Source organism: Mesorhizobium sp. M1A.T.Ca.IN.004.03.1.1 (assembly GCF_003997555.1).
GTDB lineage: Bacteria > Pseudomonadota > Alphaproteobacteria > Rhizobiales > Rhizobiaceae > Mesorhizobium.
Genome location: NZ_RZTV01000001.1, coordinates 1 through 114640 on the forward strand (window position 1 = coordinate 1; position 114640 = coordinate 114640).

Below are 114640 nucleotides of genomic sequence, written 5' to 3' on the forward strand. Positions count from 1 at the left end.
CGGATCACCCGCCTTACCCGGCAACAGCGCAGCGATGCGCGCCCACTGGACGTTCGTCAGTTCGTACCGTTTGGCCATCCGTCGCGCTCCGAATCAGAACCCTCGGAACGCAATGAATCAACGCCAAACCGCGTTGAGAATCCTGAATGTAGATTGGACCTAGTTGATCTACCCGCCAGCGGCATCAAGCCGGCCATTCAGCCCTCTGCACATCGTCCGTAAGGGCAATGCTTCGACGAAGGGCCCGCTGCGCCAAGGCCCGCCGCCCCAAAAGGTCCGGGCGCGCAGCAACGTTTTGCACATCAGCTAGTCGGCTCTGGAATTTCAACCGGAAATCGAGCATGATGCGGCTTGGTATTGGCGTTGGATGCTTCGCGCTCCCATGAAATACCGGAGGACGGGACATGGCCATCGCGCTTGTACTCGTTTTGATCGTCGTGGGCTCGGTGTTGTTCCACTTCCTGAGCCCATGGTGGTGGACGCCGATTGCCTCGAACTGGGACTATATCGACCACACCATCATCATCAGCTTCTGGATCACCGGCGTCGTTTTTGCCGCCGTTGTTCTCTTCATGGCGTATTGCGTGTTCCGCTTTCGCCATCGCGAAGGCAATCGCGCGGTATACGAACCGGAGAACAAGCGTCTCGAATGGTGGTTGACGATCGTCACTGCGATCGGCGTCACCGCCTTGCTCGTTCCCGGCCTGTTCGTCTGGAGCCGCTTCGTCAACGTGCCGAGCGATGCGACCGAAATCGAGGTCGTTGCTCAGCAATGGCAGTGGAGCTATCGCCTGCCAGGCAAGGACGGCAAGCTCGGCACTTCGGACACCCGTGAAGTAGCCGCTGAGAACCCGCTAGGCATCGCCCCAAAGGATCCCAACGGCCAGGACGACGTCGTGGTCGAGGCGGCGGACCTGCACTTGCCGGTCGGCAAACCGGTCAAGATGCTGCTGCGTTCGATCGACGTGCTGCATGATTTCTACATCCCGGAATTCCGCGCCAAGATGGACATGATCCCGGGATCGGTCACCTATTTCTGGTTCACTCCAACAAGGACCGGAACCTTCCAGGTCCTGTGCGCCGAGCTCTGCGGCCAGGGACATCCGCTGATGCATGGCATGGTGATGGTCGACACCGAGCAGGATTACCTGACCTGGCTCGGGCAGCAGCAGACTTTTGCGCAACTGTCGGCGCCTCAGCAAACGGGCTCGGCGAACCCGCTGCCAGGAAAGACAATGGCGTCCGCTTTGGACGTCGGGACAAAAGTCGAAACTGTCGAGGCCCGCTGAACAGGGAGGTGCTCCCATGGTCGACGTCACACCCGCAGATGCCGTTCCCCCCGCCGAAGTCGGGGAAATGGAACTGTACCATCCGCACAGTTGGTGGACGAAATACGTCTTCTCGCAGGACGCCAAGGTCATAGCGATCCAGTATTCGGCAACGGCAACGGCGATCGGCTTTGTAGCGCTGTTCCTGTCCTGGCTGATGCGCCTGCAGCTCGGCTTCCCCGGCACGTTCGATTTCATTACTCCGGAGGCCTACTACCAGTTCATCACCATGCACGGCATGATCATGGTGATCTACCTGCTCACCGCACTCTTCCTCGGCGGCTTCGGCAACTATCTCATCCCGCTGATGGTCGGCGCCCGCGACATGGTCTTCCCCTATGTCAACATGCTGAGCTACTGGGTCTACCTGTTGGCGGTGCTCGTTCTCGTCGCAAGCTTCTTTGCGCCCGGCGGACCGACCGGCGCCGGCTGGACGCTCTACCCGCCGCAGGCGATCATGACCGGCACGCCGGGTGGCCAGGACTGGGGCATCATCCTGATGCTCTCTTCGCTCATCCTGTTCATCATCGGCTTCACCATGGGTGGCTTGAACTATGTTGTGACGGTGCTGCAGGGCCGCACGCGGGGTATGACCTTGATGCGCCTGCCGCTCACCGTATGGGGCATCTTCACCGCCACCGTCATGGCTCTGCTCGCCTTCCCGGCGCTGTTCGTTGCTTGTGTGATGATGCTGCTCGACCGCGCGCTCGGCACCTCCTTCTTCATGCCGGCGATCGTCGAGATGGGCCAACAGTTGCAGCACAGTGGCGGCAGCCCGATCCTGTTTCAGCATCTGTTCTGGTTCTTCGGCCATCCGGAAGTCTACATCGTGGCCCTGCCGGCCTTCGGCATCGTGTCCGACCTCATCAGCACGCACGCGCGCAAGAACATCTTCGGCTACCGAATGATGGTCTGGGCGATCATCGCCATCGGCGCGCTGAGCTTCGTGGTCTGGGCGCACCACATGTATGTCAGCGGCATGCACCCCTATTTCGGCTTCTTCTTCGCCACGACGACGTTGATCATAGCCGTTCCGACCGCCATCAAGGTCTATAACTGGGTGCTGACCCTGTGGCGCGGCGACATCCATCTCTCGATACCAATGCTTTTCGCGCTCGCCTTCATCGTCACCTTCGTCAATGGCGGTTTGACGGGGCTGTTCCTCGGCAATGTCGTCGTCGACGTTCCCCTGTCGGACACGATGTTCGTCGTTGCCCATTTCCACATGGTGATGGGTGTCGCCCCGATCCTGGTGATCTTCGGCGCGATCTATCACTGGTATCCGAAGGTCACCGGACGGATGCTGGACGAGGCGCTCGGCCAGTTTCACTTCTGGGTCACCTTCCTCGGCGCCTACCTGATCTTCTTCCCCATGCACTATATCGGCCTGATTGGTGTACCGCGCCGCTACGCCGAACTGACCGACATGACGATCATGACGGAGTCGGCCCATCATCTGAATTCGTTCATCAGCATCATGGCCTTCTTGGTCGGCTTCGCCCAGATGGTGTTCCTGTTCAACCTGATCTGGAGCATCCGTCACGGCCGTGAGGCCGGCGGCAATCCGTGGCGGGCAACGACGCTCGAGTGGCAGACGCCGCAGACGCCGCCGGCGCACGGCAATTTCGGCAAGGAACTGCCGATCGTCTATCGTTGGGCCTATGACTACAGCGTGCCGGGCGCGAAGGAGGATTTCATTCCGCAGAACGTGCCGGGCTCCTTCATCCCATCGAGGGAGCCGGCATGAGCGTCATCCTGGTCTTCCTGCTGGTGATCGCCGGCTTTGCCGGATGGTGGCTTTCGCACCAGCGGCTGACCGCGAAGCCGTGGCTCGAGCAAGGCTTGGCCGGGGATTTCGTCGGCCTCGAGCGATCGCCCCTGCCCACCGCCAAGATCGGCCTCGGTGTCTTCCTCGCGGTTGTCGGCTGTCTGTTTTCGCTGTTCACCAGCGCCTATTTCATGCGCATGGGTCTGCCGGACTGGCGGCCTCTGCCGCTGCCGCGCCTGCTCTGGCTGAACACCGGCGTGCTGGTGCTGAGCAGCGTCGCGCTGCAATGCGCCGTGATCGCGGCGCGCAGAGGCCAGACGGACATGGTCAGGCTCGGTCTTGCGACGGCCGGGCTGACCGCCCTCGCCTTCCTCATCGGCCAACTGATCGCGTGGCGGCAGCTGACCGATGGCGGCTACCTGCTGGACTCCAACCCGGCCAACAGCTTCTTCTATCTGATCACCGCCATGCACGGCCTGCACATACTGGGCGGGCTGGTCGGCCTTGGCAGGACGAGCATCGGCGCCTGGACGGGCGCCCGGCCGCAGCGGCTTCGCCTCGGGATCGAGCTCTGCGCGATGTACTGGCATTTCCTGCTTTTCGTCTGGCTCGGCATCTTCGCCGTCCTGGCCGGCTGGGCGGCGACATTCGTGAGCATTTGCCAACGGCTGCTGACCTAGGAGGCTGGCGATGGCCGAGACGACACTGACGGATAGCAGCCAGTTGGATCGCCCCCAGGGCTGGCGCGGGATTGCCGCCGACTGGGCCTCGGATCAGCGCGCGTTCAAGAACGTGTCCTGGGGCAAGGCCATGATGTGGATCTTCCTGCTCAGCGACACCTTCATCTTCGGCTGTTTCCTGCTCTCCTACATGACCGCCCGCATGTCGACGCGCGTGCCGTGGCCCAACCCAAGCAAGGTCTTCGCGCTGCACATCGGCGGGTCGGAGGTCCCGCTGATCCTGATCGCCATCATGACCTTCGTGCTGATCTCCAGCAGCGGCACCATGGCCATGGCGGTCAATTTCGGCTACCGCCGCGATCGCCGCAAAACCGCGATCCTGATGCTTTTGACCGCCGCGCTCGGCGCAACCTTCGTCGGCATGCAAGCCTTCGAATGGACCAAGCTCATCACCGAAGGAGTGCGGCCCTGGGGCAATCCCTGGGGAGCCGCGCAATTCGGCTCATGCTTTTTCATGATCACCGGCTTCCACGGCACGCACGTCACCATCGGCGTCATCTTCCTGATCATCGTGGCGCGAAAAGTCTGGCGCGGCGATTACGACATCGGGCGTCCAGGGTTTTTCACCAGTCGCCGGGGCCACTACGAGAATGTCGAGATCATGGGACTCTACTGGCACTTCGTCGACCTGGTCTGGGTGTTCATCTTCGCCTTCTTCTATCTTTGGTGAGAGGCAGGCTTTGCTGAGAGGACGAAATGGCTGAAGCAACCGCAAACGGTCTCGGACAACAGGCGCTGCACTCCACCAACGATGCAGCGACCGCCGGCAAATCGGACACGCACCAGGAACACCCGATCAAGCTCTATCTGGTGGTCTGGGTGTGGCTGTTCATACTCAGCGCCTGTTCCTATATGGTCGACTATTTCGGCCTGCACGGCTATCTCAGATGGTCGCTGATCCTGATCTTCATGATGCTCAAGGCAGGACTGATCGTGGCCGTCTTCATGCACATGGCCTGGGAACGGTTGGCGATGATGTATGCGATCATCCTGCCGCCGATATTGGTGCTGGTCTTCGTGGCGATGATGGTCTTCGAGGCCGACTATACGCTGCTGACCCGCATCGCGTTTTTCGGGCCCGGCCCCTGACGCGCGGTTCGGATAAACCGCAGCCTAATCAGCCCGAAATGGCCGGTGCCTCGAAACAACCGGCGGTTTGGTTTTGATATGCGTCGTGAACTCAAGCAAAGGACGCGGAAAATGACGATAGCGAACAGACTGAGGAATTTCATAGACGGCAAGGGAATCCCGTACGACACCGTCGCGCATCATCGGACTGCAACCAGCAGGCAGGCCGCCATTGCCGCCCACGTGCCCGGCAGCATGATGGCCAAGTCCGTGGTCGTTCACCACGAGCTCGGCTATGCGCTGGCCGTGGTCCCAAGCACCCACAGGATCGAACTCGCCAAGCTCCAGGACGTCATGGACAAGCGCCTCGGGCTCGCTTCCGAGGACGAGGTGGTCTCGCTCTTCGACGATTGCGATATCGGCGCCGTACCGCCGATCGGCGCGGCCTATGACGTGCCGGTCATTTTGGACGAAAGCCTCGGCGACGCCGCCGATATCTACTTCGAGGGCGGCGACCACAAGACCCTTGTGCATGTCAGCGGCAAGGATTTCCGCGACCTGACCACAGGCGCGCGTCGGGCACGCTTCAGCCACCCGGCCCTGTGAGAGCACCGGCACTCCAGCCCGTGCTCGACAGGGTTTGCTAGTTCGCCGGTCTTGGGGCGGCGGCCGGCGCTTCCACGACCTTACGATACACGTGCCAGGTGGCATGGCCGAGGACTGGCAGCACAACCGCCAGCCCCGCGAACACCGGCAGCGAACCGACGATCAGCCCAACGGCGACGATCAGTCCCCAGACGGCCATTACGATGGGGTTCGCCAGCACTACGCGTACCGAAGTGTGAATGGCTTCGTAGGCGCCGACATCGCGATCAAGCAGCAGCGGAAAAGCCACCACGGTGGTGCACAACACGACCACGGCGAAGACGAATCCGATGGCGTGACCCAGCACGATCAGGGTCCAACCGCGCCCGGTGGCGAATATCTCAGCGATGAAACTGGACAGCGATGCCGGGGGCGCGGGACCGAACAGCTGCTCGTAGAAGATTTTGGCGGTCAAAAGCCACGCGATGAAGATCGCGAACAGCATGATCCCGACCGCGGCGATGGCCGGCAGCGCCGGGGAGTTCCTGACCTCGAAGGCATGGCGCCAGGATGCATCGAGCCCGGCTTCCCGTCTGCGGCTGATCTCGTAAAGACCGATCGCCGCGAATGGGCCGATCAGCGCAAAACCGGACACCAGCGGAAACAGCAGTGGCAGCGCGTTCGCTCCCGATGTCCAGGTAGCAAGCACCACGCCGACGAGCGGATAGATCATGCACAGAAACACGATATGCGAGGGTTTCACCATGAAATCGTCGACACCGCGCCTGAGCGCGTCGAAAAGATCGGAAAGGCCGATCTTTCTCACTCTGGTATGCTCGAGCGTTTCGCTAGCGCCTGCAATGACGTGAAAGCTTGCCATGACCATTCCTCCAGACCAGGGTCCGGCAAGGTCGCGGATTCGCGGTGCTACCGCTCTGCATGGTTGGCCACGCAAAACCGCGACCTGCACCGGCAGCCAACATACTCCATTGCGCCTGATTTGTCTCTTTTCATTGAAACGAGGGTGCGGTGGCCGGCCAGAGCTCCACGCTGGTTCGAGAGGTTTTTTTGCGGTATTCTTATACAGCTACAACGCAGCGCCTCCGGTACGCGCAAAGGAGGCTGGATCACTTTGATTGGCCCGTGATCCTTTCCCGATTTCCGGGTCATGCGCCTGGTCGAAGGCGAACGTCATGGACACGCGAACGCTTCTCATACTCGGCCTTGGCATAGCCATTCTGTTGGTGCTGGGATTTTTTGCGCTGCCTGCATGACGGCGCCGGCGGCCACACTTCAGCAGCGTCATGCCGGCCGCCTTCGGTCGGGGCGAGCCGGCGCCACCGAAAGGGGCCTGGAAGGGCCCGCTTACTTCGAAAACTGTTTCAGGTAAGCGATGACGTTGGCTACGTCCTGATCGTTCTTGAGGCCGGGAAACACCATCTTCGTCCCTTTGATCATGCCCCTGGGGTCTTGAAGATACTTCGTCAGCGTGGGCTCATCCCATTTGATGCCGGATTTTCCGGCCTCGATCATAGCAGGAGAAAAAGTGAAACCGGGATGCGTGCCCGCCGTGCGCCCGATGACGCCGTGCAGAGACGGGCCGACCTTGTTCTGGTCCTGGTCTGCAATGTGGCAGACCTTGCACTTGGTGAAGACCTTCTCGCCTGCGGCTGCATCCTGCGCCCGCGAAGGGCTTGCAATGAAGATCGTGGCCGCCGAGGCGATGAAAAGTGCGATTGCGCGCATGGCATTCCTCCCTGATCGATCGTCATCTGCGCCGGACGATGCGCACCACGCCAGCTGCGCTGGGGCGGCCTGCACGGTACAGCGGAATATCCGTGGTCCCACCAATGGAATTGCGGCATCTACATACCACAGTATCAAGCCAATGGGTAGAAACGGCAATTTGTGCGAAGGTGCACGTCGCCCAAGCTGCGCAGCGGTTCTGGCAGAACGACATGCATCAAAACAAGGACCTAAAGCGCGTCGCCTGAGTCCGGCTCCTCGCGACGCCCTTTAGGCCGTGTACTGAGACTCACGGCGGATCGGTATTGCAGCTTGCAGCCATCTGTCCGATCGCCTCGGACAGTCCGGCGAGTTCGAAATCGGCCTCGCCGCGTCCCGACAGCAGGCCGAAGCGCCATGACAGCAACAGCCGGCTCGCCGAAACCAGCCGCTTGATGCCATCGGCTCCGTCCCTGACCAGCATTTTACCGCGTGGGCCGACAGACCAGCTTTCATCGAACTTGCCGCCGCCATCGACCATGACCGACATGGTGATCTTGCGGCTGGCGGAGACTGAATCGTTGAGTTGCAGCCATTCGCTCCAACGCGGTTCGCCGCCCGGTCGACAAGCCAGCGTCAGCACCGGACTGTAGCCCAGCGCGCCGCCGCCGGTGATCAGCTTGTTGGTGGCGTATAGCGACGCAGTGACCTGGCCGTCGTTGCCGGCGTCGACGCGCCAGTTGCCGAGATCGGGTCCGGCCTCTGCCACACCGGCCGCGGCAAGCAAGAGCGCCGCGGTAACGACCACGCCCCTCATCGTGAATGCCACACCCACCGACGCCTCCAAACGACCCTGCGCAATGTGATATCGAGCAGATAATCATCAATGTTCGGTATCGCCAGCAGCGTGCATTCATCTGAAGCGGGTGGTGTTGCCCCGCAGCAACAACAGAGAACATGAACGAAAAAGGCCGCCTCGTGGGCGGCCTTTCGAAATCAGCTTATCGCCGGGTTTACTCGGCGTCCTTGGCGGCCTTCTTCTTCGGCGCGGCCTTCTTCTTGGGCTCTTCCGCCTCACCGGCTGCTTTGCCGGCCTTGGCCTCGGCTTTCTTGGAGGAAGCCTTCTTCGCCGGCTTCGCCTTGCTGGCGCTCTCGGCCTCCTCGTCGTCCGCCATCAGCTCTTCCTTGCTGACCTTCACGTCCTCGACCGAAATCTGGCCCAGCAAATAGTCGACGACCTTTTCCTCGAACATCGGCGCGCGGAGCGAATTGATCGCCTCGGGGTTGCTGCGGTAGAACTCGAAAGCTTCCTGCTGCTGGTTGGCCGGGAAGCGGCGAACCTGCTCGAACAGGCCGCGCTGCAGTTCATCGTCCGACACGGTGACCCCGGCCTTCTCGCCGATCTCGGCAAGAACCAAGCCGAGACGCACGCGACGTTCGGCCAGGCGCATATATTCGGCGCGCGCCTCTTCCTCCGTCGTTTCTTCGTCGGCAAAGGTACGGCCGGCGGCTTCGAGGTCGCGGTTGACCTGCGCCCAGATGTTGTTGAACTCGGCCTCGACGAGCTTCGACGGCGCCTCGAAGGAATAGGCGGCATCGAGCTGGTCGAGGAGCTGGCGCTTCACCTTCTGGCGGGTCATGGAACCGAACTGGTTCTCGATCTGGCCGCGCACGATCTCGCGCAGGCGCTCCAGCGATTCCAGGCCAAGGTTCTTGGCCGTCTCGTCATTGATCTCGAGCGCGCCCGGCTTGGCCACTTCCTTGACTGTGACGTCGAAGGTGGCTTCCTTGCCGGCCAGATGCGCTGCCTGGTAGTTCTCCGGGAAGGTCACCGTGACCTGCTTCTCATCGCCCGCCTTGGTGCCGACCAGTTGGTCCTCGAAGCCCGGGATGAACTCTTTCGAGCCCAGGACCAGCGGCTGGTCGGTGCCGGCGCCGCCGGCGAACGCCTCGCCGCCGATCTTGCCGACATAATCGATGCTCACGCGATCGCCTTCGGCGGCCTTGCCCTCCTTGGGCTCGTAGCTGCGAGCCGATTCAGCGACCCGCTTCACCTGGTCGTCGACCTCCGATTCCGGCACGTCGTAAACCTGACGCGTCACCTTGATGTCGGAGAAATCCTTGACCTCGATGGCCGGGATGACCTCGTAATTGAGGCGGAACTCGAAGTCGGCGCCGCCGGCCAGGATCTTCTCCGCCTCCTTCTCGTCCTCGGTCATGATGACTTCAGGCTGCATGGCGGCCTTTTCGCCGCGGCCCGAGATGATCGAGCGGGTCGAGTCGTTGAGGATCTCGTTGACCACCTCGGCCATGAACGACTTGCCGTACATCTTGCGCAGGTGCTGCACCGGCACCTTGCCCGGGCGGAAACCGTTGATCCGCACCTTGCCGCGGGCGTCGTTCAGCCGCGCCATCAGCTTGGCTTCCATGTCACCGGCCGGCACGGTGATCTTGATCTCGCGCTTGAGACCGGAGTTGAGCGTTTCGGTGACCTGCATCCTAAAACCTTTGTTTTCACCAACGAGGCTGCCAAACGGTCCTTAGCCGTTTACAGCCTGCCGGTATATTCTTGCCGGAAATGGCTTTGGTACGGAACCTGGTGATTTGACCGCCAATGCGGCTCAAACTCTCCTGAACTGCGCTTCCAAAATGTGAAGAAGTCTTTGTTTTTCCTACTTCTTCTTACATTCGGCAGAAGCGGATAGTCGCGTCCCGTCACATTCGACACGCCTTTTGTCACAGGCTAGGCTAATTTTCAACCATCTTCGCGATTACGAGAATGACGGTGACTTGGACCCCGACATTGACAGAATGATGGCTACATGGGATTGCCGGGGAACGCGGATGTGGCGGAATTGGTAGACGCCCTGGATTTAGGTTCCAGTGCCGAAAGGCGTGGGGGTTCGAGTCCCTTCATCCGCACCACCCTTCGCCTTGGCGAGCTTCTGGTGTAGGTCACCCTATGGTCGTCAGAGCGAAGCGTGTCCCCGAACCTTTGCAAGGAAGGACCGGAGCCATCAACTTCTGGCGGCGCACGCAAGGCTCGAGCAGACAATCCGCTTTTTCGTGTGCAATTCCCTTGAAATAGCGCGTCAACAGGTTCTTAGTCGCAGCAACAGGCAGGTTGGGGCTCTGTCAGGTTGTGCGCGTAGTTTCTCTGGTCCTGGCGGTTGGGTCGGCTGTCGCGGCAGCGACGTGTCACGTTGAGGCCTTAGAGTACACTTCGGTTTCCTCTCCGAGCCAGCAGCCAATGCTTCTTGTATCCGGTGAGTTTGGCGCAAATGAACCCCTGAACGCCTTCAGCAACGCGGTCGCGAGCAGCAGGGCCAGGATGATCGTCTTCAACTCCCCCGGCGGCAACGTCGGCAGTGCGATTCGCTTGGGGAGAATGATCCGCGCGGCGGGGTTGGATACTTTTCAGCTTCGCCAATTGCAGTGCGCTTCAGCCTGCTCACTGGCCTTCCTGGGCGGCGTCCACCGCGTTGCCGAACCAGGTTCCATCGGCGTTCATCGGCCGTCCCTCAAACCGGCCGACGGGATGTCAAATGAAGACGCGGAGGCCCGTTTCCAGTTCGGCACGGCCGCAATCATATCCTATGTGGTCGAGATGGGAGCGGATCCCAAGCTGATGGAATTGCTTCGAGCTATGACAAGCATGAAAACGGTACCTGTCGGCCAGCGAAATGGCAGAGTTGCGTGTGACCAATGCCGCAGCGAACCAGCCGCAAGCAGATGCATTGCATGTATCAACGACGCCGGATCCTGCGTCCGTGTCCGCTCCTGCGCCCGACGCCAGGCAACAGCCGGAAAGCGTTGCGGTCACCTTCGTCAGGGACCTCATCGAGCATCATGGCGATAACAACGATTTCGCTCTTGCTCAGGCTCAGGCGTCCTACGCTCCCACGGTCGACTATCATGGCAAGTTGACGAACCTAAGTTCGATCATTGAGGACAAGAGGAGCTATTACCAGCGATGGCCTGAACGCGGATACAACGTCCGCAATGACAGCATTGCGGTCAGCTGCGCCAACGATCGCTGCAAGGTCTCAGGCATCTACGACTGGATTGTGCGCAGCCCCTCGACACACAAGCAGGAGAAAGGCGTAGCGGACTTCAGCTATACGATATCGATCGGTCCCTATCCCAAAATCATCGCCGAGACGGGCGATGTCCGGCCATAACCAGGACCGTCGTTAACGCGGACCGTCGCGCTGACGCCCAGGCCCGAACACACTAATAAAGCGGCTCCTCGAACAGCGTCTTGTCGCCGTCCATGAGCGCCTTGATCTGCGCCTTGCCATTGGCGGAGAGCGCCAGCTTGACGCCGAACGGCCGCACGCGCATGTCGTTCTGGATCGCCATCCCCTTGCCCTCCGGCAGGTAGAAACGCTCGATCCCGTATTCCGGCGTGATCGTCATCTCGGGTGAGCGCAGATCCCAGCCATCCGCTACATGCCCGACAATATCGGCCTCATCGGAAGCGGCAGGCGCCGGCGCCTGATCGAACCATGCCGCGCTCGGCTGCCAGTAGCCGTCCACAGCCTTCTTCAACCTGACGACGATCTCGGAGTCATTGCTGGTGAACTTGCCCGGCGGAATGTTGGCGATAAGCTTCACCGGGATGCGCGAGATGTCATAACCAAGCGAAATATAATCGCCGCGCAGAAGATCGCGCGGGTCAACGGGCTCAACCTTGAGCAGGACCTCCTTGCCGTTGCGCAGGATCGCCGCGCGTCCGGCGATGATCCAGCCCAGCAAGCCGATTTGGACAAGCGCCGTCACCAGCGCCGCGATGATCAATCTTTTGCCGCTCATGCCGCTGCTCCTCCGGCGGGCGTCTTCATTCGTTTTTCAACGCGGATGATGACCAGCGCCAGTATTCCCAGCAGCACGGCCGCGGACAGGAAGAAGCCCGCCGTGTCGAGCATCGACTGCAACATCATCACATAGATAATGGCGAGCTCGAAGGCAAAGCCGGCATACGCCACCCAGCGCAAGCCTCTGCTTTCACGGCCGCCGAGCATGATCGCCGCGACGATGCCGGCAAGCGCGGCTGCCGAGGCAATGGCAAAGCCGCTGTTGTAGCTCGCCTCATCGGCCAGTTCGAACTGGACCGTTGCGAGGCCGGCAAGAAAGCCGATGAGCGCATGCAATGGCAGCCTGCCGCCGAGTTGCACGACGCTGTCGACGGGTTCGGCGACAAAGATCGCTGCCGCGAACAGCAGCATCGAGACGAGCACGAGCGGAATCGCGACCTGGAGCGTGTTGTGGTCGATCGCCAGCAGCAGGAGATAGAATACGATCGAAAGGATGATGACGTGCCGCGCCGCCTGGCTGCGTGTCCAGAATGAAATGGCGAACAGCACCAGCACGATAGCGGCGAAGAGATGCGGGAACTCGGCCCGGCGGAAAAATCCTCCCCATTTAAGGAACAGCCAGGCATCGGCGATGCCGACGGAGGCGACGGTGAGCGGGTTCGAGCGCAATGCGACCGCCGCCAGCGCCGTGCCGGCGCACCACGTCAGCAATGCCGAAGCCTCGTCGCCCGACAGATGATACATCTGACCGATCAGCGCGATTGACCCGCCAAAGGCCGCGGCGGCGATGATCCATAGCGCCTCACCGATCGCCGCATGGTCGCGTGTCTTCAGAACGGCGCCAGCGACATAACCGCCGAGGATGACAGCAAACAGCGCCGTCACACGCGCCAGGCGCGGAATGGCTTCCCAGTTGGCGGCGACGAAGATCAGGATCGCGGCACCGAACAGTAACGCCGCCATCATGGCCAGGATAGAGCCGAAGCTCAGCGAGGCGCGATCGTTGGCGGCAACGTCACGCGTCAATGCGTCCGCCGTCGGCGCGTCGATCAGGCCCGCCGCCCGCCAGCGGGCGATATCGGCCCTCACCTTCGTCGCATAGCCTGCCATCCGTTCCCCCGAGCTTGGCCATTTTTACTACCTCGCGCCGCAAATCGTTGACGCAACGGCATTTTCCGATTCGGTCTTCCTTATGGCGCAAGCGTGAATCGCCGTTAATGTTGCATTGCACAATTTGCATTGCTGCCATGCACCAATGGCACTTTTAAACCGATATGACCCTGCCTATTTTCCGTTCGTACACAAACGGAATGATCCGAACCAAAGACGAAACGAGCACTACCATGAACCTGATCCGCAACTACCGCAACTGGCGCCGCTACCGGGACACCGTTTCCGAGCTGAGCCGCCTGTCGAACCGTGAACTGACCGACCTCGGCATCAGCCGCAGCGACATCCACTACGTCGCTCGCAAGGCGGTCTAATCCGCTTCGGACCGCGAATGGTCCGAACCAGTTTTTGAGAAGAGCAAGACAATGGACCTGATCCGCAGCTACCGTAACTGGCGCGTTTATCGCGAGACGGTTTCTGAGCTGGGTCGGCTTTCGAACCGCCAGCTCAATGATCTCGGCATCGTTCGCGACGAGATCAAGATGATCGCCCGCAAGGCGGTTTGACAAGGAATCTCGCCAGGGTCGACCTCTTCCCCGACCCTGACGGATACGGTCAGCCTTTACCTCCTCCCGAAGGTTGACCACCGAAACGGCGCCCGCCGGACCTCCTCCCCCGGCGGGCGTTGTTCTCCGAAAGGATCCGCCCCTTCAATTGGCGGAAGGAATTTCGTCAAAGCCGACCTCCTCCCCGGCAATGACGAATATGGTCGATCTTCACCTCCTCCCGAGGATCGACCCCCAAAACGACACCCGCCGGACCTCCTCCCCCGGCGGGTGTTGTTGTTTTGGAGGTAGTCGGCCCGTCGAGGCCGGCAATTGCATTCGCCGCGCCAAGCGACTATCTCGGCGCTCATGAGCAAAGATCCCGTTCACGTCATCGGCGGCGGCCTCGCCGGCTCCGAAGCCGCATGGCAGATCGCAGAAGCCGGCGTGCCGGTCGTGCTGCACGAGATGCGCCCGGTGCGCGGCACCGACGCGCACAAGACCGACGGGCTCGCCGAGCTCGTCTGCTCCAACTCGTTCCGCTCGGACGACGCCGAGACCAATGCGGTTGGATTGCTCCATGCCGAAATGCGGCTCGCCGGCTCGCTGATCATGAGCGCCGGCGACGCCCACCAGGTCCCGGCCGGCGGCGCTTTAGCCGTCGACCGCGACGGTTTTTCCGAGGCAGTAACCGCAAAAATCGAAGCGCATCCGCTGATTGCCATCCAGCGCGAGGAAGTGCCTGGACTTCCGCCGGCGGATTGGGACCAGGCGATCATCGCCACCGGTCCGCTGACCGCACCTTCGCTTGCGCAGTCGATTGCCGAAGCAACCGGCGCCGATGCGCTCGCCTTTTTCGACGCCATCGCGCCGATCGTGCATTTCGACACCATCGACATGAACACCTGCTGGTACCAGTCGCGCTACGACAAAGTTGGCCCCGGCGGCACCGGCAAGGACTACATCAACTGCCCGATGGACAAGGAGCAATATCTCGCCTTCGTGGCGGCGTTGCTGGAGGGCCAAAAGACCGAGTTCAAGCAGTGGGAAGGCACGCCCTATTTCGACGGCTGCCTTCCGATCGAGGTGATGGCCGAGCGCGGCGTCGAGACGCTGCGCTACGGGCCGATGAAGCCGATGGGGCTGACCAACGTCCACAATCCGTCGGTCAAAGCCTATGCAGTGGTGCAGCTTCGCCAGGACAATGCGCTGGGCACGCTCTACAACATGGTCGGTTTCCAGACCAAGCTGAAGCATGCCGAGCAGGTCCGCATCTTCCGCACCATTCCCGGACTGGAGAATGCCGAATTCGCCCGCCTCGGCGGCCTGCACCGCAACACTTATATCAACTCGCCGACGCTGCTCGATCCGTCGCTGCAGCTGAAGTCGCGCCCCGGCCTGCGTTTTGCCGGCCAGATCACCGGTTGCGAAGGCTATGTCGAAAGCGCCGCGATCGGCCTGCTCGCCGGCCGCTTCGCCGCGGCCGAACGGCTCGGCCGGGCGGCCTCACTGCCGCCGTCGACCACGGCCTTCGGCGCGCTGCTCAACCATATTACCGGCGGCCACATCGTCTCCGACGACGAGCCGGGCAAGCGCTCCTTCCAGCCGATGAACGTCAATTTCGGCCTGTTCCCGCCGGTCGAGGCTCCAAAGTCCGAAGGCAAGCGCCTGCGCGGCAAGGACAAGACCGTTGCCAAGCGCCGCGCGATCACGGCGCGCGCATTGGCCGATTGTCGCGTGTGGCTGGGCCTGCCTTCGCAGGCGCAGGCAGCGGAATAGCTACTCCGCCGGCTCGGCACTCGCCGCCGGCAATCCCGGCTTTCCTGCTTCGGACGGATTCCTCCGCACATAGGCCGCCTTCAACGTCTCCGACGTATCGCGCGAGCCGTCATGGCTCCAGCCTGGCGGCCGGATCAGATAGCTGAGACGCTGGCCGAGCGTCAGTCCCGGCATCATCGCATCCTTGAACATGCCGATCCATTCATGGAAGGCGACCTTCAGCGGGTTGAAGGTGCCGATGTTCTTGACAATGCCGTAGCGCGGCCGGTCCTCGTCCAGTTCCGCAACGAAAGTGCCGAACATGCGGTCCCAGATGATCAGCGTGCCGGCATAGTTGGCGTCCAGATAGCGCGGATTGGTGGCGTGGTGGACGCGGTGGTGCGAGGGCGTGTTGAAGACGAATTCGAACCAGCCCCACATCTTGCCGATCGTTTCGGTGTGGATCCAGAACTGCCAGACGAGGTTGAAGCCGAAGACGAACGCAATGACGGCCGGATGGAAGCCGAGCAGCACCAGCGGCGCCTGCAGCACGAACATGAAGGTGAAGAGACCGGTCCAGCTTTGCCGGAGCGCCGTCGAGAGATTGTAATGCTGGCTGGAATGATGGTTGACGTGCTCGGCCCAAACCCAGCGCACCCGATGCGCGATGCGGTGGTAGACATAGTAACGCACATCATCGAGCAGGAAGGCGGCGACAAACACCCAGATCGACAGGCCGAGATTGAAGAAACGGAACTGCCAGAGCCACAGCAGCGCCCAGTAGGATACGACACCGAGCAGCAGGCCGGCGACGACATTGCCCGTCCCCATCATCAGGCTGGCCAGCGTGTCGCGCGTCTCGAACGATCCCTTGGCGCGGCCGGTGCGTACCAGCCAGAGCTCGATCAGGATCGCCGTGACGAAGAACGGGATGGCAAGCTGGGTGACCTGCGGGAAATTGTAATCGTCCATCACGCCGCCTCTCGGATCTGATCGTGCCTCAGCAGCACCGCCGCCACGGTCAGCGCGTCTGCCTCGTCGGCGAGGGCAAACCGCCCGCCTTTCCAGGTGAAATCATCCATTTTCAGCGACAAGACATTACCTTCCCGCACCAGGGCGAGCACATCCCGCGGCGTGACGATGCGGGTTAGGAAACAGTCGCCGATGCTCTGGACGATGCCGCAGCGCTGCGGGTCGAGTTCCAGGATGGCGGCTTGCCTGTCCGATGTCAGCCTGACCGCCCCAGGCTTTTCGTCTGGAAAGTCTTCGGCAAAACGTGCGAGCGCGTGTTCAGCCCCGGCAAGCGTCGCGGTCGCCGTACCGCCGGTGAAATGCACGGCCGCCACCGACAGCGCGATGCCGAACACGACAAGGACGACCAAAACTGGCAGGCTCATGGAAAGGCGGTCCTCCGGTGGCTCGCATTTCTCTGATGCGAGTCCACGCGCAGAACCCCTAGCATGGTTAACGTTTACGTCAAAGGGGCGTCCAGCCATGCATGGCATGACGCAAGAGCAGCCAGTGCCGGCGCAAGGTTGAGAGGGTCGAAGTGCCCCCGAGTGGAGACCGACCCGGCTTTTCCATCCTGTCGAGATAGGCATGTGTGAGCGCCAGCGGCAGGAAGGCGGGGCGCAGCGACGCGGGGAGAGCCGACGCGCCCTTCTCGAAAGCGCCGAGATGCTCTCGCGCCAGCGCGATCATCGCCCCGACCGCGCGCTCCGCGGCAGCATCGCCGTCGCCCTTGACGAACTCTTCCGGCGAGGTGCCGGCGGCTGCCAGGATATCGGAGGGGATAAAGCACTGTCCACGGCGACGGTGCAGCGGCAACAAAAGCAGCAAGCCGGTGATGGCCTGCGCGCAGCCCGCCCTGCCCGCCAGTTCGGCAAAGCGTGGCGCGGCATTCGGATCGAGCACCATGGCCGCAAGCTGGATGATCGCCGCGGCCGTCTCGCCGCAATAACCCTCAAGGTCGGTCCGCGACGGCATCGGATCGTTGTAGAGATCGAAGATACGCGCTTCGAGCATGTTCTCGAAAGCGGCCTTCGGCAGATGGTTGGCGGCGATCGCCGCCCTCAGCGCGTCGGCGGTCGGATGACCTGTCTCCGCCTCGCCCTCGGCCAAGAGGACATCGCGCCACCATTGCAGCCGGACCTCGCCCGGCAGCGGCTCGTGGATGCGGTCGCGAACGCCGGCGACCTCGGCATTGAAGGCATAGAGCGCAAGCAACGCGTCACGCCTGTCGGCGGGCGCGTAGAGCGCGGACAGATAGCGATCATGGTCTGCGGCACGCACCGCATCCATGACCATGTTGGGCATGCCGGCCATCAATCGACGGCGATCAGCGCTGCGGCCACGGCACGGTCCTCGGCCAGCAGCACGTTGTAGGTGCGCACGGCCGCGCCCGTCGACATCGGGTCGGCCGAAATGCCGGCCTCTTTCAGCGCGGAGCGGAGTGCAGCCGGCAGCGGCCGCAGATCCTTGCCGGTGCCGACCAGCAGGATTTCTACCTTGTCGGCCTGGGCGAACAGCTTGTCGAAGTCCGAAGCTTTTAGCGCCAGCGGATCGGCCGGCTCCCAGCCATGGATACCGGACGGCAGGCACAGCAGCGAGCCTCGATGCGACATGTCGGCAAAGCGGAACCCGCCATTGCCATAGGCCTCGACCGGCGCCCTGCCCGGGAAATGCGCCTCTCGGATGACGATGCCTTTGGCCATGGGGCTAGAGCATGATGCCGAAAAGGGTGGAGCGGTTTTCGGACGACATTATGCTCTATCTCTTTGATTTAGAGCGGATTCAGATCTCAGTTCGACTCGACCTGAGATCATCCGGCTCTGACGGCTTCAGGTCGCCACGGCCTTGCCGTTCGCCGGCTTGGTCTCTTCGGCGGCTGCGGCCTGCGGCCTGAGCTTGAAGAGGATCAGCAGCGGCGCGGCGATGAAGATCGACGAATAGGTGCCGAACACCACGCCGAACAGCATCGCCAGCGTGAAGGAGCGGATCACCTCGCCGCCGAACAGCACCAGTGCCAAAAGCGCAAGGATGGTGGTCACCGAGGTCAGCGTGGTTCTGGACAGCGTCTCGTTGATGGCGTTGTTCAACAGTTGCGGCAACGGCATCTTCTTGTATTTTCTTAAGTCTTCGCGGACGCGGTCATAGACGACGATGGTGTCGTTGAGTGAGTAGCCGATGATGGTCAGGATCGCCGCGAGCGACGACTGGTTGAATTCCAGTCCGGTTATGACGAAGAAGCCGATGGTCATCACCACATCGTGCACCGTGGCGATGATGGCGCCGACGGCGAACTGCCACTCGAAGCGGAACCACACATAGAGCAGGATGCCGACCAGCGCGATGAGCATGGCGATCGTGCCTTGCTTGGCGAGCTCGCCGGAGACCGTCGGTCCGACCACCTCCACGCGGCGGAAGTCATACTGGTCCTGCAGTTCGCCGCGCACCTTGTCGATGACGGTCTGCTCGGCATTCTCGCCGGCGTCCTGCGTGCCGACGCGGATCAGAACGTCGTTCGGCGCGCCGAACTGCTGTACCTGGATCTCGCCGATGTTGAGCTCGGAGAGCCTGTTGCGGATGTCACCGAGATCGGCGTCGCCCTGCTTGGACTGCACCTCGATCATCGAGCCGCCCTTGAAGTCGATGCCGTAATTGATGTCGATGGTGAGGAACCCGACAACTGACAGGATCGACAAGATGCTGGACAAAGCGAACGTCCAGCGGCGGATACCCATGAACGGGATCCTGGTGCCGGGCGGAATGAAGGTGACCGGCGCGCGCGGCAATTCCTTCGGACGGGCGCGGCGCAGCCAGATCGACACCAGCATGCGGGTGAAGGTGAAGGCGGTGAAAACGGTGGTCAGAATGCCGATCGCATAGGTGATGGCGAAACCCTTGACCGGTCCTGTGCCCAGCCAGAACAGCACCACGGTGGCAATCAGCGACGTGACATTGGAGTCGACGATCGTTGCCAGCGCCTTGGCGAAGCCGGTGTCGATCGACTGGATCACCGAGCGGCCAAGTCGCCGCTCCTCTCGAATGCGTTCATAGATCAGAACGTTGGAGTCCACCGCCATGCCGATGGTGAGCACGATGCCGGCGATGCCGGGCAAAGTGAGCGTGGCGCCCAGCAGCGACAGCAGCGCAACGATCATCGCCACGTGGACGGCCAGCGCGATGTTGGCGAGGAAGCCGAGGAAGCCGTATGCGACGAACATGAAGGCGACGACGAGGATCGAACCGATCACGCCCGCCACCTTGCCGGCATGGATGGAATCCTGGCCGAGGCCTGGACCGACCGTTCGCTCTTCGATGACCGTCAGCGTTGCCGGCAGCGCGCCGGCGCGCAGCAGCACGGCAAGGTCATTGGCGCTCTGCGGGGTGAAATTGCCGGAAATCTGCCCGGTACCGCCCAGGATCGGCTCACGGATCTGCGGCGCCGAAATCACCTGGTTGTCGAGGACGATGGCGAACAGCTTGCCGACATTCTGCGCCGTCGCCTGGCCGAACCGTGTCGCTCCCTTGGAATCGAAACGGAACGAAACCACCGGCTCGTTGGTCTGCGAATTGTAGGTCGCCTGCGCGTCGACCAGATTTTCGCCGGAAACGATGACGCGGTTTTCGATGAGATACGGGACCGGCGGATCGTCTTGCGAGTAGAGGACGGAAGAGCCTGCGGGCGGACGGCCCTTCAGCGCATCCTGCACAGGCATCGACTGGTCGACCATCTGGAAGGTCAGCTTGGCGGTCTGCCCGAGGATCTCCTTCAGCCGCTGCGGATCCTGCAGGCCCGGCACCTGGACAAGGATGCGGTCGTCGCCCTGCCGCTGCACGATCGGCTCGGTCGTGCCGAGCTCGTTGACGCGCCGCTCGACCACTTCGATCGACTGCGACAGAGCCGTCGACGTGCGGTATTTCAGGCCGGCGTCGGTGACCGTGAATTTGAGCAGGCCGGGCTCGGAGTCATCCAGCGACATTTCCTGGATGGAGCCGCCGCTGAACAGTCCCGCCGCCACCGGATCGGTCAGCGGTTTCAGGACCTTCTTGGCCTGGTCGAGTTGAGCCTGGTCCGTGATGCGAACCTGCACGGTGCGGCCGGAACCGGAAAGGCCGGTGTAGTTGATCTTGGGATTGGCCTCGCGCAGCAGCGTCCTGATCTCGTCGCGCGTCGTCTCCATCCTATCCTTGATCAGATCGTTCTGATTCATTTCAAGCAGGATGTGCGAGCCGCCCTGAAGGTCGAGGCCGAGCGTCATCTGCCGCTTCGGCACCCAGCTCGGCAGTTGCGCCAGCATGCTTGCCGGAAACAGGTTGGGCGCGGCGAGGACCACTGTCACGGCCACGGCCAGCCAGATCAGGATCATCTTCAGGCGCGAGAAATAAAGCATTAGTTCTTATCCGTTCAGGCGTACAAGCGGCAGCGTTCCGCCATCGAGGTGGTGATTACTTCTTGGCGTTCTGGTTCGCCACCGGCTCGCCCTTGACGCGCACGTCGGAGATCGTCGAGCGCAGCGCCGTCACCTTGGTCCCGCCGCCAAGGTCGATCTCCAGTTCATTGTCGTCGATCACCTTGGTCACCTTGCCGACGAAACCGCCGCCGGTCACCACCGTATCGCCGCGGCGCACTGCGGCCAGCATTTCCTGGCGCTTCTTCAACTGCGTGCGCTGCGGCCTGATGATCAGAAAATACATGATCACGAAAATCAGGACAAACGGCAAAATGCTGATGAACATATCGGGCGAGGTGCCGACGCCTTGGGCGTATGCCGGTGTGACGAACATCAAGAAACTCCTGGATGGTGAAATACCGCCGGGACGGCCCCGCGAAATTTTGGCCGGAATATAGTCGGTAAAGTTGCCAATGCAACTGCGCGACCCGCCGAATCCGTTGCTTTTCCAGCCGTTTGGCGCGTGCTAGAGCGTCGCAGCCGGAAGCCGGTTGGAGCCGGCCGAAAAGATCGTGCTACAACAGAAGCTTGCAGTTGGTTCTTGGTGCGCAGCCGCGGATCCGTTTCACGTTCCGTGATTGCCAAGTTAAAAAGACCGGAAATGACCGATAGCCTGGATGCCCTGAACAAAAAGCTCGACCGCCTGATCGACGCGGTCTCCCGTCTCGCCCCGCCACCGGTTCCCGAGACCGACCTCGGCGTGGCCGATTGCTTCGTCTGGCAGGCCGATCCCGGCTACCTGGAGCCGGTCCACAAGGTCAATCGCGTCGACATCGGCCTGATCCGCGGCGTCGACCGGGTCCGCGACATCCTGCTCGACAACACCGAGCGCTTCGCGTCCGGCTTCGCCGCCAACAATGTGCTGCTCTGGGGCGCGCGCGGCATGGGCAAGTCGTCGCTGGTCAAGGCCGTGCACGCCAAGGTCAATGCCTCGGACAAGCTCGACCGGCCGCTGAAGCTGATCGAGATCCATCGCGAGGACATCGACACCCTGCCCAAGCTGATGAGCCTTTTGAAGGCGGCGCCCTACCACTTCATCCTGTTTTGCGACGATCTTTCCTTCGACCATGACGACACTTCCTACAAGTCGCTCAAGGCAGCGCTCGAAGGCGGCGTCGAGGGCCGCCCGGCCAATGTCATGTTCTACGCCACGTCGAACCGGCGCCATCTGTTGCCGCGCGATATGATCGACAATGAGCGCTCGACCGCGATCAACCCGTCGGAAGCGGTGGAGGAAAAAGTCTCGCTCTCCGACCGCTTCGGCCTGTGGCTCGGCTTCCACAAATGCTCGCAGGACGAATATCTCGACATGATCGACGGCTATGTCCGTTACCATGCCCTCGCGATTGATCCCGAGACGTTGCGCGCGGAAGCCTTGGAATGGGCAACGACGCGCGGCAGCCGCTCCGGCCGCGTCGCCTGGCAGTTCACCCAGGATCTTGCCGGACGGCTCGGCAAGCCGCTCAAGGACTGATAGCCCATATCACCGGCTGCACTGAAAAAGCCCGCTCCTGGCGGAGCGGGCTGAAGCCGGCGGGCCGGACTGGAGGTCAGGCGGCCCGCAATTTGTTCTTGTTCTATTCGAGATAGCCGCTCGGATCGACCGGGGCAGAGTTCTTGCGCACCTCGAAGTGCAGCTTCGGCGAGTCCGTGGTGCCGCTCATGCCGGACAGCGCGATCTCCTGGCCGCGCTTGACCTTCTGGCCGCGCTGCACCTCGATCGAGCTGGCGTGGCCGTAGACGGTGACCAGGCCGTTCTCGTGGCGCACCAGCACCGTGTTGCCGAACTCCTTGAGGCCGTCGCCGGCATAGATGACGACACCGTTTTCGGCCGCCTTGATCGGCGTCCCTTCCGGCACCGCGATGTCGACGCCGTCCTTGCCGGAGCCGAAGCCGGAGATGACGCGGCCGCGCACCGGCCAGCGCATCTTGCCGATGCCGGTCGCATCCGGCGCCACTGCATCGTCGTCCTCGGCCTGCTGGATGACCTTGGCGTCCTTCTTCGGCGGCGTGTAGGAGGCGAGCGTCTCCGACGGTGTGGTCTTTGCCGGCGGCTGCGTGGTTGCCGTCGTCACCGGATCGACGGTCGGCTTGGTCGCGACAGGCTTCGCGGCAGCGACGGCAACGGTGCCGCCGGCCGGAACCTTGAGCGTCTGGCCGATCTTCAAGAGGCCGTCCTTCATGCCGTTGGCCTGCTTGAGCGCCGTGACGTCGACGCCGGTCTTGCGGGCGATCGAAGACAGGGAATCGCCCTGCTGAACGGTGTAGGTACCGCCGGCGCCGGCCGGCTTTGCCTCGGCCATCTGGGCGGGCGTGGCGCTCTTCGAACCGCTGGCCGCCGCCGATGCATCGACCTGCGCGGCGGATTTGCCGTCCTTGAGTTTTGGCTGCTGCGGCAGCACGGCAACCTTCTCCGGCGCGCCGGCGGGCTGCTTCGGTGTGTTGGCGGGCTTGGTGCTGTCGGCAACCTTCGGCCCGCCCTTGCTCGAATAGGCATAGGCCGGAATGACGATCTTCTGGCCGGTTCTGATGCCCTTGTTGGCATCGAGCCCGTTGACCTTGATGATCGCATCGGCCGGCACATGATATTGGCGGGCCAGACCGGAAATCGTCTCGCCTTCCCTCACCACGATCTCGGTCGCGTGCGGCGCCGCGCTTGCGTTGCGCACCGCGTCGGGCTCGGCGGTCTTGAACGGCTTCGCGGCCGGGGCGACTGTGTTGGTGGCCGTCCTGTCCAGATGAGGCGCGGCGGGGGCCGGCGCGAGTGCCGGGGCCGAGGCGGTGCGCATCGGCTTGGCGGCGGCCGGCGCCGAGGGCGGCGGCAATTGCTGGGACGTCACCGGCTCGAGACTGGAGCGGCTCACGGACTGGGTGTGACTGCCGTCGACAGGCGCCGGCGCGACCGTATCGCCCGGATAGGGCTGGTCGACATTCTGCTTGTTGATGATGGCGCGCTGATTGTTGGTGGACGATGTGAACACGTCGTCGACACCATTGAAGCGCATCGCCTGGGAGCTGCAGCCTGCCGCGGCACCGGCGATCATCAGGACGGCGCAGCCGCGCGCCAGATTGCGTCCGTTTGCCTTCAAACCATTGAATTGCATCGCACTAACCCGCACAGACCCGGTACAAACTGGTCATGATTAAAGCGCGTTAATGTTACTGGCCGGTTAACCCATTAGAATCCGCCGAAAATTTTCTTAAAACATTTTTCGACAGGCGCGACCAAGTCCGGACAGATCGTGCCGGCCGAGACGAGACGGACGTCTCGGGAACCGGCGAATCGCACGAAATGAGACCGGGCGAGCAGCGGCACCACCCTCACACGACCACGCCTTCGCTTGGTTTGGCTTGCTGACCGCCCAAGTCGGGTACAGCGTCGACAACGCCCTCTTCTACGTCAAGGGAGGCGCGGCCGTGACTCACGACCGTTTCGATGTTCTCTTTTCACCCGACACGACCGCCGGCGAGACAGACGATCAGGCCCGCTGGGGCGGTGCCTTGGGTGCCGGTCTTGAATATGGCTTTGCCCCGAATTGGTCACTCGCGATCGAATACGATCACCTGTTCATGCCCGACAAGACCACCACCTTCACGGTCGTTGGCGCGCGCGGGGGGCCCCTTCAGCACCGAGCGCATCGATCAGGATGTCGATCTCGTTGGTTTGCACCTGAACTACCGCTGCGGTGGCTGACTGGAGTGATGGTCGCAGCCGCGTTCGACGCGGTTAGCCGTCGATCGCAGGGCTGGCGCGCTAGATCACCGCAGCAACGCTGCGCAGGACCGGCTGCAGCCTCACGATGCCGATGTCCTCGCGCTCGAAACGGCTGCCGACCTTGGTGAGCTTGGCCAGCACCTGCTCGCCCTCCTCCGGGCCGATCGGCGCGATGACGACGCCACCGCTCGACAATTGATCGAGCAGGAAGCGCGGCAGGCTGTCGAAGGCCGCCCAGGCGATGATGCGGTCGAACGGCCCTTCGTTGGGCAGGCCGTTGGAGCCGTCGGCCTGGCGTACGATGACATTGCTGATGCCGAGCGCCTCGAATCGCTGCTTTGCCTGCTCGGTCAAGGTCTTGTAGCGGTCGACGCTGACGACGCGCGCGGCAAGCCTGGACATCACGGCTGCCGTATAGCCGGACCCGGTGCCGATCTCGAGCACGCGGTTGCCCGGCTCGATGGCCAAAGCCGCAACCACCGCCGCCTGCAGGTCCGCGCCCTCGATCGCCTCGCCGCATTCGATCGGCAGCATGCCTTCCGACCAGGCCATCGAATGGAACTGCGCGGATAGGAAGCCGCGCCGCGGAGTCGCCTCGAAAGCAGCGACCAGTGCCTTCGGCGCCGTGCCCCTGCCGCGCAGCCGCAGCAGGAAAGCGGCGAAACCTTCACGGTCGTCGATAGCCATGGTCATGACAGCGCCTTGGTCAGCTGGTCGCGGAGTTCATGGGCGGTCAGGTCGAGCTGCAGCGGCGTCACCGACACCAGCCGGTTACGCAACGCGTAAAGATCGGTGCCCTTTTTGCCTTCGACCGGCTCTCGGCCGAAGCGCAGCCAGTAATAAGGCAGACCGCGGCCGTCGCGGCGCTCGTCGACCCAAAGACTGTGCACGAGCTTTCCCTGCGCGGTCACGACCGTGCCCTCGATTTCGTCGGGTGCGCAGTTCGGGAAGTTGACGTTGAGCAGCACACCTTCCGGCAGCGGCGTTGCGATCAGCTTTTCGAGCAGCGCCGGTGCCAGCGCTTCGGTCGTCTCGTAAGGGACGACGCGGTCCTCGCCGAGATAGGAATAGGCCTGGCTGACCGCGATCGAACGGATACCGAGCAGCGCCCCCTCCATGGCGCCGGCCACCGTGCCCGAATAAGTAACGTCGTCGGCGATGTTGGCGCCGGAGTTGACCCCCGAAAGGATGAGGTCAGGCGGCCCGGGGAGGATCTTTTTCGTGCCCATGATGACGCAGTCGGTCGGCGTGCCGCGCACGGCGAAATGCTTCTCGCCGACCTTCCTCAGCCTGAGCGGTTCCGAAATCGAAAGCGAATGCGCGTAGCCGGACTGGTCCTGCTCGGGCGCCACCACCCAGACATCATCCGAGAGCGTTCGGGCGATGCGTTCGAGCGACGCAAGGCCTTCGGCGTGGATCCCGTCATCATTGGTCAGCAGGATGCGCATGAACTCATTTCGATTCGATCTTGGCGAGACCACCCATGTAAGGCCGCAGCACTTCAGGAATGGTTACGCTGCCGTCCTCATTCTGGTAGTTTTCGACCACGGCGATGAGAGCACGGCCGACCGCGGTGCCGGAGCCGTTCAACGTGTGCACGAAGCGGTTGCCCTTGCCGTCCTTGTCCTTGTAGCGGGCATCCATGCGCCTCGCCTGGAAGTCGCCGCAGACGGAGCAGGACGAGATTTCGCGATAGGCGTTCTGGCCCGGCAGCCAGACCTCGATGTCGTAGGTCTTGCGTGCGCCAAAGCCCATGTCGCCGGTGCAGAGCGTCACCGTGCGGAACGGCAGGCCGAGCCGCTTCAGCACCTCCTCGGCGCATTGCGTCATGCGCTCATGCTCGGCGAGCGAGCTTTCCTGGTCGGTGATCGACACCAGCTCGACCTTGTAGAACTGGTGCTGGCGCAGCATGCCGCGCGTGTCGCGGCCGGCCGAGCCCGCTTCCGAGCGGAAGCACGGCGTCAGCGCCGTGTAGCGCAGCGGCAGCTTCTCATGCGGCGTGATCTCCTCGCGCACCAGGTTGGTGAGCGGCACTTCCGCCGTAGGGATCAGGCCCAGCCGTCCGTCCCCATGCGGGGTGAAGAACAGGTCCAGTTCGAATTTCGGCAGCTGGTTGGTGCCGAAGAGAACCTCGTCGCGCACCATCAGCGGCGGCTGGATCTCCTCATAGCCGTGCTCTGTCGTGTGCAGGTCGATCATGAACTGGCCGAGCGCGCGCTCCATGCGCGCCAGTTGGCTCTTCAGCACCGTGAAGCGCGAGCCGGACAGCTTCGCCGCACGCTCGAAGTCCATCATGCCGAGCGCTTCGCCGATCTCGAAATGCTCCTTCACCCAGTTCGGGCGGGTCGGCACATCGCCGACGACGCGCTTGACAACATTGTCGTGCTCGTCCTTGCCGACCGGCACGTCGTCGAGCGGCACGTTGGGCAGGACCGCCAGCGCGTCGTTCAGCGCCTGGTCGAGCTCGCGCTCGCGCGCCTCGCCGTTCTGGATGAACGCCTTGATCTCGCCGACCTCGGCCTTGAGCTTTTCAGCAAGCGCGGCCTCGCCCGAGCGCATGGCATTGCCGATCTCCTTCGAAGCGGCATTGCGGCGCTCCTGCTTGACCTGCAATTCGCTGAGATGGGTGCGGCGCTCCTCGTCCCTGGCGATCAGATCCTCGACGGCGGACTGGGCGTCTTCAGCCGACCACGAGCGCTTCACCAGCGCTTCGATAAGGGCGTTCGGGTTGTCGCGAATCCATTTGATGTCAAGCATGGCTTTCCGTCCTCGAGTAAGGTTCGAGGGCGTAAACCGCATCCCTGATCGATGCAAGACAGCAGCAGCCGGCAGCCGTGTTTTTCAGGCCTGGGACCAGGTTTTAGCGCTAGGTTGACGGCGCGTCCGGCGTCTTTCCGGCGACAGCGCTGCCTGCCTCTTCCTGCCTGTCGCGCGCCAGCCGGTCGCGCTCCCGGCTGCGCTCGATCAGGCGCGAAGTGAAGATCGCGACCTCGTAGAGCACGATGGTCGGAAGAGCGAGGCCGATCTGGCTCATCGGATCGGGCGGGGTCAGCACCGCGGCGACGACGAAGGCAATGACGATCGCCCATTTGCGCTTCTCGGCCAGCGCTTGCGACGACAGAAGGCCGACGCGCGTCAGCAGGCTGGTCACCACCGGCAGCTGGAACACCAAGCCGAAGGAGAAGATCAGCGTCATGATCAGGCTGAGATATTCCGACACTTTCGGCAGCAAGGAGATCTGCACCTGGTCGTTGGTGCCGACCTGCTGCATGGCGAGGAAGAACCACATCACCATCGGGGTGAAGAAGAAATAGACCAGCGAGGCGCCCATCAGGAACAGGATGGGCGACGCAATCAGGAACGGCAGGAAGGCGCTGCGTTCGTTCTTGTAGAGACCCGGCGCGATGAATTTATAGATCTGCGTGGCGATCAGCGGGAAAGCGATGACCATGCCGCCGAACATGGCGAGCTTCACCTGGGTGAAGAAGAACTCCTGCGGCGCCGTGTAGATCAGCTCGACCTTGTGCGGGTCGAGCCCAGCCCATTGCGTCGCCCATTTGAACGGGACGACCAGAAGGTTGAACAGGCGCTTGGCGAAGAAGAAGCAGGCGAGGAAGGCGATGAAGAAGCCGCCCAGCGACCAGATCAGCCGCCGGCGCAGCTCGACAAGGTGCTCGATCAGCGGCGCCGAGGATTTCTCGATCTCTTCCCTCTCCTTGTCCGAGACGCTCACTTGGCGGCTCCTGCCGTCTTCTTGGCATCGGCGGCCTTTTTCACGGCCGGCTTCTTCGCCGCGGGGTTGGCCTCAACCTTGGGTGCCGCTTCCTTAGCAGGCGCTGCGGCCTTTGCCGCCGCCGGCGCAGATTTTGCCGGGACTTTAGGCGCCGGAGCCTTGGCCGATGCCGCTTTCGCCGCTGCACCGGCGGCTTTCGTCTTCGACGCGGCCACTTTTTTCGCCGGCTGGGCGGACCCGGCGGTCTCCGCAATGGGCGTGGTCACGGAGGCCTCATTCAAGGCCGGGGAGATCGGCGCAGCTGGCGAGGACATCGGCACAGCCGGGGCGACGTCGGTTCCGTTGATGCCCGGGATCTCCGTCGCGCCGTTCTTCAGCGGCTCGGCAGGCTGCGGGGTCGTTGCATCCGAGGGCGCCTGATCGGAAGCCGGCTTGGGCTTCATCATCGTATCGACGCCGGCCCGAACGTCGGCCGCCGCCTGCTCGAACGGATTGAGCTGCTTGCGGATTTCGTTCATCGGGCTGAGCCCACGAAGGCTGTCGACCGAGTCCTTGACATCGTCAAGCTCGGCTTCCTTCAGGGCGTCGTTGAACTGCTTCTGGAAGTCGCCCGCCATGGCGCGCAATTTGGCCGCGGTGCGGCCAAACGTGCGCAGCATGTTGGGCAAATCCTTCGGCCCGACGACCACGATCATGACGACCGCGATCACCAGCAGCTCGCTCCAGCCGACTTCGAACATGGCAATCTATTCCAACGAGAGCCTGTCGCCCAAAAACACGAAAGGGTTCTGGGACAACGACATGCTCAAAGCAACAACCGGACTCAGCTCTTGCTGACCTTTTCCTTGCCCGGCGATACGGTCTCGTCGGCGCGGTGCTCGACGGTCCGCTTGTCGTCGGTATCGTCCTCAGCCATGCCCTTCTTGAAGCTCTTGATGCCCTTGGCCATGTCGCCCATCAGCTCCGGCAGCTTGCCGCGGCCGAACAGGAGCAGCACGATGACCAGAACGATCAGCCAGTGCCATATCGATAGTGAACCCATAACAATCTCTCTCGAATGTTTTCCCTCGGCGATGATCTATGCGTTTTCGCTCGGGGATTCAAACACAACCGCAATGAAGTTGGTAAAATGGCTAGCGGATGTCACGCACTTTCGGCGTGAGCGCCTTGCTACGAATCCGCGCAGCCCCTGCTAATAAACCATTCGTATCGGTTTCGCACTCACTCTTCGGTGACGCGCGGCGTGAGCAATCCGAGCTCCTCGAGGTCGATATCGGTCAGCGCATCCTCGTCCTCGGCCAGCGCGTCCGGATCGGCCGGTGGCACCGGCATCGAGAAATTGGACGGCATGCGCGTCGAAAGCAATCCGGCGCCCTTCAGCTCTTCCATGCCGGGCAGGTCGCGGATCTCCTCCAGCGCGAAGTGATCGAGGAAAGCGTCGGTCGTGCCGTAGGTCACGGGACGGCCGGGCGTGCGGCGGCGGCCGCGCATCCTGACCCACTCCGTCTCCAGCAGCGTGTCCAGCGTGCCCTTCGAGGTCTCGACCCCCCTGATATCCTCGATCTCGGCGCGGGTGACCGGCTGGTGATAGGCGATGATCGCCAGAACTTCGAGCGCCGCGCGCGAGAGCTTTCTCTGCTGGACCGAGTCCCGGCTCATCAGGAAAGCCAGGTCGCCGGCGGTGCGGAACGCCCAGGCGTCGCCGACCCGCACCAGGTTGACCCCCCGCTTGGCGTAGATTTCCTGCAGATCGGCCATTGCGGCCGCAATGTTGACGCCCTCGGGCAGGCGCGCCGCCAGTTGCCTGTCACTGACCGGCTCGGCGCTGGCGAAGATGATCGCCTCGGCCATGCGGACTGCTTCCGACAATTGCAGCCGCTCGGCGGGGTTCTCGATAGAACCCTGCTCGGCCATCTCGGCTTCCGGTTCGACCTCGACCTTGAACGGGATGACCGAAGCGTTGGCGCGTTCACTCATGATGCCACCTCGACTGCCTTGACCCCTCGTGCGCGGCCGCGCAGATAGATCGGCGCGAAGACCTGATCCTGCCGCAGATCCAGCTTGCCCTCGCGCACCATTTCGAGTGTCGCGGCGAACGAACTGGCGATTGCCGTGCGCCTTTCTTCCGGCGCGGCCAGATATTGGATCAGGAAGCTGTCGAGCGCCGTCCAGTCGCCAATCGTTCCAACCAGCCGTGCCAGCACGTCGCGTGCGTCCTTCAGCGACCATACGGCGCGCCTGGCGATCGTCACGTTGCTGATCGCCTGCCGCTGGCGCTGCTGCGCATAGGCGGTCAGCAGATCGTAGAGCGAGGCCGAATAGGCATTGCGCTTCTCGACGATCACCATTTCCGGCATGCCGCGCGCGAAGACGTCGCGGCCGAGCCGGTTGCGGTTGACCAGCCGCGCAGCGGCATCACGCATCGCCTCCAGCCGCTTCAGCCGGAACTGCAGCACCGCTGCCAGTTCCTCGCCGCTCTCGCCCTCTTCGCCCGGCTGTTTCGGGATCAACAGCTTCGACTTGAGGAAGGCAAGCCATGCCGCCATGACCAGATAGTCGGCCGCGAGTTCCAATCTCAGCGCCCTCACCTTCTCGATGAAGGCCAGATATTGCTCGGCGAGCGCCAGGATCGAGATGCGGGCGAGATCGACCTTCTGGTTGCGCGCCAGATGCAGCAGAAGATCGAGCGGGCCCTCGAAGCCGGCGACATCGACCACCAGCGACGGGTCGCTGGTCAGACGTGACTCGTCGTTCTCGGCCCACAGACGGTCCATCGGTGCGGCCTTCGCGGCCTTGCTGTCCAATGTTTCCGCCACTTGCCTTGCTTTCCCTTCGGTTCAGGCCACCGCGTCGAAATAGGTGGCGAATTCCGCGCGTATGGTGCTTTCGTCCGCGACGTCGCGGTCCTTTATATAGGCCAGCGCCCGCTCCGCTCTCGCCAAGGACTTGCCTTCGAGCATCGTCGTACGCGACGCGATCCCCGACATTTCCTCGAAAACGCCGTTGCAGTGAAGGACGAGATCGCAGCCCGCCGCAAGGATCGAGGCCGCCTTTGTCGGGAAATCCCCAGAAAGTGCCTTCATCGAGGTGTCGTCGCTCATCAGGAGCCCGTCGAAGCCGATCTCGCCACGGATCACCTCGTTGACGACCTTGGCCGAGGTCGTCGCCGGATTGTCCGGGTCGATCGCGCTGTAGACGACATGCGCCGTCATCGCCATCGGCAGGTGGTTGAGCGCCTTGAACGGGGCGAAATCATGTTGCCGCAACTCGGCGAGGGGCGTGTCGACCGTCGGCAGCGCGAAATGCGTATCGGCAAAGGCGCGGCCGTGGCCGGGAATATGCTTCATGACCGGCAGGACGCCACCCGACATCAGGCCCTCGGCCGAAGCCCGGCCAAGCTCGATCACGGCATTTGGTTCCATACCATAGGCGCGCGCGCCGATGACATCGCTGGCGCCCGCAATGGGCACGTCGAGCACCGGCAGGCAGTCGGCGGTGATGCCGTGGCGCAGCAGATCGAAGGCGTGAAGCCGCGCGAGCAGCCACGCGGCACGGCGGCCGGCCTCGCGATCCTCGCGCCAAAGCGCGCCGAGCGCTCCGCCTGCAGGATAGTTCGGCGCCAGCGGCGGTCGCAGGCGCTGCACCCTGCCGCCCTCCTGGTCGATGAAGACCGGGGCATCCGGGCGTCCGACGCTCTCGCGCATCGAGGCGACCAGGTCGCGGATCTGCTCGGTCTCGCCGACATTGCGCGCGAACAGGATGAAGCCCCAAGGACGTTCGTCGCCGTAGAAGCGGATTTCATCTTCAGTGAGGGATTTCCCGGCGCAGCCGAGGATCATGGATTTTGATTCGGTCATGGATCGAAGCTTAGAGCAATTCCAGGAAAAGTGTGTAACGGTTTTGCGTCCGGAATTCCGTAAAAACAAGGAGTTATGCGGGTTCGGTGATTCTGCCGGCGCTGAACCGCTCTAAGATTTTGCGAACCAAAGGGGAATCACCCCTGACCGGTGCCGCATGAATGACGACAGCCGTCCACAACGAAAAAGCCGGCGCGGCCTCGCGGCGACGCCGGCGCTGAACGGTGGTAAATGATCAGCGCGACACGAAGCAGGTGCCGCCGGCCGCCTTGTAGTTGGTGCACAGATTGATCGCGTCGTTGCGCGACTGGGCCGGGACCCGGACTCGGTAGAAAGTGCCCTTGCCGGCGATCTGCGCCTTGACGATGTTGGCTGTGCGTCCGGCGAGCACACTTCCGTAACGGCGCTGCAGGTCCTGGTAGGTGGACTGGGCGCTTTCAACCGTCGGCTGCGAAGCGATCTGCATCGACCACGAGCCGCCGCCTGCCGCCGCCGGATCGATGGAGGCGACCTGGTCGGGCTTGACCTCGCCGACGATATCGACCGGCTGATCGGACGGACGCGGCGGCGCCACCGGCACCTTCGCCGGCGTGTTGGCGGACTGGACCCTGGCTTCGGTCTTCGCCGCGGCGGCTGGCTTCACCGCGGCGGCAGCGCTTTGGTCATCACCGCCCTGGTCGGCAGCCTGATCGGTTGCCGGCGTGACGGCGCCTGTCGGCTGGGCATCGCCCTGCCCGGCGGAAGCGACGTGCTGCGGCGTCGGATCGGTCGGTTCGGTTGCCGCGACCTGCGGCGCGGGAGCCGGATCCTCGCGCGGAACCAGCGAGCCGTCAGGCTTCACCATCATGGTCTTCACCTTGCGCGGCGCCACGGCGACGACATCGTTGTTGGTCCCCTTGTCTGCCTCCTGCAGAACCTGGGCGATGCGGTCTTCCGATTTCGGCGCCGGAGCGGCCTGCTGTGGGGTTGCGGGGGCGGCGGCCTGGGCGTCAGCCGGCGCTGCTGCGTCCGGTGCGGGCGCTGCGGCCTCCGGTGCCGGCGCTGCGGCTTCCGGAGCCGGCGCTGCTTCGGCCGGTGCCGGCGCGGCTGCGGCCGGAGCTGCTGTGTCCGGAACCGGCGCTGCCGCGGCCGCATTGCCGGCTGAGTTGGTGCCAGGCGCGGCGTCGGCGTCGTCAGGCGAAAGGTCGACGATCCGGCTCTGCGCCGGTTCTTTCGACGCCACGTCGATAGGTTCCTCGGTGTTGGTCACCAGTTTCTGCTGCGCCGGTTCGGCGGGCTTGGCCGCCCCACCCTTGGCCACGGCGTCATAGACTTTGTTGTCCTGGTTCGGCACCACGGTGCCGCCCGGGTTTTGCGGCTTGACCTTGATCGGCGAATTGTCCGCCTTCACGATCACGGGCGCTTCGCTGCCGCCCTTGCCGCCAAAGGAGAAGGCGAGAGCGCCGAGACCGCCCGCGACCACAACGGCGCCGACGAGCGCGGCAAGCATCATGCCACGGCTTCGCGGCTTCGCGGCTTCGCGCTCGGCAAAGCCGGGCACAGTCATCGCTTCGTCGAGCTCAGGATCGTAGTCAAGTTCGTCGACGGCGAAGTCGTCCGCCTGCGAGACCGGCCGGCTGCCGGGCAAATCGTCTGCATCGAATTGGCTTGCAGCTGCGGCATAGGACAGGGTCGCCGGTGCAGCGGCCGTCTCGGCCCGCAACTCGCGGCGGTCGTAGCCGGTCTTGAGTCCGGCATTGTGGGAGTCGTCCTCATAGCCCCGGCTCTGCACAGGCGCCTGAGCGATCTCGGTTGCGTTCATCTCGCTAAGCAGACCGGCAAACTCGGCATCGAGATCGTCATAGGCGGGCGCCGCAGGCTGATCCTCCTCGAAGCTGAGCTCCGGAATGTCGAGGTCGTCGGCCAACGCCACCACGCGCTCCGGCACGTCGACCGTCTCGACATCGGGCATTTCCTCCTGCTGGCGAGACTGCGGCGTCGCGGCTGGCTTGGCGTAAGCGGAATAGTCCCTCGCCGGCTCCTCACGATAGGCAGGCGCCGACATCTGCGGCGCCGGGGCCGGCGTGGCGTAACCGGCATAGTCCTTCGCCGGCTCCTCACGATCGGCAGGCGCCGACATCTGCGGCGCCGGGGCCGGCGTGGCGTAACCGGCATAGTCCTTCGCCGGCTCCGCACGATAGGCAGGCGTCGGCATCTGCGGCGCCGGCTTGGCGTATGCGGAATAATCCTTCACCGGTTCGTAGGCAGGGGCCGCGGTTTGCGGCGCCGTAGCCGCAGGCTGCGTGGCATAAGAGGCGTGCACCGGCGCTGCGACCGGGGTCACGCGGCTCCACGACTTTGGCGGCTCGGCAGGCGCGACAGGCGCGTCCATCTCGATGCCCTTGGCGAAGGCGGCGTCGAAAGCCTCGTCATCGAAATCTATGCTGGGTTCGGCATCCTGTTCGGAAGCCGCGCCTTCGAAGCCCTGCCGGTCGAGTTCGCCGGCGAGCAGCCTATCGAGATCGGCATCGGCGGACTGGGCGATCTGCGTGCCGTAGGCGGGCTCGTTGCGTGCGTCGAGGTCCCAATCGAGCTCATCGCCCACGCCAGCCTTCTGGTCGGTGTCGCCAGCCGGCTGAACGACCGACCGCGGTGCCGATGCGGCGGCCGGAACAGGAGCAACCGGGACCGGCGCAACCGGAATTGGCCGCGCCGTCATGGCGCCAAGCAGCGCATTGAGTTCGTCTTCCAGGCTGCGCTCGCCTGCGGCCGGCTTAGCCGGGTCGACTGCCGCAACCGGCGGAACCGGTGCCGATGCAGAAGGAGCAGGCTCGGCAAATGGCGGCTCCGCCGCGGCGACGGCCTCGGCAGCCGGCGGTTCCGGATCCCCGAACGGCACGTTGTCGAAATTGAGTTCGAAATCGTCTCCGAAGACCTCCTCGGCCGCGGCCTCGTGACCGGCGACCGGTTCAGGATCGACAGCCGGACCTTCCGGCTCCTCGGCAAGCGCGTCACGGAAGCTGAGCTCGAAATCGTCTTCGAAGACCTGATCGGCTACAGCTCCGTGATCGGGTTGGGGATCGAAGGCGGGCTCGGGATCGGCGGCGAAATGCTCGGCCTCAACAGGCGCCTCGAGAGCCGGCGATGGCTCGTCATCGACCGACAGTTCCTGCTCCAGGATCAGGTGCTGCGGCTGATCGATATCCATGACGATATCAGCCGTCGCCTGCTCAAATTGGGCCTGATCAGATTGGGCCTGATCGAAATGGGCCTGATCAACTGCGGCCCGAACGAATTCGGCCTGATCGGACCCACTCTCGTAGTCTTCAGCGGCGATCGGCTGGTCGACAGCGGCGTGAGCCTCGATCGGCTGCACGTCGGCGCCTTCGGGCTCAATATCACGGTCATCGAAGGCCAACTCGTCCTCGAGCGACATCTGGACCGCAGTGTCGAAATCGGCGTCGAACGCCGTCTCGTCCGCAGGCTCAAGGACAGCAGGCTCGACAGCCGCAGGCTCGGCGGCCGCGGCGGCGCTCTCGTCCGTGTCAGGCTGGTCGTCGATCCAGAAGCCCTCATCCAGCGAGGCCGCCATTTCCTGGTCGACGGAAAGCTCGTCCTGCACGGGCGAGACTTCCAACGAACGCGCGACCGCCTTCTCGAAATCATCGTCGTATGCCGTGTCCGCGGCCGGCTCCGGCGCTGGGGGCGTGGCAACAGCGGGCGTGGCAAAATGGGCGTGATCCGCCGCATCGTCGAAGACGAAATCCCGTTCGAGAGAAGCGGCGAGCTCGTCGTCGCTGAGAGTGGCAGCCCAGTAAGCCGGCGCAGCCTGGGCAGCCTGCTGCGCCACCGGCTCGCTTTCCTCGGCAATGTCGAAGTCGCCCATCAGCTCCTTTTCGAGGTCGATGTCGAAGTCGGCCCCATCGGCAGCCTGGTTCGCGGGCGCAGCCTTTGCGGCCGCCGGCGACTGCGGCCTGACCGGTTGACGCGGATCGAAACCCATGATGCGGGTCAGTTCGGCGAACGGATCGTCGTCGGCGATATGATTGCTTGCGGCTACTTTCAGCTGGGTTCTGTCTGCCATTATTGTTCCCGAACTCGCACACAGTCGGACGCCATGGACGTCGCGCAGGGTTGGCCCTTACCAGCGCAATGTGGGCAAAAGGTGACAGGCTTTTTAGTCAAACCTAACGCATTTCGGTAGGCGCATCAGCTCCTATCAGCGTCAGGCCGGAGGTCAAAACATCCGAAACAGCCTGCACCAGCCCCAGTCTGGCATACGTCAATTGTGGGTCGTTAACCTTAACAAAACGTAAGTCTGGGTTGTCGGTGCCCCGATTCCAGTGTGCGTGGAAGCTCGACGCCAGATCGTAGAGGTAGAATGCCAGCCGGTGCGGCTCCAGCGCAAGCGCCGCGGATTCGATTAGCCGTGGATATTCAGCGAGTTTCCGGATCAGGCCGATTTCGCCCTCGTCCGTCAGCGACGCAACCGAAGCCACAAGCCGGTCGCGGTCGAAATTCGCTTCGCCCAATTGCTCGCTCGCCTGCCGGAACACCGAGTGGCAGCGCGCGGAAGCGTATTGCACGTAGAACACCGGATTGTCCTTGGACTGCTCGGTGACCTTGGCGAAGTCGAAATCGAGCGGCGCATCATTCTTGCGGTAGAGCATCATGAAGCGGATCGGGTCGCGGCCGACCTCCTCCACCACGTCGCGCAGCGTGACGAAATCCCCTGACCGCTTCGACATCCGGACCGGCTCGCCGTCGCGGAACAGCTTCACCAGTTGGCAGAGCAGGACCGTGAGCTTGACCGTGTCGCCGGCGACCGCGCGCGCCAGCGCTTCGAGCCGCTTGACGTAACCGCCATGGTCGGCGCCGAGCACATAGATGAGATCGACGAAGCCGCGCTCGACCTTGTCCTTGAGATAGGCGACGTCGGCGGCGAAATAGGTGAACGAGCCGTCCGACTTCACCAGCGCCCGGTCCATGTCGTCGCCGACCGCGGTCGAGCGGAACAGCGTCTGCTCGCGGTCTTCCCAGTCGTCCGGCTTCTCGCCCTTCGGCGGCGGCAGCTTGCCCTTGTAGATATGGCCCTTCAGCGTCAGGTCGGCGATTGCCGCGCGGATCTTCTTGGCGTTGTCGGCATGCAGCGTGCGTTCGGAGAAGAACACGTCATGATGCACGTTGAGCAGCGCCAGATCCTCGCGGATCATCGCCATCATCGCGTCGACCGTGCGATCCTTGACGATCGCCAGCGCCTCGTCTTCCGGCATCTCCAGCAGGCCGAGGCCGAACTGTTCGGCCAGCGCCTGCCCGACGGGTATCAGATAGTCGCCTGGATAAAGGCCTGGCGGAATCTCGCCGACTGCTTCGCCGAGCGCCTCGCGATAGCGCAGCATGGTCGAGCGTCCAAGCACGTCGATCTGCGAGCCGGCATCGTTGATGACATATTCCTTGGTCACATCGTAGCCGGCGAAGGCCATCAGGTTGGCTAAAGTGTCGCCGACGACGGCGCCCCGGCAATGGCCGACATGCATCGGGCCGGTCGGATTGGCCGAGACATACTCGACGTTGGCCTTGCGGCCGCCGCCGATTTTGGAGCGGCCATAGTTGCGGCCCTCGCCGAGCAGCACTGCCAAATGCGCCTGCCAGAAGCCGTCCTTCAGCCGGAGATTGACGAAGCCCGGGCCGGCAACATCGGCGGAAGCGATGTCGGCATCGCTGCGCAGCGCTGCGGTCAGCTGCTCGGCCAGCGCGCGCGGGTTCTGGCCGGTGGGCTTTGCCAGCACCATCGCCGCATTGGTGGCAAGGTCGCCATGACTGGCGTCGCGCGGCGGCTCGACCGCGATGCGCGACAGATCCAGCGCTCCGCCATCCTTGTCCTTCAGATCAAGGGCTTCGACGGCTCTTACGATCCGCGCGTTGAAATCGGCGAAGATATTCATCGGGTATGCTCTGGGCTTTAAGAGGGACCGGCTGCTTGGCCGACAAAATCGTGGCTCGCCCTAGCCCAAATCCGGCGTATGGTCAAACAATCGCCTGTGCTCCTTGAGCGCATAGGTATCGGTCATTCCGGCCAGGAAATCGGCGACGCTGCGCGCCTTGATGCGATCCTGCGCCCTGTCGAGCCCTTCGCGCCAGCCGTCCGGCATGGCGCGCGGGTCGGCGAAATAGACATCGAACAGGTCGCGGACGATCTGCTCGGCGTCGGCCCGCACGCGCATCACTTCGGCATGCCGGTAGAGATGCTTGTAAAGAAAGGCCTTCAGCTCCTTTTCGGCTGCCGCCATTTCGGCCGAGAAGGTGACCATCGTCTCACCCGCGGCCCTCACCGCATCGGCGCTGTCCGGCTTGAGGCGCTCGATATTGTCGGTAGCGGCAGCAATAACATCCTCCACCATCAGCGTGATCTGCCGCCGCATCAGCTCGTGGCCGGTGCGAACGTCGTCGAGTTGTGGGTAGCGGGCGCGCACGCCACTCAGGATCGAGCCCGGCAGGCCGATGTCTTCCAGCATGTCCAGCGTCAGCAGGCCGGCACGCAGGCCGTCGTCGATGTCATGCGTGTTGTAGGCGATATCGTCGGCGATCGCGGCGCACTGCGCCTCGATGCCGGCGAAGCGGTCGAGCTCGAGGTCGTGCAGTGCGGAATAGTCGCGGATCGCCTGCGGCACGGGGCCCTTGAGCCCCTTCCCGCTTGCATCGGTAAGCGGCCCGTTATGCTTGACCAGCCCTTCCAGCGTCTCCCAGCTGAGGTTCAACCCGTCGAACTCGGCGTAGCGCCGCTCGAGCCGGGTGACGACGCGCAACGACTGCGCGTTATGGTCGAAGCCGCCCCAGCCGGCCATCTTTTCGTTCAGCGCCTCCTCGCCGGTATGGCCGAAAGGCGTGTGACCGAAATCGTGCACCAAGGCCACTGCCTCAGCCAGATCCTCGTCGCCGCGCAGCGCGCGTGCCAGGGCGCGGGCAATCTGCGCCACCTCGATCGAATGCGTCAGCCGGGTGCGGTAGTGATCGCCCTCATGCGCAATGAACACCTGCGTCTTGTGCTTCAGCCGGCGGAAGGCGGTGGAATGGATGATGCGGTCGCGGTCACGCTGGAATGGCGTCCGGGTCGGACTTTCCGGCTCATCGAACAGGCGGCCGCGCGAGCGCGCCGGATCGCTCGCGTAAACGGCGCGCGGCCGGTAGCCGAAACCGATCTCACCGAGAGCATCCTTGCCCATTCGCCCACCAGTTGACTTGCCCCCGTCCGCTTCATACCTATCATGGGAAACCGAAAGCAAGGTGACGCCGATGGGCGCGGATGCCAAGACTGCCATGAAGGTCGAAATGACCGAAGCGGCCGCGAAGCGGATCGCCAGGATTCTGGCCGGCGAGCCGGGCAAGAATGCCTTGCGCGTTTCCGTCGAAGGCGGCGGCTGCTCCGGCTTCTCCTACAAGTTCGATCTCGTCGATAGTCGCAACGACGACGACGTAGCCATCGAGAAGGATGGCGCCACGATCCTTATCGACGACCTCTCGCTGGTCTATATGGGCGGCTCGGTGATCGATTTCGTCGATGACCTTATGGGTCAGTCTTTCCAGATCCGAAACCCGAACGCCGTCGCCTCCTGCGGCTGCGGCACCAGCTTCTCCGTCTAGCGGGCCGCCATGCCCACGGTCGGCGCGGTCCGTCAGGTCGCGCTGTCGGCCGGGCGCGATCTCGATAGAACGCTGGCTTTCTGGCACGATGTGCTCGGCATGAGCGTGCATGCGCGCTACGATCCGCCGGGCATCGCCTTCATCATCGCGGGCGGCGTGCGGCTGTTTTTTGGCGACGGCGTGCCCCCGGCACCGTCTATCTCGATATTGCCGGCCTCGAGGCCTTCCATGCTGAGGCGAAAGCCGCCGGTGTTCCTTTCACCGCGTCGCCGGCGCTGGTCCATCGCGACACCGAGGGCCGGTTCGGTCCGGCGGGGGAAAGCGAATGGATGGCCTTTCTAAAGGATCCGGCAGGCAATACGATCGGCCTCGTCGAGCGCCTTGCGCCGGAAGAACATTGAGGTCCGCATGAAGATCGTCACCTGGAACATCAACGGCGTTCGCGCCCGCATCGGCAACCTCACCCACTGGCTGACCGAGAGCGCGCCGGACATCGTGTGCCTGCAGGAGATCAAGACGGTCGACGACCAGTTCCCGCGCGCCGAGATCGAGGCGCTGGGCTATAATGTCGAGACCAACGGGCAGAAGAGCTTCAACGGCGTCGCTCTCCTGTCGAAGCTGCCCTTCGACGAGGTCAATCGCGGTTTGCCTGGCGACGATGCCGACGACCACGCGCGCTTCATCGAAGGCGTCTTCTCGACCGATAAGGGCGCGCTGCGGGTCGCCTCCCTCTATCTGCCAAACGGCAACCCAGTCGAGGACGAGCGGAAGTTTTCCTACAAGCTGTCATGGATGGCGAGGCTAGAGCGCTGGGCGGAAGAGCGGCTGAGGCTCGAGGAAGCGCTGGTGCTGGCCGGGGACTACAACGTCATCCCCGAGCCCGCCGACGCCAGGTTCCCCGAAAACTGGCGTAGTGACGCGCTATTCCAGCCTCAGACGCGGCAGGCCTTCCGGCGCCTGAAGAATCTCGGGTTCACGGAAGCCGTGCGCGCCGTGACCGATTCGCCCGATGTCTATACTTTCTGGGACTATCAGGCCGGGGCCTGGCAGAAGAACAACGGCATCCGCATCGACCATCTATTGCTGTCTCCCGAAGCCGCCAACCGCTTCTCGTCGGCCTCGGTGGAAAAGCACGTCCGCGCCTGGGAAAAACCTTCCGACCACGTGCCGGTGGCCATCGATCTGCGCTTGCAGCCGGCCTGAAGGCGCTGCTTGCGGGCTCTTGCCGAACCCTGATGTCGCCACAAATCGCGCGTCTGATGCTGGATTGTTGCGGGGGTTCGATGGCGATCCGATTTGTTCTTTGCCCGGTCGGCCTTGCGCTGGCGTTTGCCGCGCCGGCGCTCGCGGCGCCGGAGTGTCTTGCCAACGGCAAATCGTTCAAGATCGGTGAGACGGCCTGCCTGACGATTGCCGGCGAAAGTCACCTCGCCCGCTGCGACATGGTTCTCAACAACACGTCCTGGACGAAGATCCAGGACGACTGCCCCGGCGAGAATCAGGCGCCGAAACTGCACCCGACCTCAATCACGGCGCCGACGGAACCTACCGAAAATTGAAGCCGAAGCTGCGGCCTACTGGTCGCCGTTGTTGCCCTTGGTCAGGATGTCGTCGGCGAGCGAAATCGCCGTGCGGCGGTCGGCTTCGCCAGCCGCGGCGAAGGCCTCTTCCTGCATGCTGCGGATCCAGGGCTGATCCGCCGGCGGGGCACGCTCCAAGGCAGCCGTCATCATCGCCAGGCCGCGCACGATCTTGCCGCTCTGGAACAACAGGTTGCCCAGCGTCGCCTGCGCACCGGCATGGCCTTTTTCGGCCGCGAGTTGCAGCCAGCGCCCGGCCTGTTTGACGCTGGCCTTCACGCCGCCCTCGCCTTTCAGGAACATCTGACCGATCTCGAACTGCGCGTTCGGGTTGCGGTAGTTGGCGGCGGCGCGCATGTAGTATTCCTGCGCCGCAACCTCGTTCTCCTCGACCGGGCTGCCGGGGATGCCTTTGCGCAGATAGTCGCCGAGCGCGACAAGCGCGTCGGAGACATAGCTTTCCTCGGGCGAGCCGGGCTCGACATCCTGGTCGACGATCTCGGAGAAGAACTTGAAGGCCGCATAGTCGTCGCGGGCCACGCCGTCGCCCTGGGCATACATGCGCGCAAGCTTCCAGGTGGCGCCGATCTGGCCGTTCTCGGCGGCATATTTATAGGCCTCGACCGCTTGATCCTTGTGGCCGTTCTTGTAGGCGGAGAAGCCGAACTGGAACACCGCCCACGGGCTCGACTGCGGCTTGACCCCGGTCTTGTCGTCGAACACCTTGTCGTCGAAGGCCATGACCTGCCCGACGGCGCCCAAGGTCGCCACCGCGACCAGTGCCGGCAAGAGAAATGACCTCAACACCTCAAATGTCCGCATAGCAGTGTGTTTCTTTTGCACCGCCCGGATGGGTGACCGCGCCGTCGCGGGCCGACCCTACGGTCTGCGCATATTTCCAGATCGCACCGGACTGATAGTCGGTCTTGCGCGCCTTCCATTTCTTGGCCCGGGCCGCCAGCTCGGCATCCGACAGCGCCACCTCGATCGTGCCGTTCACGGCGTCGATAGAGATCACGTCGCCATTCTTGATGAGCCCGATCGGCCCGCCGACCGCCGCCTCCGGCCCGACATGGCCGATGCAGAAACCACGTGTAGCACCGGAAAAACGGCCGTCGGTGATCAGCGCCACTTTGCCGCCCATGCCCTGGCCGTAGAGCGCTGCCGTCGTCGACAGCATCTCGCGCATGCCCGGACCGCCCCGCGGCCCCTCGTAGCGGATGACGAGAACCTCGCCCTCCCGGTAATTGCGCTGCGTGACCGCTTCGAAGCACTCCTCTTCCGAATCGAAGCAGCGCGCCGGGCCTGAGAATTTCAGCTCCGACATGCCGGCGATCTTCACGATCGCGCCTTCGGGGGCGAGGTTGCCCTTCAAGCCCACAACGCCGCCTGTCTTGGTGATTGGCCGATTGGCGGGACGCACAACATCCTGGCTCTCATTCCAGGCAACGTGCTCCATGTTTTCGGCCAAAGTGCGGCCAGTGACCGTCATGCAGTCGCCATGCAGATAGCCGTGGTCGAGCAGCGTTTTCATCAAGAGCGGAATGCCGCCGGCCTCGAACATGTCCTTGGCGACATATTTGCCGCCGGGCTTGAGGTCGGCGATATAAGGCGTCTTTTCGAAGATCGCTGCCACGTCGAAGAGGTCGAACTTGAGACCCGCCTCATGCGCGATCGCCGGCAGATGCAGTGCCGCGTTGGTCGAGCCGCCGGTGGCCGACACGACCGTCGCAGCATTCTCCAACGCCTTGCGGGTAACGATGTCGCGCGGCCGGATGTTTTTCGCGATCAGCTCCATGACCTTTTCGCCGGAGGCGAAATTGAACCGGTCGCGCATTTCGTAGGGCGCCGGCGCGCCGCAGGAATAGGGCAAGGCCAGCCCGATCGCCTCGGCGACCGTCGCCATGGTGTTGGCGGTGAACTGAGCGCCGCACGACCCTGCCGACGGACAGGCTGCCTGCTCGATCTCGAGCAGCTCGGCATCGGAGATCGTGCCGACCGAATGCTGCCCGACCGCCTCGAACACATCCTGCACGGTGATCTGCCTTCCGCGGTAGCTGCCGGGCAGGATCGAACCGCCATAGATGAAGATAGACGGCACGTTGAGCCGCACCATCGCCATCATCATTCCGGGCAGCGACTTGTCGCAGCCGGCAAGCCCGACCAGCGCATCATAGCAATGGCCGCGCATGGTGAGCTCGACTGAATCGGCGATCACCTCGCGCGACACCAGGGACGACTTCATGCCCTGGTGGCCCATGGCGATACCGTCCGTGACGGTGATGGTGCAGAACTCGCGCGGCGTGCCATTGGCTGCCGCGACGCCTTTCTTCACCACCTGTGCTTGGCGCATCAGTGAGATGTTGCAGGGAGCGGCCTCGTTCCAGCAGCTGGCGACGCCGACCAGCGGCTGCGCGATCTCGGCCGCCGACAGTCCCATGGCGTAGAGGTATGAACGATGCGGCGCGCGCGCCGGACCTTCGGTCACGTAGCGGCTTGGCAGCTTGGCCTTGGAGATTGCCTTGGCGTCCATCGTCGTCCTTGCCGCACACCCCGCGGCCGGTCCCATCGCCGGGCCAACCTGGCACGCGTCCCGAGACCCTACTCGAGTTGCTCCGGGTTTATGGCGGGAAATGGGCAGTTCCCTCGCCTAGCCTTTTAGCTTCGGGGTTGTTCATAAACTGTTGCTGAAACGTCACAATCGTCTGAAGCGCCGGCTGTGCAGCTAATTTGCAACACAGGATCGGCCAACCAGCCCAGGCCGTTGATTGCCCAATAGAAAAAGGCCGGGCGGTGCCCGGCCTTCTTCGCGGAAATGCGGAGCGACTTAGAACTTGATCTTTATGCCACCCGAGATCGCCGTGACCAGATCGTTGCCGAAGTCGTAGCTGACGTCCGTACCGGCCACATAGCCATTCTCATCGGTCAACGTACCGGAGTGACCGCTCGTCATGACGCCGATAGCACCTGCCAGGCGAATCTCGATGTTCGGCTTCGGGGTATAGGCAACGCCGCCGCCAAGGGTCCAGGTGTCGGTCTGCGAGCCGTAGCCGTGGGAGGTGCCACGGTCCCAGGTCAGTTGGCCGGCCGCGGCCCACTGATCGTTGAACTTGTGACCGATACCCCCAGAAATTGTCCAGCCGTCGCGATACATAAGGTCAAGAGACGTCAGCCGGATCGGAAACGGCGAAACAGTGGTGCAGGCGGCAAGTCCCTGCGAGGCTTGCGAACAGATCGGAATGCTCTGCAGTAGGCTCCAGTTGACCCACTTGATCGAGCCGAAGGCCAGCCAACCGGGTGCAATGCCCGATTGCAACTTCAATTCCACCGTATCCGGCATGTATTGCGTGGGGGCGTAGATTGCTGTGGTGCCCTGCCCGAGATTGGTCAGGTCAAGCGTACCCGAGATATTGTCGAGCTTGACCTTGGAATTGTAGACGAGGCTGGCGCGTAGGGCGATTTCCGGAATTTCGTAAGCGATACCGGCGCGCCAACCCCAGCCGCTGCTATCCAGATCAACACGGCCGGTGCCCTGGAAATCGGGAACCAGTGGCGACACCAAGCTCTCTTTGAAGCCATAGACTTCCTGGTAAAATACGCCGCCAATGAAGCGAAGCTGGCCCTTACCGACGTCCATCTTGTAAGAGCACGTACCCGCGTAGTTGTTGCTCTTGATGTCGGTTTCCATGTTGGATTGGGCACCAGCCCAGAGGCCCGGAGCGGTATGCGCTCCCCACGGCTGCGAATAGTCGACCATGCAGTCGACGCCAGGGACAAGCTGTGCCTTGACGCCGATGCGCGGCACCCAATAGTCCTCGCTGTCCTTCGCAGTACTGCCAAGCGCGGTCACATTGCCGTCGCTCGGGTCGGTATCCACCGCGTTCTTGAGCTTGCGGTTGGGCATTACATAAGTTGCTTCCGCTTCCGTCGCGAACGGCGCCGGATCGAACAGCAGGTCGATGTCATAGCCGCCGCGCTCGATGCCGCCGGCATGCGCCGGGTGCATCGCCGATCCGATCAAAGCCAGCGAAAAGCACCCTGCCCCCAGCAGTGCTTTGAGCCGCAAAACGTTCATGGAAATCCCTCCCGAAACACGAAGTGGGGCAAGCTAGAACCAATTCAGGTTAACGGCGCAACAACGAATTCGTGAGCTGTACATGTACACCTTGACAGCTCGTATTTTCGCCATGGTCATCGACCGCCCATTGAGCCTTAAAAGCGGCCCACTCGGCATCGGACTGAGAGCAAAAATTGCAAAAACGGTCCGAAACAGCTCAAAAACGGGCCATTTTGATCGGACTGGGCCCCATTGTTACATTACGGCAACAATGGGGCCAAAACTTTCCGTTTACGTCAAAATTAACCCAACGGCAGGCCCGTATCCTAGTGTAGCGACGCTTCGTAAAGCGCCCTCCAGCGGAGCCGAATCTTGCCGTTCACCCGGCGTCTCGGACCCTGGTCAAGGCGACTGAAAGCTTCTCCTGCGCCTCGCGATATTCGGCGAGCTTTTCGCGCTCTGCCTCGACCACCTCCTGCGGCGCGTTGGCGACGAACTTCTCGTTGGAAAGCTTCTTGTGCAGGCGGGCGATCTCCTCGGTCACCTTGGCCAGTTCCTTCTGCAGCCGCGTTGCTTCGACCTGAAGGTCGATCAGGCTGCCGAGCGGCAGACAGACGGTCGCTTCGTTGAGAACGATCTGGGCCGAGCCTTTCGGCGGCGCATCGACCAGCGCGATGTCGCCGACACGCGCCAGCCGCTTGATGGCCTGGGCGTGGCGGTCCAGCCTTTCCTGCGTGATGGCATTGGCGCCGATCACCACCAGCGGCGCGATCGCCGCCGGCGGCACGTTCATTTCCGAGCGCACCGAGCGAATGCCGGAGACGAGCTCGACCAGCCAGTTGATGTCGGCGGCAGCCTCGTCATCCTCGAAATCGGGCGCGGGCCACGCAGCGTGGCAAAGCAGGGAGGTGCGTTCCTTCCCCTCGCCCGCGGTCTGCGCCCACAGCTCCTCGGTCATGAACGGCATCATCGGGTGCAGCAGCTTGTAGATCTCGTCCAGCACGAAGGCGACACAGGCCCGGCTCTCCGCCTTGGCCGCCTCGTCCGTGCCCATGAACACCGGCTTAAGCAGTTCCAGATACCAGTCGCAGAACAAGTTCCAGACGAAGCGATAGGCGGCGCCCGCCGCCTCGTTGAAGCGGTAGGTGGTGATGCCCTCCGTGATCGCCCGCGCCGCCCGCGTCAGCTCGGTCAGGATCCAGCGGTTGACCGCGAGCTTGGCGTCGTGCAGCCAGAAATCGTCGTTCCTGGCGACCTCGTTCATTTCGGCGAAGCGCGTGGCGTTCCAGAGCTTGGTCCCGAAATTGCGGTATCCGGCGATACGCGCCGGGTCGAGCTTCACGTCGCGCCCCTGCGCCGCCATCACCGTCAAGGTGAAGCGCAGCGCGTCGGCGCCATACTCGTCGATCAGGTCGAGCGGGTCGATGACGTTGCCTTTCGACTTCGACATCTTCTGCCCGTTCTTGTCGCGCACCAGCGCATGAACATAGACCGTGTGAAACGGCTCCTCGTTCATGAAATGCAGGCCCATCATCATCATCCGGGCCACCCAGAAGAAGATGATGTCGAAGCCGGTCACCAGCACGTCGGTCTGGTAGTAGGTCTTCAGCTCCGGCGTCTGGTCAGGCCAGCCGAGCGTCGAGAACGGCCACAGCGCCGAGGAGAACCAGGTGTCGAGAACGTCCTCGTCGCGCGTCAGGATCTCGCCCGGCTTGAAATTTTCAAGCTTGTCCTCGACCCAGGCCTTCCACGGGCCTTCCAGCGCCAAATAATATTCGACCGCCGCAGCCAGCGCCTCCTCTTCGGTCTTCTCGACGAAGACGCGTCCGTCCGGTCCGTACCAGGCCGGAATCTGGTGCCCCCACCACAGCTGCCGCGAGATGCACCAGGGCTGGATGTTCTCCATCCAGTCGTAATAGGTCTTCTCCCAGTTCTTCGGCACGAAGTTCGTGCGGCCCTCGCGCACAGAGGCAATGGCCGGCTTGGCGAGCTCCGCCGCGTTGACGTACCACTGGTCGGTGAGGAACGGCTCGATCGGCACGCCGCCGCGATCGCCATGCGGCACGGTGTGGCGATGCGGCTCGACCTTTTCCAAGAAGCCGCCCGCTTCCATCAGCTCGACGATCTTCTTGCGCGCCACGAAGCGATCCAGCCCGTCGAGCTCATCCCAGACGGCCTGGCGCTGCGGCGTCACTTCAAGACCTGCAAGGAACTCCTCGTTATCCTTGAGCTTGATGTAGGCTTCGACGGTCAGGATGTTGATCGCCGGCAGCTTGTGGCGCTTGCCGACCTCAAAGTCGTTGAAGTCATGCGCCGGGGTGATCTTGACCGCGCCGGAACCCTTTTCCGGATCCGAATACTCATCCGCAACAACCGGTATCCTTCGGCCGACGATCGGCAGGATGACGTTCCCGCCGACCAGGTCGCGAAACCGCTCGTCGTCGGGGTGAACCGCCACCGCCGTGTCGCCCAGCATGGTTTCCGGGCGTGTCGTGGCGACGGTGATGAACGTCTTCGGATTCTCGGGATCGAACGCGAGGCCTTCGACCGGGTAGCGGAAATGCCAGAGATTGCCGTTGACCTCATGCTGTTCGACCTCGAGGTCGGAAATAGCCGTCAACAGCTTCGGATCCCAGTTCACAAGGCGCTTGTCCTTGTAGATCAGCCCCTGTTTGTAGAGGGTGACGAACACCTCCAGCACCGCCTTGGACAGACCCTCGTCCATGGTGAAGCGCTCTCGGCTCCAGTCGGCCGAGGCACCGAGCCGCCTCAGTTGATTGAAGATGGCGCCGCCGGATTCGGCTTTCCACTCCCAGACCTTTTCGATGAACTCCTCGCGCGACAGGTCGCGGCGATGGATCTGCCTCTCCATCAGCTGCCGCTCGACCACCATCTGCGTGGCGATGCCGGCATGATCCATGCCCGGCTGCCACAGCACATTCTTGCCACGCATGCGCTCGAACCGCACCAGGATATCCTGCAGCGTGTTGTTGAGCGCGTGCCCCATATGCAGCGAGCCCGTAACGTTCGGCGGCGGGATGACGATGGTGAAGGCTTCCGCCCCTTCCTCCGCGCCGGCGCCGGCGCGGAACGCATCGGCCTCTTCCCAGATTTTGGCGATCTTCGGCTCGACGGTCTTGGCGTCGTAGGTTTTATCAAGCATGGAGGAAGTCCGAACTGTCGGGAACAAGCGTCCGGTGTAAATCGGAAGCTCTTGGCCGAGTCAACCGCGAGAAGGATGAGCCCGCCTTGCCCAGATAGGCTTGCGGCGATCAGCGGCAAGCCCATTACTCATCGCAAGACAAATCGCGCGGCCGCATTTTCGCGGAAATAAAAAGCACCGCCCGACGGCGGCCCCTTTTACACTGAAAGCTCAGACGAAATCACTGCGCGCCGCGCGCCACGCGCTCGATTTCCTCGCGCACCAGCCGTTCGACCAGTGTCGGCAGGTTGTTGTCGAGCCAGTCCTGCAGCATCGGTCGCAGCATCTCCTCGGCCATCTCGTCGAAGCTCTTCTTGCTGCGGCTGGCGAAGGCATCGGAAAGCTCGCCGAAGGCCGCCGCGACCTGACGGCCCGCATGCTCGGACAGGATTGCCGGCCGGGCTGGCGGCAGGTCGGACGAGGATGGCGCCGAAACGTTGCCAGGCGCCGCGGTTTCGGCCGTTGGCGCCGCAAGATCCTCCTCGTCGATCTCGACTTCGGGCGCCACTTCCGGAGTTGCTACCTTCGCCTTGACGGAACTTCCGCCAACGGCGGCGATCTCGCGCCGCCAATCGGCGACGATGGTATCGGCACTTTGCGGCACGCTCGCCGCGCTCCCCGCAACCGCCGGGGTGTCCGGCTCCGCGGCTACCCTGGCCCCGACTTCCGCCAGGGTGGAGGGAGCAGGCGCGGTCTTCACCGGTTCAGGGCTCGTCTCGGCGATCGTCGGATCGGACGCCGCAAGCTGGGCCTGTATTTCCGCCAGACTCACCGGCTTGCTGGGAGCGGATCCGACGTTGAGCTCGGAACGGAAGGCATCAAGGTCGGCCGTCTGCGCCGCCGGCGTCGGCCGGAGGTCCTGGCGAACGTCACCGTTGTCCGCCGCCGGTTGCTTGCGGCCGGTATCGCTGTCCTCGATGATCCTTCGGATGGAAGCAAGTATCTCTTCCATGGAAGGTTCGCGCTGCGCGCTGCTCGCTGTCGCCATCGTCACATCCGCCGCCTTTGTGACTTGTTCAAGATTTCCATTCCGGCAAGACCGGAATTCGAATCAATGCGAACAGCGTAACCGACCGATCGTCATCCGAGAATCCCCAATCTGAGGAGACGTTGGATTTCAACAGATTAGCTCGCTACGCCGCCGGCAGCCGACCGTCTGGTTCCAATGCAAAAGCGCCGCGCATCCATTGGACACGCGGCGCTTCTGGAAATGCCAAAGGTTCAGCGGCCGTCCGGCGTGCGCAGCCCGATCCACTTGTCCTTGACGGCGTTGTAGTGCTCTTCCGGGTTGTATTTCGTGACCGCCAGGCCGAGTTGGCCGGCGGACAGGCGGCCGATCGCCGACAGGATGGCGTAGCTCGCCACGACGACATCGCGCTCGGAGCTCGCCTGGTTGATCTTGGCGGTGATGACGGCGTTCTGCGCGTTGAGCACGTCGAGCGTGGTGCGCTGGCCGACATTGCGTTCCTCGATGACGCCGTTGAGCGCCAGTTGCGCGGCGGCGATCACCTGCCTGTTGGCATCCACGCTTTCGCGCGCGGCGGTGTATTGCGTCCACGCCGAAGCCACGGCCTGGCGCACCTGGTCGCGACTGACGTCGACCTCGATGCGGGCCTGGCTGAGCGATTCCTTCGATTGGCGGACCAGCGCAGAGGTGCGCCCGCCCGAATAGATCGGCACGGTAAGCGTTGCACCGATATTGGCCGAATTGGTCGTTCCTTCGGAACCCGCCGATGCAAAAACGCCGGGCGAGGTGTTGCGATACTGGCTCGAAATCCCGGCACTGGCGGAAAGTTGCGGCAATAGCGCCCCTTCGGCCGACTTAACCGAAAAGGCCGCGGCGTCGACGAGATGCTCGGTGGCAAGGATGGCCGGATGCTCCGCGGCGGCGATGGCGAAGGCCGAATCGAGGCTTCCCGGCAGCAGCTTTCCAACCGGCGCGGCAGCCCTGAGCTTGCCCGGCTCGTCGCCGATGATCTGGTGGTAGGTCGCAGCGCTTGCCAGCGCCGTCGCGCGAGCGCTGGCGAGTTGCGCCACCGCGGTCGCCCGCGAGGCATCGGCCTGTGCGACGTCGGTGCGGGTGCCCTCTCCGACCTCGAAGCGCGACCGCGCGGCGCGCGCCTGCTCGGTCAGGAATTGCAGGTTCTGTGCGGTCAGGACCGCGATCTGGCGATCGCGGATCACATCCATGTAGGCGCTTGCCGCGTTGAACAGGATGTTCTCTTCGGTGTTGCGGAGACTTTCTTGCGAGGCCCTGACCTGCGCTTCGGCGGCGGCGACATTGTTCTTGGTTTGAAAGCCGTCGAACAGCGTCTGGTCGATCTCAACCCCGAAATTGCCCGTAGTGATATTTAAGGTTTGACCAAGGTTGTTGTTGCGGCTGCTCGTGTAGTCGATGCTAGCCGATCCCCTGATCGTCGGGCGGTAGCCGGACTTGGCGATGGCCACGCCCTCGTCGGTGACACGGGTGCCCGCGCGGGCGGAATTCAGCTGGGAATTGTATTGATAGGCTTTGGCGAGCGCACCGGTGATGGTTTCGGCGGATGCTGCCAGCGGCGAAAGCGCGGTCGCCGAAACAAGTATGGCTGATAGAAAAGTCTTGTGTAGGGGCGGCACGTATTATCCCTCATTCGTTTGCATGGGAACCACGCCGCGCACCTTTTCCTTCCGGATCAGCTAGCGCCGCGTGTTTATCGTCCCCCGCTGACAGCCCCCGAAAATGCACGTGAAGCAAATCAGCAACGATTGTTCAAGCGCAAGCGATCATGACAGCGCCTTCGCTGCAAGGCAAAACCGCTCAAAATTCGAACGCATGAGCACGTTCGAACCCCGGTAGTGGCTTAATTGCCGCATTAAATGCGCGTCTGCCAGTTACAACCCCCCCGGCCTTGACAAAAAGACGCGCAACGCCGGAGTTGCCCTGCCCCTCGACCACAACCAGCCGTCCGTCCTCGGCGAGCTGGCCGAGCAATGCCGCGGGCACCTCCTCGACGCTGCCGCCGATGAAGATGACGTCATAGGGCGCCGCGGCGGCATGACCCTGCGGTAACGGCCCGATCACTACGGTGGTGTTCTGGCAATCCAGTGCGGAAAGGGTCGACTTCGCGGCTTCGGCAAGCGCCGGGTCGCTTTCGAGCGCAACCACCGATTTTGCGATTCGGGAAAGCAGCGCGGCCGAATAGCCGGTGCCGCAGCCGACATCGAGCACCGAATCGGTGTCGCTGATTTCGGCCAATTGCAAAAGCTTGGCGAGCGGTGACGGTTCCATCAGATAGCGGGCACCGCCGCCACTGACGCCATCGGTGATGCGGATGTCCTCGTCGATATAGGCTAGGTCCCGCTGCCCGGCGCCGACAAAAGCCTCGCGCGGCACGGAAAGCATCGCTTCGATCAGCGGCGCGCTGGTCACATCGGTGGTGCGGATCTGGCCATCGACCATCTTCACGCGGCGTTCGGAGAAATCAGCGTTCATGTCCCAACCAACCCGCTTCCCGCGCCCAATTCGCTGCCCGCGCCCGTTCCGATTTCCAGGCAAATGACGCGGGCCAATTCGACCGGAACCTAGCGCCCCGGCGCGACAGCGCCGGAGCCCGGGCATTGGAGGCCTCGCCCGGAATCGAACCGGGGTGCAAGGATTTGCAGTCCTCTGCGTAACCACTCCGCCACGAGGCCTTCCATGCTCCCGGCGTTCCGGGGCAACTCAATATGTTGGCGGTGAAAGGTCGTCAAGCACCGGCAAGTCATTCCCGATGCTTTCCCATTCCTCATCGAAGGCAGTGGTTGCCGATTGCTTGCGGCCGATCCCGATGGTGTCGGCGGCACCTGCCGGACCCTCTCCCTGCAAAGCTCTCAATCCGGCCGGCGGCGGCGTTCCCACCAGACGACGAAGCGCCGCCTGTGACGTCGCACCAGTGCGAATTCGTAGGACAGGACCAGCAGGCCGATCGGAACCATCCAGAAACCGAGAATTGGCAGAAAGCCCAGAATCCCGCCGATTGTGAGCAGCACGCCGATCGCGATCCGCAATCCCCGCGAGCGCGGCATGGAGAAGTCGCGGCCGAAGACCGTGATCTTGCGCGCCGGTGGGTTATCGTCGTCAGTTGCCGTCATTCAAAGCCAGATCCCATCTGCGCGGCCGATGTCATAAATACCAAAGGACGACCAGCCGCATTGTTCCATGCCGGTGTCAAGCCGCTCATATGTGGGCACGCCGAGACGATGCCACAAATCGCCGCACGAAAAACTGCAGAAAAATTGCGAATTGCTGCTTTGCAAAGCCGAAAGGTGTTTGCTATAGGCTGCGCCACTCACGTCAGAGCCTCCGTTCCCCGGTAGCTCAGTGGTAGAGCAACCGGCTGTTAACCGGTTGGTCGCTGGTTCGAATCCGGCCCGGGGAGCCAATTTCCACACGAAAGTCCATATTTCTCAACGTTTTCAAGGCAAAGCCTTTCCCTGCGGTCCACATTCCGGTACACCGGAGGTCCACGATGGGGCTTGTATTGAAGCACGTAGTACTGACTAAAGCTGGCACTTGGCATTTCCGCAGAAGGCTTCCCCGAGACGTAGCTGCACGCCTGAAACAAGGTGAATTCAAGCGCCTCCTCGGCACCACGGAGCGGGAGGCTCTCCGCCATTATCCAAAGGTCAATGCGGAGTTCGAGCGAGTTGTGGCTGACGCTCGTCGGCGTAACGGCGCGGCCTCCCCTGCGGAGACGCCGCTGGAAATTCACCGAATGGCAGAGCGGAGGGCACAAGAGCTGGCGTCCACGCTTGTCCACATTGGCGAACGGACGCTGCCTGCCAGCGACCCCGAGGCAGCCGCATTGATCCGCGACAGCTACCTTTCATCGTTCCCTTATGACGATAGTGGAGATCCGGTAGGCGTTCCGGAGGTCGAGGGCCGCGCCCTGGCTATCCTCTCCGGCGGAGGGAAGCTGTCCCGCCCTGTGCCAACAATCGAGGACGCGAGAAAGCTGTATCTGAAAGAGCGTGTGGGGGGAGATGCCAAGAAGACGCTGGAGCTCGATCGTATCTTCAAGCTGGTCAGTGAGGCGCTCCAAAGTGACCGCACGTTGGTTAGCCTTAAGCGGGAGGATGCCAAAGAGGTCCGCGACCACATGCTGGACGGGCGAAAAGCGTCCTCTGTTCACCGATACCTGAATGTCGTTCGAGCCGCGATCAATCACGCCATCCGAGAATTTGATATGGCAGGCGTGGCGAACCCGTTCATGTACCTAGAGGCGGCACAGAAGGACAAGGCCGAGCCCGACCGGGACAAGCGTCGTTCCTTCGCGACGGAGGAACTGAAGGACGTGACGGGGCGCATCCTGGCTCTCGGAAATCCGTCCCTCCAACGGATTTGGCAGATACTGGAGGGGACCGGGTGTCGGTTGGCCGAGGTGGCCGGTTTGCGTGTCTCGGACGTTCATCTTGACCACGCGATCCCACACATAACCGTCGAATGGCATGACGAGAGGCGCATCAAGAATGCCGTTTCGAGACGCAAAGTCCCGTTAGTCGGTACTGCGCTCGACGCAGCTAAGGAGGCGGTGAAGGCGGCAGTGGGGCAGTCCTTGCTGTTCCCCGCGTACGGTGGCAGGGCGAATGGCCCCGGCGCGGCCTCTGCCGCCCTTGGCAAGCACGTCCGGGCAGTTGTGCCAGACCAGAAAGTCACAACCCACTCTCTTCGCCATCTCATGAAGGACCGTCTCCGGCTGGCAGGAGTATCAAAGGCGGATCAAGACATCGTGCTCGGTCATTCCTCCGGAAGCGTCGGAGAGGATTATGGGGGTGCCGATGCCCGCCTCAAGGTGGCCGAACGTGCGCTCAAAGCGGCGTTGGGCGTCGAGAGGAAAGCGTAAGTAGGCTCTTGTTCAGTGACTGTTGGGTCGTTCGGGTCGGCTTCGAGGATTCTGGCGGTCGGATGCCGGCAAAGAACCCAACGGCGCTCATAAGCCAGCGGACACAGCCATAGCACTGCCGATGGTGAGCGAGAATAATTGTCTGCCTGAAGTACCGCTCGGGTGCACAGCGAGAAAAAATAGGAGTGCTTTGATTTATTCTCGCTGAAGCACTTTCGGCCGCGATTTACCCTCGTCAAAAAGTTGGGACGGCAATTTCATCTCGCTGGCGCAAACCACGAAATCACCTATCTTCAAGGCCATGTCATCCTTAAGGAAAGGAACTGCGATGACCGAGAAACGTGGCCGGGGCCGCCCGGTAGGCAGTGGCATGAAAGATGAGCCCTTCTTGGCAGATATAGCCGATCTGCTGATCAGGACGCCAGGGCTCAAACCGACTGCTGCCATGAGGCGCGTTATGAAAGCCCGCAATGATTGGGAGAGCGCCAGTCCGGAAGCCATGATCCGCAGATTGCAGGCAAAATGGCGGGTCGCGGGTGCGGCGCAGCTTGCGGCAGCGCACAAAAGATCGGCGGCGCGGACCACGCCGAAGTCCGAGCGTACGAACCATGTCGGGATACCTGATGCTGTCGCACAATTGCAGCGGCATATGAAGGCCGTCAGTTCCTTGACCTCGCCTCTTCTTGCCCAGGCTTCTGAAAAGTTCAGACAATTCGAGGAGGCAAGAACCCGCGCCTTTGGACCCGGCCAGAGGTTCCTCGATGAGATCGCTGCGGCGAACAAGCAAGCTCAATTGCAGCTTGATTCGATCAAACGACACTACGGCTCCTTAGCCGCACTGGAAAAGATGATGGCGGAGCAAGCTGCGGCGGTGCGCAATCTAGGCTTTATCTGAATTTTGGGGAGACCCCGGCGTTCAACCGGGGTTTGCCTTACGACGCTACTCGTCCCGCCAGATAACCCGCTTCTCCCACCGGATTTCCACGAGCCGCCTATAACGGATGGTGTGCGCCTGCTCTCCAGTCGGATGGAAGAGCTGGGCGCTCATCCACTCCCTGCTTTTGCACTCTTGGCAGCGCACCTTCTCCAGTACCTCGTCAATCGTGACGTTCCCGATCACCTCCCGAAGCTCTGCCGGCTTGTAGTAGCGCGTGACGCTACAGCGGGCGCAGCGGATACCGGCCACCTGCCCCGCGTCATGGGCATGCGTAAGGGTCCATGCGGCACCTCTTGGCCACTTCTCGGGTTGCTCGGGCATACATCGAATTGAGAACATATTCCCATCCGGTCAAGAGGCCGCTTGACAGTTTTGTTCTCATTTCGTTCACTGTTGCCCATGAGCGACGAAATCCGACTGCCCAAGCCTGAATATGGCACCCCGCCCGGTGTCCAGCATCATGTCTGCGAACATGAAGGCTGCGCCAAGGATGCCGGATGGGGCTTTGCCAAGCCGAAGCAGGCACCGCACTGGTTCTGCTTTGAGCCCCGGGCAGAGGGCGAAATGTTCCTCTAAAGTGCCGGCTCGAACCAAGTGCGGTGGAGGCACGCCTCTAGGGCAGCGGAACCGGCGCGTCGGCGAGCGTTCTTAGATAGGCGATCACGTTAAGCCGGTCGGCCTCTTCGGGCACGCCGCGAAAGTCCATGTTGACGCCGGGCGTTGTGAGCGTGGGACCGGCGAGGAAGATGTTCAAGTCCTCGTAGGTCCAGTTTCCCTCCCAGCCCAGCAGGGTCTTGGAGTAACGCTCGAACTTCGTCGATGCTTTGTCGCGCCCGACGACGTTCCATAGGTTCGGCCCGATGGTAGGAAGTTCCTTTGGCCTCGCGACATGGCAGGGGGCGCAAGTGCTTTCAAAAATGGCCGCGCCTTTGATGGGATCGCCTTTCGCAAGTTGGGCGGAAATCGGCTCCGGCTTCAGGATGACGACGCCATGCTCCAAAAGGTAGGCGGCGATGTCCTCATGATCGTCATGCTTTGCCAAATGGTAGGCCGTGACGATGCTCGGCCGTTGATTGGGATCGCCCTGGACCCAGATGGCGTTGACGTCAGCGCCCGCCTCGACCAGCACCTTCACGCAGTCGAGGCAGCCACTCGCGACCGCGAGGATCAGCATCGGCTCGCCCCGCGTCTTGTCGTTGGCGTCGGCACCATGCGCCAGCAGCAGCCGGATCATGTCGGCGGCGTTTTTCAGCACGGCCACGGTCATCGGCCGGCCGAGCTTCGCCTCCTTGTTGACATCGGCACCGCGTTTGATCAGCAGCGCCGCGGCATCGACGTGGCCGCCGCGCACCGCCAGGAACAGCGGTGTTGCCCCCTTCTCCTGCTCCTCGATGTCAGCGCCTGCATCGAGCGCCGCCGTAATTGCGTTGAGGTCTCCGCTCTTAGCCGCGTCATGGAGCGCACCGCCATGCGCTGTTGTGACGGCAAAAAGCAAGAGTAAGAAGCTTGTGAGTGAGCCCCGCATTCGGCATCCCTCCGCCGAGAAGCAGAAGATACACCCGTTAGGGGCTCGCTTCTAGCATATATTAGCTTTGCCTAATGGTGTATCATGACCTTGGCGACATCAGTTGCCGTTGAGGGCGGCCCCGTCGATGCATCCGGTCGGGATAGGACAGGTGACGTGCTTTGCAGGCGTGATCGCCACGGCTGCGGCAATTGAGGGAAGTGCGGCGTTGGCCCACGGCCCGGATCGGAATTGGGGCTATCCACCAGCTTGCTGCCACGGCGACCCGCTAACTGGTGACTGCGGGAAAATTCCCAGTTCAGCTGTTACGCCCCGGCCAGATGGCTTCGTGGTTATCCTGCGACCGGGCGACCATCAAAAGGTCACTCATCAGAACCGCTACTTCGTGCCGTACGATGTCGTCATCCCCTCGGAGGATGGCAACTTCCACATCTGCCTGCATCCCACGGAAGAAGACGAGAACTGCTTCTTCGCACCACCCGATGCGATTTAGGCAGGCTGCTTATCACTCCAAAAGGCACGCGATCCCGTGGACGCGCGTTCGTTCTCCACCGGGTACTCAAGGATGGCCAATCCGCGCGAGCAGCGTCTGGACCACGGGGAGCATGTTTGTAACGATGATCGCATCTCCCGCCGCATTTGGGTGATCTCTGTCCGCTTGCAGCAACTCCGGGTGCCCAGTCACGCCTTCCTTGAAGTCGGGGTAGAGCAAGTCTCCATGCTTGGTAGCCAGCTCGGAGAACATCCTTGAAAATGGCCCGGCATAGTCAGCCCCATGCCCGGCATACAGGGCCGAGGAGCAATAGTCATAGGCCGCCGTACCCACCACCAGCACTGGCACGCGCTTCTCGGCGAGGAGGGCCAGAATGTGATCGAGGTTCGCTCGCGTCTCATCCAGTTTGATGCGGGCGCAATCATTCTGACCCAACTCAAGGATGACGGCATGGTTTGCGGGGTTCGCCTGCAGCTCAAGTCCATCCTTGGTTTCCGCAAGCCAAGTCAGACCCGTTCTACTGGTCGCTTTGTATCCCAGTTCGACAATCGTGGCTGGGCGCCCGGCAGCAGCCAGGGCAGACTTTAGCCGGGCCGCAAAGGTCTCTGTGGGGGCTACTCCATAGCTGTTGATATAGCTGTCGCCAAGCGTGACGATTATCGGTAGTGCATCCTCGGCATCCACGTTGCTGGTCGGCCCCAACATTGCGAAAGCTGCCGCAAGGGCAACAAACGAAACCCCTAGCACTTTTGTCATGTCCCTCTCTGCCTGCTCCTCCGTTGAGGCCGCTTTAAGCATCCTCCGCTCGGGTTAATAGGACCACTGCGTCTGCAAGTGCGACCTTCGTCAATCAATTAGAGAACTCTAATATGTTATACAGAAGGAGAGTTGAGGGCTCAATCCATGGGGTGGCTGCGACTGCATCTAGCCTTGATCTTCGCTGTCTTGGCTGGCGATGCCAATGCTCACGGCTGGTACACCGGCAAGACCGACCCCGTTTTCCATTGGGGATGTTGCGACAATCGAGACTGCCACCCAATCGATCCAAATGCTGTCAGATCGAGCCGCGAGGGTTACTACGTCAGACAGCCTCGGCCCTATTCCCGTAACGATCCTCCGACCGGGGAGTGGTTCATTCCCAAAGATCGCGTTCAAGCCGCGCCAGACGACCAGTATCATATCTGCGAGATGACCTATCCGACGTTTCGCGTTGGCAGATACAGGATGCGGTGGACTTGCTTCTTCGCGCCGCGTGGGACGAGTTCAATAGAGCGGGACCCGCCCGGCAAGTGACCTGGTACATATCGGGGGTCTTAGCCGGTGGGAGCAGAGAGTGCTTCATCAACATGCTAGTAAGGGTTCCGTTAGCGGCTGCTAGTGGAACAATCCCACGCGACTGCTGTTCTCTTGGCCAAGGAGGAGGAACGAGCATGGCAGACGACAAGAGCAAGCGCGGCGGCCGGGACCGTGATCGAGTGTCAGCGGAAGAAGACTATGAAGTCCGGCACTTCGCCAACAAGGTGGGCCTGACGGTTCAACAGGTCCGCGAGCTGATCAAGCAGCACGGCAACGACCGCAAGACGTTGGAACGCGAAGCGGACAAGCTTCGAGGATGACCAAGCTATCGGATCTTGGGCCACCCATCACCGGCAGACAGCACGGCAGCGAGATGTCGACGCAGGTTGACTGCTTCTACGCCTGCCCTGTGTGCGGTCAGGTGGTCGATAAGCGCGACCTTCGACAAGTGATCTGGCATGAGCAGCCGGGACACCAGCGGCTCGAAATGGACGCATAACCGGGCCTCACGTCCTCGGCATCTTACAGGTCCCACAATGGAAGATAGGTGAGGTGGAGTGAAAGGTTGTTGGGGTGAGAAGGAAGGATGCTCCTCCCTCTCTCTCCCCATGTAAGTCAACCTTAGTGGCTTGGCTTCAGAGCCACCATTATGCGAGTTCCCGCTACTCGTTCCGCCTCCTCCACCATGATCTCGGCGATAGCCCGCGTCTTGGTGATTGGTGACAAAACAGCATCGTGGATGGGGAGAACGGCGCAGTCCTCCAGCAAAGTCCTTTCCAGCACGCGGCATAGGATTTCGCTCTCGCTGTACATCAGCTCATAGCCGATCCCACGGTTCAGGACCGGTGCCAGCAAAGGGTGCTTCCTCAACATAGCTTGCTTGAAGCGGCCCACTGTCCATCCTGTAGGCAGCCCTTGCTCGATGTCCGGATGCCACTTGCGCATTGTCGTGGCCTTGAAGAGGAAAGCGTTGAACCCTCTCTTCACAGCACGTCGTTGCTCGTCGGTGAACTCCTCTGTTCCAGGCAGGTCGTAAGGGCTTCCCGCCGGCGGCATAGCCCCGACCTTGGCATAGGCGAGCCGGGGGAACATTTGCCCATAGTCGAGTTCCCCGATCCGATGACCTTCAACCCGAATGTGCCTCCGTTCGGTCCTCTTCATCTGCTGCCAGAAGCCTCCGAAGAGACGGCCGCTGTACGCGAGCCTCGTCGTCGCACTTGGGGGCAGCGTGAACCGCCTCACCAACGTTCGGTCAAAGGTGTCGGTTGGCTGGTTCCCCACGTACGCCACGTCGGCAAGCGCAAGACGCTCATTGAACTTCCGCACCTGTGCCGCCTTCGACGCTGCGTCGTCGGTCTGTGGGATGGGGACGTGCTCGCGTCGGCCCCATTGGTCCTTTCGCGTCAAGACCAGTGCCGGCAGGTCCGTCCTTCTCTCGAAGTCCGGGCTGCTGATGCCCCTTGATCCCACCTCCGCTGCAAATGCCGCCGTAGGAGCGATTGTAGTGGCGTACCCGGCCTCCTGCGGCTTTGCCACGGTCGCCACCCTAACGGCCTCCAGCGCCCCCAGAAGCGCCGGCAGCGGCTTGCCGAAGCCGTCAACCGTCCTGCCCACCGTGGCACGCTTGCGGTGGCCCAGCGGCAGCGTAATGCGGCCCTGCTCGGGCGGGAACAGGGCGTAGTGAGCTAGGTTGGCGACGATAGTGTCTACGGCACTCTTGAACGCCTTTGCGTCTGCCGGCCTTCTCTGGCGTTCGCGGGACCCGCAGCGCTTTTCATGCGCTAAGACGAGTGTCGCGACGTCATCTGCAAGTTCCTGAAGTGGGCCTTTAGTGGTAAGCTCAAACCGGAACATCTTGTCTCGGGGTGTTTCGAGGCTCGTCGTCACACGAGCTCCCGCAGGGCTTGGTTGATCTCATCGCTCATGGCTTGCTTCCTTTCTTGATCACGTTTTTCGAGTTCGGCGAGTTGTAGACCAGCACCTCCGAAGGCGGCGGTCAGGTCACGGGCGACGATCACGCCCGCCTTGGGACTAAGCTCCCGGTAAACGCGCTCCTGCTTGCCCGTTCGGTGGTCGTAGCGAAGGCCGGAATGCCTGCTAGAGAGCGATCGGACCCGCTTCACGAGTTGGAGGCGGAAGGCGGCATCAGACAGGAACCGCTCCGGTCTCTCGCTCCAGAACAGGAACATCGCCATCGCGGTGACGGCTATGTCCCGTGCGGAGCATTCGGCGTCGAGGTTCAGCACCTCATGCGCCGCTTGTCGCTGGTATCGGCTCTGGACACGGTTGCCAGCGGTGTCCCTTGCCGAGGTAGCCAGTGCTGCCCAGCGGGCTTCCAAGTGGCCCCAGAGGGGACTATGGGCGTTCTTGGCGATGCGCTCCCGGACGAGGGAGACGTACGGCGCAAGCTCACTCCGCCTTATGGCAGTCTGCTCGACATCGCCCTGGCGCCGCAGTCGGCTTTTGTGTCGCCGACAGTGCGCACTGAAGCGGGAAGACGTCGGTGCGCCGCAGTGTGCAGCGCGACATGTTCGCATTCAATTCTCCTAACATTTGTATCCGCCCCTAAGCACAGAGGGACGGAAGAGTTGAAAGAGGCCGGGAATTCCCGACCATTGATTTGTGATTTGTGTCATGTGCCGCCGGGGGTCGTCCTGACCTTCCCGGTTCGCGGTCCCCCTTGGTTCAACGCAAGGCTCCGCTACCCTCTCCGGAGGCTAGTCCGGATTGGCGGCTGATGCGGCACTTGCACGGCCGGCGCTGTGCCGGTCTCGGGTGCAAGCCCGCTGCCATTCTATGGTTCGGCCGGGGATCATCGTCTTGCCCCGTACGGTCCCGCTGCCGGCCCCTAAAGGCACGTCAGGCATGGCTGCAATCGACCGAGCTGTCTCGCAGGACAGCCAACTGGTTTTGGAAGGGTGGCTCTTGGGCCGAATGGCCTGCAAGCGGGTTGGTCTTCAGGGTTCAGCGGTCAGGTCAAGCCCACCACTCGGGTATGCGTAAAGGCGCATATCGGTCAGCACAACACCGATGTCAACAGCCAGACTTCATATTATTTTTCAATGAGATAGGCGCTAGATACCAAATCCAGTGCGGATCCTTGTGACGTAAGGCGTTCCAAGGCAACTGTGCCCGAACTGTGCCTGAAAAAAATGGAGCCTTGTCGCCCCAGCGAATGCGCACCGGCTAGTCGCGGAACGCCGTCACTCGAATTTCGACCCGCATCGCCGGGTCGCCAAGGACAGCCACGCCGAGGCAAGTCCAAATCGGTCTATGGTTCGGAATGCGCCGGCGAAATTGCCTCGCCATCTCCGCCGTAGCCTTCAGGATTGTCCCGTCGGGTTCCAACGTGTGGTAAGAATTGACGTGGGCTACGTGAGCCCAGCCCAGCCCGACCTCTCTCAACATGAATGCCACATTATCGAAGGCTTGGTCGATCTCGGCCTCAATCGGAATGCTTCCCCCGGGAAAATCGAGCGTATCGGGACGCCAGCCACCTTGGCCGGATAGCTCGACCCGCCCATCGACTTCCAACACCATCGAGTAGCTGTAGCCGGCGGCATTCTTTTCGCCCCACGGGCCGGGAGCGTGTAGTTTGAACCTTGGCATCATTCCTCTCCTAAAGAGCGGCAACCCGCCAGAGCAGTCGGCGGTTTGCAATCTATGACACTGACCGGATATGGCGAGGCAAGCAGATGCGGCAAGTCACCTATCGTCCGATGAACAGTCTTACCAACGCCACGGCCCCACACAGGCCGTAGAGGGTCATGAAGGTCATTGCGAGCGTGTAAGCCATCTCTGTGCCTCCCTTAGATGCCCCAAGCCACGAGCGCCTTCTCGGCCGCCGCAGGGTCTTCCTTGATCCGCAAGACCGTCTGGCGGGTGAGCCCTGACGCCTTGGCAACGGCGGACGTTCCTTGTCCCTGCGCCAGCATGTCGGTGACGGCCTCTAGCGCGGCCCTGTCGTAGCTCGGCTTGCGGCCCTTATATCGGTCCTCCTGCGCCCGAGCGGCCTCTATGCCTGCCCGCTGGGCCTCTTTCGTGGCCTCGGCCTGCGCCTGGGCAGTTGCGGCCATGAAGGCAATGAGCGCGTCCCGCACGGCCTGCTGCATGGGGTCCTTGGTGGCCCCGTCGAATGTCATGTTGTTGATCACGGTCCGCACCACCACGCCCTTCCGCATGAAGTCGCGGATGGTGTCGCAGACGTCTTGGTAGTTGCGCCCCAGCCGATCCACCCAACGGACCACCAGCGTGTCCCCTCTCCGCAGCATGTCCCGGAGCCTTCGACCCTCGGGGCGCTCCGCAAGCGTGGTGCTCACCCCGGAGACCCCGTGGTCTGCCACCACCTCGTCTATGGTGAACCCAGCGGCCTCCGCTTGGGTCCGCTGATGTCCGAGCGTCTGATCAACGGTCGAGACGCGGGCATAGAGAATGGTCTTAGACATGGCTTCCTCGGTGTCCGTTAGCGTTATGTACGCTGATTAGGCTGTCCGTTGATGGAAGTCAACCCTAACGGACACTCTTTCGGACACTGCCTCGGCTGTACGCTGGGCTATACCCTTCCGGACACCTGTCTTTGCAATCGCGGCTCTGATACGAGCCGAGGGCGCACACTGGGGCAGGCACATGGATGAGAAGAATTATCGTCAACTCGCGGTCCGGATCGCTGAACAGGCAACGCCGGCACAAAATGACGCGCTCAAGGCATGGGCGCTGAAGCTTCTCGACATTCGGAACTCGGACCTCCCTGCCCGCCAAAAGGCGAAGAAGGCAATCGCGGTCACGGTCTCAAGCAAGGTCGTCTGGCCGATGGTTAAGATCGTAGCATCACAGACCAAGAGCGTTGGCTGGGACAATCGCACCGTCGCCCAGCGATTGGGACTTGGTGCTGCCGCCGTTGGCGTTGCACTGTTCGGCGGCCAAAGTGCCGGCATAGCTGCCCTTGGTGGGGCCATCGGTGTGCCGTTGTGGATTGTGCTTGGCGCAGGCTCGATGTTCGCTCGCTACCTCTATGAGGAACTCGCCCTCCGGTCGAAAGACAAGAGCGGCGCGTCCTACTCCGTGATAGATGCCGAGAAGGTTGACGGCCGGAAGCCATAGCCGGAGGCCCACTGGGGGGTATCACCTCAAAATGACTGTTCAGTTCGACCCCTCGGATTTTTGGCTCGTTTCTCGGCGATTGGCCTCATGGACCTCATCAAACAAGACCGCATGATCCGGGAATGTCGGAAGTGCGAACTCCTTCTATCCCGACACCCCGCAAATCCGCCTTTGGACCAAACTTGCGTTCTGCCGCGTCCCGTCCTTTCAGAACCGACCAAAGCCCCAATCATGCTCGTCGGGCAGGCTCCTGGTATCGAGGAATACAATCGAGGTCGACCTTTTAGCGGTCAAGCTGGCACAGCGATCAAGGATCTTTTTGCCGATTGCGGGCTGCCCCTTAAGAACTTCGACGCCGCAGTGTACCAAACCTCGGCCGTGAAATGCTTCCCCGGACGTAAAATGGATCGCGGCAGGCCGGCAGACCGTAAGCCCGACGAAAAAATGCTCTCGAACTGCCGGCCTTTTCTGGCAGACCAAATACGGACCTTGGATCCTCGTTTAATCGTGTGCCTTGGTAGCGTAGCTGTGGCTGAATTGGACAAACTTCGTGGGCTACGAAAACGCTCCATGACTGCCGCTCTTGGCCGTGCCGAGGAATGGGAATCCCGAATCGTGATTATGATTACACATACATCGGGCAGCAATCGCCTGCTGAATGAGGCTGAAAACCGACTTATGCAACAGAAGGGTTTGCGAAATCTTCGGGCAGCAATTCACGCTTTGAAATTGGCGCTATAGACTTATCAACCGCTCAACCAACTGATCAATCCGCTGCGAGATGCCTGCCGTCGCTAGACGGCCCCGAACAAGCTTTCGAGCCTGCTGGAATTTCACATCTCCCGGTAGTTGCACTTCGGCGGCGTGAAGCTCGGCCAACCTGCCTGCCTCCGCAATCTGCTGATGTAGGGGGCTCTTCGGATCAAAAAGCGGAATGGGGAGCGCAAAAATAACTTTGTCGAAGTGTCGTGCGCCCCACTGCCCTTTGGCCTGAAGGTCTTCGCCTCGCTTTCTCGCCGCCTCACTATTGAGGATCGCCGTGAGATAGGTTGCCTCCGACTCGCTTGCCGCTCCGGTCCAGTACAGTGTGTTTTCAATTATTGAGATGCTGTCGCGCACAACCGCGGCGGCCGGGACGGTTCCAGCTTTCGAGTACACTACGCGAAGCGGTGCGATCGGGAACTGCCCTGAAAGCTGACCGAAATAGTCATTCAGTTCCTTGAAGGTCATCTTGTCTGAACTTCGGTTCTTCATCCACGCCGTTTCTGCCTCGGCGAGCCACCGATGAAGGCCAGCGAAACCAAGGTTCGCGGCAGCCTCTGCATCAAGTACTTTCCCGTTGCGATCTGCGCCGACCACACCTTCAAAGGGTCGGAAGACGCGATACGGAGTTATGCTCTCGCCGAGAAGAATGGGCCGAACGAACTCTGTCTCAACCGCCCCTTCAATGCCCGGAAGGGACTTCCAAGGGTCCTTCTCTTGGGCGGACCTACGACTTTGCAGTATTGGCATTGTGGAGTCGCCGCCGAGCATGCCTGCGGCCTTTCGTTCCACAAATATCAACATACGCGGAAAGAGAGTCGCGCCATTCCGGAAGCGAGCTCTATAGGGCGACCCGCCGCTGTGTTGGGCCGTTCGCAGACCGGGTGCATTTTCGGAAACGGTCAAGTTCGCATCAGCAACCTCTTCCGGCGCGTCGCGGTACGGCAATTTGCCGGTGTATGCCCGAACGTAATTTGGCATCTTCTTAGCGGTGGCCCTTTTTCGGGCGTAGACCACGCACGAGGGCACAGGAAACAATGGCTGAACACTTTCATCCATCGTCCAAGCTTCATCGAAAGCAAGACAGGTCGATGTGAACGAACCCAACCTGAAATTTTCAAATTGCCCGCGAGTCAGCGCCGCCATTGGGAGAACGAAGGCGATCTTGCCTGCAGCTTTAAGATAGAGACTGGCGGATCGCACGGTGAAAAGGGCACAGAGGTCGTTCTGCGAGGGGACGCGCTTCACGAGCACGCGTTCGGCGTTCGCCAGTTCCTTGAACCTTTTCTGCAGATCAGCATTCATATGCCGAAAGGCCACCCACGGGGGATTCCCGACGATCACGTGCGCCCATCCACCTGCGGCTGAAAGCGCGAGAGGCCTGGACAGATTCCTGGCTACATAAGCCCACACCGAGTCGCGGCCCTCGCGGCGCAGCCGGTCAAAGACCGTATAAGTATGACCGAGGTCCTGGATGGCCCCTGTTTCCTCCTTAGTTAGCTCGCGCTTGTAGTGCTGTTCCGTGATGCGAACCAACGCCGCTTCAATCTGCTTGCGAGTTAGTTCCTCCAAAGACCCAGATCGCATGCGTTCAATGGCTTTATCGAACAGACTGGGGTCCCGGCAGAAGGTTTCGGGAAAATCTAACTTCTCTCCGCCCTTTCCATCGGATTGCCCACTTTGGCTCTGTCCGGGCGGCGGCGGCGGGACATGAATGGTCAATTCCTTTCCACCAAGCATTTGATGGATGGAGAGTTGCATCGCGTCGCCCAAATAGACGGGAATCGACACGCTACCCACGCGCTGTGCAAGGGCCGGCACCAGCGCCAGAATATAGGTTATACGGGCAATGATTACCGCAACCGGATGGATATCCATTCCCATGACATGAGCGGTCACTTCGCTTGCGGTAAGTTTTGGGTCGAGGCCGGCATCCTCTGCTTCGCGTAGGAAGTTGCGAATGGCATGAAACAAGAAAGTGCCTGAACCGCACGCCGGGTCGAGCACGTGCTGATGCAGCGGCTGGTCCACCGCGTTTCTGACTACCTTAGTCGCGAGCCAGTCAGGCGTGTAGTATTCGCCAAGACCATGACGCTCTGAACGGTCGATCAGCGATTCATAGAGAACCTTCAGTACATCAGATTTTACCTCTCGGAGACGAAAGCGGCGCACATGCGCCATGATTCGCCTCACCAGATTTTCACCTTCAACATCAGCCACCGCCCAGTCGAAAAAGTCACTCTCGACTGCTCCGAAAATATTGGCACTTTGAATCGCCGCGCCAGCGAGCATCCGTTTCGGATCGTCCTCCCTAACGTCCAGAACGGCAGTTCCAATGGCTTTGGCGACGATCACCAGATATGTGTGCTGAAACCAAAGGTCCTCGTGTTCGACTTCCTTGCCGTAAACCAGTTTGAGAAGGGAAGCCCACAGTTGACGCTTGAGTGCCACGGCAGAGTCATCTTTGAGCTTCTCCCAAAGCTGCGTGAGCGCCGCCATAGCACGCCGGAACGCCACTGACTCCTGTCCGAGTTCCGCGCGGATGACGAGCGGCTCGGGGGCAAGTGAGGATTTAAGCGCCACTGCCCCGTCTAGCCAAGCGAGAAACATCTCCGGTTTGGCTGGGTTAAGGGAAGTCTCTTTGACCTTAACAAGGTCGTTCCCCTTGCGTTCAAAGATGACCCACTTCAACCCGTCAGAGGCGATGCCAACGAACTGCTCCTGCTCCTCGTGTTCGCGATCGGCCAGATAGTCCGGCATGCGTCGAACTACGTCGCCCCATTCCTTGTCGATATTGGACTTCGCTTCAAAGATCGTTCGTCCGATCAAGGCATCGAGGCGGCCTTTGACCTCCGGCACTCTCCGCTCGAATTCGAGGTCAGCGCGGTCAATGCCGAACTCCTCGATTAACAGCTCGCGGAAGCCGGCTTTGACCTCGTCATGACCTGGTCGCGCCGCCAAATTTGTCAGTATGTCGGTCGTCCTGCGGCGGTCGATCAAGAGCGGCCCCATTTGGTGATGATTCTTCAGTAGGCTATCGAACGTGGTATGGGACGCAACGCTAAGATTTCGGTGGCGACAACTTCCATCCCTTCCGGGCGGCGCTTTGTCGAGGAATAAGAATGTTGGCCTTCGCGGAGCGGCCCTCCCGCCGGACGGCTTTGCGCATCAAGGGCTTCTCTTGAGCTTCCCCATGGTATCGATGACTGCCGCTACGCCCCGTTGATCCGGATTTCTCTTGCAGAACCCATATAGCGATGCCCAAAGCTCAACGCCCGTAACGCTGTTCAGGTCGAAACCCTGCTCGCCCTTCTCAATCAGCTCCATGTTCGTCGCAGTGATGTAGCCTTCGGCCCAGCTCAACATCGCGAAAGCAAGCGGATGGTGTCCCACCGACACATTATCATCCATTCCCTCGACAAGGCGGGAGCACTTCGATGCCATCACTCCCGACCCGAAAGATGCCTCGTCCTCTGCATGAGCGGCGGCCACCGCTGCCAAAAACGCCAGAATTGCTAAGAGCCCGTTGAACATTTCCACCCCCGCTGCCGCTGAAAGTACATCGATGCTCCGCTGTTCGGCGTCAAGTCGCTAGATGCCTGCAGCCGGCAGCATAAAGGTCCTCACTACGAGCGAGATCAGCGAGTGTCCCACTTGTCGCTCCGGCCTACCTCGATATAAGGGCGGCTTCGGTTAGCCTTTCGTCAGACGCAGATCAAAAGACAATGAAAATGAAGATCACTTGCGCCCTTGTCGGTTTTGCGCTTGCAAGCTTTGCTTTGGGACACTCGGCCGTCGCCAGGGAATTGGCCGGAAATCTGCAGAGTGGGATGACTTACCCGGAAGCTCGGCAAACGCTGCTAAACCGTGGATGGAGGCCCGCCAACGTAGCGGAGGGGCGTTGCGTAGGTCGCCCGGAGGTATGTGCGACTTATCCAGAAACGGACGATTGCGCAGGCACAGGTCTTGGGCAGTGCAAGTTTCTTTTCACTGATGGCAAGGGATCGGTCCTTGCTGTAGTCACAGTAGGTGAAGACCCCCTGTTGGTAGACAACTCGCATATCGAGCGTGAAGTGACCCCTAGCGAGATTGTCCAGATCACGCATGGGGGTGCAGTTGACCTCTCGAAGTTTACTTGCATCCCAACCTCGGGTGAAAGCAGTTTGATCAAACGCGTTTGCTTCCAGGACACCCGACTTTCGACCCAACCACTTCTGCTGCAGTTGAAATCAAAATGGTATCAGCACTGCAACGTCGACCAACCGACGCTGGCCGGCCTCCTCGCAGCCCCGTCACTCGGAAAGTTCTATAACGCCCGTATCCGTGGTAATTTCGCGTGCCTCTCGAACTGATACCTCACGCAGGCGACATGGCATTCCAAAAGCCCTGAATTGGTAGGTTGCCACCCCACCGCCGAGTCTCCTATGCGTGGAGGGAGGGGATAATCCCGGTGAACGAAGAGGCGTGGATGGTGGCGGTTAGGGTCTTGTTGGCAGCTTTTCTCTTTGCATGCCTCGATGTCGTGGCGACCCCGGCGGTCGCAACCGACATGAAGTTGCTTGGCAGAGCGATGAAAGAAACGTCGTTCACAATCGCAGTCGATATGAGCGTCAAATTGGCTTCATGCAAACTCTCTCGCCACGAGAGATCACAGACCGACATTATCCGCCGAGCGGCACTGGATGTTGCTGCCGAACGGCTAGAGGTGCCCCCCGGAAAGGTTCGCTCACTGGCATCGGAATTTGCTGGCGAGACTGCCCAACTTCAAATCAAAGAGGGCACTGTAGAAGCTTCTTGTGCTTACCACAGGGCATGGCTGTTGAGCCGATCTTAGCAGACCAGCTACCCTTTTACGGGACAGCGGCTATGCCTTTCCACCCGCCGGACCCTCGACGCCATTGAAACGCCCCAACGGGACGCACAGAAGAGGCATCCGGGCGGCCTACCCTCGGCCAAGAAGTGGCACGGGCGCCAGCGTGAGTACGGGCGCGGCGCGCCGGGGGGTATCGCGCTGCTGAAACTGTCCAGTTCGACCCCTCGCAATTTTTTGCAACTTTGAAAGCAAAGCGCCAGAGGTATTCCTTTATCGGAGACACTATCGCGGAGCTTGTCTGTCGCTTCGGGCTTACTTATTGTCGTGTCGGGCAGAGGGGTAAAAATGGCGCATGTATTAGGACTTCATCCGGGCACTATTTGGTATCGTTCGGACCTACAAAATCACACTCCGCGAGACAATCATTGGGTTGGCGCGGAACTACATGGTGCCAGTTTAGAGGAGACAGAAGCAAAGCGAGCGGAGTGGGCCAAGGCTTTTGTCAACCACTGTGTCGGGGCCGAGCCGGCTCTGGGTATCATTGGCATAACCGACCACCACGACTATTGCATAGGTGTGCATGTCCAACGCGCGGCGAAAGACAGCGGAGCCTTGTTGGTTTACCCTGGCGTGGAAGTGACTTGTAGCGACAATGCGCAGTGCATTGTTCTCTTCGACCCCAGCGCCTCATCTGAACTCCCTCGCCGCCTGATTAATGCTCTCACAGCGGTGCCGCCGCTTGACCTCAAGAGCGCGAAGGGGCCAAACGCCCCACATGCCGGCATCACAGTTGCGCAGTTGGCCTCCAAGATTGAGGATGATGACCACCTCCGAGGAGCGTGTCTCCTTTTGCCACATTTCAGCGATGGAGGAGCGCACAAGTCACTAAACACCCCTTCGACTAGCCCTCGCTTCGCGGCTCTAAATTCGGAGGCTGTGTATATCGAGAAACCATTCTCCGAATTGGAACAGGCCACCATCGATAAGGTCCGAGGTGACATTCCCGAATGGGGAAACCGCAGGCGAGCCGTGGTCGCCACAGGGGACAACCGAAACGACAACTTCGGCCGTGTTGGGCTTCACCCATGTTGGATCAAGTTGGGGGAACCCACTCTAGAGGCACTTAGGCAAGCCTTCCTCGCAGACGAAGCGAGAATTGAGTACGGCGTTCCGTCCATCCCGTCAGAGCGAATTGTCGAGATGGAAGTCCAATCCAGTCTCACCGGCGACAAGCCATTGAGAATTTCGTTCAATGCCGGCTTCACGGCCTTGGTCGGAGGTAGAGGCACAGGAAAGAGTGCCTTGTTGGAATACCTCCGCTTTGGTTTGGGTCGCACCGAAAGCGACATTCCGAGGGCGGGAGATGAACCTTCCAGCAAGTCCCGCGAAGACGAGTTGATCGAAGACACCTTGGCAGACGGATACGTGGCAATCGTTCTTGAGCGAGAGGGCGTGCGAGAGCGTTGGGAACGCAAGCTTGCAACAAGGGACTACATATCAGTTTTAGACCAACATAAAGGTGAGACCCGCCTTACGCTCGATGCGGCTCGGGAGCGTTTCAGAGCCCGAGCATTCCGCCAGAAGGGTCTCTCATCGCTAACGGCAGACCAAGCTACAGCGTTCGACCAGATTACCGGTATCGCGGCGGCCGAGGAACTTGCGAAAAGGAGGGAGATTGATCGCGCGGTCGGAAATGCGAGGCGAGCTGTGACGACAGCACTTCAACAACTTGTCTCGCATTGGCAAGCGAAGCTGGAACTGAAACAGGCGCAAGATCGCGTTGCAGACCTCAACGAACGACTAACAGCGGTCAACGGCTTGCTGGCCCAAGGTGGTATGTCTACCGAGCATCTGGCTGTGATCGAGAAAACCAGAGTCTATGCGCGTGCGAACGCATATCTGGAAACTGCCTCTGACCTCATAGGGTACGATCAGACGCAGTTTGAGAACGATACACACCTTGCCAAGATTGAACTGTCGGAAAGCCTGCTCACAGAAGAGTTCGATCACCTACGGCTCTTCCAGAGGGAGGTTGAGACCGCCCGGAGCCGCATCCGAGCTGCAATTGCCGATGTTCAAAACACCCTCCGCGAGCTTCAAGAGAAGCATGAGGCCGTTTTGGCACGGCAAGAGGCAGCAAATGTCGCCTTTGCAGGTGTGATGCTCGACGCTCAAGATGCCGAGCGAGGGCGTCAATCGTTGATAGACGACAGTTCTCGCTTGGCTCAAGAATTGAGCGGCGCGGAGCAAGTCGCTGCGAAAGCAATCGCCAAAGAGCTGGAAACCAGCGTTCATGGCCCTGCCTTTGTTCGAGCTAAGCAAGAGCTTGAAGAGTTGCTCACTAGTCGGAGAGATGTCCTGCAGCGGGCTGCGGAACAGGTAGCAGGAAAGTCGAGTGGCCTGCTCAAAGCTCGTCTCGGTCGCGACTTGAGGCCGGAGCAATACGTTACGGCACTTCAGCGGCTGACAGAGGGAAGTCACATCACAGACGCTGGACAAAAGTGCTCGGCGTGGGTTGCCTCCGAGATCGCCGCAGACCCGAGGGCTTGGGAGCGGATCGTTGAAGAGTTCATGGCAATTTACGAATTGAAGATCGCTGCTGGCAGCCCCGTCGAACCAGGTTCAGAGTTGATTTCCAGGATAAGCGCACTGCTGTTTGGCGGCGTCACGATCACAGAGCGGCAGGCCAGCAAAGTCTACTCGAACCTGAATGACAGTACGCTCGGGCAGATCGTCTCCGCCGTCCCACTGGACCGCATCGTGATGACCTATGTTGATGAGAGCGGCAAGGAGATGCCCTTCGGTCGCGCTTCTCCGGGACAACAGGCTTCGGCGCTGCTGGAATTGCTGCTGCGGCAGTCGGCCGGGACCTTGATCATAGATCAGCCGGAAGACGATTTGGACAACCGTGTCATCATGAAGATTGTGAGCCTGATCCGTACATCGAAAGCTCATAGGCAACTCGTCTTCACGACCCACAACCCAAACATTGTGGTGAATGGGGATGCAGACAAAGTGATCGCGCTTCGGACACGAGAAGCCGGACCGGGCGGTGTGGTCGAAGGACCGACCGTAAGCCTGACTGTTGACGGTGCCATAGAGACCTCCGCAATCCGGGACTACATCACCAACCTGATCGAAGGTGGAAAGGCGGCCTTTGATCTGCGAGGACGAAAATATGGGTACGCCACATCGCCTAGGAGCTTGCCTCTTGATTGATGTTGCGTATGATCGCCTCGCGGTACACATTCGCACCGCAAGAGGTCCACAACGCGGAATGTGGCCAGCGAGGAACTTCGGCACAAAGCATTGGTAACGTTGAGATAATTATCCCGTCCTTCCCGGTTCGATTTGGCTCCGAGAGCCCGGCCCGGGGAGCCAATCGCCATTGAATTTCACTGAATAAACTTCCGATTCTACAAGCGCGCGGCGCTGGATCCGGCAGCATGCGGCAACGGTCAAGCCCGGCCGGGTCAGTCTGAGATAATTTCGTAGTGAAGGATTTGGGCGTCGCCGAGGGACGATCTCCGTCCAGGCGAGATGACGCCGGAGCCGAAGAGAAGAATATCTTCGCGGCGCACGAATACCTCATGGTCGGGTCCCATCGACACAAAGGTGCCCGACGAGCTTCGCTCGATAAGCACGGCCTTGCCATTCGAAATGGTGAAGGTCGCGTGGTGCCTTGAGACCCAGGGCCGCTGGATGACGATGTTGCATTCCGGGGATCGGCCGATCGTCACCAACTCGTTGTTTCGGCAGGATCGCAACTGATCTCCATAGCGGATGACCAGATTGATCTGCCGCGGCGGGGCGGAGCGTCTCTCGATAACCGTGCCCCGGCTGACGATTTGCGTACTGAGGGCCCGATCCTCGCTCCCCAGGGTATAGACATCGAAGAGTTCTTGCTTTCCCTTGAAAGCCATTTTGTCGAGGAGCCGCAGGGCACTGCGGCTATCCGCGCAAAGGGCTTCGAAGAAGCTCTGGCTGATCAGCACCTCCCCGGGGTTGGCCGTGGTGGATAACCTTGCGGTGACATTGATAACGTCTCCGAATACCGCGCCCCGCGCGCGAATGACCGCCCCGAAATGCAATCCGATCCGGGCGTGCAACGGCCCTTTCGTCAGTTCGCTGCTGATTTGGAAGACGGCCCTCAGCGCCGCCTCCGAACTGTCGAACAGGCTGAGCACGTCATCGCCCTTCGAGTAAATGAAGTCACCGCCGTGCCGGGCGACGATCTCGCGTATCGCGTCGAGGCAATCCGAGATCTGCTGCAGAGCTGCATCGTCGCCGATGCGCTCATAGAGCGGCGTGCTGCCCACGACATCAGCTAGGAGGACTGCGGCCAGAAGTCTTTCCTGATCCATCGGCTCGTATCCGACCAAGAACGCGACGTATATAGCATAACTCGCCCTGCTTGCCCGCCTGGGAGCCGGTACTGTGGCGTGAGCATCTTGCACGGACAGGCCTTGTTGCCGCCTCGGCAACTGCACAAGAGACTTTCCACGGCTATGATTGCACGGATGACTGCTCGGGCCACGAGGCCGGCTATGATTGAGCGGCAAGGGGCGCTATCGCCGATGAGCGAGATTGCGATGGTGATAGCCAATCGTTCGACGAAGGCTGCCAAGCGTGCGTTGAGGAGCAGGCAGATGATGCGGTCCGGAACAGCATCCCGAAAGCGAGGACGAGGATAATAGGCGCGGCATACAGGCCGGTTCAGGGCAATGCTGGGTGGCGCGCGCGTGAGACGAACGGGTGGAGTGTATCATTTTAATACAATCCTCAATTTGTAGACTCCTGCCATGCATCGGCAGCTAGTGTTCTCCCGTCCAGGCTAGTGGAGGGAAGACCGCGGACCGGGAGGAAAAAGATGTCCATCCAAAAGGAAGACTATCGAACGAACCGAGCCGACTATGCCCTTGCCGCGAAAGGCCAATCGGCCGTCGATGTGGGCCGCAACGAGATTCTGGAAAGAAGAAAGAAGACTGTCTGGCTAAGAGATCCGCGAATCGCCAGATTGGCCGCAAATCCGTGCGAAAGCCTTCCAGGACCAAAACCCAGACCGCGCGGGAATTAGCGACGTTGCTTCACTTATGGATGCGTGCCCCATCATAGCGGCAGGAGCGTATAGCCGGTGCCGTATTTCGTTTCCTAGGCCCGCCGGCTAGGCCCAGCCCTGTTGGCCTGCCCGCTTTGGGAAGACGAAATCACGGATCCGTTCCTTGCTGCTCCAAGTCCTCCGAGTTTTGTAAGTTGTCATGCTGTTTCGCTGCGCGATCGAGATCGCCAACGGTATAGCCGGTGGATTGGATGCGGTAGAGTCACGAACGTTCTGGTCTAGATCTCGGGCTTTGCATCAAAGGAGAGATGGTTCCAGGCCGAGACCTGTGGCCCGCGCCGGCGATCGCGCCTGCAGCGAACCGAGTCTGAGATAGATGGCAGGCACGACGAAGAGGTTCAGAAGCGTTGACGTGATCAGCCCGCCCAGAATGATGATGGCCATCGGATGTTCGATTTCCTGCCCGGGAATGTTGCCGGTGACAACCAGGGGGACGAGCGCAAGACCGGTCGCCAGCGTCGTCATGAGAATGGGCGAAAGGCGTTCACGCGCGCCGCGCAGGACAAGTTCCGGTCCGAAGGGCTCGCCCTCCTCGCGCTCCAGATGCAGGAAATGGTGGATCAGAAGCACCCCGTTGCGGGCCGCGATGCCCAACACCGTCAGGAACCCCACGAGGCCGCCTAGCGAGATGATGCCGTCGCCCAGATACGCGGCGATGACCCCGCCGACCATAGCGGCCGGCAGTGACAGGAAAACCAGGGCAGCGAGCCTCCAGCTTCTCAAGGAGGCCTGCAGCAGCATGAAGATTACGACCGCGGCGACGACAGAGGCATAGACGAGCCTGCTTTGCGCAGCCCTGCGTTCCGCCGCCTCGCCCAGCAGCTGGGCATGATAGCCGAGCGGAAACTCGAACTTGGCCAGGCGCTCCTCAACCTCATGGACGACCGAGCCCAGGTCGCGGTCGCGCACGTTGGCATGCACGTCATGGCGGCGCGAGGCGTTCTCACGTTTTATGGTGCTGGCCACCGGGGCAATCTTGACTTCGGCAACGTCGCCGAGGCGGACCTGACCGCCGTCGGGGGTATCCAGGAGAACGTTCTGTACGTCGTCAAGGCCGCGCCGCGATTTGGGCGTCGACCATACCATGACGTCATACACCTTTCCGATGCGATGAACGTCGCTCACCTCGTGACCGGCGAAGATCACGGCAGCAGCGCGACGAACATCGCCGGGCTTGAGACCCCTGGAAGCCGCCTTGGCGATATCCACGGTGACCTGAATTTGCGGTACCGTCTTCTGCGGCTCCTCGTGTAGGTCAATCAGGCCCTCGATGCCGGTCAGGGCGTCGCGGACCCTCACCGCCTGCTCGCGCAACATCGCCGCGTCAGGCCCGAAAATCCGAACCACTATCGACTCGCCCGACCCGGTGAGCACTTCCTTCACGCGCTCGCGAAGGTAGGTCTGGACGTCGCGATAGATACCGGGATAGCCGCCGACCGTGTCCTGAACCGCTTTCAGGGTCTCGTCATAATCGACCTTCGGATCGACGCTGATCCAGTTCTCCGTGAAGTCGATGCCCACCACCTCGTCGGCCACCAGCGCCCGGCCGATGTGAGCGCCGAAGTTGCGCACCCCGGGAATGGATCTCAGTTCTTTGCTGGCAGCCACCGTCATCCGGTACATCTCTGCATGCGATGTCCCGGGCGGCGTCAGCCAGTGCATGAGGAAGTCACGTTCCTTGAAGGAGGGCAGGAGCGAGGTTCCGAGCAGCGGCCAAACGCCCAATCCCGCGACCACGACGAACGCGGTGATCCCAAAGATCGTGCGAGGAGCCGCGATGATCCGCGACAGCATGGCGGCATAGCCTCGCTGCAACCGCCCGACAAGCGGCGAGACGCGCTCGATCGGCGCTCCTTGAAGCAGGATAAGGCAGAGTGCCGGCGTCACCGTCAGCGCCACGGCCATCGAAGCGAGGAGCGCGATGGAATAGGACGTCGCCAGCGGTACGAAGAAAGTGCCCGACAGACCACCCATGAAGAACACAGGGACGACCGAGATGACGATGATGAGGGTCGCGGCGACGATCGGGCTGCGGATCTCGAGCGATGCTTCCAGGATAACTGATGCCACCGATTTGCCAGCGCCGCTGCGGCGATTCTCGCGCAATCGCCGCGTGATGTTTTCAACGTCGATGATAGCGTCGTCCACCACCGATCCCACCGCCACGACGAAGCCGGCCAGCACCATCGTGTTGATGGTCGTTCCGAGCCAGTAGAGAACAAGTCCCGCCGCGACCAGGGAGAGCGGAATCGCCAGCAGGCTGATGAGCGCCACCCGCCACTCGAAAAGGAAGGCGCCGAGAACGCAGACCACCAGGACCGATCCCACCAGCAAGGCCATTGTCAGATTATGGATCGAGAGCTCGATGAACGTCGCCGGGCGGAAGATCTGCAGGTCGACGTCGATGCCCTTGAGGCCGTCCCTCATTTCGGCGAAGGCGGCCTCGACGCCGCGCGTGACCTCCAGCGTATTCGCCCACGGGAACTTCTCGACGATCAGCATCATGCCGGGACCGTCATTGATCACAGCGTCGCCGATCGGCAGCGGTTCCCCCCAGGTGACGTCGGCAAAGTCCGCCAGTACCAGTCGCTCGCCGGCTTTTGACTCGACCGGAATTCTCTTGACGTCCTCCAGCTTCACGCTGGACGCTATGTCGGCGCCGACATACAACCGCTGGTTGTCGGTGTCGATGAAGCCTACGGTCTGGCTCTTGGCTGAGCTCGACATCGGCAGCAGGCCGAAGTCCAGCGCATCGGCCGAAGCCTCCATGACCTCGTTCAGCGTCACGCCGTGTTTCAACATGCGTGCGGGATCGACCTGGATCTGCAGCTGTTTGAGCTTTTCGCCCCACATCGCCACGTTGGCGACGCCGGGCACGCGCAGCAGGCGGAAGCGGATCTTCCAATAGGCGGTCATCGACAGGTCGAGCTGAGTGAGCTCCTTCGACGAAAGGCCGATCTTCATGGTCCTGCTGGTCGACGACAAGGGCTGCAGCATGACGGGCGGGCTCGAGCCGAACGGCAGTCTGGCCGACGCAAGCTGCACGCGCTCCTGGACGAGCTGCCGGGCGTGCATGATGTCGGTTCCCCGCTTGAAGATCATGACAATGGAGGACAGCGACATCACGCTCTTCGAGCGGATGACGTCGAGTTCCGGTGTGCCGCGCAGTGCATCCTCGAGGGGAATGGTGATCAGCTCCTCGACCTCGGCGGTCGACATGCCGATACCCTCGGTCTGAATCTCCACCAGCGGCGGGGAGAATTCGGGGAAGACGTCCACGGGCATCTTGCGGAACACGTCCAGACCCAGCAGCACCATCAGCGCTGCCGCGGCCAGTACCAGATACCGGTATTTCAGATTCGTGCCGATGATCCAGCGGAACATGGCCCTGTCCTTTGTTCGGATGATTGGAGGCCGGCTAACTCAGGCGTTCGCAAGCGACGGAATGTCTTTCACGCCCGCTCAGTGGCCGCCAAACTTCAATTCAACCCCCATCAGCTCGACCGCGCCGACCGACACGACCGGCGTACCGCGCGCTGGTCCGTCCGACAGCACTGCTATGTCGCCAAGGACGCGCTCGACAGCCACTTTTTGGCGGACGAAGACGAGCGGCTCCGGATTGGAGTAGAGCCAGCTGTCCCCGTGCTCGTCATAGACAACCGACGAGTAGGGCACGATCTTCGCCATGCTGCCGCTCTCCGGCGCCTTCATCGCCACGAACGCATGATCGCCTGGCTTGACGCCGCTGCTTGCCTCGAGGAATTCAAAGAACCGCCCGTCGTCCCGGTCCTTCACCGCCACCGGCCGCGCCGTGTAATATTTACCGGAGCGGCCTTGGCCGGTCAGCAGCACGACCACTAGACCGTCCTTATCCTCGTCCGCCGGGTTGGCGACGCCGAAAATCTCGGCAAACTCGTCGTGGTCGCCGGTCTCGTCCTCGTCATCCTCGTCGTCGACAACCGCGATCAACATCTGGCTCGCCGCGTCCACAGGCACCTTGATCAGGGATTGCCGTGCTTGGCCGCTTTCACCGGCCGGCGCGATGGAAGCCGTCTCCGTAATTGCATTCACCGACGGTTCACCGCTCGCAATCTCGACCTGGGCGTTCATCATCATCCACCGCTTGGCCGTCTCCTCCCGCAGCGCTTCGGTCTGGATGCTCAGTCGTTTGGCAGCCTGTTCGGTCAGAACCACGCGTGGAAATGGGGAACCTGCGACCTCTACCAGCTTGGCAGGCGCGCCTGCGGGCGACTCCGCGGCCGCGAGGGGTCCCGTGGCAACCACGACGAAAGCCACACCGGCGACGAGGGATGACTTAAGAAAAAGCCTATTGCGAAGCATGTGCAACTCCTCCAAGGCGTCGTGAAACCGGGCCGGAATGGAGCATCATGGCCGGTAGGACGAACAGATTGATCAGGACTGAAATGACTGCGCCTGCGATCACGACCCATCCCATTGGATGCAAAATCTCCAGACCGGCGGCGCTGCCCATGACCACTGCGGGAACGAAGGCGAGGCAGGTGACCAGCGTGCTCGTCAGCATGGGCGCGAAGCGCTCGCGCGCGGCCGCCGCGACACGGTCCGGCCAGGATTCGTCACCCTCCCCGGTCTGATCGACGCGGCTGGCCAGAACCAGACCGTTGCGGAGTGAAAGCCCGAGGACGGCGAGAAGTCCGGCAAGCGCCCCAACCGAAACGGTGCCCGTTACCGCCACGAGGATCGCCGCGACGCCACCCGACACTGCCACCAGCGAAAGGAACATGCCGATCGCCAGTCGCCAGCTTTGCAGCGCCGCCTGCAGCAGGAAAAAGATCAGGATTGCCGCCGACGCTGCGAAGAGCGTCACCTGCAGCATGGCTGCACGGCTCTCGGCATACTCGCCCCGAACGTAGGCATGGTATTCGAAGGGGAGCTGCACCTTCTTGAGCTCTGCCGCCACATCTTCCGCCACTGCCGTGACGCTGCGGCCTGCGACGCTGGCGTGAACGTCCATGCTGCGCGTGACGCCGTCACGCTCGATGGTGCTCAACTGCGGCACCATCCGCACCTCGGCGATATCGCCAAGGCGTGTATGCGGGCGATCAGGCGTTTCGATCAGAAGATTCTCGACGTCGGCGATGCTGCTTCGTGCGTTGGGAGCCCCCCAAACGACCACTTCGAAGACCTTTTGCTGCTCGAACAGATTGCCAACCTCGAGCCCGGCGAAGACCGTCGCTGCCGCGCGCCGGATGTCTCCCGGTTTCAGTCCACGTGCGGCAGCCTCCGCAACGTCGACCTTGACCTCGATTTCGGGCGAGAAAGCGTTCTTGTCGATGCGTACGGAGTTGATGCCGTCAACGGCGGCGATTCTCGCCGCGACGAGCTTTGCCTGCTCTTCAAGCACGGCCGTCTCGGCCCCTTCGATGCGGACCACCACTGGTTCGCCGGCGTCGGCGAAGATCCGCCCGGCCGTACTGGCCAGATAGCCTTCAACCTTCACCTCGAGGTCCGCGAAGCCTTCCATCGTGTCGCGAATTTGCGACAGTGCGGCGGCTCGGTTCCCCCGCTCGTCGAGCCCAATCCAGAGCTGCCCGGATTCGATGCCGGTGACCTGGTCGCCCGTGATGGCCCTGCCGAGATGGCCAGCGACAGAGCTGACTCCATCGATTGCGCGGACTTCGGATTCCAGTCGCGCCATCGTGCGGATCATGGCGGGCAAGGATGCACCCGGCGCGGCCTTGAACGAAACGCGGACGGTGCCTTCGTCAAAGGACGGCGACGGCGACCACTTCAGGGCGGGCGTCGCCGCGAGTAGCGCCAACGCTCCGAGACCCACGATCGCATAGGCAGGACCGGTCGTCGCCGAGAACCTCCCCAGCAGCCGCCCATAGGCCGCACCGAACAGCCGCGCCACCACAGGTTCGGACCTGTTTCCTGCTGCGCTGCCCGAACGGAAAAAAACCATCGCGAGGGCGGGCGCCGCCAAGAGCACGACGACCATGGCAGCGGCCACCGTGACGCCATAGGCCTGAGCCAGCGGCCGGAAGAATGCCGCGGTTTCGCCGTCGAGTCCGAGTATCGGAGCGACCGCCAGCAGACCGATCACCGCTGCATACATCATTGGCTTGCCGATTTCGCCGATCGCATCGAATAGAGGCGCGGCGAGCGGACGGCCGCCACCGGCGCGAAGGCGTCGCCCGAGGGCCTCGGCAGCCACTACCGCAGTGTCGACCACGAGGGAAAGCGCGGCCGCGAGGCCGGCCAGGTGGATCAGGTTGAAGATCGGGCTGCTGAAATAGAGAGCGACAAGTGCCGCGACATACGACAGGACGATCGCGACGACGGCGACGCTCGCCGTGCCGACCGGCGTCAAGGACAGGAAGAGGGCTACGGACACGACCACCATGGCGGCGATCACCATCCGGACCAGATTGGCCAAGGCGCTGTCGACATAGTCGGAGGCGCGGTAGAGGGAGGCGTCGATGTCGATGCCCGGCATGCCTTGGCTCAACTCCGCGAGCGCAGCTTCGACCCCCGCTACGACCGCTTTGGTGTCGACGTTGGGAAGCTTCTCGACGACGAGGATGAGGCCAGGCTGTCCGTTGATCATCGCATCGCCGATCAGCGGCGGATGGCCTTCGACGACCTCGGCCACGTCTCCTAGCCTGAGCGCGGAAGACGGGACAGCAACCTTCGTCAGGTCGCTGGCCTTGCTGATCGGTTGCACATGCTGGATGCCGAGCCTCTGGTTCGGCGTGTCGATCCAGCCTCCGCTTCCGAGTACTGACGCTTCCAGATAACTGAGCGGCGAGACCCAGAGCGAATCCCCGGCGCTCTCTACGGCTTCATCCAGCGAGACGCCTGCCGATTCGAGGCGCTGAGGTTCGATTTGCACCTGAAGCTGGCGAGCGCGCTGGCCCCAGATCGCGACGTTGGCGACGCCCGGCACGCTGAGCAGCTTCGGCGTCATCGTCCACCGGGCCAGCACCGACATGTCGATCAGCGACACGGTCTTGGACGACAGTCCGACGATCATGGCGCGGCCTGCCGCCGACTTCGGCTGCAGCATGGTGGGCGGCTTCGAGACATTGGGCAGGGCCCAAGCCATCGTAAGACGCTCCTGCACCATTTGTCGGGCTTTCATCGGATCCATGCCGGGCTCGAAGGTGAGCAACACCGAAGCCATTCCCGGCACCGACTTGGAATGAATTGATTTGAGGAAGGGCGTCGCGGTCAGAATCTCTTCGAGATTGATGGTCACCAGGCTTTCCACTTCGCCTGTCGACAAGCCGAGCGCCTCGGTCTGCACCTCCACGACCGGCGCCCCGAACTCGGGAAGAGCATCGGTTTTGGCTTTGGGAAGCAGAACGGCACCCGCCGCTACCAAGAGTAGCGCGGCTGCTAGGACCAGATGCCGAAATTCGAGACTCAGCTTGACGAGCGTTTGCAGCACGGCAACCCCCCGCGATTCCGCGGCGCGCGAAAGCGCGCCTGCGACAGATCAGATAGTCCCAAAGCGTATCATGAGGGAGGGCGCCGCATAATTAATCAATATTGCAAGGCGCTATTACCGTATATCCGGCGGGTCTCTAACTTTTGGAGTAGAGAAATAGTTCATACAAATTTATTAGGATAGCCACTCACGCCGTGAGTGCTCGCGTCGGTTGCATGCGCGTGTGTCTGTTTCCAGCGAAAGGCTGGACGTGCTCTGGCGCAATTTGCCTCGGTCGGGGAGTGCCCGAATATTGATTCGAGGAAGGCGAAGCGGGACCGCCAATTTGCTGCGCCGGCGGTCCTCGGGGGAGCGTACCGGGCGCGGAACAGCGAAGCAGTGTTGTAGAGATGCGACACGTTTGCGTTTGTATGAGACAAGTCGCGTTTGTAAGGGACAAAATGACGAAATCGCAGTTGCCACAGTGGAATCAGCGGATATCATCGACGCGTGGTGCATCTCATGGGGGCTCGCCGGTCATTCGCCTTTTTATCTTAGCGCTTAGTGGCATAGGGCTGCTGTACTCTTCGGCTTCTGCACTGGCGGAGGAGCACGAGCGGGCTCTGGCCGAAGAAACGATACCGGCTCTGGCCGAAGAATGCGCCGCGCCCTGCGCGGGGTACGAGGCTACCGCGGAGTTGCAGAACGACTGGATATTTGGCGCACATCCGTCTTTCCTGAGATCCAATGTGTTGTTTCCGAAGTTCGAACTCGATCTTTTCTACGCGCCGACGGATTATCTTCGGTTCGTGAGTGCCATCGTTACCGAGCCCGTGGTCGACCCGGAACCCGGGGAGGATGCGGCCTTTCAAGGGATCGGCACCTATGTCGGTGAGCTCTACGCTCTCGCTAAGGTCGATCCCCTGACCGTGAGGGCCGGAAAGTTCGACACGGTGTTCAGCCTGGCCAGCGAAGCCCTGCCGGGGATACACGCCCCGGATCTGGCGTCTGTTTTCGACGCTGACGAACGTCTGGGTGGCGAAGCTGTTGTTGGCTTCGAGGGCTTTGGGCTGAACCATGCCTTGGCCGCGACGGTATTCACGACCGACCGGACGTTCCTCAGCGAGTCGCTCTTTACCAACCGTGGACGGCTCGCGCTGGCGGATGGCGGTGCCGGCAACACCGCCGGTTTATCCTCATTCTCAGTTACCCTTGATGGCTGCAAAGGGGCGGAAAAGGGCGATTGTTACAAGGACGGTGAATTCGGCTATCGCCTTGGCATCCGATACCAGAAGCCCGGGCTGGCCGTCGACACAGGGGAGGAGGAGGAGGAAGAAGAAGAGGAACCGCTGCCGGGGACCGGCAATGAATTGGCCTACCTTGCTGCCGCCACTGGAAGCTTCGACCTCAACGGGAACACACTGAGGCTTCTCGGCGAATCGGCCTACCTTAAGCATTTCGATGGCGGTCCGGACGACGCTCTGCTTCTCACCGGATCTGTCGCGCTGGAAGTGCAACCTATGACCTACATAGCCACCTACACGCATCAGCGGAACTTTGTCGCCGTCGGTCCGGACACCCGCGAGCAATTGGCGGATTTCGAAGTGATTTATGCGTCTGGGGAAGAAGAAGACGCGCCGTCCGGCGCGGCGAAATGGAACCTCGGCGCCGCCTACACATTCGCGGAGAATGCTGAGGACGAGAGAACGCACACCTTCAGTGTGCGCGCGACGCTCCAATTCGGCGGACACGTGAAGTTAGGCAGGTAGGTTCGATCGTCCGGATGTCCGGCGCTTGTTGACGGCTGCCTTCTGCTGAACTCGAGTGAGGTCCGCAAGCCCGTCTGCCTGCGCCGGACTTGTTTCTTCTCTCAGGCTGATTGAAGCTATGTCAGCGACCCTTCAGTGCAAGAGTTTCGCCCATCAGCCCTTCACTTCCTTTCCATCCGGATCGAAGACGGGCTGAACGTTCTTGCCCTTGTAGCTTATCTGGAACTCGTAACTCACCTTGCCGTCGCGCATCAGCTTCTCCGCAAGCTTGATCTTTCCACCTGCGAATTTCGTATCAACGGCCGCACGCACCGATTGAGGCACCGCTTCCATCGGAATTGATTCCTCGACGACGATGACCTTGCCGTCTTTATGGTAGAGCACATCGCGCGTCATTGCGCCCTCGACGCTTGCTATCTCGAAAACCAGTTCTCCGTTCTCGACCTCGCGGGCGCATGCCTTGACCTTGGCGACGGGAAAATCCTTGTGGAACATGTCCCGCACCACCAACGGCACCTTCTTGCAGGCGATCGGCTGTTCCGCGGCCGACGCGCCGGTCGCCCCGGCAAGCACGAGGACGAACGCGCCGGGCGCTAGGTAGTAACCAGCAGGTTTCATGGGAGACCTCCTTCATATGATCTCATCGGAGCACCAACACTGGACTCGACCAGACAAGCACGCTGTGCCGCTTGCCGCCTCTGCCGGGGGCCGAGTTCGCGTACTCCTTGCTTATGGCTCTGCTGGCGGTGCGCGGTTTGTACGTATTTGCGCGAGCTTCGCCTGCAGCACTGCGACCCATCAAGTTGACAAGTGTTGCGCAACCGACCCGCCGCGCCAGCGGAGCGTAGGCTGGCTAAGGGAGCCAGTGCGACCGTTGCCCGACGTTGGAAACCTAAGATAGGACAAAGCGCGCCGGCGGACCGATAGCCCAAAACGGCTTTGCCGGCCTAACCGAAAGCCGTAGCGGCTCATGCGAAGTTCCGGACGCCCCCAGCGGGAGGTGGCGCCGTTCCGGGGACCGTCGTCGCTCCCGTCGCGATCATGCCTTTTTGCAGCCGCAGCTCCAGCGCCTGCTCGGCGACGACTTCCTTCAAGCGCTACAATGAGCCGAAATCCCGCTGTCGGTTAAGCCCACTCTGGCGTTGATGTCGGACATCACGGACGAGGCCCCTTCGCAAAAAGGGGTAATCCCTTCGCAAGCGAGTCAGCTCAACTGCCGAATCGTAGAGCCTAACGACTGCAGCGATAAATAGGCGCGTCAACCTGAAAGCGTGCTGGCAGGCACGAGGGAGCCTGCACTGAATGTCTCGCGGAAGTGTCGCCGTAGCGCCCGGCTCATCTGCTCACGTCTTCGCGCCCGAAGACCCTAACAAGTCCTATGGGTCACGAAAGGCGTTTTGCCTGCAGCGCCGTTTGGGTCGAGCAAGCCAAGAACCCGGCCGGCGCGCAGGGGGAACGATCGACACAGAAGCGACCTCCATCCGCATCCTGACGACCATTCTGCAGCCTATCACGGGACATTTTGTCAATGGAGACGCGGGCTGGCTGCGCGTCGAGCTTCTTGATCCGACGAAAACACCTCCAAGCCGCCAGCTCAACAACGAAATCCCGAACGTCCTGATCCGCGCCGAGATGCCGATCCTCGCCTTCGAACCCGAGAGCGGGCGGCTCCAGGACGTCTTCCTTCAGCTTACCGAGGAGACGATCCAATGATCGATACCCCTCCTGTTCAACCGCACGGCCAGCAAAGCCTGGCAAGCGCAAGCGAGCCGCATATCGGGGGGTGCCGTCAAAATGCGGAGCCCAGAAACGCGGCCCCTTCATTCCCGGGGGCCTCGATGAGAGTTCAGTCAGTCAATCAAAGGATGCGGATAAACGCCGCTCGGGCAGCGGGGCTGGTTGCTGCAACCGTTATCCTGTTTTCGCACCCCGGATTGGGTGGGGGCGTACATGAACTGATCCAGATGGCGGGTCTCGGCCTGGTCCTCACCTGCTTCGTGGGCAGGATGTGGAGCATTCTCTATATCGGTTCAAAGAAGAATCTGGAGTTGATTACCTCCGGCCCCTACTCGTTGACCAGAAACCCGCTCTATCTCTTTTCTACGCTTGGAGCAGCTGGAATCGGATTGATCCATGGATCGATCGCCGTCGCTCTGGCGCTGGGATTTTTCAGCTATTGGATCTTGGTCATCACGGCAGCCAAGGAGGCCGAACACCTGAAGACGATCTTCGGCTCGCAATACGATTCCTATGCGCGCTGTACGCCGCTGTTCTGGCCGAAACTGTCCCAATATACGGACTCTGCCGAAGTTGTCTTCTCCCCGAAAGCGCTCAAGCGCAACTTCCAGGATGGACTGTACTTCCCCGCAGCCTATCCCGCCATCGAAGCAATCGAACAATTGCGAGCAGGCAGTTACCTCCCGATCCTCATGACGATCTACTGAGATCCGCCAAGTGCCAGATCCTCTCTCGGCAGCAGGACCAAATGGCCTGCCGATTTCGGCATCGTCAGCAGTTCGTCGAGCTTGATGAGGTAGCCGCGGGAGTCTTGGCGCTCGTGCCGGGCACCGCGATGGCCATTTTGCATGGCCGAACTGTCGCCCAGATGGTTGACCACCGAGGTCTGTGACCTAGCTTAAACTTTACGATGGAGCGTCCAGACTCCGAAATGGTGGCATGGCGTGCACCGTGGGAGAACTCCCCGGGACGTTGAAGATGGAGAGGCGCGAGCTGGCTTTCGACCGGCGCCCAGCCATGCATCGACAACATTCCCCAGTACTTGGGCCGAAGCGGTGACAGCTTCGAAGGCAGGCAGCAAAGTTAGCCAGGGCGAGGAGCCACACACCACTTCACGAGCTTAAAGTTACATCGGAAACCGCGCAGGTACGGCGATGTCAGATCTTGCCGGGTTTTACGCAGACGACACAGGTCTCGCTCTCCTGGGCGGGATGACAATATTTGTATTGGTAGGCTTCTTCCTTGTGGTCCGGCGTATCCTCATCGCAGCGAGACGGCGTCACCAGTATGGCTACCTGAGCGAAAGCACGCCTATTCCCCTCGATGAGGCTTCTTGGGCCTGGGATCGCCCACGCAATCTTGCAGCCAAGGCGGCTTCTTCCCGGGCCGCCGTGGCCCCGGCCCCGGATGTTCAGGGTCTAAACTCCGGTAAGTCCGGGGTGCGAAAGGATTATCTCAACACGACGCCCGAAGCGGGCGAGAACTCGCGCGAGGACCTGCCCGATGCTTTCGCTCTGGCGACAAGCTTCGCCATGGCCTTACCTCCCCGTGTTCGCAGGCCGACGAGCCCCTTGTTACGCTTGAGCGTCGCCGCAATTTGTCTGGCCGTGCCGCTTGGCTATGCGTTGACGAGACAAAAGCCGGTCGAAAGCGCCCCCGCTGTTTCGCGGGCCGATAGCTACTCCCTTCCCGATCTTTCACACCGCTTGGAGATTCCTGCCAGCACGGCATCAACCGACGCACCCACGAACGGCGAATTGCCCAAACCGGATCTCACCGCTGCCGAAGCACAGGTCGAGGCAGCTCGTGCTCAGGCAGCAGCTGCAACGGAATTGGCTGGCCAGGAGCACCGAGCGATGGAGGAGGAGCGCGCCAGGAGTGCCTCTCTGGAGAGTGCGCTCGCTGAGACGCGCAAGCAGATCGAGGTGCTGAAGACAAGCATGGCAGCCGCCGACGACGCCAGCGAGGGGCGTTTGCGCAACGAACTTGTGGCAGCCCGCACGCTCGAGGCATTACGGTGGATTGCGCAAGATGTCCGCGCGCGGATCAGCGAAACCATCGACCATGTCTTTATACAGATGCCCGCTGCTCGCCTCGAACGGGAGCGAACCGAACAGATGGCGCGCGACCTAGCGCAAGCGCGAGCGCAAATTGAACAGCTGGAAGCCAAAGCCGCCGGGGATCGCGCCAAAGCCGAGGCTTCGCTGGCACATGCGAGCGGGATGCTTGACGAGGAGCGCCGGAAGTCGGAGGACCTTCGTGGCGACATCGCTGAAATGGAGCAGTCCAAGGCCGCGATCGCGGACACGGCTGAGCGGGAACGGACCGGTGCCGCCGCGACGCGAGCGAGGGTTGAGCAGACTGCTGCCGAGACGGCGCAGGCATTGGCGCGGGAACAGGCTTCAGCAGTCGCGAACCGTGCGGACCTCGACAAAGCCCGGCTCGAGCGCGACGCGGCCGAACAGGAGCGAGCCAAGGCCGTCTTAGCAAAAGAGCGTGCCGAGCGGACTGCCGCCGAGACGGCGCAGGCTCTGGAACGCGAACGCGCTTCAGCAATATCGGCCCAAGAGGACGTCACCAGAGCCCGCCTCGAGCGCGACGCGGCTGAGCAGGAGCGAGCGAAGGCTGTCTCGGCGAAAGTGCATGCCGAGCAGGCTGCCACTGAAACAGCGCAGGCGCTGGAGCGCGAACGCGCTTCGGCAGTCGCGGCCCGTGAGGACCTCGACAAAGCCCGGCTGGAGCGCGACGCGGCGTTGCAGGAGCGAGACAGGGCTGTCGCGGCGAGAGAACGTGCGGAGCAGACTGCTAGCGAGACGGCGCAGGCGCTGGAGCGCGAACGCGCTTCGGCAGTCGCGACCCGGGAGGACCTTGACAAGGCCCGGTTGGAGCGCGACGCGGCGTTACAGGAGCGCACCAAGGCGGTCGCAGCGAAAGAGCGCGCGGAGCAGAGTGCTGCCGAGACGGCGCAGGCTCTGCAACGAGAACGCGCTTCAGCAGTGTCGGTCGGAGAGAACCTCAACAAAGCCCGCCTCGAGCGTGACACAGCCCGCCAACTTTTGGGACAGGCCGCCATGAGGCTGAAGGAGGCTCTGGACAAGCAACGTGAAGCGACGGTTTCTTTCGCCCGCGAGCTGGCCGCCGCGCGTGCCGATAATGATAAGCTTCGGGCTCAGCGCCGCGACGCTCAGATAGAGCCGCCGCTGAAGCCGCGCACTGGCCGCGCATCGGCCGGCGCAGGCCAGACGAAAGCTGTCAGCCAAAAGAAGACTACGTCCAGCAAGGTTCGCAAACCGTCGCGCGAAATCCGTGTGCGTGCCATCACGCTTCCGTTTTCCCTCCGGCCAAGCCATTCGACGTTGGACTGAGCTGGAACGACTGCCCTGGAAAATCGGGGCTGGGCAGCCTGAACTCGACGTCTACGGCGAGGGCTCCCACTGTGCGCTATGTCAGCCCGATCACGCTGCCTTTCGCGTTCAATTCGCAGCCGACCGGCGCCTGGCGCGTCTCGACGCCGCCTTGATATCCGTAGTCGATGCTGACCTGGACGGGAGCCGATATCCTCTGTCGGCTCAACCGCCGTACGGAACCTGCACTGCTGACGCGCACACTGGTCGCGCCAAACTGAGCTGCGGCCTGCTCGATTGCCTCACGGCAGGCACGAACGATGTTGTCCGGGACACCCGGCAGCACTTCGATTGGATGGACTGCCAGTGGAATGGCGCTGTCTTCGAAGGGCAGCAGGGCGGGCGGAAGGTCGAGCGACCTTCCGCCGTTGCCGGCTACGCCCGCCCTTGACGTCACTGACCCGGTTGTGGTGGGGCTGCTTCCGTCATCGTTAGACGGTGGGGACGGTGGGTCAGACGGCGGACTGCCGCCGGAGCCACCGGGATCGCCGCTAGTTCCGTTATGCTGACCGTTGTTGCTGCCAGCGCCATGACCGCCGCTATTCCCGTGATCGCCACCAGCGTTATGACCTTGGCCGCGCTCGCCGCCGGCCGCGGCTCCCGCGCAAGCTATCGCGACAGAGCACGCGAACGCGAGATGGGCCAAGCTGGATCCCAGATATTGACGCACGGCACCCTCCAAAGGCGCTTCGGCCGGCCGTCCTTCCGCCGCATGCCGTCAGAACGGCGCAGCACCCCCAGGCAACTCGCGACTACGCCAGGGAAACTAACTAGGGGATGATTCCGGTCTATCAAGGGACTGGGTGCGGCAGCACCCAAGTGCGGGGCAGATTTGAAGGACCTGGCAGCTGATAGTTTATACAGCCCGGGAAGCCCAAAATCCTTTCTCCTTGCGAGTCGACAGCGCTTAGGCGATTTTGCCGATCATTTCGGGAGGAAATCGTGCGAAACATTCCGGCATCGGCGCTGCTGCTGGCGGCCGCTTTTTATGCAACCACCGCCGACGCTCTGGACAGTTCGGCCACACCTGTTGTCGTGACGCCATTGGCGTCCAAGACGACGACGGCATCCGGCCAGCCGATCAAGCTGCCCCAGAAGAATGTCGAGGTCCAGGTCTCAGCCTATCAGATCGCGCCCGGCGCGACGCTGCCGGTGCACAAACATCCCTTCCCGCGCTATGCCTATGTCGAGGCAGGCACCCTCAAGGTCACCAATGTCGAGACCGGCAGCAGCAACACTTACAAGACCGGCGATTTCATCGTCGAGATGATCGGCCAGTGGCATCAGGCGACCAATATCGGCAGCGATCCGGTGAAGCTGCTGGTGATCGACCAGGTCGAACAAGGCGCCAAGAACACAATCCTGAAGCAGTAGCGAGGCAACGGGGCTCAGCTGTTCCGCGGTAGGGCGGGCGCTCCAAGGCTTGAGCAATCAATAACTGCGCGCCGAACAAAACCGGAAGCGCAAAGTGACCGCTTCGCTTGCTGGACCGATTGATGCGGCTTTCGCCTCGATCGCCCCAATGCTAGGGCTGCGCTTTCTCTTCAACATGGATAGATGATGGTGACCGACACTCAAAGGCCCCTGATCGAACTCTGCGTCGAAGGCATTGACGGGCTGCTTGCCGCGCAGGCCGCCGGCGCCGACCGGGTCGAGCTTTGCGCCAGCCTCGTCGAAGGCGGCATTACGCCGAGCCTCGGCACGGTGCGCGTAGCCCTCGAACGTGCGACCATCCCGTTTCATGTTATCGTGCGCCCGCGCGGCGGCGATTTTCTCTACAGCGAGGCGGAATACCAATCGATGCTGGCCGATATCGGCGCGCTGCGCGATCTCGGCGTGGCCGGCATCGTCGTCGGCTGCCTGACCGCTGACGGCGCAATCGATGAAGCGAGAATGAGCGAACTGGTGCGCGCCGCCGGTCCCCTCAATGTCACCTGCCACCGCGCCTTCGACATGACGCGTGACCCGGCCGAGGCGCTCGAAGCGCTGATCCGCTGCAAGGTCGGCCGCGTGCTGACCAGCGGGCAACGCGACACGGCGCTGGAGGGCGTCGATCTGCTCGCGCGCTTGGTTCGCCAGGCCGGCGCACGCATCATCATCCTCGGCTGCGGCGGGCTGGCGCCCGACAATATCGGCGAGGTTCGCCGGCAAACCGGACTGACCGAGATGCATTTCGCCGCGCTTGCCGACGTGCCGAGCGCCATGCGCTACCGCAACCCGCATGTCGGCATGGGCGGCACCGATCTCGATCGCGAGTACCGCAACACGGTGACCGACCAGGACTTGGCGGCGGCAACGATCGCGGCCGCGAGGGTCTGATGCGGGAAGTGACGATGTCGAAAGATCGCTCGCCGATCGAACGCGTTTCGCCTGCCGACGAGGCCGCCGTTCTCGCTCTCAACAACGAGCATGCCGCCGAGTTGTCCTGGCTGGAGCCGGAGCGCCTGTCATTCCTGATCGGGCAGGCTTTCTACACGCGCCGCATCGGGGCGCTCGAAGCCTTCATCATGTGCTTCGATCAGGATGCCAGCTACGAAAGCCCGAACTTCCTCTGGTTTCGTGAGCGCTACTCCCGCTTCGTCTATGTCGACCGGGTGGTGGTCGCGGCCGAAGCGCGCGGCCGTGGCTATGCCCGCCGTCTCTACGAGGATCTGTTCGAGCATGTCAGGCGCGCATGCCACACGATCGTAACCTGCGAGGTCAATGCCGATCCCCCGAACCCCACATCGGATGCCTTTCACGCGGCGCTCGGCTTTGCCGAGGTCGGCGATGCCGTGATCCACGGCGGCAGGAAGTCGGTGCGCTACTACGCCAAGCCGATCGACTAGCGCATGGCCCTGGAAGCCAGAGGCTTTCAACCATGAGCCAAACAAGGTCTCATGCGGCCGCCGCACTGGCCACAAACAGAAGCTGCAGCTAATGTATCGTCTTCGCGTGCCGGGGGCGTGACATCATGCCAAGCAACGTCTTCCGCTTCGACGAGAGTTGGAACATTCCCGATGCCACGCCGCAGGAAGTGTGGGACGTTCTGTCCGACGCCGAGTTGCTGCCGCTCTGGTGGGGCGACGCCTACAAGGAAGTCGAGCCGCTCGACAAGAAAGGCAAGGCCGTCGTCGGGTCACGGGCAAGAGCCAGGGCGCGAGGCGCCCTGCCCTACGAGCTGAACTTCATCATCGAGGCCGCGGAGCTCGATCCTGGCCGGCTGGTGGTGGTGAAGACCTTCGGCGATTTCGACGGCCTGTGGCGGGCTGAGCTGTCGCCAGTCGGAAGCGGAACGCATGTGAAGCTCACCTGGCAGGTCATCGTGGAGAGGCCGATCCTCAAACTCCTGGCACCCTTGCTCAGACCGGCTTTCGCGTGGAATCACCGCTGGACCACACCTCGCGGCGAAGCCGGGCTTCGGCGCTATCTCGCCGCACAAAAAACCGGCAAGGCCTGACCTCCTCACCAATTGCGGTTGAGCCAGCCGCGCGCCGGTTTCTCGACGATGTAGTAGCTCGCCAGGGCGCAGGCGAAGACCGCGCCCAGCATCGGGATCGGCGCCACGTCGCGGTCATGGACGAATTTGTAGAAGGGCTGCTGCCACAGATAGAGCGAGTAGGACCACAGCCCCAGCATCACCATCGGCCGCGATGACAGTAGGCCGGTCAGATAGCCGCCGGCGAAGTCGAGCGTGTTGACGGCGAGCGCCAGCAGCGGCACGCCCAGCAGATAGTGCAAGGGCGTCGGCACCGGATCGAGGAACAGCAAGATTCCCCCGACCGCGGCCGCCAGCGCCAGATGCCGGCTCCTGAGGAATGCCGGCAGGTGTCCATCGGCCTTGAGCAGGCAGATCGCCGCCGACAGCAGGATCGAGGCGATATGCACGTCGGTTCGCCAATAGCTGGTTTCGTAGTCCATGCCGAAGACCCAGTAGGAAATAGCGCCGTTGGCCATAGCGAGCAGCGACAGCATGACAAGCAGGCGCACGACATTCGCGCGCCTGGAAACCGCCACGCTGATCAGCGCCAGGATGACATAAGAATGCTCCTCGATGGCAAGCGACCAGATATGGTCGAGCGCGCCCGCGCGATTGATGAGAATGCCGGCATAGTTGTAGGTGAATGTCAGCGCGGTAAGCGCCGCCTTCCATTTGAAGGCAATGAAGGTGCCGGAGAGCCCGATCATGACGGCAACCACGAATACCAGCAGGGCTGGATAGACGCGGGCGAACCGGCGCTTGAAGAACTTCTTCAGCGGAAAGCGCTCGACGAACAGGATTTCCCCCATCAGCCGGCCGCTCAGCACGAAGAAGAACTCGACGCCGAGCACGCCGAGATTGATGCCGCGAATCGGAAAGAAATGGCCGATCAGCACGAAGGCGATCGACAGGCCGCGCCAGCCGTCGAGATAGGCCAGCCTTGCCCGTGCCGCCTTGTCGGCTGCGGCCCGCGGCAGGACGCCGGCCGTCGCGGAGATGTCGGTCATGCCCGTCCCTCGCAACTCGAGGTCCCGGCATAGCCGTGCCTGGAACCGCTTCGTTTTCCCCGCCGCAGTTATTTTGCAGTGCGGGATAATCTTGTGCAAGTGCGAAGCAGCGAATTCACAGGCAGTTCCTGCCAACCGATTGCGAACACAAAAGAAAAAGGGGCCGCGGCGGGTCCTGCCGCCGCTTGGTGAACCCGCCATGGTCGGCAATGTTTCGTGGCCTCATGCCTTGCCCGCCTGCCGAAATCGGCCGAATGTGCGGATCGATTCATTTCCAACGCAGAGACCGCCTATGGCAGACTTCGTCCTCCCTCCGCCCGCGATCGCTTCGGTCGCGGTGACCGGCTCGGCGGAACGGTTTGCCGTGCGCCGCATCTTCTGCGTTGGCCGCAACTACGCGGCGCATGCGCGAGAACTCGGCAATGACAAGCGCGATCCGCCCTTCTTCTTCACCAAGCCGGCCGACGCCGTGGTCGACAGCGGCGTCGAGATCCCCTACCCGCCGCTGACTGGCAATCTCCACCACGAGATCGAGCTGGTCGTGGCGATCGGCAAGGCCGGCTTCCGCATCCCTCGCACCGAGGCGCTCGCGCATGTCTGGGGCTATGGCGTCGGCGTGGACCTCACTCGCCGCGACCTGCAGGACCAGGCAAAGAAAGCGGCCCGCCCCTGGGACTGGTCGAAGGCCTTCGACTTCTCCGCGCCTTGCGGCCCGCTGCTTCCGGTCGCAAGGTCTGGCCATCCCGAAACGGGTCGCATCTGGCTCGCTGTAAACGGTGACGTAAAACAGGACGGCGACCTCGCCGAGCTGATCTGGCCCGTCGCCGATGTCGTCTCGATCTGCAGCGAGTCGGTCGAGCTCCAGCCCGGCGACCTGATCTTCACCGGCACGCCGGCCGGCGTTGGCGCGGTTCAGGCGGGCGACAAGATCACTGGTGGCGTCGACGGCATCGGCGCCGTCGAGGTCACCATCGGGCAGCCGAGGCGATGAGCGACCTCGTCCTCCATAACTATTATCGATCCTCCACCTCATACCGGGTGCGGATCGCGCTGGAGATGAAGGGGCGTGCCTACACCTATGTGCCCCACCATCTGCGCCATGGCGAGCATCTCGAGCCCGCCTATCTCGCGGTCAATCCGCAAGGGTTGGTGCCGGCGCTGGTGCTCGACGACGGAACGCTTTTAACCCAGTCGCTGGCGATCATCGAATATCTCGACGAGATCGAGCCCGAGCCGCCGTTGTTGCCCAAGGATGCGCTGGGACGCGCCAGGGTCCGGATGCTGGCGCAGATGATCGCCTGCGACATCCATCCGGTGAACAATCTGCGCGTGGTCACCTCGCTGCGCACCTTGTTCGGCGCCGGCGACGAGGATGTCGTCAACTGGTTCCGGCATTGGGTGAATGAAGGTTTCCAGCCGCTTGAAAAGATTCTGGCCGCCTCGCCCGAGACCGGCAGGTTCTGCCATGGCGATACACCGGGGCTCGCCGATATCTGCCTCGCCGCGCAGGTCACCAACAATGCCCGCTTCGGCGTCGACATGGCGGCCTATCCGGTGATCTCGCGCATCCACGCCGCCTGCATGGCGCTGCCGGCGTTTCAGAAGGCTGCGCCGCAGAACCAGATCGATGCCGAATAGGGAAGCAAGGGATCCCGACGAGGCTAAGACGCTCGCCGATATCGAGGAGTATGGCTGTCATATCCTCTACGTGCTGGAGGACGACGAGCACCCGCCATTCGCTTACTCGGTGGGGATAGAGTACAATTTCAAAGCCCCTGAGCTGGTCGTCATCGGGCTCAAGCCGGAGCTTTCGCAGACCATCAGCAACGAGTATTGCCGACGAGTGCGCAGCGGCGAGAGGTTCAACGTTGGAGAGCGGGCGCCGGGTTTCCTGGGAGGTGGCTTCGACTGTCAATTCGGTGCGGTCCATCCCGACCTTTTCGGTTGGGACCTATAGTTTTACGACGGGCCCGTTTTCCGGATTATGCAGCTTATCTTTCCGACAACCTCCGGTGTTTGGCCATGGGATGCCGAAGCCGGCGAGTGGTTTTGCGAGCGGCAACCATTGCTCGACCAACCACCATTGCCGACTTAGCTTGGGACCTACTACCCAAAACCGTACTGCCTTTGAACTGGATAGAAAGCACTCCCATGAAAGCTGTCGTCTTCGAAAAATTCGGCGAAGCTCCCACGATCCAGACCTTGCCTGACCCCAAGCCGGCGGGGGATGGCGTCGTCATCAAGGTCGAGGCGACCGGTCTTTGCCGCAGCGACTGGCATGGCTGGATGGGTCATGACGACGGCATCACGCTGCCGCATGTCCCCGGCCATGAACTGGCGGGCGTCGTCGTCGCCGCCGGCAAGCAGGTGAGCCGCTGGAAGGCCGGCGACCGCGTCACCGTGCCTTTCGCCGTCGGCTGCGGCCGCTGCTTCGAATGCAACTCCGGCAACCATCAGGTCTGCGAGCACCAGACCCAACCTGGCTTCACGGGATGGGGCTCGTTCGCCGAATATGTCGGCATCGAGCATGCCGACACCAATCTCGTACGCCTGCCGGACGAGATGGAGTTCGCCACTGCCGCCAGCCTCGGCTGCCGCTTCGTCACCTCCTTCCGCGCCATCGTCGACCAGGGCCGGGTGACGCCCGGCGAGTGGGTGGCGGTGCATGGCTGCGGCGGTGTCGGTCTCTCGGCGATCATGATCGCCAGCGCCATGGGCGCCAATGTCATCGCCATCGACCTCACCGACGAGAAGCTGGAGTTTGCGAAAAGGATCGGGGCGGTCGCGACCATCAACGCTTCGACCACGCCCAATGTCGTCAAGGCCGTCAAGCAGATCACCAACGGCGGCGCGCATATGTCGATGGACGCGCTCGGCCATCCAACCACGTGCTTCAACTCGATCGCCAATCTGCGCCGGCGCGGTCGCCATGTTCAGGTCGGGCTGATGCTGGGCGACCATGCCCGCCCGCAAGTGCCGATGGACAAGGTCATCGCCTTCGAGCTCGAAATCCTCGGCAGCCACGGCATGCAGGCCTACCGCTATTCCGCCATGATGGACATGATTCGCACCGGCAAGCTGAAGCCCGAACTGTTGGTCGGCAAAAGGATCAGCCTCGATGAGGCGCCAGCCGCATTGATGGCGATGGGCGGCTTCGAGGGCATCGGCATCGGCGTGGTGACGAAGTTTTGAGTAGGCTCCCTACCTGGCGAACTTCTTCGCCCCGAACACGCAGGCCACCACGCCGAGCGTGACCACCACCATCAGCGGGCTGACCTGCTCGTGCAGCAGACTCGCCGCGAGCGCCAGGCCGAAGAAGGGCTGCAGCAGTTGCAATTGCCCGACCGCGGCGATGCCGCCCTGCGCCAGGCCGCGATACCAGAAAACGAAGCCGATCAGCATGCTGAACAGCGAGACATAGGCGAGGCCGATCCATGCGCCGGAGCCGACAGCGGCAAAAGACGGCGGCAGGGTCGCAAAGCTCAGCGCCAACATGACCGGCAGCGACAGCGCCAAGGCCCAGCAGATCACCTGCCAGCCGCCGAGCTTGCGCGACAGCGCCGCACCTTCCGCATAGCCCAGCCCGCAAGCGATGATGGCTGCGAGCATCAACCCATCGCCGACCGGTGAGGCGGTCACGCCTTGCGACAGCGCGAAACCCGCGACGAGCGTGCTGCCCAGGCAGGAAAACAGCCAGAAGGCCGGGCGCGGACGGTCGCCGCCGCGCAGCACACCGAAGATCGCCGTCGCCAGCGGCAGCAGGCCGACAAAGATGATGGAATGCGCCGCCGTGACATGTTTGAGCGCCAGCGCCGTCAGCAGGGGAAAGCCGACCACGACGCCTAGCGCAACGACGACCAGCGAGACCAGATCGCCGCGATCCGGGCGCTTCTCGCGGAACAGGAACAGCACCGCGATGCCGAGCAGACCGGCGATCGCCGCACGGGCCGACGTCAGGAAGGTCGGGTCGAAATCGACCACGGCCACGCGCGTCGCCGGCAGCGAGCCGCTGAAGATCAGCACGCCGATGAAGCCGTTGAGCCAGCCGTTGAAACTCTTATCCATCATCCGCTCCGTTTGCGCTTCTGTACCGGCGCAGCGCATGGCATTGCCAGAGACAATGGGGTACAATTCCGCAAAACTGTATTGGTCGACAGGGAAGTACAGATGGACACGCCCGACCCGAAGGCGACGAATGCCGGAACGCTCGTCGAAGCCGTCATGTCGGCAATCCGGCAGCGGATCGCCGCGCGCATCCTGACGCCGGGCGCGCGCTTGCCTTCGATCCGCGCCTTCGCCGGCACGATGCAGGTGTCGAAGTCTACCGTGGTCGAGGCCTATGAGCGGCTTGCGGCGGAAGGCACGATCCGCTCGCGGCCGGGCTCCGGCTTCTTTGCTGCCGGCCCGCTTGCGCCGCTGTCGCTGGCCGAGATCGGCCCGCGGCTCGACCGCGCCGTCGACCCGCTCTGGGTCTCGCGGCAAGCGCTGGAGGCAGGCGACGATATGCTGAAACCGGGCTGCGGCTGGCTGCCGGCTTCCTGGATGCCTCAGGCCGCGTTGCGGCAAGCACTGCGCGGCGCCGCCCGAGCCGACGATGCGACGCTTGCCGACTACGGCACGCCGCTCGGCCTGCCGGCACTGCGGCAGCTGCTTGCCCGCCGCCTGTCGGCGCACGGCGTCGAGGCTTCGCCGGACCAGATCATGCTCACCGAGTCCGGGACGCAGGCGATCGACCTATTGTGCCGCTTGCTCCTCGAGCCGGGCGATGCGGTGCTGGTCGACGATCCCTGTTATTTCAACTTCCATGCGCTGCTGCGCGCGCATCGCGCCAAAGTGGTCGGTGTCGCGATGACACTCTCGGGGCCCGATATCGACCTCTTCGCGCAAGCGCTCGCCGAGCACCGGCCGCGCCTCTACATCACCAATTCCGCGCTTCACAACCCAACCGGCGCGGTGCTCTCGCCGGTTATAGCGCACCGGCTGCTCAAGCTTGCCGATCAATCGGATCTCGCCATCGTCGAGGATGACATCTTCGCCGATTTCGAGCACGCGCCGGCGCCGCGGCTGGCGGCCTTCGATGGCCTCGGCCGCGTCGTCCAGATCGGTTCCTTCTCCAAGACGCTGTCGGCTTCGGTGCGATGCGGCTTCATCGCCGCGCCCCGCGACTGGATGGAACGGCTGATTGACCTCAAGATCGCCACGACTTTCGGCGGCGGGAGGCTCTCCTCGGAACTGGTGCTGACTCTGCTGAAGGACGGCAGCTACCGCAAGCATGTCGAGCAGTTGCGCACCCGCCTGTCGCGCGCAATGGCCGAAACAGCCGGCAGGCTGAAAGCAATGGACGTTATGCCCTGGATCGACCAGGGGGCCGGCATGTTCCTGTGGTGCCGCCTGCCCGACGGCATCGACGCCGCCGATGTCGCCCGCCATGCGCTGGCGGATAATGTCGTGCTGGCGCCCGGCAACGCCTTCAGCCTGTCGCACTCCGCCGGCCGCTTCATGCGTTTCAACGTCGCCCAATGCGCCGATGAGCGCATCTTCAGGGTGCTTGAAAGGGCAATGGCCGCGTCCCGCCGCAAAGGCGCATCACCGCCCGGCAGCGGCAGAGCTTAGGCGCCTGCCCGCTTGCGGCGCTCATACATCATCACCAGCGTCTCGGCAGTCAGCGCCGGCTTCTGCTCGCCCTCGATCTCGACGGTGTTCGCGGCCTTCATCAGATATTGGCCGGGGCCGCGGTCTTCCATGGTGAGCAGCGTCGTGCGCAGCCGGATACGTGCGCCGGACTTCACCGGCGCCAGGAAGCGCACTTTGTCGAAGCCATAGTTGAAGGCGGCTTGCGTGTTTTCCGGCACGATGCCCATCTCCAGCGCCAGCGCGCCGATGATCGACAGCGTCAGATAGCCATGCGCGATCGTAGTGCGGAACGGGCTCTGCCGCTTCGCGCGCTCCGGATCGACATGTATCCACTGGTGGTCGCCCGTGCATTGGGCGAACTGGTCGATGCGCTGCTGGTCGACCGTCGTCCAGTCCGACACGCCGATCTCCTGGCCGGCCATTGTCCGCAACTGTTCAAAGGTCGGCGGCGTCCTCGGCCGATTTTCCGTCATTCCTGCTTTCCTGCTGGCTTCTGCCAATCTCCCGACCATGAACCGGCGGCTCCTGTCAATTCGCGGCGCCTCGATTTCACCCTCAGAGTTGACGGTTTTACGGCAGGCCGCGAACGCGCAGCCGCACGCGCCGATTGCTCAGCCGCCTGAACCCGATCCGGAAAACCCGAATAGGCGCCCTGGATTGCTCACTTCCCGTCGTAGCCGGCCCGGATTTCCGCCATCGCGTCCTTGATCCTGTCGCGCAGGATTTCGACCGATTCGGTGCCGGATTTCCGAACCAGGTCGGCGACCTCGCCGGCATTCTTCAACGTTGTCTCGAAGGATTTCCTGGCGAAATCCACCTGCTTCGTCATCAACTCCTGCGGATTGCCCGGAGGCTGGTAGTTGCGTGCCATCCGGGTAATTTCGCCGAGCGCCTCCTGCACCATTTCGTGCTGTCTCGACAGAATGGATGACGCGCCGGCGGCGCTTGCCCGGGCCGACTTCTCCAGAGCCTCGAGATTCCTGCGGTGGTGATCGAGGATCGCCTGGATGTCGACCTTCGGCAGCTTCAAGTCGCGGCCGAACCTGCTGAAGATGTCCAGAAAAGAGTCGGATTCCGGTTGTCTTGCCATGTCGTCGCCTCCCGATCTGCCGCTCTTACAGCGCCCACTGGGGAGAATAGTGCGCGCCCGGTCCGCGTCAATTGAGGAGAAGCAGCCGCTCCGCCGTATAGAGTGCCAAGCCGGCCAGACCGCCGATCACCATGCCGTTGAAGCGGATATATTGCAGGTCCTTGCCGATATTGATCTCGATCAGCCGCGTCAGCTGGGCCAGATCCCAGCGCTTGACCTGATCGGCGATGAATTTCGACACGCCGCTCTTCTGGCTTTCGACGAAGGAGGCGAGCGCCACAACAAAACCCTGGTTCATGTCGGCCCTGATCTGGGCATCGTCGGCCAAATGTCGTCCGACCTCGACGAACAGGTTGGCGAGGTGCTCGCGAATCGTCGAATTGGCCGCGTTGGCGTCCTGCTCGATGAACAAGCGCAGGCTTGCCCAAGTGTCGCCGGCGAGAGCCCTGACTTCCGGACGGCCCAGGAAATCGCGCTTCAGCTTTTCGGCGCGCCTTGCATATTGCTTCGAGGTCCTGAGCCGCTCGACGAAGCGAAGTACGAAACGGTCGAACTCGGCGCGCCCCGGATGATCGGGATCGGCCCGCACCTCCTCCAGCAGCAACCCGGCGGAAGCGACAATCTTCTTGAGCAGATAGGCGTCGGCGCGAAACAGGTTGAACAGCGACGGCAGTTCCTCACGGATCTTTTCGCGCATCGTCGCCAGCGCCTTCTCGTCGTTCAGGAAGCGCCCGACCACCCTGGTGAACTCGTCGAACAGTTTCTGGTGGCGCCGGTCGTCGGTGAGCGCCGACAACAGCTCCGCGGCTAAAGGCGCCAGCGGCACTTTTTCGATCTGCTCCAGCAAGCGGCTGGTGACGAAGTCGCGCAGCCCGGACTGCTCCACGGCGGTCAGCGTCTGCGGCACCAGGCGGGCGACGAATCGCGACAGGTCGGCGGCGCGTTCGGCGTCGGCCAGCCAGTCGGCGACGAGGGCGGCAAAGTCGACCTCGGCGAGCTTTTCCCGCACGGGCTCCGGCGCAAGGAAATTGGCCTCGATGAACCGGCCGAGATTGTCGGCGATGCGGTGCTGGTTCTCAGGAATGATGGCCGTGTGCGGGATCGGCAGGCCGAGCGGGCGCCTGAACAACGCCACGACCGCATACCAGTCGGCCAGCCCGCCAATGATCGCCGCCTCGGCGAACGCGGCAACAAAGCCGAGCCACGGATGGGTGATCTCTAAAGACTTGGCGAGCGCGAAGACAAGGATGCACAGGCCAAGCGCTGCGGCGGCGACGAACTTGGTCCGCCGCAATGCCGAGAGCTTTGCCTGCGCATCGGCGTCGAATCGAACCGGCGCGAGGGCCTGAGCTGATTGTGACATGGAAAGGCCTTCCCTATTGCACCCGGACTTATCTAGGGCCTGCGCCGGGGAAACGCTCGCTCAAAGCGCATTGCGGCGCGATGCGGCGGACACGCACAAAAAGTTGATAAGTTTATTCAGCTATGTAGCGGTCCAGTCTGGAATTGTTCCAAACTATGGGCCATATTCGGCCCAAGCTCATTTCGCGAGGATACCATGCGGCTCACGCGCCAGACGAACTATGCGATGCGCATACTGATGTATTGCGCCGCGAACAGCGACCGCCTGAGCCGCATCCCCGAGATCGCCACCGCCTATTCGGTTTCGGAGCTGTTTTTGTTCAAGATCCTGCAGCCGCTGGTCGAGGCCGGCCTGGTCGAGACGGTGCGCGGCCGCAATGGCGGCGTCAGGCTCGGCCGCCCGGCGGAGCAGATCAGCCTGTTCGACGTCGTGCGCGTCACCGAAGAGAGCTTCGCCATGGCCGAGTGCTTCGAGAACGACGCCGCCGAATGCCCGCTGGTCGACAGCTGCGCCTTGAATTCGGCACTGCGCGAAGCGCTCAATGCCTTCTTCGCCGTGCTCTCCCGCTACACGATCGCCGACCTCGTCGCCGCGCGCCCGAATGTGCGCCACCTGCTTGGCATCGATCTCCTGGAGCAGCGCGCCCCGGCTGCCTAAGCTGCCGATTGCGGCAACACGAACGGAACGCTTCCAGCAGGCAGTGCGCCGACCTTGAGCCGGCAGTCGAACACCTTTTCGATCAGCTCGTCATTGAGCACCTCTTGCGGTGAGCCGGCGGCAGCCAGTTGGCCACGAGAGAGCACGAAAATCCGGTCGGCATACATGGCCGTCAGATTGAGGTCGTGCAGGATCGCCACCACGCCGCCGCCGCGCCGCGCGAAATCGCGCGCAATATTCATGATGATCAGTTGGTGCTTGACGTCGAGGCTGGAGACAGGCTCGTCGAGGAAAAGGTAGCGCGGCTTGCCCTCGAGCACCGGCGCCCAGACCTGGCAGAGCACACGGGCAAGCTGGACGCGCTGCTGCTCGCCGCCTGAAAGCTCCTGGTAGAAGCGGCAGGCAAAGCCGTCGAGATCGACACGCGCCAGCGCCCGCTCGGGCAAGCGCGCATCCTCGCCGGGCAGCACCCCGGAACGCCCGCCGATCAGGCCGAGACGAACGATCTCTAGCACCGTGAAGGGAAAGGACAGCGTGGTGGACTGCGGCAGCACGGCGCGATGCGTCGCTGCCTCCACCGGCTTCATGGAAACCAGGTCTCGGCCATTGAGGATGACAGTGCCGGTATAGGAGAGCTCGCCCGTCAGCGCCTTGAGCAGCGTCGTCTTGCCCGAGCCATTGGGCCCGACGATTGCCGTTACCTCGCCCGGCCGCGCCGTGAAATCGACATGCGAGACGATGCGCCTGGAGCCGATCGCTACGGAGATGTCCCGGGCTTCGATCATCGGCTGCTCACAGATCAATGACGCCGCGCTTGCGCAGCAGGATCCACAGGAAGAACGGCGCGCCGGCCACTGCCGTGACGATGCCGATCGGCAGTTCGGCCGGAGCGACGATGGTGCGGGCGACCGCGTCGGCAAGCAGAAGCAGCGAGGCGCCGAGCAAGGCCGAGGCCGGCAACAGGTAGCGGTTTTCCGGACCGATGGCGAGGCGCAACAGATGCGGCACGACGATGCCGATGAAGCCGATGCCTCCGCTGACGGCGACCGACGCACCGACCGCCGCCGACACGCCGACGATGGCCGTGTATTTCAGCCGCTGGACCGGAATGCCGAGATGGCCGGCGGTCGCCTCGCCGAGCGCCAGCGCATCGAGGCCGCGCGACAGAAACGGCATCGTCGCCAGTGCCAGCAAGATCACCGGTCCGACCGTGCCGATTTTCGGCCAAGTGGCGCCGCCAAGCGAGCCGAGCTGCCAGAAGGTGAGGTCGCGCAATTGCCTGTCGTCGGCCACGAAGACCAGTATGCCGGTGAGCGCCATGGCAAGGGCGGCGATCGCCAGGCCGGCGAGCAGCATCGTGGCGACTGACGTCCGGCCGTGGCGCGTCGCAATGGCATAGAGCAGCAGCGTCACCGCCAGGCCGCCGAGGAAGGCTGCCAGCGGCAGGCCGAGCGTGCCAAGGGCGAGCGTGACAGGCGCAAGCCAGGTTGTGCCGAGCACGATGATTGCCACCGCGCCAAGGCTCGAGCCGGACGAGACGCCGATCAGGCCGGGATCGGCGAGCGGGTTGCGGAACAGTCCTTGCATCACCGCGCCGGAGACGGCGAGCGCGGCGCCGATCAGCACGCCGAGCAGCACGCGCGGCATGCGGATGTCATAGACGATCAGCCGGTCGCGCGCGGCGAGCGCCGTATCGGCCGGCACGCCTCCGGTCAGCCAGTCGCGGATGACGCGAACGGCGGACGCGTCCGAAGCGCCCGAGGTCAGCGACAGGAATATGGACAGCGCAAGCGCGACAGACAAAAGCAGGATGACGATCCTTGCCCGCGCCGAGCGGTCGCCATCGGATGCCCTCACCCTGCCCGCCGGCCCCGCAATCGACTGTTCGGCCATCACCGCTCAGTCCGTGACCTGATTGCCGTAAAGCGAGACGGCGAGGTCGTGGATGGCCGCGGCCGTGCGCGGCCCGAAGCCCAGCAGGTAGCCGCTATCCATGCTGATCAGCTTGCGAGCAGCTCCCGCGGGCGTCGAGGTGATCGATGGATTGGCCAACAGCTCATCTTCCGAGATCGGCGGACCGGCGTTTTTCATGGTCAGGATCACATCCGGCCTTGCGGTGACGATCGCCTCGTCGGACAGCTGCTTGTAGCCCGAAAAACCCTCGACCGCGTTGACGGCGCCGGCAAGCCTGATGATGCCGTCGCCGGCCGTATCGCTGCCCGCGGCCAGGATCTTGCCGCCCTGCATCGACAGCACGAACAGCACGCGCTTGCGCTCCTTGATCGCGGCCGTCTGCTTTTCGGCCGACTTCAGCTTCGCGTCCGTCTCCGCAGCGAGCTGCTCCGCCTTAGCCTCGACCCCCAGCGCCCTCCCGACGGTGCGGATCTTTTCGAGGATGCCTTCATGGCTGTAGCGCTCCGGCACCTCGATAAAGGGCACGCTCGATTTCTTCAACACGTCGACGGTTTCCTTCGGGCCGCTCCCATGCAGGGCTAGAATGCCCGATGGATTGACCGACAGAACGCCCTCCGGCGACAGCGCGCGCATATAGCCCACATCGGGCAATTTCTGCGCGGCTTGCGGGAAAGAGCTGGTCGAATCACGGGCGACGAGGTGGCCTTCCTCGCCGAGCGCATAGACGATCTCGGTGATCGAGCCGCCGATGGAGGCAATCCGCGAGGTGTCGGAGAAGACGGCCCTACCTTCATCGGCTCCGGCAGGCATAGCGGCGGCGGCAAGCAGAACGGCGACCAGCAGCGCAAGCCCAGAGCGGAAACGGTGAACGACACGCATCGAGTCTCGCCTCATGCAGCGGTCGGGCTGGGGATGCGGGGCAGGTTCTCGGCCAGGAAGCGCCAGTCGTCGCGCTCGCCCTCGCCTTCATGGCGCTTGCCGAAGAACTGGATGATCATGCCCCCCTTGGCGCTGTAAGCCTCGAGCGAGGTGACATGGCCATCCTTGGTCGGCTTGCGCACCGCCCAGACTTCATGGATGTGATCGGTCCTCAGATGCAGGTGGAAGGTCTCGTCGAGCACGTTAATCCATGGTCCCATCGGCTTGACCGACTTGATCGGGCCGGAATGGATCTGGATGCAGCCGCGGTTGCCGACGAAGCACATGATCGGCATCTCGCCTTCCGCCGCGTGGTGAAACATGGCGCTGACGGCATCATTGTCGAGCAGCCATGCATAGTCCTGGCCGACCATGCGCACCGCCTCACGGCGGCTGAGCTTCAGGGTCTTCAGCATGCCGAAGAACTGATGCACGTCGGTCATCCGGCTCCAGCGGTCGCGGAGGTCGTCGATGCTGGCTACCAAGGCTTGCACCTCCACTTCGTCCTCCGGCGCGCTTGAGGCGATTGCGATCGTCGGCTCCTGGTTCGACGATTCAAGGCTCGCCATCAGCTTCTGGTAAGCATAGAGGTTCGAGGCTGCCCGCAGATGCACCTTGTGAACGGCCTCGCCGGCCGCATCGAAGAACTGCAGGCTGCGGCGGATCTCGCCCCCGTCGCGTTTCTCGACGGCAAAGCCATGTGCCCACACTTTCGGGAAGATGCGCAGGTCGATGTTCTCGCCGAGCACCATGGCGTTGTGATTGCCAGTGACGACCTTGTCGTAGACGCCGATCTTTTCGTGCACGGCGCTTTCGTTGCGGGTCAGCGCCATCACTTCGCCGACCGCTTCGAGGCCGCTCAGCAAGTCATTGACGCGCGGCTCGACGCGCACGGCGCCATGGCCGCAATGTGCCGCGACCAGCTCTGCTTCCGAAATGCCGAGTTGGGCCGCCAAATCGCGCTCGCGCATCTTCGGATTGTCTTCCCGCGAACCCCGGATCTCGTCCGGCGACGGCTTCACGCGTTGGTCCATATCGTCCACCTGCCCACTTTTTGTCTGCCCTGTTCGTCTGCCGATCGTGCTTACTTGTTGAGGATCAGCTTGCCCTGGCGGGTGATCTTCAGACGGTAGAGAGCACCATGATGTTCGATGCCGATCTCATGCTCGCCCTGGAACAGCGCGTTGCTGGAGAGCGTGCGCACTGACATCGCCACGCGGTCAAAACGCGCGGGCACGTCGTCGGAGCGGCGGCCGCGGTAGCGAAAGTCGCTTGGGTCATGGCTGTTCATCTCATTCGGTCCCTTTTTCCTGTGCCGGCCACCGGGCCGGTCGCCTCGTCAAATGCCGATTAAATTCTTGACTCGATTTCTCATGTTTAATAGTCGTGCATTACCGGACTAAATGAGTCAACATTTAAGACGCCGGACGCGATCAAAAATGCGAGCGAGCCCCGCGCCAGCCAGCATCGAGCCTGAGAATCTGGAGTTGGGGCATGGGGTTGGTGAATTGGGGACGGCCGACAGATCGGCCGATGGCGAAGGAAATGGCGGCCTTGCTGGCTGGCGCGGCGGCAATCGCGCTCTGTATGCCGGCGGCCAAAGCGCAACAGGCCACCCAGCCGGCGGCTGACCAGCAGAGCGACCAGACAAAGAAGACTGACCAGAAAAGTGCAGGCGACTCGACGCTGCTCGACAAGATCCTCGTCATCAGCCGCACCGGCGAGACGGCGATCCAGTCGCTGGCCTCGGCCAGCCATGTCGACAAGGAACAGCTTGAGCGCCGCATGGCGACGACGCCGAACGAGATGCTGCTTGGCGTGCCGGGAGTTGCAGTGCAGGCCGACGCGCGACGCGTCAGCTCCAGCATCAACATCCGCGGCCTGCAGGATTTCGGCCGCGTGGCGGTGATCGTCGACGGCGCCAGGCAGGATTTCCAGCGCTCCGACCACGGCACGCAGTCGACCTTCTATGTCGATCCCGAGCTCATCAAATCCGTCGACGTGATCCGCGGCCCGGTCGCCAACACCTATGGCTCCGGCGCCATCGGCGGAGTGGTGTTCTTCGAAACCAAGGACGCCGGAGATTTCCTCAAGCCGGAGGAAAGCTGGGCGGCTTCCGCCACCGGTCGCTATGAAACGAATGGCAAGGGCTGGACCACGAGCGCTAGCGGCGCCTATCGCTTCAACGAGAACTGGGACGTTTTGGGTAACATCGTCTACCGCGACTACGGCGACTACAAGAACGGTGGCGGCGAGACCGTTGCCGGCACCGGCTTCGACGTGCTGAGCGGCCTGCTCATGACCACCATTCGCCCGACCGAGAACAGCGAGTTGAAGCTCGGCTGGGTCGGCTCGAAGGACGGGTGGACAGAGACCAGTGGCGGCATTCCGGCCAACGATGTCGACCTGAAATCGAATACCTTCACCGCCCGCTACAACATCACCGACGATGCCAAAAGCTGGCTCGATCTCCACATCAACGCCTCTTACAACAAGACGCTTCTCGATCTGACGACGCTCGTCCCGCAGAACCGTTTCGATCCGACGACCGGCCTGCCCGTGGTGCTGCCCGCCGGGTCGCTCTCGACTTTCGATGTCGGGACGACCGGCATCGACATATGGAACACGTCGCGATTCGAGACCGCCGGCATTGCGCATGAGTTGACTTACGGCGGTGACTGGGTCGGCGACGACGTCGAAACCGGGGGCACAGCCGGCGGCGACAGCTTCTACACGCCGTCAGGTAAGCGCAACGTCTCCGGCGCCTATGTCCAGGACAAGCTGACCTGGGAATGGCTGGAGGTCATCACCGGCCTGCGCTACGACAGGTACAGCCTGAAGGACTCCGAGCACGAGACATCAGGCGACCGGCTGTCGCCGCGCATCACCGTCGGCGTATCGCCCTTCGAAAGCGCTGACCTCGCCGGCCTGCAGTTTTACGGCACCTATGCGGAAGGCTACCGCTCACCCTCGCTGACGGAGACGCTGATCAGCGGTAACCATCCGGCCGGCGTCACCTTCCCCTTCCTGCCCAATCCAAATCTCAAGCCTGAGACCGGCAAGACCGTCGAGTTCGGCGTCAACTACAAGCAGAACAACATTTTCGAAGGCGGCGACGCTCTGCGGCTCAAGGCCGCCTATTTCAACAACAATGTCGAAGACTATATCGACGGCGTCACGCTGTCGGCCTTCGACCCGACCAGCGGCTGCCCGTTCGGCCCCGGCATCCCGATCTGCTTCCAGTACCAGAACTTCGCCAAGGCCAAGATCAACGGTTTTGAACTGGAAAGCGTCTATGACGCCGGCTGGGGCTATGCGGGCTTCTCGGCCTCGGTCATCAACGGCCACACCATCTCGTATGAGGGCGAGCGGGCCGACCTTGCCACCATTCCCTCCTCGCAGGTGACGGCGCATCTCGGCCTTCGCTTCCTCGAGGACAGGCTCACCGTCGGCGGTGAAGTGCAATATAACGGCAAGCCCAAGGGCAATCCGGTGGCCAAGGACTATACGCTGGTCAATGCCTTTGCCAGTTACCAGGCGACCGACAACCTCAAGCTCGACGTCCGCGCCGACAATCTGTTCGATGTCAAATACACCAATCCGCTCAACGCAAGCACGACTGCCGTCCTCTACGAACCGGGCATCACGCTGAAGCTTGCGGCAACCATGCGCTTTGGAGGCTGAGAACCATGAACTTGACGACATCGCTCCGTCTCTTGACCTCGGCGCTGGCGATGTCGCTCGGCCCGGTGCCGGCGCGCGGCCAGTCCGCGCCAGCGCCGGCCCTTAATCTCGAACTCAACGCCGTGCAGCCTTCGGACAAGGGCTGCCGGCTGACCTTCGTCGTCAACAACGCGCTCGGCGCCGACCTGTCGAAGTCCGCTTTCGAAATCGCGCTGTTCAATGAGTCCGGCGTTGTCGACCGCCTCACCGTGCTCGATTTCAAGGACCTGCCGGTCGGCAAGACGAAAGTCACGCGCTTCGATCTCGCGGGCGCCGACTGCGGCAAGCTCGGCCGCGTGCTGATCAACAGCGCGACGGAATGCGCTGGAACCGGCGTCGAGCCGACGGCCTGCATGCGCGACCTGAAGACCTCGACTAAAACCGCCATCGCCTTCGGCGTATAGAGGTGGGGATTGCATCCGGCCCGCCAGGAGACGCCATGGCGTGGGCCATGGGCGGCAACCGATCTTGATTTGACAATTTCTTATCGCGTACGGGCAGGTCTCGGCGCGAGACATGCAGGACATCAATCACTCCTCCGATGCAGGCAGCGAACCGGCGATCACGCCGGCCGAGCCGCTCATGCAGCCGCGGCACTCGGCCGGGCATCGCAAATGGCCGGTGGCGATCATCGCTTCCGGCCTGCTCCATGGCGCTGCGGCGGCCGCGTTCCTGTTCGCGCCTGCCGGGATATTCGACTCCATGGACGCGATTCGGGTCGAGGGCACAGATCAGTCCGGCGCCAACGTCACCGGCAGCGCCCTGGACGACCAGTCGTCCGGCGCCGTGGATGTCACCTTGGTGCCCGATCCGCAGCCGGTGAAACGCCAGGCCGCGCAGCCCGCACCGCCGGTCGAAGCGCAGGAACCAGCAAGCGAACCCTCGACGCCTCAGCTTCCGCCGCAAGCCGTCAAGGAAGCCGCTTCCGCGCCGGATATCGTGGCGGCCACCAGCCCACGCCAGGATGACCAGACTGTCCCCGACGACAGCAAACCTACGCCCGCGACCGAACTGCAAAGCGCTGAAGCGCCCCTTGCCGAGCCTCAACAGCCACCGGTCCCCAGTGCGACATCGAGCGCCCCAGCCCCATCGGCAGCGGCAGACCAGACCAATGCAACCGGCGGCACGGCGGATGGCGATACACGCGACGCGCCTGTTGCCGCCAGCAAGGGCAAGAAACAGGCCGCTGCCGGCAATGCCCTGGAATCCCACTACAGCGGTGAAATCCAGAAGAAACTTGCGCGCGCCAACCGTCGCGTTTCGAAATCGATCCAGGCCAAGGCTCGCAACAACGCCAGGGTGGTTTTCGTCGTCGCGGCCGACGGCAGCGTCAGCGACCTGCAGCTCACTGAAAGTTCAGGGTCCGCCGAGCTCGATCAGTTCGCTTTGACGCTGGTGCGCAAGCAAGCCCCGTTCCCTCCCATTCCACCCGAGACCGGAAAATCAAGTTGGGTGTTCAAGGCGCGGATCGGCCCTTTTTAAAGCCTCCGCGATTTCATCGCCTGGACGAAGTCGGAGAACTTCCGCGCCGCCCATCGCAACGCCGGCACCGCCAAGGTGCATTATCTTGGCCACCCCCAGTTCGAAGGGTTTTCGGTCGTCGAGGGCGCCTGACCGCCGCTAACGCGGCGGCCTTCCCGCACCTGATTAGGCCGCAGCAAGCAGGCTGGCATTGCCGCCGGCCGCCGTCGTGTCAACGCAGACCGCGCGCTCATGCGCATAAGCCGCCGGATTAAGCACCTCGCTGATCAGCGGCACGATCGGCCCGGCGCGCTCGGCAACCACCTTGCGCACGATGCGCGCCGCTTCCGGCGTGCCGGAGAAGGCAACCACGTCGACGCGCAGCGAGCGCGCTTCGACCGGGTCCGGCCGACCGTCGATCGCCGCCAGTGGCAGGCCCTTGCCGGTCAGCGCCGACAGCGCCGCCGGCGCGCCTGGCGCCACTGCCAGAACGGCATTGCCGGCGGCTAAAGCCTGGATTGTCTGCGCAAGCAGCGTCTCGGCATCCGGCCCGAGGCAGAGCACCCGTCCGCGCGGCGCCAGCGACAGCGTGTTGGCCTCGCCGGTCGGGCCCGGCAGGTCGACCTGCCCGAAATCGAGGCCCGCTGCGGCGGCGATGGCCGCAGCCCCCTTGCCGCGCAGATGTTTTCTCAGAATCGCCACGCGATCGGGTCGCGTCGACCAACCGCCAAGCGTCGGGTCCGGCAGATTGTCCGCGAGTTCCGTCGCCGTCACCTTGTGGCCGTCGCCGACTTCCGTTCCGGCTTGCGGGCCCTTGCGGAAGCGGCGCAGATAATGTGGCCCGCCGGCCTTCGGCCCGGTGCCGGACAGACCCTCGCCGCCGAAGGGCTGCGAGCCGACGACGGCGCCGATCTGGTTTCGGTTGACATAGATGTTGCCGGCATGGATGCCGTCGACGAAATGCTGGACGCGGCCCTCGATGCGGGTGTGCAGGCCGAAGGTCAGGCCGTAGCCCTTGCGGTTGATGCCGGCAATCACCGAGTCGATGTCGTCGGCGTCGAAGGTGGCGACATGCAGCACCGGACCGAACACTTCGCGCTCCATCTCCTCGATGCCTTTGACCCGAAAGACATGCGGCGCGACGAAGCGGCCGGCAGCCGGCGCTTCGAGCTTGGCGATGAGGCGCCCCTCCAGCCCCTTTTTCTTGCAGTAGTCGCCGATCGAGGCCTGCGCCTCATCGTCGATGACCGGGCCGACATCGGTCGAGATCAGCCACGGATCGCCGACATTGAGGGCTTCCATCGCGCCCTTCAGCATGGCCAGCATCTTCTTCTCGACATCCTTCTGCACGTAGAGCACGCGCAGCGCCGAGCAGCGCTGCCCGGCGCTCTGGAAGGCGGAGGCGAGGATGTCGCGCACCGCCTGCTCGGGAAGCGCCGTGGAATCGACGATCATGGCGTTCAGCCCACCCGTCTCGGCAATCAGCATGGCATCGGGCGCCGCCGTTTCGGCCAGCTGTTTTTCGATCAGCTTGGCGACCTCGGTCGAGCCAGTAAAGCAGACACCTGCGATGCGCGGGTCGGCGGTGAGCGGCGCTCCGACCGACGCACCGTCACCCGGCAGGAGCTGGATGATATCCTCCGGCACGCCGGCCTCGCGCAGCATCTCGACGGCGCGGAAGGCGATCAGCGGCGTCTGCTCGGCGGGCTTCGCGATCACCGAATTGCCGGTGACGAGCGCCGCCGCGATCTGGCCGGTGAAGATGGCCAGCGGGAAATTCCACGGCGAGATGCAGACGATCGCGCCACGGGCTTCAGTGCCCGCTTCGGCATTCGCCGCCTCGGCCGCATAGTAACGCAGGAAATCGACCGCCTCGCGCACTTCGGCGATGCCGTCGGCCAACGACTTGCCGGCCTCTCGAGTGGCCAAAGCGAAGAACTCGGCGGCATTGGCCTCGTAGAGGTCGGCGGCGCGGTTGAGGATCGCTGCGCGCTCGGCAACCGGGCGTTTTGCCCAGGCCGGCTGCGCCTCCACAGCGATGCGAACGGCCGTCGCGACCTGCTTGGCCGCCGCCTCATGCACTGTGCCGACGACCTCATCGGGCTTGGCCGGGTTGACGATCTGGCGCGGCTTGCCGTAGCCGGCGGCGCGCGTGATCGGCTTGGCATGCCAGCGATCCGCTCCCGCGAATTCCGCCCGCGCCCTGTCGATGGCTGCAAGAGTCACCGCATCACTGATGTCGAACCCTTTTGAATTGCGCCGGTGGGCGCCGAAGATCGCGGCGGGCCGCGCGATCGCCGGATTGGCGGCGGGGCCTTGTTTCTCTACAGCCTCCAGCGGGTCGCGGGCGATTTCTTCCGGCTCGACCTCCTCGTCGGTCAACTGGTGGACGAAAGAGGAGTTGGCGCCGTTTTCCAAGAGCCGCCGCACCAGATAGGCGAGCAGGTCGGAATGCGCACCGACCGGCGCGTAGATGCGGCAGCGCGTCCTTTCGGCCTTGCGCACCGTCTCGTGCAGCGATTCGCCCATACCGTGCAGACGCTGGAATTCGAAGGAGTCGCGATCCTTCGCCATCGACAGGATGGCAGCCACCGTGTGCGCGTTGTGGCTGGCGAATTGCGGATAGATGCGGTCGGTCATCGACAGCAGTTTTCGCGCGCAGGCCAGATACGAGACGTCGGTGTTGGTCTTGCGGGTGAAGACCGGATAGCCGGCAAGCCCAAGCGTCTGTGCCCGCTTGATCTCGGTGTCCCAATAGGCGCCCTTCACCAGCCGCACCATGATCTTGCGGTCGTATTTTTTGGCAAGCGCATAGAGCCAGTCGATGACGAAGGCCGCGCGCGGGCCATAGGCCTGGACGACGACGCCGAAACCATCCCAGCCGGCAAGCTCCGGTTCGGCGAGCACGCGTTCGATGACGTCGAGCGACAAATCGAGCCGGTCGGCCTCTTCGGCATCGATGTTGAGGCCCATGCGCGAATGCCGCGCGGCAAGCGCCAGCGACAACAACCGCTCGGCCATTACCGGCAGCATCTTCTCCTTCTGCGCCACCTCATAGCGTGGATGCAGTGCCGAAAGCTTGACCGAAATGCCGTGGTTGTAGCGAATGTCCGGGCCATTGGACCCCGCGTCGAGCGAGGAAATCGCATCCGCATAGGCGCGGTGATAGCGCAACGCATCAGCCTCGGTGCGGGCCGCCTCACCCAGCATGTCGAAGGAATAGAGATAGCCCTTCTGCGTCATCGGACGGCCGCGCTTGACCGCCTCGGCGATGGTGCGGCCGAGCACGAACTGCTCGCCCATTTCGCGCATCGCCGCCGCCACGGCCTTGCGGATGACCGGCTCGCCGAGCCTGCGCACCATGGCGCGCAGCGTGCCTTCGATGCCGCCCTCGCCTTCATCGAGCACGCGGCCGGTCAGCATCAGCGCCCAGGTCGAGGCGTTGACGAAAATGGAACTCGAGCTGCCCGAATGCGCCGACCAGTCGTGCGGCGCGATCTTGTCGGCGATGAGATCGTCCATCGTCTCGGCATCGGGAACGCGCAGCAGCGCCTCGGCGAGACACATCAGCGCCACGCCTTCCTTGGTCGACAGGCCATAGGCCGAAAGAAAGACCTCCATCAGCCGAGGGTCGGTCGAGCCGCGCACCGCGCGCACCAGATCGGCCGCACGCGCCGAGATCGCCTTGCGCTCTTCCGCCGAAAGCCCGGCAGCCGCGGACAGTCGCCTCACCGCCTCGTCTTCGTCGGGCAAATAGTTGGCGCGGATCTGCTGGCGGATGGCATCGAGCGGCATGTCGGATCCATGAGAGCAAGCGTTAGCGAGCAGGTCTGGCGGTCGCCGGACCGATTGGCGCAAGCTAGCACAGCTGGGAGCCCAGGTCGGTCCAAAGAAATCGACGAGACAGTCCATTCGAACTATCGTATAGGCTTAGCTCCCGCCATTTTGACCGGAAGACCGATGAGCGAAGACCAATTGGACCGCATTGACCGCAACATCCTGGCCGCGCTCGGGCGCGACGGCCGGCTTTCAATGTCCGAGCTGGCTTTGAAGGTCGGGCTGTCGAAGACCCCGGTGCAGGCCCGTGTGAAGCGTCTTGAGAAGGAGGGCTACATCAGAGGCTATCGCGCGATTATCGACCGGGAGCGCATGGGCGAAGGACATGTCGCCTTCGTCCAGGTGAAGCTGTCGGATACGCGCTCGGCGGCGCTCGACGCGTTCAACCGCGCGGTGCAGGGCGTGCCGGAGATCGAGCAGTGCCATATGATGGCGTCGAGCTTCGACTATCTCCTGAAGGTCCGCACCACCGATATCGCCGCCTACCGCCGCGTGCTCGGCGAGCGCATTTCGGCCCTTCCCCACGTGGCACAGACTTCCACCTTCGTGGCGATGGAAACGGTGAAGGATCGCTAGCGCAGTTCCAGGAAAAGTGCGCAGCCGTTTTCCGTCCGGAATTGCACAAAATTAAGACTCTACTCCGACAGAGTCTTCAGAAACGCCACCAGAGCGGCGCGCTCGCGAT

General features: G+C 62.5%; 103 protein-coding genes, 3 tRNA genes and 2 pseudogenes (1 of these 108 cut by a window edge). 45 read left to right on the forward strand and 63 right to left on the reverse strand.

Annotation, left to right across the window (positions count from 1 at the left end):
* The 7 genes from EOD29_RS36465 to EOD29_RS00030 all read left to right on the forward strand — a co-directional run.
* The coding region (locus EOD29_RS36465) for a hypothetical protein (RefSeq protein ID WP_206520440.1) at positions 1-222 on the forward strand (222 nt) is incomplete at its 5' end.
* 182 nt (positions 223-404) lie between these two features.
* Complete coding sequence (locus tag EOD29_RS00005) at positions 405-1289, forward strand: cytochrome c oxidase subunit II (protein WP_127245630.1); 885 nt, start codon at positions 405-407, stop codon at positions 1287-1289.
* 16 nt (positions 1290-1305) lie between these two features.
* On the forward strand, positions 1306-3075 hold the full coding sequence (locus EOD29_RS00010; RefSeq protein WP_095801847.1) for a cbb3-type cytochrome c oxidase subunit I: 1770 nt from the start codon (positions 1306-1308) through the stop codon (positions 3073-3075).
* Positions 3072-3776 (forward strand): cytochrome c oxidase subunit 3, encoded by a 705-nt coding sequence (locus tag EOD29_RS00015; RefSeq protein WP_127245631.1) that lies wholly within the window; start codon positions 3072-3074, stop codon positions 3774-3776. The genes EOD29_RS00010 and EOD29_RS00015 overlap by 4 nt, the downstream gene beginning before the upstream one ends.
* 10 nt (positions 3777-3786) lie before the next feature.
* A complete protein-coding gene (locus tag EOD29_RS00020; RefSeq protein ID WP_067000053.1) occupies positions 3787-4506 on the forward strand; it encodes a heme-copper oxidase subunit III family protein in 720 nt (239 codons plus the stop codon).
* A 26-nt stretch (positions 4507-4532) separates the two neighbouring features.
* Entirely contained in the window at positions 4533-4925 is a 393-nt protein-coding gene (locus EOD29_RS00025; RefSeq protein ID WP_127245632.1) for a cytochrome C oxidase subunit IV family protein, read from the forward strand.
* Positions 4926-5036: 111 nt separating this feature from the next.
* Positions 5037-5510 carry an aminoacyl-tRNA deacylase gene (locus tag EOD29_RS00030; RefSeq protein ID WP_067325364.1) on the forward strand — a complete coding sequence of 158 codons (474 nt, stop codon included), beginning with the start codon at positions 5037-5039 and terminating at the stop codon, positions 5508-5510.
* A gap of 37 nt (positions 5511-5547) precedes the next feature.
* Here EOD29_RS00030 and EOD29_RS00035 read toward each other — a convergent pair whose 3' ends face one another.
* The 4 genes from EOD29_RS00035 to tig form a co-directional block, all read right to left on the reverse strand.
* Positions 5548-6369: a DUF2189 domain-containing protein gene (locus EOD29_RS00035; RefSeq protein ID WP_067325381.1), complete on the reverse strand. Its 822-nt coding sequence runs from the start codon at positions 6367-6369 to the stop codon at positions 5548-5550.
* Positions 6370-6854: 485 nt separating this feature from the next.
* Positions 6855-7235, reverse strand: a complete 381-nt coding sequence (locus tag EOD29_RS00040; protein ID WP_067000047.1) for a cytochrome c family protein — start codon at positions 7233-7235, stop codon at positions 6855-6857.
* Positions 7236-7524: 289 nt separating this feature from the next.
* Positions 7525-8031, reverse strand: coding sequence for a hypothetical protein (locus EOD29_RS00050; RefSeq protein WP_067000878.1), 507 nt, complete (start codon positions 8029-8031; stop codon positions 7525-7527).
* A 196-nt stretch (positions 8032-8227) separates the two neighbouring features.
* The gene (gene tig / locus EOD29_RS00055) at positions 8228-9712 is read right to left on the reverse strand and encodes a trigger factor (RefSeq protein ID WP_127245633.1); all 1485 of its coding nucleotides are present in this window, start codon (positions 9710-9712) and stop codon (positions 8228-8230) included.
* 342 nt (positions 9713-10054) lie between these two features.
* Between tig and EOD29_RS00060 the strand changes: the two genes are divergently transcribed.
* Positions 10055-10139: transfer RNA gene (locus tag EOD29_RS00060), tRNA-Leu, on the forward strand.
* Between the two features lie 758 nt (positions 10140-10897).
* A complete protein-coding gene (locus tag EOD29_RS00065; RefSeq protein ID WP_127245634.1) occupies positions 10898-11395 on the forward strand; it encodes a hypothetical protein in 498 nt (165 codons plus the stop codon).
* Between the two features lie 52 nt (positions 11396-11447).
* Here EOD29_RS00065 and EOD29_RS00070 read toward each other — a convergent pair whose 3' ends face one another.
* Both EOD29_RS00070 and EOD29_RS00075 read right to left on the reverse strand, forming a co-directional pair.
* Entirely contained in the window at positions 11448-12029 is a 582-nt protein-coding gene (locus EOD29_RS00070) for a GDYXXLXY domain-containing protein (protein ID WP_095825602.1), read from the reverse strand.
* Entirely contained in the window at positions 12026-13141 is a 1116-nt protein-coding gene (locus EOD29_RS00075; RefSeq protein WP_127245635.1) for a DUF2157 domain-containing protein, read from the reverse strand. Before EOD29_RS00075 ends, EOD29_RS00070 begins: the two co-directional genes overlap by 4 nt.
* A gap of 233 nt (positions 13142-13374) precedes the next feature.
* Between EOD29_RS00075 and EOD29_RS00080 the strand changes: the two genes are divergently transcribed.
* From EOD29_RS00080 to trmFO, 3 genes are all read left to right on the forward strand, one after another.
* Complete coding sequence (locus tag EOD29_RS00080; protein WP_006335194.1) at positions 13375-13515, forward strand: DUF1127 domain-containing protein; 141 nt, start codon at positions 13375-13377, stop codon at positions 13513-13515.
* A 51-nt stretch (positions 13516-13566) separates the two neighbouring features.
* A complete protein-coding gene (locus EOD29_RS00085; protein WP_127245636.1) occupies positions 13567-13707 on the forward strand; it encodes a DUF1127 domain-containing protein in 141 nt (46 codons plus the stop codon).
* 348 nt (positions 13708-14055) lie between these two features.
* Positions 14056-15465: a methylenetetrahydrofolate--tRNA-(uracil(54)-C(5))-methyltransferase (FADH(2)-oxidizing) TrmFO gene (trmFO, locus tag EOD29_RS00090; protein ID WP_127245637.1), complete on the forward strand. Its 1410-nt coding sequence runs from the start codon at positions 14056-14058 to the stop codon at positions 15463-15465.
* Here trmFO and EOD29_RS00095 read toward each other — a convergent pair whose 3' ends face one another.
* From EOD29_RS00095 to yajC, 6 genes are all read right to left on the reverse strand, one after another.
* The gene (locus EOD29_RS00095; RefSeq protein ID WP_206520441.1) at positions 15466-16416 is read right to left on the reverse strand and encodes a sterol desaturase family protein; all 951 of its coding nucleotides are present in this window, start codon (positions 16414-16416) and stop codon (positions 15466-15468) included.
* A complete protein-coding gene (locus EOD29_RS00100; RefSeq protein WP_067329583.1) occupies positions 16416-16841 on the reverse strand; it encodes a hypothetical protein in 426 nt (141 codons plus the stop codon). The genes EOD29_RS00095 and EOD29_RS00100 overlap by 1 nt, the downstream gene beginning before the upstream one ends.
* Positions 16842-16920: 79 nt before the next feature.
* Complete coding sequence (locus EOD29_RS00105) at positions 16921-17760, reverse strand: phytoene/squalene synthase family protein (protein WP_245322445.1); 840 nt, start codon at positions 17758-17760, stop codon at positions 16921-16923.
* A gap of 8 nt (positions 17761-17768) precedes the next feature.
* Positions 17769-18158: an Mth938-like domain-containing protein gene (locus EOD29_RS00110; protein ID WP_067329577.1), complete on the reverse strand. Its 390-nt coding sequence runs from the start codon at positions 18156-18158 to the stop codon at positions 17769-17771.
* A 126-nt stretch (positions 18159-18284) separates the two neighbouring features.
* Positions 18285-20840 (reverse strand): protein translocase subunit SecDF, encoded by a 2556-nt coding sequence (gene secDF / locus EOD29_RS00115; RefSeq protein WP_095801856.1) that lies wholly within the window; start codon positions 20838-20840, stop codon positions 18285-18287.
* Between the two features lie 55 nt (positions 20841-20895).
* Positions 20896-21234, reverse strand: coding sequence for a preprotein translocase subunit YajC (gene yajC / locus EOD29_RS00120; RefSeq protein WP_067000009.1), 339 nt, complete (start codon positions 21232-21234; stop codon positions 20896-20898).
* A 267-nt stretch (positions 21235-21501) separates the two neighbouring features.
* On the opposite strand from yajC, the gene EOD29_RS00125 reads away from it, so the two are divergent.
* The gene (locus EOD29_RS00125; RefSeq protein WP_127245639.1) at positions 21502-22374 is read left to right on the forward strand and encodes an ATP-binding protein; all 873 of its coding nucleotides are present in this window, start codon (positions 21502-21504) and stop codon (positions 22372-22374) included.
* Between the two features lie 103 nt (positions 22375-22477).
* On the opposite strand, the gene EOD29_RS00130 is transcribed toward EOD29_RS00125, so the two are convergent.
* The 13 genes from EOD29_RS00130 to EOD29_RS00195 all read right to left on the reverse strand — a co-directional run bounded on the left by EOD29_RS00130 (position 22478) and on the right by EOD29_RS00195 (position 39407).
* A complete protein-coding gene (locus EOD29_RS00130; RefSeq protein WP_127245640.1) occupies positions 22478-24004 on the reverse strand; it encodes a LysM peptidoglycan-binding domain-containing M23 family metallopeptidase in 1527 nt (508 codons plus the stop codon).
* Positions 24005-24654: 650 nt separating this feature from the next.
* The gene (locus EOD29_RS00140; RefSeq protein WP_127245641.1) at positions 24655-25308 is read right to left on the reverse strand and encodes a protein-L-isoaspartate(D-aspartate) O-methyltransferase; all 654 of its coding nucleotides are present in this window, start codon (positions 25306-25308) and stop codon (positions 24655-24657) included.
* The gene (surE, locus tag EOD29_RS00145) at positions 25305-26063 is read right to left on the reverse strand and encodes a 5'/3'-nucleotidase SurE (protein WP_067329562.1); all 759 of its coding nucleotides are present in this window, start codon (positions 26061-26063) and stop codon (positions 25305-25307) included. The genes EOD29_RS00140 and surE overlap by 4 nt, the downstream gene beginning before the upstream one ends.
* Positions 26064-26067: 4 nt before the next feature.
* Positions 26068-27372: a serine--tRNA ligase gene (gene serS / locus EOD29_RS00150; RefSeq protein ID WP_127245642.1), complete on the reverse strand. Its 1305-nt coding sequence runs from the start codon at positions 27370-27372 to the stop codon at positions 26068-26070.
* 109 nt (positions 27373-27481) lie between these two features.
* Positions 27482-28348 carry a twin-arginine translocase subunit TatC gene (gene tatC, locus EOD29_RS00155; RefSeq protein WP_095778424.1) on the reverse strand — a complete coding sequence of 289 codons (867 nt, stop codon included), beginning with the start codon at positions 28346-28348 and terminating at the stop codon, positions 27482-27484.
* Positions 28345-29088, reverse strand: a complete 744-nt coding sequence (gene tatB, locus EOD29_RS00160; RefSeq protein WP_095825611.1) for a Sec-independent protein translocase protein TatB — start codon at positions 29086-29088, stop codon at positions 28345-28347. The genes tatC and tatB overlap by 4 nt, the downstream gene beginning before the upstream one ends.
* A gap of 83 nt (positions 29089-29171) precedes the next feature.
* The gene (locus EOD29_RS00165) at positions 29172-29390 is read right to left on the reverse strand and encodes a twin-arginine translocase TatA/TatE family subunit (RefSeq protein WP_066999984.1); all 219 of its coding nucleotides are present in this window, start codon (positions 29388-29390) and stop codon (positions 29172-29174) included.
* Between the two features lie 179 nt (positions 29391-29569).
* Entirely contained in the window at positions 29570-30325 is a 756-nt protein-coding gene (gene scpB, locus EOD29_RS00170; protein WP_067329549.1) for an SMC-Scp complex subunit ScpB, read from the reverse strand.
* Complete coding sequence (locus tag EOD29_RS00175) at positions 30322-31122, reverse strand: ScpA family protein (RefSeq protein ID WP_067329546.1); 801 nt, start codon at positions 31120-31122, stop codon at positions 30322-30324. Before EOD29_RS00175 ends, scpB begins: the two co-directional genes overlap by 4 nt.
* Before the next feature lie 63 nt (positions 31123-31185).
* Positions 31186-32205 carry a beta-N-acetylhexosaminidase gene (gene nagZ / locus EOD29_RS00180; protein ID WP_127245643.1) on the reverse strand — a complete coding sequence of 340 codons (1020 nt, stop codon included), beginning with the start codon at positions 32203-32205 and terminating at the stop codon, positions 31186-31188.
* Between the two features lie 235 nt (positions 32206-32440).
* Entirely contained in the window at positions 32441-36268 is a 3828-nt protein-coding gene (locus tag EOD29_RS00185; protein WP_127245644.1) for an SPOR domain-containing protein, read from the reverse strand.
* Between the two features lie 103 nt (positions 36269-36371).
* Positions 36372-38129 (reverse strand): arginine--tRNA ligase, encoded by a 1758-nt coding sequence (gene argS / locus EOD29_RS00190; RefSeq protein ID WP_127241594.1) that lies wholly within the window; start codon positions 38127-38129, stop codon positions 36372-36374.
* A gap of 60 nt (positions 38130-38189) precedes the next feature.
* On the reverse strand, positions 38190-39407 hold the full coding sequence (locus EOD29_RS00195) for a deoxyguanosinetriphosphate triphosphohydrolase (protein WP_067329538.1): 1218 nt from the start codon (positions 39405-39407) through the stop codon (positions 38190-38192).
* Positions 39408-39477: 70 nt separating this feature from the next.
* Between EOD29_RS00195 and erpA the strand changes: the two genes are divergently transcribed.
* The 4 genes and pseudogenes from erpA (at position 39478) to EOD29_RS00215 (ending at position 41384) form a co-directional block, all read left to right on the forward strand.
* Complete coding sequence (gene erpA / locus EOD29_RS00200; RefSeq protein ID WP_066999964.1) at positions 39478-39825, forward strand: iron-sulfur cluster insertion protein ErpA; 348 nt, start codon at positions 39478-39480, stop codon at positions 39823-39825.
* 9 nt (positions 39826-39834) lie between these two features.
* Positions 39835-40226 (forward strand): annotated as a pseudogene (locus EOD29_RS00205) (VOC family protein).
* A 7-nt stretch (positions 40227-40233) separates the two neighbouring features.
* On the forward strand, positions 40234-41028 hold the full coding sequence (gene xth / locus EOD29_RS00210; RefSeq protein WP_095825616.1) for an exodeoxyribonuclease III: 795 nt from the start codon (positions 40234-40236) through the stop codon (positions 41026-41028).
* An 80-nt stretch (positions 41029-41108) separates the two neighbouring features.
* Positions 41109-41384, forward strand: a complete 276-nt coding sequence (locus tag EOD29_RS00215) for a hypothetical protein (protein WP_127216627.1) — start codon at positions 41109-41111, stop codon at positions 41382-41384.
* Positions 41385-41399: 15 nt separating this feature from the next.
* Here EOD29_RS00215 and EOD29_RS00220 read toward each other — a convergent pair whose 3' ends face one another.
* From EOD29_RS00220 to EOD29_RS00265, 10 genes are all read right to left on the reverse strand, one after another.
* Positions 41400-42227, reverse strand: coding sequence for a tetratricopeptide repeat protein (locus tag EOD29_RS00220; RefSeq protein WP_127216628.1), 828 nt, complete (start codon positions 42225-42227; stop codon positions 41400-41402).
* The gene (gene ilvD, locus EOD29_RS00225) at positions 42214-43938 is read right to left on the reverse strand and encodes a dihydroxy-acid dehydratase (protein ID WP_066999948.1); all 1725 of its coding nucleotides are present in this window, start codon (positions 43936-43938) and stop codon (positions 42214-42216) included. Before ilvD ends, EOD29_RS00220 begins: the two co-directional genes overlap by 14 nt.
* 294 nt (positions 43939-44232) lie before the next feature.
* Positions 44233-45480, reverse strand: a complete 1248-nt coding sequence (locus EOD29_RS00230) for an OmpP1/FadL family transporter (RefSeq protein ID WP_127245645.1) — start codon at positions 45478-45480, stop codon at positions 44233-44235.
* A 361-nt stretch (positions 45481-45841) separates the two neighbouring features.
* Positions 45842-48625, reverse strand: a complete 2784-nt coding sequence (locus EOD29_RS00235; RefSeq protein ID WP_127245646.1) for a valine--tRNA ligase — start codon at positions 48623-48625, stop codon at positions 45842-45844.
* Between the two features lie 220 nt (positions 48626-48845).
* On the reverse strand, positions 48846-49652 hold the full coding sequence (locus EOD29_RS00240; protein ID WP_127245647.1) for a PopZ family protein: 807 nt from the start codon (positions 49650-49652) through the stop codon (positions 48846-48848).
* Between the two features lie 233 nt (positions 49653-49885).
* Positions 49886-51280 carry a TolC family outer membrane protein gene (locus EOD29_RS00245; RefSeq protein ID WP_127214988.1) on the reverse strand — a complete coding sequence of 465 codons (1395 nt, stop codon included), beginning with the start codon at positions 51278-51280 and terminating at the stop codon, positions 49886-49888.
* A 181-nt stretch (positions 51281-51461) separates the two neighbouring features.
* On the reverse strand, positions 51462-52136 hold the full coding sequence (locus tag EOD29_RS00250; protein ID WP_095825620.1) for a protein-L-isoaspartate O-methyltransferase: 675 nt from the start codon (positions 52134-52136) through the stop codon (positions 51462-51464).
* 126 nt (positions 52137-52262) lie between these two features.
* Positions 52263-52336 (reverse strand) — tRNA-Cys (locus tag EOD29_RS00255).
* Positions 52337-52513: 177 nt separating this feature from the next.
* The gene (locus tag EOD29_RS00260) at positions 52514-52774 is read right to left on the reverse strand and encodes a hypothetical protein (protein ID WP_066999931.1); all 261 of its coding nucleotides are present in this window, start codon (positions 52772-52774) and stop codon (positions 52514-52516) included.
* Complete coding sequence (locus EOD29_RS00265; protein ID WP_127214986.1) at positions 52775-52975, reverse strand: hypothetical protein; 201 nt, start codon at positions 52973-52975, stop codon at positions 52775-52777.
* 14 nt (positions 52976-52989) lie between these two features.
* Between EOD29_RS00265 and EOD29_RS00270 the strand changes: the two genes are divergently transcribed.
* From EOD29_RS00270 to EOD29_RS35755, 4 genes are all read left to right on the forward strand, one after another.
* Positions 52990-53064: transfer RNA gene (locus EOD29_RS00270), tRNA-Asn, on the forward strand.
* Positions 53065-53151: 87 nt separating this feature from the next.
* Entirely contained in the window at positions 53152-54525 is a 1374-nt protein-coding gene (locus tag EOD29_RS00275; protein WP_127245648.1) for a site-specific integrase, read from the forward strand.
* Positions 54526-54853: 328 nt separating this feature from the next.
* Positions 54854-55420, forward strand: a complete 567-nt coding sequence (locus tag EOD29_RS00280; RefSeq protein WP_127245649.1) for a hypothetical protein — start codon at positions 54854-54856, stop codon at positions 55418-55420.
* Between the two features lie 441 nt (positions 55421-55861).
* Positions 55862-56038, forward strand: coding sequence for a hypothetical protein (locus EOD29_RS35755; RefSeq protein ID WP_164763673.1), 177 nt, complete (start codon positions 55862-55864; stop codon positions 56036-56038).
* Between the two features lie 37 nt (positions 56039-56075).
* Here the strand turns inward: EOD29_RS35755 and EOD29_RS00285 are convergent, their stop codons facing one another.
* A complete protein-coding gene (locus tag EOD29_RS00285) occupies positions 56076-56987 on the reverse strand; it encodes an ankyrin repeat domain-containing protein (protein ID WP_127245650.1) in 912 nt (303 codons plus the stop codon).
* 151 nt (positions 56988-57138) lie between these two features.
* Between EOD29_RS00285 and EOD29_RS00290 the strand changes: the two genes are divergently transcribed.
* On the forward strand, positions 57139-57480 hold the full coding sequence (locus EOD29_RS00290) for a hypothetical protein (RefSeq protein ID WP_245475170.1): 342 nt from the start codon (positions 57139-57141) through the stop codon (positions 57478-57480).
* A 66-nt stretch (positions 57481-57546) separates the two neighbouring features.
* On the opposite strand, the gene EOD29_RS00295 is transcribed toward EOD29_RS00290, so the two are convergent.
* Entirely contained in the window at positions 57547-58236 is a 690-nt protein-coding gene (locus tag EOD29_RS00295) for a GDSL-type esterase/lipase family protein (RefSeq protein WP_206520442.1), read from the reverse strand.
* 674 nt (positions 58237-58910) lie between these two features.
* Between EOD29_RS00295 and EOD29_RS00300 the strand changes: the two genes are divergently transcribed.
* Positions 58911-59096, forward strand: coding sequence for a DUF3606 domain-containing protein (locus EOD29_RS00300; protein WP_127245653.1), 186 nt, complete (start codon positions 58911-58913; stop codon positions 59094-59096).
* A gap of 301 nt (positions 59097-59397) precedes the next feature.
* Here the strand turns inward: EOD29_RS00300 and EOD29_RS00310 are convergent, their stop codons facing one another.
* The 4 genes from EOD29_RS00310 to EOD29_RS00325 all read right to left on the reverse strand — a co-directional run bounded on the left by EOD29_RS00310 (position 59398) and on the right by EOD29_RS00325 (position 63221).
* Positions 59398-60663 carry a hypothetical protein gene (locus tag EOD29_RS00310; protein ID WP_127245655.1) on the reverse strand — a complete coding sequence of 422 codons (1266 nt, stop codon included), beginning with the start codon at positions 60661-60663 and terminating at the stop codon, positions 59398-59400.
* On the reverse strand, positions 60660-61022 hold the full coding sequence (locus EOD29_RS00315) for a hypothetical protein (RefSeq protein ID WP_127245656.1): 363 nt from the start codon (positions 61020-61022) through the stop codon (positions 60660-60662). Before EOD29_RS00315 ends, EOD29_RS00310 begins: the two co-directional genes overlap by 4 nt.
* A gap of 940 nt (positions 61023-61962) precedes the next feature.
* A complete protein-coding gene (locus EOD29_RS00320) occupies positions 61963-62385 on the reverse strand; it encodes a Rid family hydrolase (RefSeq protein ID WP_127245657.1) in 423 nt (140 codons plus the stop codon).
* 200 nt (positions 62386-62585) lie between these two features.
* Positions 62586-63221 carry a recombinase family protein gene (locus tag EOD29_RS00325; RefSeq protein ID WP_127245658.1) on the reverse strand — a complete coding sequence of 212 codons (636 nt, stop codon included), beginning with the start codon at positions 63219-63221 and terminating at the stop codon, positions 62586-62588.
* A 181-nt stretch (positions 63222-63402) separates the two neighbouring features.
* Between EOD29_RS00325 and EOD29_RS00330 the strand changes: the two genes are divergently transcribed.
* Both EOD29_RS00330 and EOD29_RS00335 read left to right on the forward strand, forming a co-directional pair.
* Positions 63403-63876, forward strand: coding sequence for a hypothetical protein (locus tag EOD29_RS00330; RefSeq protein ID WP_127245659.1), 474 nt, complete (start codon positions 63403-63405; stop codon positions 63874-63876).
* Positions 63877-63963: 87 nt separating this feature from the next.
* Positions 63964-64617: a uracil-DNA glycosylase gene (locus tag EOD29_RS00335; RefSeq protein ID WP_127245660.1), complete on the forward strand. Its 654-nt coding sequence runs from the start codon at positions 63964-63966 to the stop codon at positions 64615-64617.
* On the opposite strand, the gene EOD29_RS00340 is transcribed toward EOD29_RS00335, so the two are convergent.
* Positions 64612-67638: an N-6 DNA methylase gene (locus EOD29_RS00340; RefSeq protein ID WP_164763674.1), complete on the reverse strand. Its 3027-nt coding sequence runs from the start codon at positions 67636-67638 to the stop codon at positions 64612-64614. The genes EOD29_RS00335 and EOD29_RS00340 overlap by 6 nt on opposite strands.
* Positions 67639-67806: 168 nt before the next feature.
* Positions 67807-68172 (reverse strand): hypothetical protein, encoded by a 366-nt coding sequence (locus EOD29_RS00345; protein ID WP_127245662.1) that lies wholly within the window; start codon positions 68170-68172, stop codon positions 67807-67809.
* 916 nt (positions 68173-69088) lie between these two features.
* Here EOD29_RS00345 and EOD29_RS00355 point away from each other — a divergent pair.
* Together EOD29_RS00355 and EOD29_RS00360 are read left to right on the forward strand one after the other, a co-directional pair.
* On the forward strand, positions 69089-69472 hold the full coding sequence (locus EOD29_RS00355; RefSeq protein ID WP_127245664.1) for a hypothetical protein: 384 nt from the start codon (positions 69089-69091) through the stop codon (positions 69470-69472).
* 324 nt (positions 69473-69796) lie between these two features.
* Positions 69797-72670: a TrlF family AAA-like ATPase gene (locus tag EOD29_RS00360; protein ID WP_127245665.1), complete on the forward strand. Its 2874-nt coding sequence runs from the start codon at positions 69797-69799 to the stop codon at positions 72668-72670.
* Between the two features lie 254 nt (positions 72671-72924).
* Here the strand turns inward: EOD29_RS00360 and EOD29_RS00365 are convergent, their stop codons facing one another.
* The 4 genes from EOD29_RS00365 to EOD29_RS00390 all read right to left on the reverse strand — a co-directional run bounded on the left by EOD29_RS00365 (position 72925) and on the right by EOD29_RS00390 (position 82002).
* On the reverse strand, positions 72925-73815 hold the full coding sequence (locus tag EOD29_RS00365) for an FHA domain-containing protein (RefSeq protein ID WP_127214974.1): 891 nt from the start codon (positions 73813-73815) through the stop codon (positions 72925-72927).
* 992 nt (positions 73816-74807) lie between these two features.
* Positions 74808-77954 carry an efflux RND transporter permease subunit gene (locus EOD29_RS00380; protein ID WP_127214973.1) on the reverse strand — a complete coding sequence of 1049 codons (3147 nt, stop codon included), beginning with the start codon at positions 77952-77954 and terminating at the stop codon, positions 74808-74810.
* 78 nt (positions 77955-78032) lie between these two features.
* Positions 78033-78911: a hypothetical protein gene (locus tag EOD29_RS00385; protein ID WP_127245666.1), complete on the reverse strand. Its 879-nt coding sequence runs from the start codon at positions 78909-78911 to the stop codon at positions 78033-78035.
* Positions 78898-82002 carry an efflux RND transporter permease subunit gene (locus tag EOD29_RS00390; protein WP_127245667.1) on the reverse strand — a complete coding sequence of 1035 codons (3105 nt, stop codon included), beginning with the start codon at positions 82000-82002 and terminating at the stop codon, positions 78898-78900. Before EOD29_RS00390 ends, EOD29_RS00385 begins: the two co-directional genes overlap by 14 nt.
* A gap of 440 nt (positions 82003-82442) precedes the next feature.
* Here EOD29_RS00390 and EOD29_RS00395 point away from each other — a divergent pair, with 440 nt between their 5' ends.
* Positions 82443-83750 (forward strand): hypothetical protein, encoded by a 1308-nt coding sequence (locus EOD29_RS00395; protein ID WP_245475172.1) that lies wholly within the window; start codon positions 82443-82445, stop codon positions 83748-83750.
* Between the two features lie 153 nt (positions 83751-83903).
* On the opposite strand, the gene EOD29_RS00400 is transcribed toward EOD29_RS00395, so the two are convergent.
* Positions 83904-84368 (reverse strand): hypothetical protein, encoded by a 465-nt coding sequence (locus EOD29_RS00400; protein ID WP_127240283.1) that lies wholly within the window; start codon positions 84366-84368, stop codon positions 83904-83906.
* Positions 84369-85133: 765 nt separating this feature from the next.
* On the reverse strand, positions 85134-85460 hold the full coding sequence (locus EOD29_RS00405) for a hypothetical protein (protein ID WP_127245668.1): 327 nt from the start codon (positions 85458-85460) through the stop codon (positions 85134-85136).
* On the opposite strand from EOD29_RS00405, the gene EOD29_RS00410 reads away from it, so the two are divergent.
* Positions 85460-86194, forward strand: coding sequence for an isoprenylcysteine carboxylmethyltransferase family protein (locus EOD29_RS00410; RefSeq protein ID WP_245475174.1), 735 nt, complete (start codon positions 85460-85462; stop codon positions 86192-86194). The two genes, EOD29_RS00405 and EOD29_RS00410, sit on opposite strands and share 1 nt — an antisense overlap.
* On the opposite strand, the gene EOD29_RS00415 is transcribed toward EOD29_RS00410, so the two are convergent.
* On the reverse strand, positions 86188-86367 hold the full coding sequence (locus EOD29_RS00415; protein ID WP_127240287.1) for a hypothetical protein: 180 nt from the start codon (positions 86365-86367) through the stop codon (positions 86188-86190). The genes EOD29_RS00410 and EOD29_RS00415 overlap by 7 nt on opposite strands.
* A gap of 559 nt (positions 86368-86926) precedes the next feature.
* On the opposite strand from EOD29_RS00415, the gene EOD29_RS00420 reads away from it, so the two are divergent.
* The gene (locus EOD29_RS00420) at positions 86927-88852 is read left to right on the forward strand and encodes a hypothetical protein (protein ID WP_127245669.1); all 1926 of its coding nucleotides are present in this window, start codon (positions 86927-86929) and stop codon (positions 88850-88852) included.
* Positions 88853-88928: 76 nt separating this feature from the next.
* Here the strand turns inward: EOD29_RS00420 and EOD29_RS35760 are convergent, their stop codons facing one another.
* Positions 88929-89288 carry a hypothetical protein gene (locus EOD29_RS35760; protein ID WP_067329484.1) on the reverse strand — a complete coding sequence of 120 codons (360 nt, stop codon included), beginning with the start codon at positions 89286-89288 and terminating at the stop codon, positions 88929-88931.
* Positions 89289-89833: 545 nt separating this feature from the next.
* On the opposite strand from EOD29_RS35760, the gene EOD29_RS00430 reads away from it, so the two are divergent.
* The 4 genes from EOD29_RS00430 (at position 89834) to EOD29_RS00445 (ending at position 92330) form a co-directional block, all read left to right on the forward strand.
* The gene (locus EOD29_RS00430; protein WP_067329481.1) at positions 89834-90265 is read left to right on the forward strand and encodes a cupin domain-containing protein; all 432 of its coding nucleotides are present in this window, start codon (positions 89834-89836) and stop codon (positions 90263-90265) included.
* 186 nt (positions 90266-90451) lie between these two features.
* Complete coding sequence (locus EOD29_RS00435; protein ID WP_095802013.1) at positions 90452-91210, forward strand: copper homeostasis protein CutC; 759 nt, start codon at positions 90452-90454, stop codon at positions 91208-91210.
* A 14-nt stretch (positions 91211-91224) separates the two neighbouring features.
* Positions 91225-91719: a GNAT family N-acetyltransferase gene (locus EOD29_RS00440; RefSeq protein ID WP_127245670.1), complete on the forward strand. Its 495-nt coding sequence runs from the start codon at positions 91225-91227 to the stop codon at positions 91717-91719.
* Positions 91720-91844: 125 nt separating this feature from the next.
* Positions 91845-92330 (forward strand): SRPBCC family protein, encoded by a 486-nt coding sequence (locus EOD29_RS00445; RefSeq protein WP_127245671.1) that lies wholly within the window; start codon positions 91845-91847, stop codon positions 92328-92330.
* Between the two features lie 5 nt (positions 92331-92335).
* On the opposite strand, the gene EOD29_RS00450 is transcribed toward EOD29_RS00445, so the two are convergent.
* Complete coding sequence (locus EOD29_RS00450) at positions 92336-93358, reverse strand: acyltransferase (protein WP_127245672.1); 1023 nt, start codon at positions 93356-93358, stop codon at positions 92336-92338.
* Between the two features lie 292 nt (positions 93359-93650).
* Between EOD29_RS00450 and EOD29_RS00455 the strand changes: the two genes are divergently transcribed.
* From EOD29_RS00455 to EOD29_RS00470, 4 genes are all read left to right on the forward strand, one after another.
* Positions 93651-94349 (forward strand): fumarylacetoacetate hydrolase family protein, encoded by a 699-nt coding sequence (locus tag EOD29_RS00455; protein ID WP_127245673.1) that lies wholly within the window; start codon positions 93651-93653, stop codon positions 94347-94349.
* Positions 94346-94996, forward strand: a complete 651-nt coding sequence (gene maiA, locus EOD29_RS00460; protein WP_127245674.1) for a maleylacetoacetate isomerase — start codon at positions 94346-94348, stop codon at positions 94994-94996. The genes EOD29_RS00455 and maiA overlap by 4 nt, the downstream gene beginning before the upstream one ends.
* On the forward strand, positions 94986-95315 hold the full coding sequence (locus EOD29_RS00465; RefSeq protein WP_206520443.1) for a DUF4262 domain-containing protein: 330 nt from the start codon (positions 94986-94988) through the stop codon (positions 95313-95315). Before maiA ends, EOD29_RS00465 begins: the two co-directional genes overlap by 11 nt.
* Positions 95316-95509: 194 nt before the next feature.
* Complete coding sequence (locus EOD29_RS00470; protein ID WP_127245675.1) at positions 95510-96550, forward strand: zinc-dependent alcohol dehydrogenase family protein; 1041 nt, start codon at positions 95510-95512, stop codon at positions 96548-96550.
* A 9-nt stretch (positions 96551-96559) separates the two neighbouring features.
* Here the strand turns inward: EOD29_RS00470 and EOD29_RS00475 are convergent, their stop codons facing one another.
* Positions 96560-97423, reverse strand: coding sequence for a DMT family transporter (locus EOD29_RS00475; protein WP_127245676.1), 864 nt, complete (start codon positions 97421-97423; stop codon positions 96560-96562).
* Between the two features lie 102 nt (positions 97424-97525).
* Here EOD29_RS00475 and EOD29_RS00480 point away from each other — a divergent pair, with 102 nt between their 5' ends.
* Positions 97526-98971 (forward strand): PLP-dependent aminotransferase family protein, encoded by a 1446-nt coding sequence (locus EOD29_RS00480; RefSeq protein ID WP_127245677.1) that lies wholly within the window; start codon positions 97526-97528, stop codon positions 98969-98971.
* Here EOD29_RS00480 and EOD29_RS00485 read toward each other — a convergent pair.
* From EOD29_RS00485 to EOD29_RS00495, 3 genes are all read right to left on the reverse strand, one after another.
* Positions 98968-99465, reverse strand: a complete 498-nt coding sequence (locus EOD29_RS00485; RefSeq protein ID WP_066999871.1) for a MaoC family dehydratase — start codon at positions 99463-99465, stop codon at positions 98968-98970. The two genes, EOD29_RS00480 and EOD29_RS00485, sit on opposite strands and share 4 nt — an antisense overlap.
* 188 nt (positions 99466-99653) lie before the next feature.
* Positions 99654-100082, reverse strand: a complete 429-nt coding sequence (phaP, locus tag EOD29_RS00490; RefSeq protein ID WP_066999869.1) for a TIGR01841 family phasin — start codon at positions 100080-100082, stop codon at positions 99654-99656.
* A gap of 67 nt (positions 100083-100149) precedes the next feature.
* Entirely contained in the window at positions 100150-101445 is a 1296-nt protein-coding gene (locus EOD29_RS00495) for a DUF445 domain-containing protein (protein ID WP_127245678.1), read from the reverse strand.
* Between the two features lie 195 nt (positions 101446-101640).
* Here EOD29_RS00495 and rirA point away from each other — a divergent pair, with 195 nt between their 5' ends.
* Positions 101641-102102 (forward strand): iron-responsive transcriptional regulator RirA, encoded by a 462-nt coding sequence (rirA, locus tag EOD29_RS00500; protein ID WP_066999863.1) that lies wholly within the window; start codon positions 101641-101643, stop codon positions 102100-102102.
* Here rirA and EOD29_RS00505 read toward each other — a convergent pair.
* Genes EOD29_RS00505 through hemP form a run of 5 tightly spaced genes read right to left on the reverse strand, consistent with a single transcriptional unit; the run spans position 102099 to position 106225 of the window.
* Entirely contained in the window at positions 102099-102887 is a 789-nt protein-coding gene (locus tag EOD29_RS00505) for a heme ABC transporter ATP-binding protein (RefSeq protein WP_127245679.1), read from the reverse strand. The two genes, rirA and EOD29_RS00505, sit on opposite strands and share 4 nt — an antisense overlap.
* A 7-nt stretch (positions 102888-102894) precedes the next feature.
* Complete coding sequence (locus tag EOD29_RS00510) at positions 102895-103995, reverse strand: iron ABC transporter permease (RefSeq protein ID WP_127245680.1); 1101 nt, start codon at positions 103993-103995, stop codon at positions 102895-102897.
* 6 nt (positions 103996-104001) lie between these two features.
* Positions 104002-104895, reverse strand: a complete 894-nt coding sequence (locus tag EOD29_RS00515; RefSeq protein WP_127245681.1) for a hemin ABC transporter substrate-binding protein — start codon at positions 104893-104895, stop codon at positions 104002-104004.
* Positions 104896-104906: 11 nt separating this feature from the next.
* A complete protein-coding gene (locus EOD29_RS00520) occupies positions 104907-105968 on the reverse strand; it encodes a hemin-degrading factor (protein WP_127245682.1) in 1062 nt (353 codons plus the stop codon).
* Between the two features lie 50 nt (positions 105969-106018).
* Positions 106019-106225: a hemin uptake protein HemP gene (gene hemP, locus EOD29_RS00525; protein WP_127245683.1), complete on the reverse strand. Its 207-nt coding sequence runs from the start codon at positions 106223-106225 to the stop codon at positions 106019-106021.
* 203 nt (positions 106226-106428) lie between these two features.
* Here hemP and EOD29_RS00530 point away from each other — a divergent pair, with 203 nt between their 5' ends.
* The 4 genes and pseudogenes from EOD29_RS00530 to EOD29_RS00545 all read left to right on the forward strand — a co-directional run.
* Positions 106429-108618 (forward strand): TonB-dependent hemoglobin/transferrin/lactoferrin family receptor, encoded by a 2190-nt coding sequence (locus EOD29_RS00530; RefSeq protein ID WP_127245684.1) that lies wholly within the window; start codon positions 106429-106431, stop codon positions 108616-108618.
* Positions 108619-108623: 5 nt separating this feature from the next.
* Positions 108624-109061, forward strand: coding sequence for a hypothetical protein (locus EOD29_RS00535; protein WP_067329442.1), 438 nt, complete (start codon positions 108624-108626; stop codon positions 109059-109061).
* 217 nt (positions 109062-109278) lie between these two features.
* Positions 109279-110139, forward strand: coding sequence for a TonB family protein (locus tag EOD29_RS00540; protein WP_245475175.1), 861 nt, complete (start codon positions 109279-109281; stop codon positions 110137-110139).
* A gap of 9 nt (positions 110140-110148) precedes the next feature.
* Positions 110149-110271: pseudogene (locus EOD29_RS00545) on the forward strand (antibiotic biosynthesis monooxygenase); the annotation flags it as partial.
* Between the two features lie 33 nt (positions 110272-110304).
* On the opposite strand, the gene putA reads toward EOD29_RS00545, so the two are convergent.
* Positions 110305-113913 (reverse strand): bifunctional proline dehydrogenase/L-glutamate gamma-semialdehyde dehydrogenase PutA, encoded by a 3609-nt coding sequence (gene putA, locus EOD29_RS00550; protein ID WP_127245686.1) that lies wholly within the window; start codon positions 113911-113913, stop codon positions 110305-110307.
* A 165-nt stretch (positions 113914-114078) separates the two neighbouring features.
* Here putA and EOD29_RS00555 point away from each other — a divergent pair, with 165 nt between their 5' ends.
* Positions 114079-114531, forward strand: a complete 453-nt coding sequence (locus EOD29_RS00555) for an Lrp/AsnC ligand binding domain-containing protein (protein WP_095778463.1) — start codon at positions 114079-114081, stop codon at positions 114529-114531.
* A gap of 59 nt (positions 114532-114590) precedes the next feature.
* Here EOD29_RS00555 and EOD29_RS00560 read toward each other — a convergent pair whose 3' ends face one another.
* A protein-coding gene (locus EOD29_RS00560; protein ID WP_127245687.1) for a cytochrome c peroxidase crosses the window boundary here: on the reverse strand, positions 114591-114640 show its end. 1159 nt of this gene lie beyond the right edge of the window; 50 of the gene's 1209 nt are visible here — the last part of the coding sequence; its start codon lies beyond the right edge, outside the window; its stop codon occupies positions 114591-114593.

Bases quoted from the DNA above. Each gene is read 5' to 3' on its own strand.
- EOD29_RS00005 (WP_127245630.1), top strand. From the start codon at position 405: ATGGCCATCGCGCTTGTACTCGTTTTGATCGTCGTGGGCTCGGTGTTG.
- EOD29_RS00010 (WP_095801847.1), top strand. From the start codon at position 1,306: ATGGTCGACGTCACACCCGCAGATGCCGTTCCCCCCGCCGAAGTCGGG.
- EOD29_RS00015 (WP_127245631.1), top strand. From the start codon at position 3,072: ATGAGCGTCATCCTGGTCTTCCTGCTGGTGATCGCCGGCTTTGCCGGA.
- EOD29_RS00020 (WP_067000053.1), top strand. From the start codon at position 3,787: ATGGCCGAGACGACACTGACGGATAGCAGCCAGTTGGATCGCCCCCAG.
- EOD29_RS00025 (WP_127245632.1), top strand. From the start codon at position 4,533: ATGGCTGAAGCAACCGCAAACGGTCTCGGACAACAGGCGCTGCACTCC.
- EOD29_RS00030 (WP_067325364.1), top strand. From the start codon at position 5,037: ATGACGATAGCGAACAGACTGAGGAATTTCATAGACGGCAAGGGAATC.
- EOD29_RS00035 (WP_067325381.1), bottom strand. From the start codon at position 6,369: ATGGCAAGCTTTCACGTCATTGCAGGCGCTAGCGAAACGCTCGAGCAT.
- EOD29_RS00040 (WP_067000047.1), bottom strand. From the start codon at position 7,235: ATGCGCGCAATCGCACTTTTCATCGCCTCGGCGGCCACGATCTTCATT.
- EOD29_RS00050 (WP_067000878.1), bottom strand. From the start codon at position 8,031: ATGAGGGGCGTGGTCGTTACCGCGGCGCTCTTGCTTGCCGCGGCCGGT.
- tig (WP_127245633.1), bottom strand. From the start codon at position 9,712: ATGCAGGTCACCGAAACGCTCAACTCCGGTCTCAAGCGCGAGATCAAG.
- EOD29_RS00065 (WP_127245634.1), top strand. From the start codon at position 10,898: ATGGCAGAGTTGCGTGTGACCAATGCCGCAGCGAACCAGCCGCAAGCA.
- EOD29_RS00070 (WP_095825602.1), bottom strand. From the start codon at position 12,029: ATGAGCGGCAAAAGATTGATCATCGCGGCGCTGGTGACGGCGCTTGTC.
- EOD29_RS00075 (WP_127245635.1), bottom strand. From the start codon at position 13,141: ATGGCAGGCTATGCGACGAAGGTGAGGGCCGATATCGCCCGCTGGCGG.
- EOD29_RS00080 (WP_006335194.1), top strand. From the start codon at position 13,375: ATGAACCTGATCCGCAACTACCGCAACTGGCGCCGCTACCGGGACACC.
- EOD29_RS00085 (WP_127245636.1), top strand. From the start codon at position 13,567: ATGGACCTGATCCGCAGCTACCGTAACTGGCGCGTTTATCGCGAGACG.
- trmFO (WP_127245637.1), top strand. From the start codon at position 14,056: ATGAGCAAAGATCCCGTTCACGTCATCGGCGGCGGCCTCGCCGGCTCC.
- EOD29_RS00095 (WP_206520441.1), bottom strand. From the start codon at position 16,416: ATGGACGATTACAATTTCCCGCAGGTCACCCAGCTTGCCATCCCGTTC.
- EOD29_RS00100 (WP_067329583.1), bottom strand. From the start codon at position 16,841: ATGAGCCTGCCAGTTTTGGTCGTCCTTGTCGTGTTCGGCATCGCGCTG.
- EOD29_RS00105 (WP_245322445.1), bottom strand. From the start codon at position 17,760: ATGCCCAACATGGTCATGGATGCGGTGCGTGCCGCAGACCATGATCGC.
- EOD29_RS00110 (WP_067329577.1), bottom strand. From the start codon at position 18,158: ATGGCCAAAGGCATCGTCATCCGAGAGGCGCATTTCCCGGGCAGGGCG.
- secDF (WP_095801856.1), bottom strand. From the start codon at position 20,840: ATGCTTTATTTCTCGCGCCTGAAGATGATCCTGATCTGGCTGGCCGTG.
- yajC (WP_067000009.1), bottom strand. From the start codon at position 21,234: ATGTTCGTCACACCGGCATACGCCCAAGGCGTCGGCACCTCGCCCGAT.
- EOD29_RS00125 (WP_127245639.1), top strand. From the start codon at position 21,502: ATGACCGATAGCCTGGATGCCCTGAACAAAAAGCTCGACCGCCTGATC.
- EOD29_RS00130 (WP_127245640.1), bottom strand. From the start codon at position 24,004: ATGCAATTCAATGGTTTGAAGGCAAACGGACGCAATCTGGCGCGCGGC.
- EOD29_RS00140 (WP_127245641.1), bottom strand. From the start codon at position 25,308: ATGACCATGGCTATCGACGACCGTGAAGGTTTCGCCGCTTTCCTGCTG.
- surE (WP_067329562.1), bottom strand. From the start codon at position 26,063: ATGCGCATCCTGCTGACCAATGATGACGGGATCCACGCCGAAGGCCTT.
- serS (WP_127245642.1), bottom strand. From the start codon at position 27,372: ATGCTTGACATCAAATGGATTCGCGACAACCCGAACGCCCTTATCGAA.
- tatB (WP_095825611.1), bottom strand. From the start codon at position 29,088: ATGTTCGAAGTCGGCTGGAGCGAGCTGCTGGTGATCGCGGTCGTCATG.
- EOD29_RS00165 (WP_066999984.1), bottom strand. From the start codon at position 29,390: ATGGGTTCACTATCGATATGGCACTGGCTGATCGTTCTGGTCATCGTG.
- scpB (WP_067329549.1), bottom strand. From the start codon at position 30,325: ATGAGTGAACGCGCCAACGCTTCGGTCATCCCGTTCAAGGTCGAGGTC.
- EOD29_RS00175 (WP_067329546.1), bottom strand. From the start codon at position 31,122: ATGGACCGTCTGTGGGCCGAGAACGACGAGTCACGTCTGACCAGCGAC.
- nagZ (WP_127245643.1), bottom strand. From the start codon at position 32,205: ATGACCGAATCAAAATCCATGATCCTCGGCTGCGCCGGGAAATCCCTC.
- EOD29_RS00185 (WP_127245644.1), bottom strand. From the start codon at position 36,268: ATGGCAGACAGAACCCAGCTGAAAGTAGCCGCAAGCAATCATATCGCC.
- argS (WP_127241594.1), bottom strand. From the start codon at position 38,129: ATGAATATCTTCGCCGATTTCAACGCGCGGATCGTAAGAGCCGTCGAA.
- EOD29_RS00195 (WP_067329538.1), bottom strand. From the start codon at position 39,407: ATGGGCAAGGATGCTCTCGGTGAGATCGGTTTCGGCTACCGGCCGCGC.
- erpA (WP_066999964.1), top strand. From the start codon at position 39,478: ATGGGCGCGGATGCCAAGACTGCCATGAAGGTCGAAATGACCGAAGCG.
- xth (WP_095825616.1), top strand. From the start codon at position 40,234: ATGAAGATCGTCACCTGGAACATCAACGGCGTTCGCGCCCGCATCGGC.
- EOD29_RS00215 (WP_127216627.1), top strand. From the start codon at position 41,109: ATGGCGATCCGATTTGTTCTTTGCCCGGTCGGCCTTGCGCTGGCGTTT.
- EOD29_RS00220 (WP_127216628.1), bottom strand. From the start codon at position 42,227: ATGCGGACATTTGAGGTGTTGAGGTCATTTCTCTTGCCGGCACTGGTC.
- ilvD (WP_066999948.1), bottom strand. From the start codon at position 43,938: ATGGACGCCAAGGCAATCTCCAAGGCCAAGCTGCCAAGCCGCTACGTG.
- EOD29_RS00230 (WP_127245645.1), bottom strand. From the start codon at position 45,480: ATGAACGTTTTGCGGCTCAAAGCACTGCTGGGGGCAGGGTGCTTTTCG.
- EOD29_RS00235 (WP_127245646.1), bottom strand. From the start codon at position 48,625: ATGCTTGATAAAACCTACGACGCCAAGACCGTCGAGCCGAAGATCGCC.
- EOD29_RS00240 (WP_127245647.1), bottom strand. From the start codon at position 49,652: ATGGCGACAGCGAGCAGCGCGCAGCGCGAACCTTCCATGGAAGAGATA.
- EOD29_RS00250 (WP_095825620.1), bottom strand. From the start codon at position 52,136: ATGAACGCTGATTTCTCCGAACGCCGCGTGAAGATGGTCGATGGCCAG.
- EOD29_RS00260 (WP_066999931.1), bottom strand. From the start codon at position 52,774: ATGACGGCAACTGACGACGATAACCCACCGGCGCGCAAGATCACGGTC.
- EOD29_RS00275 (WP_127245648.1), top strand. From the start codon at position 53,152: ATGGGGCTTGTATTGAAGCACGTAGTACTGACTAAAGCTGGCACTTGG.
- EOD29_RS00280 (WP_127245649.1), top strand. From the start codon at position 54,854: ATGACCGAGAAACGTGGCCGGGGCCGCCCGGTAGGCAGTGGCATGAAA.
- EOD29_RS35755 (WP_164763673.1), top strand. From the start codon at position 55,862: ATGAGCGACGAAATCCGACTGCCCAAGCCTGAATATGGCACCCCGCCC.
- EOD29_RS00285 (WP_127245650.1), bottom strand. From the start codon at position 56,987: ATGCGGGGCTCACTCACAAGCTTCTTACTCTTGCTTTTTGCCGTCACA.
- EOD29_RS00295 (WP_206520442.1), bottom strand. From the start codon at position 58,236: ATGACAAAAGTGCTAGGGGTTTCGTTTGTTGCCCTTGCGGCAGCTTTC.
- EOD29_RS00300 (WP_127245653.1), top strand. From the start codon at position 58,911: ATGGCAGACGACAAGAGCAAGCGCGGCGGCCGGGACCGTGATCGAGTG.
- EOD29_RS00320 (WP_127245657.1), bottom strand. From the start codon at position 62,385: ATGCCAAGGTTCAAACTACACGCTCCCGGCCCGTGGGGCGAAAAGAAT.
- EOD29_RS00325 (WP_127245658.1), bottom strand. From the start codon at position 63,221: ATGTCTAAGACCATTCTCTATGCCCGCGTCTCGACCGTTGATCAGACG.
- EOD29_RS00330 (WP_127245659.1), top strand. From the start codon at position 63,403: ATGGATGAGAAGAATTATCGTCAACTCGCGGTCCGGATCGCTGAACAG.
- EOD29_RS00335 (WP_127245660.1), top strand. From the start codon at position 63,964: ATGGACCTCATCAAACAAGACCGCATGATCCGGGAATGTCGGAAGTGC.
- EOD29_RS00345 (WP_127245662.1), bottom strand. From the start codon at position 68,172: ATGTTCAACGGGCTCTTAGCAATTCTGGCGTTTTTGGCAGCGGTGGCC.
- EOD29_RS00360 (WP_127245665.1), top strand. From the start codon at position 69,797: ATGGCGCATGTATTAGGACTTCATCCGGGCACTATTTGGTATCGTTCG.
- EOD29_RS00365 (WP_127214974.1), bottom strand. From the start codon at position 73,815: ATGGATCAGGAAAGACTTCTGGCCGCAGTCCTCCTAGCTGATGTCGTG.
- EOD29_RS00380 (WP_127214973.1), bottom strand. From the start codon at position 77,954: ATGTTCCGCTGGATCATCGGCACGAATCTGAAATACCGGTATCTGGTA.
- EOD29_RS00385 (WP_127245666.1), bottom strand. From the start codon at position 78,911: ATGCTTCGCAATAGGCTTTTTCTTAAGTCATCCCTCGTCGCCGGTGTG.
- EOD29_RS00395 (WP_245475172.1), top strand. From the start codon at position 82,443: ATGACGAAATCGCAGTTGCCACAGTGGAATCAGCGGATATCATCGACG.
- EOD29_RS00400 (WP_127240283.1), bottom strand. From the start codon at position 84,368: ATGAAACCTGCTGGTTACTACCTAGCGCCCGGCGCGTTCGTCCTCGTG.
- EOD29_RS00410 (WP_245475174.1), top strand. From the start codon at position 85,460: ATGATCGATACCCCTCCTGTTCAACCGCACGGCCAGCAAAGCCTGGCA.
- EOD29_RS00435 (WP_095802013.1), top strand. From the start codon at position 90,452: ATGGTGACCGACACTCAAAGGCCCCTGATCGAACTCTGCGTCGAAGGC.
- EOD29_RS00440 (WP_127245670.1), top strand. From the start codon at position 91,225: ATGTCGAAAGATCGCTCGCCGATCGAACGCGTTTCGCCTGCCGACGAG.
- EOD29_RS00445 (WP_127245671.1), top strand. From the start codon at position 91,845: ATGCCAAGCAACGTCTTCCGCTTCGACGAGAGTTGGAACATTCCCGAT.
- EOD29_RS00450 (WP_127245672.1), bottom strand. From the start codon at position 93,358: ATGACCGACATCTCCGCGACGGCCGGCGTCCTGCCGCGGGCCGCAGCC.
- EOD29_RS00455 (WP_127245673.1), top strand. From the start codon at position 93,651: ATGGCAGACTTCGTCCTCCCTCCGCCCGCGATCGCTTCGGTCGCGGTG.
- maiA (WP_127245674.1), top strand. From the start codon at position 94,346: ATGAGCGACCTCGTCCTCCATAACTATTATCGATCCTCCACCTCATAC.
- EOD29_RS00465 (WP_206520443.1), top strand. From the start codon at position 94,986: ATGCCGAATAGGGAAGCAAGGGATCCCGACGAGGCTAAGACGCTCGCC.
- EOD29_RS00470 (WP_127245675.1), top strand. From the start codon at position 95,510: ATGAAAGCTGTCGTCTTCGAAAAATTCGGCGAAGCTCCCACGATCCAG.
- EOD29_RS00475 (WP_127245676.1), bottom strand. From the start codon at position 97,423: ATGGATAAGAGTTTCAACGGCTGGCTCAACGGCTTCATCGGCGTGCTG.
- EOD29_RS00480 (WP_127245677.1), top strand. From the start codon at position 97,526: ATGGACACGCCCGACCCGAAGGCGACGAATGCCGGAACGCTCGTCGAA.
- EOD29_RS00485 (WP_066999871.1), bottom strand. From the start codon at position 99,465: ATGACGGAAAATCGGCCGAGGACGCCGCCGACCTTTGAACAGTTGCGG.
- phaP (WP_066999869.1), bottom strand. From the start codon at position 100,082: ATGGCAAGACAACCGGAATCCGACTCTTTTCTGGACATCTTCAGCAGG.
- EOD29_RS00495 (WP_127245678.1), bottom strand. From the start codon at position 101,445: ATGTCACAATCAGCTCAGGCCCTCGCGCCGGTTCGATTCGACGCCGAT.
- rirA (WP_066999863.1), top strand. From the start codon at position 101,641: ATGCGGCTCACGCGCCAGACGAACTATGCGATGCGCATACTGATGTAT.
- EOD29_RS00505 (WP_127245679.1), bottom strand. From the start codon at position 102,887: ATGATCGAAGCCCGGGACATCTCCGTAGCGATCGGCTCCAGGCGCATC.
- EOD29_RS00510 (WP_127245680.1), bottom strand. From the start codon at position 103,995: ATGGCCGAACAGTCGATTGCGGGGCCGGCGGGCAGGGTGAGGGCATCC.
- EOD29_RS00515 (WP_127245681.1), bottom strand. From the start codon at position 104,895: ATGCGTGTCGTTCACCGTTTCCGCTCTGGGCTTGCGCTGCTGGTCGCC.
- EOD29_RS00520 (WP_127245682.1), bottom strand. From the start codon at position 105,968: ATGGACCAACGCGTGAAGCCGTCGCCGGACGAGATCCGGGGTTCGCGG.
- hemP (WP_127245683.1), bottom strand. From the start codon at position 106,225: ATGAACAGCCATGACCCAAGCGACTTTCGCTACCGCGGCCGCCGCTCC.
- EOD29_RS00530 (WP_127245684.1), top strand. From the start codon at position 106,429: ATGGGGTTGGTGAATTGGGGACGGCCGACAGATCGGCCGATGGCGAAG.
- EOD29_RS00535 (WP_067329442.1), top strand. From the start codon at position 108,624: ATGAACTTGACGACATCGCTCCGTCTCTTGACCTCGGCGCTGGCGATG.
- putA (WP_127245686.1), bottom strand. From the start codon at position 113,913: ATGCCGCTCGATGCCATCCGCCAGCAGATCCGCGCCAACTATTTGCCC.
- EOD29_RS00555 (WP_095778463.1), top strand. From the start codon at position 114,079: ATGAGCGAAGACCAATTGGACCGCATTGACCGCAACATCCTGGCCGCG.